Raw genomic sequence first — 106,083 nt, forward strand, 5'->3', positions numbered from 1 at the left:
AGGTCTATGCTGCGCACCGCTCGAGACAGGTCCAGACGGGCCACCACCGTATCGATACGGTCCAGTTCTTCCGCCGCCTGCACCACCAGAGTGCGGCGGTTCGGTTCAATGCCCATGGCCCCCTGGATGTGGCAGGAGCCCGGCTCCACCGCTACCTGCATGCCGGTATCCACTACGACCTGCAGGGCGTTTTCCGGTTTATAAAAGACACCATCCGAAAAATACTGCGCAAATACCTTGCGCAGAAAAGCACTGTCCACCGCGCGGTCATACTTCGGCAGACCTTGCTCATCGTAGGTAATCTTGTCAGATGTAAACGGATAACTTTGCATTCAGTAAATCATCCTCGCTTTCTGCAGCTGTGTCAGCTTTTTGTCCCCCAGCTCTATCTCGACCGTGTGGTTGTTCTGCTTGAAAACCTCCCGCACCGTTACGATGCGGGCCTGTACGGCCAGGCCGATGTCTTCCACGATTGCATCCACCTGGTCGCCCAGATCCCAGTCCTCAAGGTAAACAAAACCGCCAGCTGCCGTCTGGATGTCCACATTACGGATGATTGCATAGTTCAGCAGCTTATCCAGGCCTTTCTGTTCCAAACCGGCAAGATACTCGCTCTCCGTTTGTTCCTCCGGGTCCCATCGATCACTGCGGGCATCCACATATAGCACCCTTTTGTAGCCGCCGCCGGACAGATCCGCATAGGCCACCTTGCGGTTTTCGGCCTGGTCCTGCCCGGCCACAATGGCGTAATTCTTATAGTTGGATCGATCTACTGATGCATCCACCTGTGTCAGGTTACCGAAGCCATCGCTGAAGGTCACGAAAGGGTTGGCCGTTTGCTCCTGGGTGCGGTCCAGGCCCTGCCAGACCTCGGCGGTGATGGTGTTCGCCTGGTAGTCGTACCGGCAGCGCAGCGACATCTGCACCGTCTGAAGCTTGGTGTAAGCCACATCGGCCAGTTGCCCGCCGGTCTCCTGCCAGTTGGTTTCGTCCGCCTGAGTGGCCGGAGCATCCGCCACAGTCAGCAGCGGGATATCATCCTTGTATTGTCGCAGCATGGCCACTACCGCCGCCGGGATAGTGCCCGTAGCGTAGTATGCAGGATACACTACCTTGTCGTTGAGGATGACTTCCAGAAAATATCCCGAAAGCTGCACGAACCTTCCCTTGACCGTCTCGGTGAGCTCCACCTTCTGGATGATGCCGGTTTCCGGGCGGTCGGGAGTGTACAGATAGGCCATGGTCGGCTGGTAGTCAGCCGCCGCGATCTGTACGGAGAAATTACCAACCTGGTAATACTCCCGGGTCCACTGGAGATTGAAGAAAGGCAGATAGGCCACCGGCTGAAAGTCGGCGTCCAGAGCAAGAAGCTGCATGGATCACACCCCCAGATACTGCTTGTTGTACCGGATAACCACATGCAGGCTGTTGTCGCCATAGTCGGCGGCAAAGCTGTATACGTTGGTACCTGGCTGCAGGGCCAGGCCGGCGAAGTTGCTGGCGCGGTCCACCCTGTTGAGCACGTTCTGCCCGTTCTTTGTGATGCGGATGCGCTGAGGCGCCGTGGTGATGACCACGGTGTCGCCGGCCGCCAATTCGTCGATGAGCCGCACGAAGGCGGTGCCGTTTACGATCTTCGGGTTGGTCACCGGGGCGTCCACCGTAAGGGTGATGACAGGCCAGGCCGGCACGTCGCCGTCGTAGTCGAAGGTCACTTTCCGGGCAAAGTTTGCCACATCCACCAGCACGCCCAAGTCCGGGTGATCCATATACGGGAACCCCCACCGCGGCGTGATGGCTGCAATGTCCTGGCCGAAGTCGTCCACACTTTTCCAGTACGGATCTGTGGCAAGGAAGTAGGCGCTGAATTCCTGCGGGAGGTCAATCTGTTTGCTGGGTGCCTGAAAAGCTTCAAGCTCGGCTTCAAGCCAAGCAGTAGTTCCCATATAGGTCAGATAGACTCGATAGGTGGACTTGGGATTGAAGAACCGTTTGGCCTGTTGTCGAAGTTCTGCGTTAAGACGCGTGTCCATAACGGCGGCCTGGAGCTCCAGATCCCGCGCGGCCACCCGTTTTCCTGTGGTGGTATCTCCGTCGCCGGTTCCGTTCTTTTGGGTGAACAGCTCATACTTGGCTGCATCTGCACCGTCGATGGCTGTCAAACCCCAGTCAGTTTCGTCCACTATAAACTCAGTGTTGTCCGAGCGAACGAAGCGCGCGATCACTTCCGTATCCATTTACCGTTCACCTGCCATTCCATAGGTGTTTTGAATACGCAGTGCCCGGGCGATTTCGTCCGGGGCCTGCATGGTATCTTCGAAGTAAACGTTCTGCGTGTAATTCGTAATATTACCTGTCGCAGACCCCTTTTCGTGAATAGCGGTCGGCCCTGCGCTGCGAATCTGCCCGGCAAACGCGGCCTGCATATCTGCCACGCTGGTACGCATAGAGCGGACAAGGCCCGCCGGGTCTGTACCTCCGGCGACTTCCCGGCGTAGCGATTCCATCGCGTCTACGACGCTTTGCGAGACCAGCGGTTCGCCGTCCTCCACACCCAGAGCCCAGCCGCGCATAATGTTCAAGCCAATGACTCTGCGGAATACCTTGGACGGAGAATGGATGTCTGCTGTAGCTTTGGCGGCGGCTACCGCTGACTCCACCGCGGCCACCATCGCGTTCACCAATCCGGATGCGCCAGCATTCACACCAGCGGTGATCCCGTCCATCATCGACTTGCCCACGGAAGGAAAATCATTGGCGGATACCGACGCTTGCGCGGTGCGCTTTGCGTCTTCGATCAGTTTCTGCGTCGAAGCTGTCAGCGAAGCATTGGCATCAACGCCCGCTGCCACATTGTCTACAAGGCTGCTGCCTGCTGAACCGGCAGACTCAGCTGTCTCCGGCAGCCCCAATTCGGTCAGCAGCGCCTGGACCGCCACATCAGTGCCATTGGCAAACAGCTCGCTCATGCGCTGGAGCTGGGCATCCGTAGCATTCACCAGTGCAGCTACCTGGCCGGCCGCCTCCGGGCCAGCATCGCGCAGGTGCTGCAGCAGTCCCTGGTCGATCCCTCTGGCCGCCAGTTCATCCAGATTGGCTGCCCATTCTGCTACGGCCTTCTGGTTATGTTCCAGGTTTGCGATCATGTCACTCACACTGACTTCCGTCTTAGTGTCAAGCTGATCCATGTAGTTGGTTGCTGCCGCAGTATAGGTTTCCAGCGCCTTGGTCTGCCGCTCCAGTTCCTGTTCCCGGGCCTCGGCTGCCGCTTCATTGGCTTCCTGTACGGCCTGGGTGTTGGCAATGGTCTGTTGAGCCCAGGTAGTGTCCAGGTCCGCAAGCTGGCTTTTCAGCTCCTCCTCCTGCGCGGCGATCTCCTGCTCCTGCTCAATATACCCAGCGCGGGTATCATTCAGCTGCTCCAACAGTTCGTTATACTCGCTTGTGGTCAGGAGTTTTTGCTCCAACTGACTTTCGAGTTCGGCCTCTTTATCGGTTAATTCCGTCTGGTTTTGACGGATGGTCGCCTCTTCCTCCAGAAGTTCGTTATACCGCTCCTGTAAGGTCGCTGCCTGCTCCATCTCCTTATGAGCCCTGATATAATCCCGCAGCTGCTTAGTGGTCATGTTCAGCTGATCTGTTTCGTCATCGTAGACAAGGCACAGATCCTGGTATTGCTCGTTCAATTCCGCAACAATAGCACCCATCCGCAGCTTTTGTGTGGCACTTTTTTCGTCTGCCTTGTTCAGCTCATCCATCTCGCGGGTCAGGGCAGAGGCTGCGTCGGCGTTCGCACTGAGAGCCTTTACGCTTTCCTCATAGGTCTTCAAGCTGGCCTCATTACTCTGCGCCAGTTCTTCCTGCGCACTGGCCAACTGATCTATCGCATCCGCTTGCTCAGTGTACGCCTCGCTATCTGCGGTGATCCACTTGTACAGGGCAGTGGCGCCTGCTACAAGCAGCGTGATCCCTGCAGTAATCCAGCCGACAGGGCCCATAGCGATCTTGATCGCAGTACCCAACGCTGTGGTGGCTGCGGTCAGCAGTCCCGACGCCACAGTGGCCAACCCCATACCGGTAGTCATGCCGCCCAGCACAAATGTACCTGCTGTCATAACGCCATTCTGCGCCATTTGTGCAGCTGTTTGCGCAGCGGTTGCCTTTGCGCCGAGGGTCTTAGCCGCTGTCGCCCGGGCTTCTGCAACTGCCTGGGCGTTCAGGGTTGGAACGGCGGCAATACCTGCAGCATCCGCCGCGAGGATCGCGGCTGCCGCCACCTTTTGCGCGGCAGTGAAGGCAGTTACCGCCTTGTTGGCACCGTAGGCTACTGCAAGCACGCCCAAGACTACAGCCAGTGTATCCGCATTCGAAGCAACAAGCCCAAAGGCAGGGGCCAGCGCTTTCAAAGCCGCCTCGGCACCCTTTCCCATGGTTTCGATGCTATTCTGGATACTCTTGAATTTCGTCTTGGAAAGGCCTTCATCAACGCTGGTAACAATCGAAGCGGTACCACGTACCACAGCCGTGGACATGTTTGTCCAAGCGGTACGGATACCAACGCTGGAAGTTTTGGCCAGATCTGCGAAGCCGCCCACGCCGTTGTTGAGTTCTATCAGCCGTGCGTTAAACTGCTGAATAGTGATATCACCATTCTTCAAAGCATCATACAGCTCGGTTTGCGCGCTTTGTCCCGCATACCCGAAACTTTCCGCCACACGGGTCAAACCGATTCCCATGGTCTCCTGCAGGGTTCGCCAACCTTCCAGATCCACCTCGCCGCGGCTGAGCATCTGCACATACTGTTCCAACCCGCGGGCAGCGCCTTCGGCACCAGACCCACTGGCCAGGAATGCGTTGTTCAGTGCGATGGTCGTATCGACAGACTGTTCCAGGTTATCTGTCAGGATAGTCAGGCGCTGGGCTGTGGATACCACGCTGTCCAGCGTGGTGGGAAGGCCCTGCACTCCCTTGGACAGCTTATCCACGGCGGATTGGGCAGCCTCGGCGCTGTACCCCATTTGTTCCATCATCATGGGGAACCGGTTCATCGTGTCCACCCGGTCGATGGCAGAGTCAAGGGAAGCCACCACGGCACTGACACCCTTTTCAATCACCTTAAATACAGCGCCGCCTTTTACGATGTCTTCCAGACGGCCAGCACTTTCGGCTGTTTTGTCGAACTCCTCCGGCAGTTCACCGAGCCCGCGGGCAGCGTCTTCTGCGCCTTTACCGATGTTGGAAAGCTCATTGTTTACATCTTTTGTGCCCGAGGTGAAGCCGCTGGTGTCTATGTGCGTATCAAAGATGATCGAACCGTCATAGCCCATGCTGCTTCCTCCTCTCAAGTTCCTTCCTTGCTTCCGCGTGCCGCCGCTTTACGCGATCAGACAGGCTTTCTGCCCGCTGGCCACGCGTAACTGCTTTGCGGGGTAGTGCGACCTGCTTTTGCATCTTGTGATACTGTTGCCGGAGCTTGTTATCTTTTATCTCCGACAGTTCCATTGTCCGCAGGTGCATCCGCTGCGCCATGGGAGTATCTTCCGGCAGGTTTTCCAGCAGGGATGTAAATGCCCACCAGTGCAGGAATCGCACCTTTGTAAGGTCGATATGATACGCCTGCAAAAAGCTTGCATAAATGCAGCCCGCATCCATGACAAGGTCATAGGCCCGCTCATTGCTCTTTCCGGCTCCGGCGCGCACATCCTTCGGATCGCGCCCCCTGCGGTAAAACCACTGCAGCCGGTCCACGGCTCGGGCCATGCCGCCCGGCGGCAGCTCCTCAAACAGCTGGTTCACGCCAAGGATCGTTTTTTCCACATCGTTCAAAGCGTCGTCATCCAGTATCTGCTCAAAGCGGATCATGTTGCGGTAATCCGGGTAGATGGTCACCCCATCAATGCTGTCCGGCAGACCGTTCTCCAACAACAGACAGGTCATTTTTCGCCCTGGGTTGCACGGTTGGGCATATAAGCAGCGATCCTCTCACCGGCCTGCTGGCCCTGCGCGGCAACAGCTTCCCGCAACGCAGCCACCACATCCATCAGACCACTCAGGCTGGTCTTGGGACCCAGCAGAGCGTTGCAGGTGCCGTCCCCAAAGGCATTGTCCACGAAGTCGGTCAAAAGCTTGCACTGACCTTCGATATATGCAGTGTACGCCTGCAGTCCTTCCCGAGTGGAAAGGGCTTCGGCTTTCGGCAGCGGGGGCGCGGACGCTGCGGCTTCATCCATGGCTTTTGCGGCGTCCAGGTATCGGTGAAGATCGTCCGGAGCGGTGATATCGAAACCCAGCTCCAGGCCGTTTACTTTCAGCATATATTTCTCTCCTTATAGAAAAGGGAGGCCCCCATGGGGGCCTCCGGGATCAGGAACTTTTCTGGGTTGTGGTCTTGGCGGCTACCGAAGCGAGAGATTCCATTTCCGCCGGGCTATAGGTGTACGCCTTCGGCGTTCCGCGCGCGGTAAGGGTAGCGGACCAGCCGGCATTCTCACCAGCTGCGCCGCTGTTGTCGTCCTCCACCGCGATGCTGATGCTGCCCTGTTCGCCTTTGCCGGTGAGCATGTTGAAATACACATACTTCTTGATCACCGTCTGGCCGGTGCCGTACTTGAGTCTGTGGTCCAGCAGCGCGTCCTGAAACTCATCCCCCGCAAAACGGTCGCCGGCAACCGTAAAGCTGCGGGTGGTGCCGGTCTTGGTAGTGGAAGTGCCGCTGCGCAGATACGTGCTGTCGGCAGTAGTTGCTTCCAGGGTGCCGGTCTGCTCGGTAACGCCCTCATCCGCCACAATGTAGTCGGCAGGACTGGCGGCTTCACCAGAGAAGTCCACAGCCAGCACCATGTCCCCGGCTGTGACGATACCCGCGAATTCGGGATCGGGCGTCACGCCGGTCATCAGTTCAGACAATTTCATCTGTTTCTTGCTCCTTTCTGGAAATAGACCAGCCGGCACTGGATCTGATACTGTCCTTCCGTGCCGGTGGCGCTCATTAAGTAACCGGTGCTCATGGCCTCCATGAGCACCGGCTGTTTGTCTGCAGGCAGAGCCGGGAAATGCCGTTGACGCGTTTGCGCCTCCATCCAGGCTGCCATCTTCTCATAAAATCCGCTGTTTGCCAGGTTCTGCGCCACACCCTCGTCTACCGGCGATTTGGACGCCAGCACGAACACATACTGGCGCAGGGATGAGCCATGCACATACGCGCGGAGGACCTCATCCACCGGCGACGGGCTGATCATATATTCCAGCGGTCGGGACGGCAGGAAGTCCACGTTCAACCGTGCTCCGTCCAACAGCGGACAGGCCTGCAGGTATTCTTGAAGCGCCTGGATGATGGTATCAACCATATCGTGCCCCCGCTTTCTCTGCCGCGCCTTTCAGGATATACGCCTTGCGGTCCACCTTCATGCGTTCAAACCACTTAGCGCCACGGCGCGGGTCGTATTTTCTGGTGATGTCGGTACGGTAATACTGCATGGCCGCATACGGGGCGATCTGCTGGACCTCGCCACTCCCGATCACAGTGCCCAGCGTGGCCGCCTTAATCAGCAGCCCGCTCTGCATGGGTGTGTAGGGGGCCATCAAGCGGATCACTTCGCTGTCCACAAAAGCCTGTACCGTGTCCAGCTGTTTGGTGCGTTCGGCGGCAAAGGATGGTGACCAGGTCAGCCGCGCCTTGACGGTGCCGCCGGCTGTTTTACGCTGCACCAGCTTGCCCCGGGGCGTGGTAATGGTCAGAAGCGCCATTTGTCACTCGCCCCCGATCCGCCAATGGGCAAGCCCGCCGCGCCGGTTATCCCGAACAAGGGTCACGCGCCAGCTTTCCGGATATTTCTGGGTAAGCTGTGATGCGCTGGTGATCTCATCCGACACAATGCCTTGTACCACGATATCGCCAGGCTGGACAGTTACCGCCTCGTTGGTGAAGATCCGCACGGTATACCCATCCGCAGCAGTATCGCCGCCGGTTCCGGTAGTCACTTCGCGGCCTCCGTACCAGCTGACGCCAGTGTACGGCGTACGCGTCCATACATCCTGACCCTGCTCCGGGTTGTATTCCCGGTGGTACAGTGTGATGTTCGCATTGCGCACGCTCATTTACTCCACCCCCGCATACATGAGGTTAACAGGCCAGGTGAGGTAATCCACGCAGAGATTGTACATCTCAAGCCGGCGCGCAGCGGCACGGTCATTCGGCTCCGCTCCGTTCGTGCGGTAACTTACGCTGTACCCATCTACGGTTTCCGAGGTCACAAGGCCGGACTGGGTCCGGGCGTCCTGATCATGCCAGGTACGCAGCTGATCCGCTACGGCACAGCAGCACAGCGACAGCGCTCGCTTCATACTTTCCGGCGCACAGGCTGCACGGCTCCTTGTGAAGCGGTCGATCTGCAGCTCGGCTTTAGCGGCCCAGCGTTCGAACTCCTCCGCGCTCATGTCGCCCTTATACACATCCGTGTAAAATGTGTAGTCTGCATATGCCATGCCGTTGGCCTCCTCTCCTTACTTCTCCGGCTCTGCAGGATGATCCTTGACCAGGTGATCCTCCAGGCCCTTGGCGGTCTTGTAGACCTTGCCGCAGTGCGGACAGGAAAATACCGACGGCGCGGCAGCGGGCTTTGCCGAAGTCTGGGCCGCATATGCTTTACCAATCTTGTTCGCCATATCTGATCCACTCCCTTCTTACACGCCGGCAGACTGATGGTGGCAGAACACGCCGCTGAGCTTGTTCGCGTACACATCCGCAATGCCCACCATGCGGTACCCGTACTTCCAGGCATCAGCGTCCTGGTTGACCTCAGGGGAAACGATCTTGGGGGCTTTATGCTTCGGGAACTGGATGAGCGCAGGCTTGTGCAGAATCATGAAGTTGATCTTCGCACCCTGCACAGCACGCACATAGTCGTTCTCGATAGGGGTGTAGTCAGGGTCTGCCACAGGCGTGACTTCCGACACCTTGATTTCGCTGCCAGACGGACTGGCACCGTCCGCGACTACCTTCAGCGCGCCGGGGTCACCCTCGCTGCACTTCTCATAGTGCTTCGGGTACGGGCGGTAACCGCCCGCCTTCTCGTCATTTTTGCCGCTCAGCTGCTCGATGGCGGTATAGAAGCGCTTCTGGGGGACCCGCTTGATGCTGGCAAAGCTGTCCAACACCTCACGGCTCTTGGTGGTATCCAGATTACGCACCATGCTCAGCAGCGTGGGGGTGATACGAAGATGGCGTTCGTTTTCCGGCACGCCTTCTTCGTCCATGTAGTTCTGCGCGTCGCTCAGCGCCTTGATCACCGCCGCGCCATCTTCCAGGGTGCCCTCCATGCTGCCGATACCCGCCTTGCCGGCATAGCTGGCAAAACGGAACGCATCCAGCTCCGGCACCACCTTGGTGCGGATGAACTCACTGGACAGCTTGCCGAACGCGAGGCCCGCCGTCTCGGCGTTGTCGCAGTTGTCCACCGAAAAAGAACGGCCGCGGTCAAAGTTGCACTTGACCGTTTCGTTGCGCATGGTGACGTCGCCTCCCACATACCCGCTGTTCCGGTCATAGTCGGCCAGACCCTCCATGTCCAGCATGGGGATCACCAGCTCGTTCGCGTTCGCACCCTCCTTGACCAGTTCGGGCGATCCGTCCAGGTCGGAGGTACAGGATTCCAGCGCATACACTTCGTCCAGCATAGGGACGTAGCTCGCTGCCAGTTCGATAAGGTTTGCCATATTCTTTTCCTCTCTTTCTATTACTGCTTATTTCTTCTCAGCCGGCAGACCCATGGCCGAGCGCATGGCGGCATTGTTTGCCATCACAACGGTCGTTCCCGTGCCTGCCGCATAGGGCGGGGGAGGCGGGGTCATATCCTCGAAGGCATACGCGCTGTCTTTCTTCAGCTGCTCGAACAAGGTCTTCGCATCGGCATCCCGGTTGGTGCTGGCGCGCAGGGCCTGCATTCTTTCCTCGCCGGCCAAAGTACGCAGCACCGCCGCGTTCCGGCCCTTGTTGGCCGATACCTGGCCGTTCCACCAAGTGTCAAACTTGTACTCCTCCAGCTGCGCAGCCGCGTCCTTCTCCGCCTGCTGGGCACGGGCCTTATACTCCGCGGCTTCCTTGCGCACCGCTTCCAGGTCCTTGCCCTGCTCCTGCAGGCTCTCGATGGTCTTGGCTGCGTCGGCCAGCTGATCTTTGGCGGCTTTCAGCTCGTTGTCCTTGGCTTCGAGATCGCTTTTTTCGACGAAGCGCTTGCCGACCTCCTCGCTCACGCGGGTGCCGATATCCTCGGTATAGGCATCGCCGAGGATCTCTTTCAAAAAATCCAGCATCTTTTACTCCTCTCGGTTTTATGGGTGGATATTCGGTCAATTTAAAAATGCCCTTGAAACAGGCGTGTAAGCCCGTTTCAAAGGCATTGAAAAAAGGACCCCGAAAGGTCCTTTTTGTCACAATGTTCAGTTGTCTTTTTCGTGGCGCTCCAGATTCGCCTTTACATATTTATAAACAGAAGAATCCGGGTTGAGTGCAAACATCTTGCAATCATGTACTTCTGCTTCTCTAACTGCGACAGGGATTTCAGTGGGGTATCTATCGCACTCGTTTTTGCCTCGGTGCCAATGCCTGCAAGCATTACACATAGGAACAGCAGTTTCGAATACCATATAGTCCTCGCAAAGCATGGAGGCGCTGAATTGCCGTTCGTCCTTTTTATCCATTGGGGATCACCTCGGCCCTAATGCCTATCGTTTTCCTTTTCGTGGCGAATACTGTTACAGACCATGGTAAGAGTTTCGCCTGCATCGTGTGCAAATGCTCCAAGATCATCTAAAGACAAGCCCTCATCCTCAATGAATTGCCGCACTTCTTTTTCCAGCTCCAGCCATTCGTCGTCTGTAAGCCGAGGCCGCGCAAGATAGTGGGCGATTGCGGATTCACGCTTTTCCCGGTCGAGCACAGGTCTTTCGCCGTTCAGTATTGCGATAATATCCTGCTGAGCCTGTTCCTCTTCCGGATCTGGTACACCCTTTTTCCCGGACAGGATCATCGTCCGATAGAATTCAAGCTGCTTTTTTGCTTGCTCGGTCAAATTGGATCACTCCCCCAAAGCATATGTACAGCGCTCTTGACTGCCCCTTTGACATCTTCTGAAATTTCTTTACTTGCAAGAGTGTCTTCAACGTGCTCCAGCAACCAATCATATCTTTGATCCAGTTCCACTTCAAATAGCGCGACGGCAAATTCGAGGTCGGTTTTGTAAAGGCCCACCGCCTTATTGATTCCTCGCAGCAAAGCCGTCTCTTTGCTGTATGCAGAAAGTGAGGGCAACCCATTGTCCCTGCATATCTCCTCAGTCAGAAGTTGAACAACACCTTCTTCAATATGCACATTTTCTGCATATATAGTTCCCTTGAACCGGTTTGCCGAACGCATATGCAAAAGTTCATGCAACAAGATTGATGTATCTGCGTTCTCGCTCAGTGATACTGTGCCATCCCATTCAGCTGATCCAAGTTCGTGTTCAGAGTGCTTGTCAAAGCGAACTTTACAATTCCATGCGCTGGGTACCTGAGTGTACTTCTGGATTCCGGCTTCGAGCAGCATGGCAGTTTGTTGGGCATTGTTTTTAGTCAAAGGAGTACGTCCTGCTGCAAGTATAGCATCACTTGCCATTTTAGGCGAGTGTTTTTTGGCGGAGATTTTTATGCCCAGCTTCCTTGCTGCCCAGGCATCCCGGCTGGCCCGGCTGCGGCCGTATTCGGCGGCCATGGTGCGCCATGGCTCCGGTGTCTGGCCGGTGGCCTGGCAGAATCGGTTGTATTCCTGCCGGATGCGGGACAGCCGCAGCTGCGTTGTGCGCAGCCATTCCGGATCACCCTCCGCTGCCATAACGTCGTACTTGGTGGAGGTGATCAGGCTCTCCAACTGCCGTTTGCGGGCCTTTGCCTCATACAGGGTGTAATGCTGGCCCTCGTAGGTAACGCCTGCTTCATTCTCATCCAGATAACGCTGCAGCTGCTCATCACTGTAAGCCGGCTCGCTGATACCCAGCAGGATAGGATATACGGTATGCATACAGCCCCACCAGCCGAACTTGCGTTCCAGGCTGCCATTGACCTGCTCGTATTCCTCTGCGGAATACTGGTGTCCCTGGTAGGGCGCATGATCCGGCGCGGGCGCGGCGTGAGCGCTGATCTCCCATCCATCCGCGCCGATGGTTTCGTAGTTCATCTGACTGATGGCATTGTGCATCTCGCCCATGCGATTGACGAGGTACTGCCGCACCGCGTACTCGATGCGCATACTGCGCCCATCCGCCCGAGGAATCGTGCGGATGCCGCGCTGCAGCAGCTCTTTCAGGGACCGGCGGATCGCCGTCTGGTAGTCCAGCGCGCCGGTGGCTGTCTGCATATAGGCAAAGTCCATGATCTTGCCGTATGCCTCTTTCACCGTGTATAGTTTTCCATCCGGCCCGGGGGCCCACAGGTTGTCGAAGTCTTCCGCTGCCGCGCGGCGGGACACGGTGCTGTACGCCTCCACCAGCTGCTGCAGCTGCCCGTTATCCGAAAACTCGGCGGTCAGATCGGCCATGTCCTCGAACAGCGCGTCGATCACCGTATCGGACACCTGCAGCTGCTCCGAGATGGCTTTTTTGATCTCCTTCTCGGCCAGTCCCAGCTGCTCGGCCCGGTAGATCTGGTATTCTGCTGTGGAGGTGATCGCACCGGTGCCGCGCACCCGACGCACAATATCCTGCAGCAGCATTTCATGGATGGGTTCGGCCACTGCTGCCGCTTTCTTTCGCAGTTCCTCCAGGGCCTCCTGCCGTTCTTCCCGGTCCATTTAGCTCGACCTCACTCCCGCTTCACGCAGCATGTCGGTCAGTTCCGGCATGTACTTCTCGCGGATGGCCTCCAGATCCTTGGGAGTTTCCCAGGGCAGATCGTACTTCCAGGCCAGCGCGATCTCCGGCTTGAGCATTTCGCTCTGCACCATCTGAAGGATCTCGCTCCAGTTCTTGTCCGGGTCGTACAGCACACCGTTGCCCCAGCTGATGCTCAGCTGCTCCCGCGCATCCCAGCTGGTGTCATCACAATAGTGGTACATCCGGCCCAGCGTATCGCACAGGGTCAGATACTCCCGCACCGCGTCAAACCAGACTCGCTGCAGGTCAATCAGACTCAGGTTGTAATCACCCGCCGTGCTGGCGATCTCATAGGCGGTCTTTTCCACCTCCTGCACATCGCTCAGCAGTCCGCGCTTCATGCCGATGACATTCTCAACGCTTTTCAGGTAACTCTGTTTGCGGGCCTCATATGATTCATGGCGCAGGGTCGGGGAAAAGGCCGTGAGACCAATGCCCCCTTGCGCCCGGAATTCTTGCAGGCCCACAAACACCTGGTCGTCCAGCTTACGCTCGCCATGGTCCCCGGTGCGCAGCATTTCTGCTGGTGCCATAATGCGGTGCTGGCCCAGTTCAAACTCCCGGCCCAGCTGAGCCTCGTTACGGTTGATGTTGTGAATAAGGCCCATGGCCGGCTCGTAGATGCTTACAGCCTCCAGGCTGCCGTCCACGCAGTTGGCCATGGGGGTGCGCAGCGGCACCAGTCCTACGCTGCCCACCGGTTTGGGATACACCCAGGATTCGGACAACCCGGCATACCGGCTCAGGCTGTCCAGCGCACAGGGGGCACCCAACAGGTGGGCCCCCGAACTTCTATACAGCTTATTGTGCATCTGGAGAAACCCGGCTGCATCCACCGTGCGGGATTCCACAAGCGTGTACCAGCTCCCGCCCTGGGCGGTCTGCTCTATTGTGCCGATGGATGTGAGCCTTCCGTCCGGATCGCGCCCCATCACCACCGCCTGGTTGCGCCGGATCACCTGCGGGCGGAAGAATGTCCTCCCGTCCTGCTGAAAGGGAACCGGCTTGAGCCAGGCTTCTCCGGCAATCAGCATCCACTGCATCGCGGTGCTTTTCGCCAGATCCAGCTGTGTCAGGTTCTCGCTCATCCAGCTGCCCTTGGCGCTTTCCTTGTCCTGCAGGTCGCTGTCGTACTCAGCGAACATTCCTTTTTCCAGCTTATGGACAATGGTGTAGGGCAGCCGCTGGCAGGGGTCCGAATCTTTATCCGGAGTGCGGTTGAAGTATTCTGCGATCCAGCTGTTGATTGCAATCCGCATCTCCTCGCTGGCCACATCCCGTCCGCCGAACGCCTCGTCCAGTCCTGGAACGCTTTTATCAAGCAGTGCCCGGATAAGAGCCATCCTCGCCACCTCCGATCCGTACCCGTACGTCCTGCCGCCCCAGCGCTTCCAGGGCATATTCAAGCCCGTCCGCGTATGCACGCAGCTGCCGGTTCTTTGCAATTTCCTGTTCCAGCCTTCTGTGCAGCCGGGCCTGGTCCTCCTGCATGGCTGCGCGGGCATATGCCGGCAGATAGGTCTCTACCAGCCATTTTTTCAATCTGTTCATATCAGGTCCCCCTACGCAGCCAGATCCGGTTGGTGGCGTAACGCACCGCATCGATGTGATGGTTGTCCGCGTCCACATACACCTGAATCGCTTCGCCCTCTTTGTTTGTCTCATACTCGTACTCGGTGAACTCCCGGGCCGTGTCCGGGCATTTGTCCGGGTCGATGACGATGGCGGCCAGGCTCTGCAGCCACTTCATGCTCTGGTTTACGCTACCGGGGCCTTTCACTGCCTCAAAGCACCGCAGACCAGCGTCCCGATAATCCGCGCAGCTCTTGGGCTCGGCGCTGTCCGCGATGATCTGCTCCCCCTGCGGGATACGCCTTTTTATCATCGCCGCCGTTTCAAAGTTGTTCAGTTTATTTAGGGTAAGTTCATCGATAATATACAGGGTACGGCGGCCCGCATCGTACCAGGTGCGGTTGAAGGCAAAAGCGTCCGGGTACCAGCCCCAGTCGACCCCGCTGATGATCTCGCCAAAGGTACGGATACGCTTCTTGTCGATGGATTCCAGCCGGATGTTATCAAACACCTGGGTGCCGTTGCCCACCGCTTCGCCCAGGTATTCATGCCGGTATGCGGTAGGCTTGGTCTGCCGCAGCCAGTCGGCCTGGGACAGAAATTTAGGCCCCAGCCATTCCGGCGGGGCCTGCAGGTATGTGGTGGGGTGGACCAGTTTGCCCGGACGTGATTCCCGCGCATACCGGTTGGCCCAGTTGCGGCTGGAGGCGGGCGGGTTGAAACTGATCAGTGTCAGCGCCTTTGCGCCGCCGCGCAGTGCTGACTGCTGCACGTTTCGCACTGCCGACTCGCCACCCTTGATCTGGTCGGCTTCCTCGAACCAAAGGCAGCCGATATACCCGAACGGCAGCTTGATGGATTTGATCTTGTACGGGTCATCCAGGCCGCGGAACAAAATACGCTGCCCAGTGGGTTTATAAATACACTGCATGGGGCTCTGGGTGCAACGGAAGCTGCCACCCAGCCCCAGCTTGTCGATGCACCACAAAATCTGCGCGTATACACTATCGCGCAGCGTGTCGGCGACCTGCCGCAGCACCAGCGCATGGCAGTCCGGGTTCCGCAGGATGAACAGAACCACTTCCGCGCCACAGAACGAAGACTTCAGACTACCGCGGCCACCCGGCAGCACCGCTTCCTCCACGGCTCCCGACCTGATTTTTCGGTGGGGTTCGTAGAAGGCCGGCCCGAGAACGTCTTTCAGGTCCACCCGAGTTCCGGCATTAGATGCTGTCAACGATGGTCACCTCCTGGCATTCACCGCCGGCCTGCTGTCGCATCTGCCCATACAGCCGGATCGCTTCCACGTCTCCAGCACGGCATTTACGCAGCAGGGCGGCATGGACCTCGGCCGCTTCGTCTACGCTGTATTTTTCCGCAAGCTTTTTCAGCAGCTGCAGGTAGTCCCGCTTGCTGGTCTTGGGGTATGCGGTCTGCAGCATTTGCAAATCTTGCAAAATATTGAACTCTTTCTGCTCTGCCGCACGCTGGATACCTTCCAGCAGCCCGGCAACGCTCTCGGTTTTGGTCCTCATTTGTTTTCTCCTTCTGCCCGGAACATCAAAAGCGCCCCAAATTTCGCCTGTAACGAAAAAAAGCCTCCGAGCGGCCCGTTTGACCGTCCAGAGCCTTGCAACGTTTTGCAACGGCTTTCCGGCGATTGTAGAGGGGTATGTAGGCATAGCGGGAAAAACTGACCCGTTTTTGATAGGTACGCTTCGCCATCCGGCCCATTTAGCCCGGATGACTGCCCCTCTATGCCCGCCGATCACGCCGTGGGGGACGAATCAACCCCACTTTGCTCCCGGTTTCCTTGTAGCTTTTGCAAAGTAGTTTCGCTGGCTTTGCAAAGCGCGTTCCTCGCTATTGCTTTGGCCATTCATCCGCTTTGCGCACGCACCTGCTGAAAGGGCAGGCCAAACGCCCGGTATCCTTCAGCATCCAGACGCACCGTGTACATAAATACGGTGGGCGGTTTTGAACCAGCCGGTCAAACTGGCGGCACGCTGCTCGCCAGTTGGCGTCAAGCTGCTCGCGCTCTTTTTTCTTCACGGCAGCGCCTCCGTGATCCCGAACCGAAGCCGGCGCGGATGCCCCAGGATCTCTGTCCGCACCGTGGCCCGGCGCTGACGCCGGTCCATCTGCACGATCTGCTGTTCAAATTCCCGTAACGGCCCGTCCAGCACGCGCCAGCCGCCCGGGAAAAACGCCACTGTGGAGAGCCCGATCTCTTCTCCGGTATCCAGCCCCCAGCGCAGCGCCTCGTTCGCATCCAGCGCCTGCGGGAGGCCATCTTCCAGGCCGAGCCAGCGGATGACCCCCGCGATGGGGGCCAGGCGGTGGTACAGGGCTGGTGTGTACTCTGCGCTCACAAACACATACCCGGGGATCAGCAGGCGCGTTTCTTCCTGCCACTGGCCATGCCGCCGGATCTGCACTTTCTGCTCCGGCGCTCTGGCCTGTACCCCGGTCCGGCGCAGCTTGCCGCACACATCCTGTTCTGTGCCGGTCATAACCTGCAGAACATACCACGCTCTCATTCTTCCGCCTCCCTGGCTTTCCGTTCCAGGATCTGCACCACCTGCCGGTACAGATCCGGGTGCTCAGTGCCCAGCGCAGAAAAGAACTGCGCTTTCAGCTCGTCCGCAGCGGCCTGTGCGTCCGTTTTGTTCTGCTGGTCGATCCGCTGCTTATACGCCACGGCTTTCGTCATGGCGTTCATTTCCCGCAGCAGCTTGTCCAGCCCCACCTCGGTCCATTCTTCCTCCGGCTTGTTGATCACGGCCTGCAGCATCTTCTGCCCGGCGATGCGGTTTATGATCTCCACCGCATCCATCTCCGGCACCTTTGCGGCCGTTTCCATCATGACGCGCATAGTCTCCTGCGCCACCGTCAGTGACTCAAGGTTTGCCCTGAGCTCCCGCGCATAGGTGCCGATGGCCGACTCGCTGATCGAAACCTCCTGCTGTGCAAGATACGCCCGGATGTCTTTGTAGGTGAACTGCGCCGGGGCCAGCGACATGGCCTCTACGGTGCTGCGGATCTCCGGCGGCAGCTGGCTGATCTTGCTCCGGCTGCGATTTTTTCGCCGTGCCATCCCCGCCACCTCCTACATATCCACCAGCGGATCTCTTACCACGCACCGCTGCAGCTGCAGGCCCCGGGGCGTCAGCTTGACCTCCAGGTCTTCCATCTCCGTGTCGGATACGCTGGCCGGTGCCTTATCTTCGATGCTGCGGACAGCCAGATACCCACTGTCCGCCAGGTAGTTTACACTGCTGCACAGTGCCCCTCGCTCCATACTGCCCGCCAAAGCCAGCAGCAGGGAGCGCAGCTTCAGGTACTTGTAGTCGCTGCCTACCACGGCCAGCGTGCGGATCACCGTCCCATTGTTCGAGGCAAGTTCACCCGCCTGTACCTTTCGCACAAGATCCTGCTCCTTCATTTAGCTCGCTCCCTTCATCATCAGTTCCATGAGCCGGTCCAGCTTGTTCTCCAGTTTCAGCTGGCTCCTCAGATATTCTTCACGGCGGACGCCATTCTCTTTGATGTCTTTGACATCCTCGCTCATCTGCCGCATTTCGGTGCGCATTTCGGTGCGCATTTCCTTCATGTCACGGCGCATCGCCTCCAGGTCCTTCTGGTGACTGGTGCGGGTCGTGTAGTTTTCCCGCACCTCCTTGATGTCCGCGCTGTTCTTATCCAGCTGAAGAAAAATAGACCGGCTCACCAGGGCTCCTACAATCCCCAGCAGCGCTGTGAGCAGGATTCCGATAAGCCACCAGGTGCCTGTATCAAATGTCATCTGCGTTCCCCCGTATACGAAAATAAGGTATGATGCCCTCGCTGTGAGGTCATCATACCTTATATATCGTTTTCCCTTCCACCATACTTTTAGAGCAAATCTCTGCTACAGGTCGAACAGGGAGACTTGCCCATCCATAGGGCGGCGGCGTAATTCATTAGCTTTTTCTGCGACGATTTTCCGTACATACCCTTCGCTCAGATCCCATTTGCGGCAAAGTTCATAGATGTTGGAGCCATCGTATTCTTCTCGGATTTTCGCGTCGCGGACCGGTATAAGCAGCATATCTGGTTGCGGTATGTACATGCGCCCGGTGCCCCCGTATACGCTCACAAGTTTACGGAAAGCATCCATGCCGATCAGTTCAGCCAGATCCCGAGCCTCACCCTGCAGGTCCTCCAAAGTCAGAAGTTTCAGCAACTCCTTATTCATAGGCCGCCTCCTGGTCCTGCCGGTACTTCGAGCTGTGCAGGTATTCCAGCTCGGCGCGCGTCGCTTGGTCCTTCAGCCCCTCGATCAGGGCCGCGCCCTGCTCCCGTGTGAGGAACCGGCAGGGCTGGGCGGGAAACGCTGTTACATGGAACTGCTTTTCGATCATCCCGCACAATCTGGCCTGCAGGCTGACTCCGGGCTTCGGGTCGTATGTGGCCAACTCGCCCATCAGGTACCAGATCTTGCCCTGCTGTGCCGCCGTGACGCCACCCGGCATTTCTTCATATTTCCGCTTACGCCGCTGCCGCTGCCTGGGCTGTGTGCCCTGGTGCTGCCGCGCTTTGCGTCGGATCAGTTCCTGTTCCACCAGCTGGCCTTCTGCGGGCGTCAGGTCGGATATGCCTTCTTTGCCCGTGAGGCCCTGCACAAGCAGGTGCAGCGGGTCCTCATGGTCATGCCCCTGCACCATGCCCAGGCTCGCTGCGATGGCATAGATGCGCCGCTTCGAGCCGTTGTCTATATTCAGCATACCCATCCTGTTACCCTCCTTTAGGTCATGGAGGCCGTGTCCTCCACGTCGTAGTAGAATTCGTCCGTCACCTTGATGTACGCTCCGACCTGTTCCAGTACGCTCTGCGGCTGCTTCTTCAATGCTTCCCGATCCAGCGTTTCGGTGGTCTTGATCAGTTCCGTGCGCCCCATCGCCTTGAGTGTGGCAATGGCCTCTGCCGCCTTGCTGGTTGCCAGCATCAGCTTGCTGCTGATTCGGTACCCCACCACGCCAAAGGTGAGGGTTCTGCTCTTGCCGCTCAGTTCTGCGCGATGGGCGTCCACATATTCCTTGACTTCGCCCTCCAGGCGCTTGATCCGGTTCTGGATCGGCAGCGCGTTTTTAGCGTACTCGTCTTTGATGCTGTCGATGCGCCGGTCCTTCTCCACGCCCATCTCAATCAGAGCGTGACGGCACTCACGGATATCCCGCAGAGCCTCGTTCACCGCCGCCCAGTCCCGCAGTGCGGGTTCGCTGAGCACTTTCTTTCTTGCCATTTTACCCTTCCTTTCCAAGCAACTCCACAATTTTGCAGATGCTGCATTTCTCATCCAGCTCAGTCTGACTGCGAACTTCCCGCGGCCACCGACAGTAGTCATCACATATGACCTCCATCAATTCATCGCGGCAGGCAGTGTGACTCACTGTCTTCACATTGGATGGCTGATTGCAGATTTTGCAAGCTGACATTATCTGCCTCCTTTACCTCCCTCTGCATTTCTTCGGGCTTGGGACCGATGGCCTTATCGGCCAGCTGCATTAAGGTGAGGCCTTACGGCCCCAAGCTGTATTTCTGCTAACCGTTCCACGCTTATTTTTCCTTCTGCGGGCCGCGCCATAATGGGCAGTTATATCGCGTATCTTCCCCAATTCCCGGCACAAACCTGCATCCTTTCACATCTTCACAGTCATTGCAATCGCCATGGGTGGTAATGCGCTCGAGAACGCTCTTGTACATATCACGCTGCTGCGTTATCAGTGCCAGTTCTCCCTGCAGTTGGTGCACGACGGGAAGATCATCGGGTTCGATAGTCGGCGTGTTCTCAATAGTGAAGGCGGTAACGCCGTGAAACAGGACATGCCCCCGCATGTATAGGTTCTCACATTTTTCGATCAGATTGTCGGCATCAATCAGCCGCATTTTCTTCACCTCCTTTTGGTTCGAAATTTCTGCAGTAAAAGTTCGCGCTTGGCCTGCCATCATCAGTACCGGGTGGCCATTCCCGGCAGACGGCCCCGGGGTGGGGCCGTTTCGGCTTTGGTATCAGCGCAGATGAAGCAGCATTCGAACCACATGCTCGCAGCATTGCTCAATCTCTTCATCGCTGGGGAGATCGTGATGCCGGATTTCCAGGTAGTAGATGATCGCATGCAATGCGATCACGTTCTTTATCCAGCCGTAGGCGGAGATCATCAGGGCCGCCACCAACAATAATGTAGTCATCATGAACCTCCCCGCGCCTGGGTGTTGGTGCGTTCTTCCGGGGGCCAACCGGAGAGCACAACATCCTTTATGTCAAACTCTTCGGTTTTTTCGTTCTGACCCTCATCGTGGTACCGAATGGTGACTTTGCCTGTATTGGCGTCCACGCGATACCAGGCTGTGTTGGGGAATGCCCTGTCTCCAACAACAGGCATTGCCAACTGAGCGTCGATCTGTATTTCTCCGGCTTTGACCTCTACTGCGCGGGGATATTCCCACTTGTCGTCCATAAATGCTCCTTTCCGCCCGCCTTGCGTGGGCTTATCGCTGGCCTGCCATCGTCAGTGCCGGACGGCCATTCCCGGCAGACGGCCCCGGGTGGGGCCGTTTCGGCTATTTTGGTATTACCGTCTTCTGGTGCGTCGGCGGTACCATTGCTCCATGTCCGCCATCGCGGCCAGCTGGCCCAGCTGCCAGCCGAACCCGATCAGCACCACGATCAGCGGCAGCACCAGCACCTCGCCGCCGAACACCATCGGGCGGCCCGTGTACACCCATGCGGCCAAAGCCAGCATCAGACCGGAGAGCAACCCTCCGGCAAAACTCACCCAAAGCCTTTCCTTTCTCCGTTTCATGGTCTGCCCTCCTTCACGATACCCGCAAATTCATGGCCGTGGCGACCTTGCGCAGGCCGCTATAGCTCACATCTTCCATCCTGATCGCATTTTCATAGATGTTCTGTGCGGTGCGGATGCTGTACACGCTCCGCGCGATCCCAAGCAGGAAACTCAGCTCTTTTTCCCCATTCAACGCAGGGAACAGCTTCTTTACATCTTCCAGCGTGATACTGCGGGCCAGATAGTGCCGGGGCATCTTTACCCGGGTGAAGGTCTGTGCAAACTCGGCCTGGGCTTTGCCCTGGATACGGTCATATACCTGGCTGTTGCCGATCAGGCAGACTCCGTTCCCCGGGGTACCGGTCTTGCTATCCATATCGCTCAGCGTCCGCAGTACCTCGATGGCGGGCAGATTCAGGAACTGCGCTTCATCCACGATTATTACCTTGTTGGTGTTCGCCAAACGCTCCCGGATCTCCAGCATGAGATCCATTTTGTTGCGCTTTTCAGGCATTTTCAGCTCCCTTGCAAGCAGACGGACAACACCGTTCACGTTACTGGTGATGGGATCCACGCTGATGTAGATGGTGCTGGACGGGTTTTCACGCAGGAACTTCTGCGCCCCCTTTGTCTTGCCCACACCGGCGTCCCCATGCAGTACGGTCACGCACCGATGAAGCTGGCAATACTTGATGCTCTGGTAAACATCCTCCGAGATGCTGGTGGGGACATAGTCGCCGGCGGGCCGATACGGGGCCGCTTTCTCGGCAGCCTTGTCGGCTTCCATCTGAGTCCGGAAGAACTCTTCCAGGCTCCGCTCTACCTTTTCCACATCGCCACTGTAGGCGCTTTTCAGCCAGCGGCTCAGAGTGCTGCTGTTCGTCATGCCCAGACGGCGGGCGAGTTCAGCCTGGCTTGTGCCGGTGGTCTCCATGTACTCCCGGGTGCGGTCCTGCAGGGCCGTGTTAAAAATCTTCTCCATCGTCTGTATCTCCTTCCATCCAAGTCATGAAGTTTCTGTTCATCCGAGCTATGTCCAGGTCTCCAGGGTCGCCAACCGCCATAGGCAGCGGCGGCGCGGTGGCAGTCTCCCGGTCGTACATGATCTCGGTCTGCCGAATGTTCTTTTTGGCCACCGGCCCGGCTGCGTTCCGCGCCGCGATGTCCAGCGCAAGTTCCATCGGACTCACCTCTCTGCCAGCAGCCCGCAGCACCTGTACCGCTTTCTGTATCGAACGGGCCGAGTGACGCTGCACCTTCAGCAGTTCCTTCAGAACCTCCGGGTCCTCGCCATAGCTGGCTTCCAGCGGACTCCGGCCTACCGTCATGAGGTACTGATCGGTGTCCGCAGCGTACATCCGCACGCTGCTCAGATCGGCAGGATCGTAGCGAATATACACTTTCTGATCCATGTAGTGCCGGATTTCCTCGTTCCAGAACTTCATCGGCACGCCGTTGATGGCGGTCACGATTCCGGCGCGGCCCACCTTGAGCGGGCGAGTAGAGCGCATCAGCATCAGCTGCAGCACACCGGGGTCTGCCGGGACCTTTTCCCGTACGCAGTTCTCGTTGTACACGTCGATTTTCCGCTTGCCTTTGTCCGCCACCACCGGCCCGTCGTACTTTGAGTAGTTCAGGTCGTACTGGATCAGCTTGTCCAGGGTATCCCGGGCCTCTGCGTCTGTGGGAACCTGACGCCCGCTTTTCAAGATTGCTTTCAGGTCTTCCGGCTTCTCCTGGGGCGATCCGCCCGTGAAAGTGGGGAACAGCCGCATGAGCCGGTCTTTGAGCGCCCGGAAACTTCTCTCCACGATCTTTGCCCGGGAGTTCTTCGGGATGGCGTTCACCATCTTCACTTCCATCCGCTCCATAATGGTAAGTGGCTGGAACTTCGGCTCCCCGTTTGCCGTGGTTTTCTTGGCCCGGTGGCCCAGACCGCCAAAGTCGAAGGTCAGGTATTCTCGGCCATTGTCGTTGTACAGGTTCATCAGCGGCAGTGTGCCCTGGCGTTCGCAGGCGTCTCGCAGCGCGTTCACGCTGTTCTGGCTCTTGGTCCCATCGCTCATGCCCCAGCCCACGAAGATGCCGCTGCGGGCATCCACCCAGGCGGATAAGTACATCCGGTGCAGCTGCCCCGACTCCGTCCGTGTCACGATATCCATGGTGTAGGTATCGCCCACCCAGATGGCGTTGCTTTCAATCTCATCGTAGCGGCGCGAGATGTAAGGGCTGTACTTCGCCCACCATTTGCGCGGGCCCTCCCGCGCATAGAACACGACTTCGGGCGGAAGTGCCCTCACGCCGCGCTGGAAGGTCTGTACGCTGGGCAGCGGAAGCGCCTCCGGGCGGTTCTGCAGCGCCCACTCCTCGGTCAGTTCCAGACATCGTTCCGCGCTCAGCTGACGCTGGGTCAGATACAACCCGCAGAATATGTCCCAGGCTGCCGGGTGGATGCTGCTCTGGCCCTTCCGGGCCTTGCCCCGATTGTCCACCAGAGCGTCCCAGTCATCTGCACGCACGGCCTGCCATTTGCGGTACAGTGTGCCCCGGCTGACCTGCAAGTCCGGGTATCGGGCGCGCAGGCGCTCCACAAAGTCCTCATCCAGATCCGCTGCTTTGCCTGTGCCCTGTCGGAACTCCCGCCATTCAGCCACCGTGTTCATCCAGAACGCGATCTGTTCGCGCTCGGCCATGGTGTACTCATCCAGGGGCTTCTTGCCAGGGGCTTTTCGCCCCGGCCTCGGCTTGTCCGTCGTACGCTGCTCCGCTGACGCAAGCAGCGCCGTGGTCTCAGCCTTTTCGCCCTGCTGTACGTACCAGCGTCGCTGGATGTCGGCAGGAAGCGAAGCTAACGGAATAGCATACTCTGGTTGGTTTCGGCTATTTTGAATTTGTGTTGCGCTTATGCGCGAGCATTGAATCTGGCGCAACACCGTGGTTCTATGGCATCCCATCAGAACTGCAACCTGCCCTGGATTTAATGTTATATTCAAAGGATCACCTGCCTCTGGCCTGCCATCTTCAGTGCGGGGCGGCCACCCCTCCGCAGACGGCCCCGGGGGCCGTTTCGGCTTGTTCTTTTGCCTTCCAGTGTGCTATCCTGTTGGTGAGGGCGGCGTTGCCGCGCCGCTTCCGTATCAAACACTAAGGAGGATGATTAGATGCAAAAAATATTTGACGTACCCTTAAAAAATGGAGCTAATCTTCCCTGTTTAAAGTATGATATTGCTCTGTACTGCCAGGTTATAGAAGAAGTTCTCCCAAATAAAGCGCCTGCGTATTTGAAAAATTATGCCAAACAAATACGGACTCTATCTAAGAAAGTTGGTTTATATCGTCCAGCTGAATTCCCAGACTGTACCCGGACATATATTTTCGATAGTCGTTTGCGAACATTATTTGCGATGCTCGATACGACTAAAGTCACCACAGCTGTGATGTACATGTATGGACAAGAGGCTTTTCAGCCGTCTGACTACGTTTTCGGCGATGCACCTCCACCCTGTGGAATCATTGATGAGGGAGAGAACTTAGAACTGTTTGTGAAAGACTTCCAGTTTATTCCAAATGACTTTTTCGCCTTTAACCACTTAGCCTTTTTCGACCAAGACCGTTTTATTTCAATGACCCATTTGTCTACATACCAAACTGCTATTCTTTTGGATCGCTACAGGCGACAGAACCTGGTAAATTTTAAGAGGCTGGCTGAACTGGAGGTTCAGCAATATCGCTCGAGACTCCCGAAGTGATTAAATAGCTAATGATTGTTTCACGACATTCTTCGCGGTACACAGCGCTTTTTTCCTTCACTTTGTCACGTGAACAACGTACGATGAACTCTTTTAAACACATCAAAATCTCCTTTCTGCCCACCCTGCGCGGGCTTTTTCATTGGCCTGCCATCTTCAGTGCGGGGCGGCCACCCCTCCGCAGACGGCCCTGGGGGCCGTTTCGGCTCAAATCGCTTCTCGCAGAAGATTGAACTGGTTCTCATATTGCCAGCGCAGCGCATCGGCAAGAGATTCCCGGGTCATCTCAAGGGTAGAACCCAGATTCGTATAGTAGCCGTTCACGAATATGGCATTTCTGTCGGCTTTCAGAATGTCGCGCAGTTCTGCCAGGTCGTCCTTGTCATGACAAAAGTCATTACTTTTGTCATGATACTCAGGCCAGAAGCACTCTGCACCCCAGCCGCGTCCTTCCTTATAGAACGCGATCCACGCGATACCATCACGGGCTTCTTGAAGCACTCGCTGTGCCGTTTCCCTTAAACTCGCCATCGTATAACCTCCTGCTGCATTGACCTGCCATCATCAGGCGCGGGGCGGTCGGCCCCCGCACGACGGCCCCGCCGGGGCCGTTTCGGCTATCGCTTGCTTGTTGCGTAGATCTCTGCTTTGAGCGCCATGAGTTCCTCATACTCGCCCGGATCACGCTCCATCCAGGGCGTATCCAGATACCGCTGTACCCGGTCCAGGTAGTTGTCGATCCGTTCTTCAATACTCATGTGTGCCACTCCTTTGCATCCGCCCTGCTGGTAAGTTTTGGCCTGCCATCATCAGTGCCGGGCGGCCATTCCCGGCAGACGGCCCTTATCGGGCCGTTTCGGCTTTAAGGGTTCAGCAGCTTCACTGCGTCCAGGATCGTTTCGGTGTACCCGATCATCCCCTCGTTCTCCAGCCACATGCCGAAGATCTCCCGGCCGGTGTATTCTTCCAGCGCGGCCTCCAGACTGCTGAAGTCTTTGCCCGTTGTCTCCTGAAGCATCTCAAGCAGCTCTTGCTCCATGGTTACGCCCCCTCTCTGTCCATGGGAGTGAAGCGCCCATTTTTGCTGTAGTCCCACAGCAGCTCGACACCGCGATCCGTAAGGTAAAGCGCTGCGCCCACCGCATCGAGTTCCCACCCGTCCTTGATCCGGCGCAGGTGAATGCTGGTGTGCAAACAATCATCGTTGAAGCTTTCCACCCGATACAGGCTCATGCCATTTTTGTAGATCCCGCCGGCCAGGATCGGCTGGTTCAGTAACTGATACTTCTTGCTCATGGTTAGGCTCCTTTCTGGCTCATCAAATGGTTGCCAATTTTCTGTGCCACAGAGGTGTCCCCGTTGAAGTCCTCGTATCCAAAAAGTACATTTGGACTCACGCCAAGCGTTTTTGCAATGGCTTCAATGTCCCTATCAGTTATGATTTTTCTTCCGGTAAGCAGATTGTTGAAGGTCTTTACCTTGTATCCTGCCCTCTGTGCAACAGCGCATTGCTTTAATCCGCGTTCCTGGATTATGCGGCGCGTGTTTTCCGCTATGATCGACATATGACACCTCCAAGCATCAAGAATCTTGATCGCAATTCAATAATACATCAAGTTTCTTGGAGCGTCAAGTCGTTTATGTAAAGATTCTTGATGTTTTTTCTTGACTGGCTGGGATTTTGCCCGTATCATTATGTATAAGCAGAGGTGATAGTATGGGGATTGGCAAACGCATAAGAGAAGCACGTGAAGGGTGTGGCCTTACGCAGAAGCAGCTTGCAAAAAAAATAGGAGTGACCAGTTCCGCAATTGCAAATTACGAAAACGAGATAAGTCACCCTAAAGAAACTGTTCTTTACGCACTTTTGGACGCCTTGCAGGTAGATGCTAATTTTTTGTTTCAAGACTGCGTTGCTTTGGAGAAAAAAGTAGTCTTGTCACAAGAGGACAATGATTTTCTGCAAAAGTTTCATGCCCTGGATCGGCACGGACGCGAAGTTGTTAATGCTGTATTGTTACTCGAATATCAACGTTCTAAGGAAGAAAGTACCAGGCACTCGTCAATGCCCTTAAATATTCCTTTCCAAGTATCTTCTCAACCCGCAAGTGCAGGTACAGGCACCTATTTGGGCCCTGATGGTTTTGAGGAAATCTTGGTTGAGCCTGAGCAGGTTGCCGGTGCCGATTTTGGTGTTCCTGTTCGCGGGGATAGTATGGAACCTCGCTTCCATAATGGTGACATTATCTTGATCTCCATGAAACAACCAGTTGAAGTCGGGGATATTGCCCTGGTCACGATGGACGGCTGCGGCTATGTCAAAAAAATCGGCCAGGACGAACTCATATCTTTGAACAAAAAATACGCACCTATCCCTATGACTGGGGACGTGCGCATAAATGGAAAAGTAATTGGTGTTCTCTCTTCCCATGATTAAGGCGATGCAACAATATTTCATATTCCTGTGTGTGCATGGGAATATCAGAAATTCGTCCTATTATCTCCATAATTCCGCATATTACTGTAAGTGTGCATGATTATTCTAAGTGTGCAAAAATGCACACTTAAAATGGATCTGGTTTGCTTTTCCAATGCGGATTCACCATATGAATTAAGCATCTTCAAATGACCTTTGCAAAGCCCTAATTTTTAGGCTTTGCAAAATTCGGAAAACGGCTGTATGAAGCCATTTCACCCAATTCCTTGTGTTTTCATTTGCAAAGCTTGCGCCCCCACTTTGCAAAGGCTATGCAAGCCTTATTCACCGCCTTCGCAAAATCCCCGCAAAACGCAGAAAAGCGGCCCGTTCGGGCCGCTTTTCTCATTTTAACCCCGCGCGCAAAATGCGCCGATCTGCGCCGATTACCAGCCCGACAACGCCCAAAAAACGGCTTGATACAGCCATTTGCAGGAAAAAACAGGCTTTTGAAGGTTCACGGTGCCGGAATTCTCATTCTACGTGACCCCTTACACCCAGGTGGCGGCCCGGGTGCTGGGGCTGCGCTGCCGGGTGGGCGTCAGCCGCACCGTGTGCAGCCTGACCGAGCTGCACGACGCCTACCGGGAGGCCATGGAAGCCCTGCGTCAGGGCGGCACCGAGAGCGCCGCCCAGTTTATCGGAGACCTGGCCCCGGCGGTCAAGGGCGGGGAAGGCCTGTGCAAGCGGGCGCTGGAGGCCATCAGCCAGCATTACCGGGAGGCGGACCTGTCGCTGGTGTCCCTGAGCGGCATGCTGGATGTGAGCCCCAACCATCTGAGCGCCTGCATCAAGAAATACACGGGCGAGACCTTTATCAACATTCTGATCCGCACCCGGATGGAGGCGGCCCGGCAGCTGCTGACCGATTCGCCGCTGAAGATCCAGCAGGTGGCGGCCCAGTGCGGCTATACCGACCAGCACTATTTCAGCTACTGCTTCAAGAAATACTGCGGCGAGTCGCCGGTGGCGCTGCGCCGCCGTCTGGAAGCGGAGAAAGCGGGGGCGGCTTTGTGAAAAAACGGGTCTCCTCCACCGGCCTGCGCATCACCACTATCCTGGTGGCCATGGTGGCCGGGGTGGTGTCGGTAATCCTGTGCTGCTGCATTCTCTTTTTCCTGGACCGGTACCGCAGCGCCATGGTGCAGAGCGCCCAGACCAGCAGCGCCCAGGCGGTATCCCAGGTGTCCAATACGGTGGACAACTATCTCAGCGATATGGAACAGGCCATGCGGCTGGTGGAACAGTCCATGACCGAGAGCGCCGACACCCGGGACCGGCTGCTGGACGCTTTTCTGGAGTTCCGTCCCGACGTGGTGGCGGTGACAAGCTATTCCGCCGACGGGGAGCTGCTGGACTGCTGGTGCCTGGACCGGGAGCCCCGCGATCCCATCTGGCAGAATCTTTCCTTTGATCTGGAACGGGCCCGCGAAGCGTCGGGGGCCTATCTGACGGCGCCCCATGTGGAAAGCATCTTTGAGGGGTACTATCCCTGGGTCGTCACCATGACCGCGCCGCTGCCCGCCGGGGGCGAGGCAGCCTGGGTGTCGCTGGATCTGAGCTTTGCCAGCATCTCCAGCTACATCAACAACGTGGGTATCGGCCAGCGCGGCTACTGCTTTTTGATGGATGAAAGCGGCAACATCGTCTACCATCCCCAGCAGCAGCTTCTGTATGCCGGCCTGAAAAGTGAGGACACCGCCGCGCTGGCCGCCCTGGAGGACGGCAGCCATGCCGACGACACCGTCATCTACAGCCTGACCAGCGTGGGGGACAGCGGCTGGCGGGTGGTGGGCGTCAGCTATGTGGACGAACTGGTCAACCGGAATGTGACCGAGATGATCCGGCTGTCCACCCTGCTGGCGGCGGGGGTACTGGCGGCGGCGCTGCTCACCAGCTGGCTGCTGTCCCGGCTGCTGGGCCGCCCGCTGCGGGGCCTGGCCGACGCCATGGAAAGCTTTGAAACCGACGCGGACCACTTTGCCTACCGGCCGGTGGGCGGCACCCGGGAGGTGCAGGAGCTGTCCGCTTCCTTTGAACATATGGTGCTGCGCATCCAGCAGCTGATGACCACCGTGCGGGAGGAAGAGGTCAACCTGCGCAAAACCGAGCTGAAAGCCCTGCAGGCCCAGATCAACCCCCATTTCCTGTACAATACACTGGATTCCATTGCCTGGATGTGCGAGCAGGGCCGCAACGACGACGCGGTGCGGATGGTGCACGCCCTGGCCCGGCTGTTCCGCATCAGCATCAGCAAGGGCCACGAGCTGATCCCCATCCGCCGGGAGATCGAGCACGCCGAAAGCTACCTGCAGATCCAGAAATACCGGTACAAGAACCAGTTTACCTATTCCTTTGATGTGGATCCGGACTGCCTGGATTACCTGTGCAATAAAATCACCCTGCAGCCCATCATCGAAAACGCCATCAACCACGGGCTGGATCTGATGGTGGACGAGGGTTGCATCCAGGTGCAGGTGCGCCAGGACGGGGAGGATATCCTGTTCCGGGTGCAGGACAACGGGGTAGGCATGAGCGAGGAGCAGATCGACGCGATCCTGCACCGGGGCCCTGCCGACTGCACCGGCATCGGCATCCGCAACGTGGACGACCGGCTGAAAATCTATTTCGGCAAACGGTACGGGCTGCAGATCACCAGCGAACTGGACGTGGGCACCTGCGTGGAGATCCGGATGCCACGGGTACGGGAGGGCGACTATGAGACCAAGTAAACGGGCGGCGCTGGCGCTGGCTCTGATCCTGGCGCTGCTGGCGGGCTGCGGCAGCGCCTCGGCGGTACCGGCCCGGCAGCATTCGGTGGCGCTGGTGGCCAAATCCACCGAGACCGAATTCTGGCTGTCGGTGTTTGCCGGGGCGCAGGCTGCCGCCGCCGAGTACAACCTGAAACTGACCGTTACCGGCCCGGACACCGAGGAGGACTACGAGTCCCAGAACGCCATGGTGGAGCAGGCGGTGGCCGACGGGGCCGAAGCGCTGGTGTTTTCCGCCATTGATTTTTCCAACAACGCTTCCGCCATCGACGCGGCGGCCGCCGCCGGGGTCAAGATCGTGGCCATCGACAGCAATGTGGACTCCACGGCGGTGAGCACCTACATCGGCACCGACAACTACGCCGCCGGCCGTATGGCCGCCCAGGCCGCCCTGGACCGGGTGGAGGGCGAACTGCGGGTAGGGATCGTGAACTACGACATATCCAGCGCCAACGGCCAGGAGCGGGAACAGGGCGCTGTGGACATGTTCGATGAAAGCGGCCGGGCCCGGGTGGTGCAGGTGATCAACACCCTGGCCGAAGCCCAGCACGCCCAGGCAGACACCGCCGCCATGCTGCAGCAGTACCCGGAGATCAACGTGCTGCTGGCGTTCAACGAGCCCACCAGTGTGGGCGCGGCCGAGGCGGTGCGGCAAAGAGGCGTGTCCGATGCGGTGTTCCTGGTGGGATTCGACTCCAACGTGGCCACCATCGACGGTTTGCAGGAGGGCTCGGTGGATGCCCTGATCGTGCAGAATCCCTATGCCATGGGCTATCTGGGGGTGGAGAGCGCCTGGCGGCTTCTCACCGGCCAGACTGCCGGCATGGAAGAGGTGGTGGATACCTCCACCCGTACTGTGGACCGGGACAACATGTTCACGATGGACAGCCAGAAAGCCTTGTTTGCCTTTGAACGGCGAAGTGAATGAGCGGAGTGCACAAAAAATATGACATGTTATAGGATATATTGTTCAACAGGAATAAGTATTTGCCCTCCGTTCGGTGAATTTTTCCCTTGTTTCCGGGTGAATTTTCCGGTACCATAAAGTTGTCAGGCGGGACAGAGTGGGTCTGTCCCGTGCAAATGAGAGATAAAAAAGGAGAGCAACTATGAAAAAGGTACTGGCATTCGTGCTGGCGGCCCTGATGGTTTTCAGCCTGGTCGCCTGCGGCTCCAACTCCACCGCGACGGGATCTTCCTCCGCCGCTGCCGGCGGTTCTTCCGCCGCTCCTGCGGGTGACGCTTCCGGCGTCAAGGCAGCCGTGTTCTACTACAACTACTCCGATACCTACATCTCCAGCGTGCGTACCGCTCTGGACGGCAAGCTGGAAGCTGCCGGCATTGAGTACACCGACTTTGACGGCAACAACAACCAGACCACCCAGAACGAGCAGATCGACACCGCCCTGTCTTCCGGCTACAATCTGCTGATCGTCAACATGGTCACCTCCGGTTCTTCCGACACTGCCACCGCCATCGCCGACAAGGCCAAGGCTGCCGGCGTGCCCGTGATCTTCTTCAACCGCGCGGTGGAAGAGGACGGCAACGAGGGTGCCGTGCTGGGCGCTTACGACAACATCGCCTTCGTTGGTACCGATGCCCCCGAGGCCGGCCATATGCAGGGCAAGATGATCGGCAACTACCTGGTTGAGAACTACGACGCGGTTGACCTGAACAAGGACGGCACCATCCAGTACGCCATGTTCATGGGCGACGCTTCCAACGTAGAGGCTATCTACCGCACCCAGTACGGTGTTGAGGACTGCGACGCGGTTCTGACCGAGGCCGGCAAGCCCGCTCTGGAGTACTTCGACTCCGCCAACACCAACAAGTACCAGCTGGATATGAACGGCGCCTGGAGCGCGCAGGCTGCTCAGGAGTACATGCAGACCAACCTGAGCCAGTACAGCGAGGCCAACGGCAACATGATCGAGCTGATCATCTGCAACAACGACAACATGGCTGAGGGCTGCATCGCTGCCCTGCAGGCTGCCGGCTACAACAACGGCGAAGGCACCACCACCATCCCCGTGTTCGGCGTTGACGCCACCGATTCCGCCAAGGCCCTGATCGCTGCCGGCAGCATGACCGGTACCATCAAGCAGGACGCCGACGGCATGGCCGAGTGCATCGCTCTGCTGGCTGGCAACGTGGCTTCCGGCTCCGACCTGCTGGCCGGCACCGACAGCTACACCAAGGATGAGGCCAACGGCCTGGACAACAAGATCTTCATCCCCTACCAGGAGTACACTGGCGAATAAAACCCAATAGCTCCGCACGCAAACATTCAGAGGGCGGCTGTTGCTTAAGCGCAGCAGCCGCCCTTATTTTAGAGAAAAGGAGGGGTATGCATGGGTGAAGAAGTTTTGCTCCAGATGAGCAACATCTCCAAATCCTTCCCCGGCGTCAAGGCCCTGGACAACGTTTCCCTTACCGTCCGCAAGGGCACCGTCCATGCCCTGATGGGGGAAAACGGCGCGGGCAAATCCACGCTGATGAAATGCCTGTTCGGCATCTATTCCAAAGACAGCGGCACCATCCAGCTGGAGGGCCGCGAGGTCAACTTCAAGTCCAGTAAAGAAGCGCTGGAAAACGGTGTGGCCATGGTGCACCAGGAACTGAACCAGGCGCTCAAGCGCAGCGTTATGGATAACCTGTGGCTGGGCCGCTACCCGCTGGTGGGCGGCATCATGGTGGACGAGCGCAAGATGTATCAGGAGACCATGCGGATCTTCAAGGAACTGGAGATCGACGTGGACCCCCACCGCATCATGAGCACCCTGCCGGTTTCCCAGCGGCAGATGGTGGAGATCGCCAAGGCGGTTTCCTACAATTCCAAGATCATCGTCTTTGACGAGCCCACTTCCTCCCTGACCGAGCAGGAGGTGGAACACCTGTTCCGCATCATCAACATGCTGCGGGACCGGGGCGTGGGCATCATCTACATCAGCCACAAGATGGCCGAGATCCTGCGCATCAGCGACGACATCACCGTCATGCGGGACGGTATCTGGGTTGCCACCCGCCCGGCCAAGGAGCTGGATATGCCCACCATTATCAAGCTGATGGTGGGCCGTGAACTGGGCAACCAGTTCCCGCCCAAGACCAACAAGCCCGGCGAGGTGTTCCTGGAGGTGGAAAACCTGTCCGCCCAGTATTCCCTGCTGCGGGACGTGTCCTTCACCGCCCGCCGGGGCGAGGTGCTGGGTCTGGCCGGTCTGGACGGCTCCGGCCGTACCGAAACGCTGGAGAACATCTTCGGCGTGGCCACCCGCAAGTCCGGCACCATCAAGCTGAACGGCAAGGTGTGCGCCAACAAGAACGCCCGCCAGAGCATCCGCAACGGCTTTGCCCTGCTGACCGAGGAACGCCGGGCTACCGGTATCTTCGGCATCCTGAGCATCCGGGAAAACACCGTGATCTCCAGCCTGCGCAAGCATCTGCGGTTCGGCTTCATGCTGGATTCGGGGAGCATGAAGAAGGATACGGCCTGGTCCATCGACGCGATGCACACCAAGACCCCCACCCAGGAAACCAAGATCCGCAGCCTGTCCGGCGGCAACCAGCAGAAGGTCATCCTGGGCCGCTGGCTGCTTACCGATCCCGAGGTGCTGCTGCTGGATGAGCCCACCCGCGGCATCGACGTGGGCGCCAAGTACGAGATCTATCAGCTGATCCTGGATCTGGCCAACCGTGGCAAAACGATCCTGATGGTTTCTTCCGAAATGCCCGAGCTTCTGGGTGTGTGCGACCGCATCCTGGTCATGTCGGGCGGACGTCTGGCCGGCGAGGTGGACGCACGCAACACCACCCAGGAAGAGATCATGACCCTTGCCGCCAAATATGTATAAGAGGAGGAACCATCCATGAGTGCGATTGCCAATATGAAACGGGGCATGGCAGAATTCAAAGCGATGGACGCCAAGGATAAACGCAGCAAGGTCATTGATACCCTGCTGAACAACGCCATCTACATTCTGCTGATCATTTTCGTCATCTACACCGCCACCCGCAACGCGAACTTTCTGAAGATCAGCTCGCTGGTGAACATCGTCAGCCTGGCGGCGTCCTCGCTGCCCATTGCGCTGGGTATCGGCGGCTGTATCGTTCTGACCGGTACCGACCTGTCCGCCGGCCGTGTCGTGGGCCTGACCGCCGCCATCTCGGCCGCGCTGCTGCAGGCTTCCGGCTGGGCCAACAAGATGTTCGACACCCTGCCTGAAATGCCCATCCCCCTGGTCATCCTGGCGGTGATCGTTGTGGGCGGCCTGGTAGGTCTGGTCAACGGCTTCTTCGTTGCCAAGTTCAGCCTGCATCCCTTTATCGTAACCCTGGCCACCCAGCTGATCGTCTACGGCCTGGTGCTGGAGTTCTACATGCTCAACGGCAACAACGGCCAGCCTCTGTCCGGCCTGAGCGATAAGTTCAAGAACTTCGTCACCGGCACCATGTTCAGCATCCCCGCCGGCAACGGCCAGACCGTGGCCGTGCCCTGGTACGTGCTCTACGCCGTGATCCTGGTGGGCGTGATGTGGTTCATCTGGAACAAGACCACCTTCGGCAAGAACATGTTCGCCGTGGGTTCCAACCCGGAAGCCGCCAACGTGTCCGGCGTCAACGTCTTCAAGACCACCGTTCTGGTGCACACCCTGGCCGGCTGTATGTACGGCATCGAGGGCTTCATCGAGTCCGCCCGTATCTCCTCCAACAACGCCGGCACCGGCCTGAACTACGAATGTGACGCCATCGCGGCCTGCGTTATCGGCGGCGTTTCCTTCGTAGGCGGCACCGGTAAGATCAGCGGTATCGTGCTGGGCGTGTTCCTGCTGCGTATTATCTTCGTGGCTCTGAACATGCTGTCCATCAGCGGCAACACCCAGTACATCATCAAGGGCCTGATCATCCTGATCGCCTGCTCCATCGATATGCGGAAATACCTTGTAAAGAAATAATCATGAGCGATCCGAAAGAAAAAACCGGGGCCCCCGCCGCCGAAACACCGGCGGGGGAGAACCCCATGGTAAAAAAGCGCTGGTTCGGCCGGGGTATCTACGGCAGCAAGGATGTGCCCATCCGGGTGCTGGATGCCTGCATTGGTCTGATGATCCTGGCGGCGCTGGTGCTGACGTTGTGGGGCGCTACCCACAGCGGCTTTGCCATTCAGTTTGATACCGGCGTGGATGACCTGACGGTGGAAACCCAGAAGGTGCAGCATGGCGGTACGGTTGCCGAACCGGAAGCCCCGCTGCGCCCCGGCTACGATCTGGTGGGGTGGAGCACCACCCCGGAACCGGAGGTGCACCTGTGGAGCTTTGCCGACGCCACCGTGCAGGGGGACATGACCCTGTACGCGGTGTGGGAGGCAGCTTCTTTCCCGGTCAAGTTTGACCTTGCCGGCGGCACGGTCAACGGCGCGGCCGAGGCCGAAGCCATCACCGTGACCTACGGCCAGCCCTACGGCGAACTGCCTGTGCCCGAAAAGGAGGGCGCGGTTTTCGCCGGCTGGGTGTACAGCGGCCAGACCATCACGGCGGATACCCCGGTCACCATGACCGGCGAGCATGTGCTTACCGCTTCCTGGCAATAAGTGAAAAATCCCCCGCACGGAAACCCGTGCGGGGGATTTTTTGTGCGGTTTATTCCACCGTCTGCAGATACTCGTCCATGGCGCGGGCCACGTCCTTGGAGTGGCGCACCGCCTCCACCACGGTGCGGGCGCCGCTTACCACGTCGCCGCTGCCGAAGATGCCCGGGCGGCTGGTGCGGCCGTCCTCGTCCGCGGCCAGCAGGCCCCGGTCGGTCACGGCCAGGCCGGTGGTGGTGTTCACGATCTTGTCCTTGGGGCCCTGGCTGGCGGCGATCACCACGCTGTCCGCCCGGAACAGCTTCGGCTCGCTCAGCCCGGTTACCTCGTTGTTTTCGTCAAAGGTAGCCTGCTGGTAGACCACGCCCTCGTCGGTGATCTCCACCGGGCGGGCGCCGTAGTGCATCTCCACCCCGTCGGCCACCGCGTATTCCAACTCCCGCACGCTGGCGGCGGCCTGGTTGCGGCGGCAGAACACATGCACCTGCCGCACCCCCTTGCGGATGGCGGTGCGGGCCACGTCCATGGCCGAATTGCCCGCCCCGATCACTACCAGGCTGCGGCCCAGATCGTACACGTCCGGGTTGACCAGATAGTCGATGGCAAAGTGCACGTGGCCCAGGCTCTCGCCGGGGATGCCCAGCTTTTTGGGCCGCCATACGCCGGTGCCGATAAAGATGGCCTTGTAGCCGTCCCGCTGCAGGTCGTCCACCGTCAGCGCCCCGCCGATCACCGTGTTGGGCCGGATCTTGATGCCCAGCTGCACCAGCTGGGCCTGGTACCGGTCCAGCACGCTCTTGGGCAGACGGAATTCCGGGATGCCGTACCGCAGCACACCGCCGATCTTGTCCCGGCTTTCAAACAGGGTCACGTCGTAGCCCTTCTGGGCCAGCAGCACCGCGATGGTGATGCCCGCCGGGCCGGAGCCGATGATGGCCACCCGCTTGCCCTTGGCGGCCTGCCGCTGCAGCTGCAGCCGGTCCAGATGGGCGTCGGAGATGTAGTTCTCAATGCTGGAAATGTGCACCGGCGCGCCCTTGCGGCCCAGTACACAGTGCCCCTCGCACTGCTTTTCGTGGTCGCATACCAGCGAGCAAACCACACTCAACGGGTTGTTTTCAAACAGCATCTGGCCCGCCTCTTCGGTGCGGTGTTCCAGAAACATCCGGATCATGTCCGGGATCGGGGTATTGATGGGGCAGCCTTTGCGGCACTGGGGAACCTTGCAGTTCAGACAGCGCCGGGCTTCGTTCACCACATGGATGGCCATGCGCACTCCCTCCTGACTGTAAAGATAAAGCGGACGGCCCGGCCGTCCGCTTTATAGTTATACCAGATTCGGCTGCTTCATGCAAGAAACCGCGCTTTCTTCCATGGCCGCCTGCAGCCGGCGGGCCAGCTCCCGCATGGGGGCTTCGTCCAGCTTCACGGTGCGGCGGTCGTAGGTCACCAGCCCGTTGATTTCGTCTTCCACGTCGGACAACTGGGTATAGATGGCGGCGCACAGCCCTTTCGGCACCACCGGCAGCACCCGCTGTTCGTACAGTTCCCGGATGGCCCGGGCGAATTCTTCCCGGGTCTTGCAGGCGCTGTACCCGTAGGCCTTGTCCGGGTGGAACATGTGTCCCTCCACCGGCAGGCAGCAGCCGCCGAATTCGCTCAGCACCAGCGGCTTTTCACCCGCGTCCAGCTTCCAGGGACCAAAGTAGATGTGGCGGCTGTCCACGTCGGTCTCGCCGCCCCGGAACCAGCCGGAGGTGCTGTCGATGAACCGGCTGCCGTCCAGCTGGCGCAGCCGCCGGAATGCCCGGGACGATTCAAACTGGCCCCAGCCCTCGTTGAAGATGGTCCAGTACAGGATGCAGGGGTGGTTTTTCAGCTGGGCCACGGTGGCCTCCATCCCCGACAGGAACGCCGCCCGGGCCGCCGGGTCCCGGTGCATGCCCGTATCGTGCCGCCGGTGCTGGAACCCCACGGTGGGCAGCACCGTGTCCCGCAGGTACCGGTAATCCCCGTTGTTCACCATGTCCTGGAACACCACCATCCCCAGCCGGTCGCAGAGGGTGTAGAAGATGTCCGGCTCCACCTTGATATGCTTGCGCAGGGTATTGAAGCCCAGCGCCTGCATGGTGCGGATGTCCTGTTCGTAGCAGGCGGGAGAGGCGGGGGTGAACAGCCCGTCGCTGTAGTAGCCCTGGTCCAGCACCCCATGGAAGAAATACGGTTTTCCGTTCAGGCACAGCCGGGCATAGCCGCCCACCCGGCGGATTTCCAGGGTGCGCAGGGCAAAATAGCTCTCCACCCGGTCGGCCCCGGCCTCGATCGCGCAGTCGTACAGGTAGGGGTCCTCCGGGCTCCACAGCCGGGGAGAGGGCGGCGCGACTTCCGCCCGGCCATTTTTCAGCGGAACCGTCAGCGGCCCCTCCGGGGTATGTACCGTCACGGTGCCGGTCAGCGCCGGGTCGCCGGTGTCCAGAATGGCCCGGGCGCCGTCCGCCTGCACGTCCAGCCGTCGGATATACCGGTCGGGCACGCTTTCCAGCCAGACGGTCTGCCAGATGCCGGACACCGGGGTGTACCACATACCGCCCCGGTTCATCGTCTGCTTGCCGTAGGGCAGCACCGGGCTGCGCAGATCGTCCCGCACACGCAGCACCAGTTCGTTTTCCGCCGCCAGCGCCTGGGTGATGTCAAAGGTTATGTGCTCGTAGCCGCCGGTGTGGCTGCCCACCGGCATCCCGTTCAGCCAGGCGTCCAGCACCTGATCCGCCGCGCCGATCTGCAGCAGCACCCGCCCTTTCACAAAACCATCCGGCAGGGTGAACCGCCGCCGGTAGAACAGGTGCCAGCCCTCCGGGAAGTGGGTGTGCACACCGGATAACAGGCTCTCCGGGCAGAAAGGCACAAGAATGGTCCGGTCATAGGCGGCGGGCAGATCGCCCTCCTCCCGGGCGGTGAACTCCCACCGGCCGTTCAGGTTGAAAAAGCTGTCCCGCCGCAGCCGGGGCCGGGGATAGTCCGGCCAGGGGGTACCGGTCAGGACCTCGCCCTCGGGGGTGTAAAGATCATAAAACATAGGGATTCTCCTATTCCGATTTGGGATAGCAGCGGTGCAGATACCGCCAGAACAGCCCGGCCGCCCGGGAGTGCTCCGCCTGGCGCAGCCGTACAAAAGACAGATAACTGCGCCAGTCCGACTGCAGGGGAACCACCGCCAGGCCGGGGGTGTGCTGGCGCCGCACCGCCTGTTCCATCAGGATCGAGATGCCCATGCCCTTGGCCACCAGATCCAGAATGTTGTCGATGTGGTCACTGGTGAACAGCGCCCGGGGCTCAAACCCGGCCTGGGCGCAGATCTGCTGCACCACCCCAAACAGCCGGGTTTTCTCGTTCAGCTGCAGAAAGGCTTCCTCCCGCAGTTCCGCCGGGTCGATCTGCTGCCGGCTGCTCAGCGGATGGCCCGCCGGCAGCACCACCGCAAACCGGTCTTCCATCACCGTCAGCCGGTCAAACCGGTTCGGATCGGCCCGGTTCAGCCGCATGTAGGCCACGTCGCACCGGCCGCTTTCCAGTTCCTGCAGCAGATCGATGCTTTCGCTTTCCACCACCTGCAGCTGGATAAGCGGGTGTTCCCGGCGAAATCCCGCGATCACGTCGGTTACTCCGTGCATCCCCATCACCGGAATGGCGTACAGCCGCAGCGGCGTCTGCTCCCCGTTGTAGGCAGCCATGGCCCGGCACAGCTGTTCCTGCGCCGCCACTACGGCCTGGGCCCGGGGCAGCAGCGCCTGGCCTGCCGCCGTCAGGTTGGCCCGGCGTGCCGTGCGTTCAAACAGCTGCACCCGCAGTTCCTTTTCCAGCGCCAGGATCTGCTTGGACACGTTGCTCTGGGTGGTGAACATCAGTTCCGCCGCTTCGGTATAACTGCCGGTAGCCGCCACCTGCAGAAAATATTCCAGCCGTTTGCTCTCCGTACTGCCCGCCTCCTTTTTGTATTCCATTTTGGAATAGTATACCACGAAAGTTGAATTGCTCCAAGCCCCCGGCGGGACTACAATACAGATGCTGACAAACTTATATCAGGAGGTGCGCCCATGAAACAGCGAATTGTGGTGGGGGTCAGCGGGGCCTCCGGCATGCCGCTGGCGGTGGAGGTACTGAACCAGCTGCGCCGGCAGCCGGATGTGGAGACCCATCTGGTGCTGTCCCGGGCGGCCGAGATCACCCTGCGGGAGGAGAGCAGCCTTACGGCGCAGCAGCTGCGGGGCCTGGCGGATGTCTGCTACGACAACGGGGATATTGGCGCGGCACCGGCCAGCGGCAGTTTCCGCACGGCGGGGATGATCGTGGTACCCTGCAGCATGAAAACCGTGACGGGCATCGCCACCGGATACAGCGACAGCCTGTTGCTGCGGGCCGCCGACGTAACCCTGAAGGAACGCCGCAAGCTGGTGCTGGCGGTGCGGGAATGCCCCTTCTCCACCATCCATCTGCGCAATATGCAGGAGCTGAGCAGTATGGGAGCGGTGATCCTGCCCATGGTGCTCAGCTTTTACAACCGCCCGGACGGCCTGGACGACTGTGTGCGCCATCTGGCCGGGAAAATCCTGGATCAGTTCGGGATTGAGGGGCAGGACTTCCGTCGCTGGCAGGGGAGGACACAGCCATGATCCAGGTCACCCGCAGCCTGTACGGCTTTACCATTACGGCCTGCGTGACCCTGTTTCCGCAGGATATTCATGTGCTGCTTACCGGCGGTCAGCTGGCCCATACCGGGGCGGTGTCCATGTGCCGGGCCGGGATTGCCGAGGGCGCCATCCAGCCGGAGGGGCATCGGGAACGGGCCCTGACCGATCGGTGGGCCAAGGCGTTGTCCCGGCAATTTAACTGCAGAGCCACGGTGGTGGGAGGCGTCCATTACGACAACGCCCGCCCCGATCAGATCGCGGCGATTGTTTCCGTCACAGAGGATATGCTGGTGGAGACGATCCGCTGTATTGGCCAAAGAAAAAAGGAGGATAAACAAGATGAACAAGGTGAATGACCTGCGTTCGGCGCTGGCGCTGCTGGAAGGCCATGCCCGGCAAGCTGGTGCAGACCGATGTGGAAGTCGATCCGATGGCGGAACTGTCCGGTGTATACCGGCACGTGGGCGCGGACGGTACCGTGCAGCGCCCCACCCGGGAGGGCCCGGCCATGGTATTCAACAATGTCAAGGGGCATCCCGACGCCCGGGTGGCCACCGGCCTGCGGATGACCAAGATCAAGTCGTTCCCCATTGCAGACATGATCCCGGCCATGGTGCTGGCCATGCCTTTCAGCTGGCTGTGGAGCAGCTGCATTGTGCCCCTGCTGGGCTGACCGTACATTCCCGTACACCGTAATCATACAGCAAGGCGCCCCGGAACCATGGTTCCGGGGCGCTTTGCGTATTGCGTATCACAGTGAGATGGTCTCCAGGTCATAGGGAACCTGCAGATCGCCGGTGTAGTACTGTGCTCCCTCGGCGGTATACAGTTCCTTGCGCTGGCTGTAGTGTTTGTCCTCGGTGTGCCAGAGCACCAGATGGGGCACCCCCAGGCTCTGGGCCAGCTCGCAGGCGTCCTTGACGGTGCTGTGGTGCTTTTCGTAGGGCTTGAACCGCTCCCGGTCGCCATACAGGCAGAACGCTTCGCTCAGCAGCCAGTCGCTGCCGGCCACGTACGATTCGCACAGCGGGTTGTAGGGCTCGTCTCCCAGGCAGGTGAGCTTTTTGCCGGGCCACCGGGCAGTAAATCCGTACTGGGGCGCCTTGGTGGAGTGAATGTCAAAAAAGGTGAACGCGCTGCCCAGCAGGCTGGCGGTTTCCCCGTCGGTCACCGGATGCAGGGCGATGCGGCCGCCCAGCAGGTCGCTGAATTTCTTCTGCAGGGTCAGGCGGCAAAGGGTGCGGATGGTTTCGATCAGGCCGGCGTGGCACCACAGGTGCAGGGTGCCCTCATACCCGCCGTTCAGCATCAGGGTGCCGATCTTGCGCACGATCCACACCACACCCAGCAGGTGGTCGCAGTGCTCATGGGTCACAATCAGATGCCGGATGGCTGCCGGGTCGATGCCTGCCTTTTCCAGCTGCACCAGAATGCCGTTGCCGCCGCCTGCATCCACCAGAATGTACTGCGCGCCGCATTGCAGCGCAAAGCAGGTGTTGTAACAGTGGGTCGCCAGCGCATTGCCGGTGCCCAGAACGATCAGGTTTTCCATTATTCCATCCCTTTCCTTCCGCCTTGTATGCCGCGGCTTACAAGGCCCGGCAACAACAGTATAGGCCCGGAGAACAGCTGGTGTCAATCAACAGGGGTGGCCGGATTGTACTTTGCGGCGAATTGCCGTATACTAATGAAAAACTCTTTTGCAAAGGCCGCAGAACCGGGAGGAGGATACCGATGTCTCAGCTTGCCGGCGGCAATGCTCCCGCCTATGATTTTTCCTGTATTGAACCGCTGGCCGACAGCCCGCTGCAGGGCGGGCATATCGCGGTGCTGGGCTCCTCGGTGGCCCGGGGCGAGGCCTCGGAGGGCTGGGCCGTGGGGGAGTATCTGGCCGCCCGCCTGGGCACACAGCTGACCAAAGAAGCGGTCAGCGGCACTACGCTGGCGGACACCGGGCCGCAAAGCTATGTCCGGCGCCTGTACCGGCTGGACCCGAATACCCGGTATGATCTGTTTCTGTGCCAGCTGTCCACCAACGATGCCACGCTGCATCTGCCGCAGGGCGTGGTGGCGTCGGGGCGGGATCCGGCGCAGTTTGACCGTGCCACCACGCTGGGGGCGCTGGAGACGATTCTGGAATATGCCCTGCGCACCTGGCGCTGCCCGGTGGCGGTGTTTACCGGCAGCCGGTACGACAGCAAGGACTATGCCGCCCTGGTGGCTTGTCTGCCCGCGCTGCGGCAAAAGTGGGGGATCGGTGTGCTGGATCTGTGGAACAGTGAACCGTTCAACGGGATTCCGGATGCCTCCCGCCGGCTGTACATGCGGGACCCGATCCACCCCACCAAAGCCGGATACCGGGACTGGTGGGGCCCGGAACTGGAACGGCAACTGTTGGCATTTTTGAAGCAGTAAACAAAAAAGGAAGGCCGTACGGTCTTCCTTTTTTCATGTGTTCAGCAAACCATCGTATGGTTTTCCCCGGCCCTATTTTTTATCACGGATGGGGGCTTACCGCCTGTTGCAGCAATCCGATAAAGGTGCGCATCTGCGGGGTGACCCATTTATTTTTATGATAGACAAGCTGGCTCCACATCTGTACCTTGGGGCAATCCACGTCCAGGCAGACCAGGCTGCCCGCCTCCAGACGGGACTGTACCACATACCGGGGCAGGAAAGACACCCCGCCCCGGCGGCAGAGCAGCTCGGCAATCACATCGGTGTTGCCGGTTTCCAGAAAGGGATGGATTGCCAGCCCGCGGGCGGCCAGAATCTGCTCCAGGTCATACCGGTAGCTGACCCCTTTTTCGGTAAGCAGAAAGGGCTCGGCAAGTACCCGTTTGAGGGGGATTCGCCGCCGCCCGGCCAGCGGATGGTCTGCCGGGGCGGCAAACACGATGGGCTCGGGCCGTTCCAGTACCTTGATCCATTCGGGGAAATCGGTCTTTTTGTCCAGAAAGAAGAGCAGGTCCACGTCATTCTGGCGCACCATGTCAAACAGATCCGCAATCCGCCCGGTATGCACACTGGTCTCCACCAGCGGGCACAGCCGGTGAAATTCCGGCAGCAGAGGAACCAGCGTGCTCATGAACAGGGACTCCGCCGTGCCGATCCGCAGGCTGCCCGCTGCCCGGCCCTGGTCCTGCAAAAAATTCTCCGCTTTCCGGGCTGCTTCCACCAGTTCCATGGCGCGGGGCACAAACTGCGCCCCGTGCTCGGTGAGCTTGGTGCGCCGCCCGATCCGCTCGAACAGCTGGGTGCCCAGTTCCTGTTCCAGCTGCTTGATCTGTACCGTGACCGCCGCCTGGGAATAGCCCAGCTGCTGCGCGGCCCGGGAAAAACTTTGCAGCTCCGCCACCCGCAGAAAGGTGACCGCCGTGCGAACCTCCATACCCTGCCTCTTTTCCATTAAAAAAAGTAAATGAATCAATAAAAAGCTTTCGTTTTACAAAACAATAATTCAATGGTACACTGTTTCAAAGTGAAATGCAACAACCAAAATGGGAGGACGCGGGACGATGGCGCTGTTCAGGGCAATTTACAATCTGCTGTGGGGGGATCTGGTGCAGATCCCGCTGCCGGGGGGCAGCAGCCTGGTGCTGAGCCTGCTGGTGCTGATCCTGATCCCCGCGGGGCTCTACTTTACGGTGCGTACCCGTTTTCTGCCGTTCCGGCTTTTCCCTGAAATGGTGCGGGTCACCCGGGACAAGGGCAGCGACCAGGAACGGCAGGGCATCTCCGGCCTGCAGGCGCTGATCGTATCCACGGCCTGCCGGGTGGGCATGGGCAACCTGGTGGGTGTGGTGGCGGCCATCTCCGCCGGCGGCGCGGGGGCGGTGTTCTGGATGTGGCTCATCGCGCTGGTGGGCTCCTCCACCGCCTTTGTCGAGGCGACCCTGGCCCAGATCTATAAGGAAAAAGATCCCCTGTACGGCGGCTGGCGGGGCGGCCCTGCCTACTACCTGCACCGGCTGTTTGCCGGCAGGAAAAAGCGGCGTTACTCTCTGTTTGCGGTGCTGTTTGCCATATCCGGCCTTGTGTGCTGGTGCGGTATCAGCCAGGTGATCGGCAACTCCATCTCTTCCTCTTTTGAGAATGCGTTCCATATTCCGCCGCTCTGGTCCACCATTGCGCTGGTGGCGGTGGCCGCGGTGGTGGTGCTGCGCAAAAACGCCACCGTGCGGGTGCTGGACATTGTGGTGCCGGTGATGGCGGCTTGTTACTTCTTTCTGACCCTTGTGCTGATTATAATGAACGCCAGCCAGCTGCCCGGTGTGTTTGCCCGCATCTTCTCCGAAGCCTTCGGACTGCGGCAGGCGGTGGGCGGCGGCCTGGGCGCGGTGATCATGAACGGCGCCAAGCGGGGGCTGTTCTCCAACGAGGCGGGTTCCGGCTCGGCCCCCTGCGCCGCGGCGGCCGCCGATGTGAGCCACCCGGCCAAGGCAGGTCTGCTGCAGGCGCTGGGTGTATTCATCGACACGGTGGTGATCTGCAGCTGCTCGGCTATGATCATGCTGCTCACCCCCGAAAGCCTGACCGCCGGGTTGGAGGGCATGGACCTGCTGCAGGAGGCCATGCGCTACCACCTGGGGGAATTCGGCGTGGTATTCATTGCGGTGATCCTGTGGTTGTTCAGCTTCTCCACCTTTCTGGGGGTGCTGTTCTATGCCCGCTCCAACGTGGCCTACCTGTTCGGGGACAACTGGCTGTCCCAGACGCTGTACAAGCTGGTGGCGCTGGCGATGCTGTTCATCGGCGGGCTGGCGGCCTACCAGTTCGTGTGGGATCTGGGGGATGTGGGCATCGGTCTGATGACCATCTTCAACATGATCGCCCTGATCCCGCTGGCGCCCCAGGCGCTGGCATCCCTGCGGGATTACGAGCAGAACCACCTGTACAAAACCAAGGAATAACCTCCGCCGGGGCCCGCCCGTTCTGCACGGGGCAGCCCCGTTTTTTTGTGCCGTTTGGCAACCGTTGCCGCCGCAACCGACGGGCCGGAAAAGAGCCCGTATAATGGCCTCAGCACCCGACAGGCGCAGCGGGCATTGCCGACGGCTTTTTTCATTGACGGCCGCACGCCGGCGGGGTATACTCAAAGCAGAAAGGGCCGTTGGCCCGCAAGCCCGGACGCCCCCAAAAGCGGCCAGAAAAAGGAGAATGACCATGGAACTTTTGCAGCTCAAGCCCGGTTTTTACTTTACCGGCGCGCTGGACCCGGATCTGCGGGTCTTTGACGTGATCATGTACACCGAGTTCGGCACCACCTACAACTCCTATGTGCTCAAAACGGCGAACCACACCGTGCTGTTCGAGACCGCCAAGGTCAAGTGTCTGGACAGCTGGCTGGAAAAGGTACAGGCCATCACCCCCCTTGAGCAGGTGGACTATCTGGTGGTCAGCCACACCGAGCCGGACCACAGCGGCAGCGTGGAAAAGCTGCTGGAACTGAACCCCCGCATCAAGATCGTGGCCACCGGCTGCGCCATCAACTTTTTAAAAGAGATCGTCAACCGGGATTTCTACTCCATCGCCATCCGGGACGGCCAGACCCTGACCCTGGACGACAAGACCCTGGAGTTCATGGTGGTGCCCAACCTGCACTGGCCCGACACCATGTACACCTATATCCGGGAGGACAAGGTGCTGGTGACCTGTGACTCCTTCGGCTCCCACTATGCCTGCCCGGACATCCTGGCCAGCAAGGTCACCGACCGGGACGGCTATCTGCGGGCCACCAAATACTACTTTGACTGCATCATCGGGCCCTTCAAGTCCTTCATGCTGGACGCGCTGCGCCGGGTGCGCACCCTGGATGTGGCGATGATCTGCCCCGGCCACGGTCCGGTGCTGGATACCGGCATCGACTGGATGCTGGACACCTATGAGGAATGGTCCACCGTGATCAATCCCAACCCCCGGCCCACCGTGATCATCCCGTACGTGAGTGCCTACGGCTACACCGGCCGCCTGGCCGAAGCTATTGCCGAGGGCATCCGCAGCGCCGGGGAGATCGACGTGCGCAGCTACGACATGGTCACCGCCGACGCCGGAAAGGTAGCCGAGGAACTGCTCTATGCGGACGGCTTCCTGCTGGGCACCCCCACCATCGTGGGCGAGGCGCTGAAACCCATCTGGGACCTGACCACCGGCATGTTCGCCGCCACCCACGGCGGCAAGCTGGCCAGTGCTTTCGGCAGCTACGGCTGGAGCGGCGAGGGCGTGCCCCATATCATGGAACGTCTGGGCCAGCTGAAGCTGCGTCTGGTGGACCCGCTGCGTGTGCGGTTCAAGCCCAACGAGGACCAGCTGGCGGAAGCCCGGGAATACGGCGCGGCCTTTGGCCGGGCCCTGCTGGCGGACCTGCGCCCGGTTCAGCGTGCCCCCAAGGAAAAGGTGCGCTGCACCATCTGCGGCGCGGTGTTTGACAAAGGGGTGGAGATCTGCCCGGTCTGCAAGATGGACGCCAGCCACTTTGTGCCTGCCACCGAGGCTGCTCCGGAACCCAAGGCGCCCGAGCAGGTGCGCTGCACCGTCTGCGGGGCCATCTTTGACGGCGACAAGCCCCGCTGCCCGGTGTGCGGCGTAGGCCCCAACTACTACGAGCCGGTAAAGCCGGTGGAAAAGCCTGCCGCTTCCTCCGGCGGCCCCCGCAAGCTGGTCAAGTGCCTGGTCTGCGGCGAGATCTTTGACTCTTCGCTGGATACCTGCCCGGTGTGCGGCGTGGGCCGGGACAAGTTCGTGGAGGTGGAGCAGGAGACCGTCTCCTACCGGCACGACAGCCAGAACACCTATGTGATCCTGGGCAACGGCTGCGCCGGCGTGAACGCCGCCGAGGCCATCCGGGAACGGGACACCACCGGTAAGATTATCCTGATCTCCAACGAGGGGCCCGCCTACCAGCGGCCCATGCTGACCAAGGCCATGTTCTCCGGGCTGGACGAGGACCAGATGGCCCTGCATCCCCAGGGCTGGTACGACAGCCGGAACATCACCCAGATGCTGCACCGGCAGGTGGAGCGCGTGGATGCCGGGAACCGCACCGTGGTGCTGGACGGCGGCGAAACGGTGGGCTATACCAAGCTGATCTTTGCACTGGGCAGCGAGTGCTTTGTGCCGCCCATCCCCGGCCATGAGCGGGAGGGCGTGATCGCCATCCGCCGCCTGGACGATGTGCGCCGGGTGCAGGCCATCTCTCCGCTGAAACAGGCGGTGGTGATCGGCGGCGGCGTGCTGGGCCTGGAGGCTGCCTCCGAGCTGCGCCGCAATGGCTGCGAGGTCACGGTGCTGGAACTGGCCCCCACCCTGATGGGCCGTCAGCTGGATGACGCCTCCGCCAAGCTGTTGCTGGCCAAGTGCGCCGACTTTGGCGTGCGGGTGGAACTGGGCGTGCAGATCACCGCCCTGGAGGGCGATACCCGGGTCACCGGCGTGCGGCTGGGCAGCGGGGAAGTGATCCCGGCCCAGCTGGTGGTGGTGTCCTGCGGCGTGCGGGCCAACACCGCCATTGCCCAGGCCGCCGGTGTGACAGTGGACCGTGCCATCGTGGTGAACGAGGGCATGGAGACCAACCTGCCCGGCGTGTTTGCCTGCGGTGACTGCGCCCAGCTGAACGGCATCAACTACGCGCTGTGGCCCGAAGCTCAGGCCCAGGGCAAGGTGGCGGGCGCCCGTGCGGCGGGCGACGCGGTCACCTACACCGCCGAGCAGCCCATCCTGTCCTTCCACGGCATGGGCACCGAGCTGTTCTCCCTGGGCGATCCGGGCAAGCGGCCGGATACCCATTACCGCACCCTGGAACTGCGGGACGACGCCCGCGGCCACCTGGCCCGCTACTACTTTGCCGAGGGCAAGCTGTGCGGCGTGAACCTGGTGGGGGATGTGTCCGGCATGGCCGACGCCATCACCGCCATGGAGGAACACCGCTCTTTGAAGGACTTCCTGGCCTGATCCTTTCCAAGTAAGCAAAAACCGCCCGCGCTCAGCTGAGCGCGGGCGGTTTTTTGTCATTCGGCGGGCTTGGTGTAATACTGGGCCTGGGCCTGCCACAGCCGGTGGTACAGGCCGGTTGCGTCCGCCACCAGATCGGCGTGGCTGCCGGTCTGCACGATGGCCCCCTGGTCAAACACCGCGATGGTGTCGCAGAATTTGCAGCTGGACAGCCGGTGGCTGATATACACAGCGGTGTGATCCCCGGCAATGGCGTCGAACTTTTCGTAGATCTCCGCCTCCGCGATCGGGTCCAGGGCGGCGGTGGGCTCGTCCAGAATCAGGAAAGGCGCGTCCTTGTACAGGGCCCGGGCGATGGCCACCTTCTGGGCCTCGCCGCCGGACAGGTTCACCCCTTCCTCCATGTCCTTGTACAGCCAGGTGTCCAGCCCCTGGGGCAGTTTGTCCGAGGGCAGCGTCAGCCCTGCGTCAGCCAGGCAGCGGGCGGCCTTTTCCCGGTCGTAGTCCGTGGCCCCGGCCACGTTCTCGCCCAGCGGCAGGGAGGGCAGCTGGAAGTCCTGGAACACCACCGAGAACAGGGCGATGTAATCGTCATACCGGTATTTGCGGATGTCGATGCCGTTGAGCAGGATGGTGCCCTCGGTGGGGTCGTACAGGCGGCAGAGCAGCTTGATAAAGGTGGTCTTGCCGCTGCCGTTGGGGCCCACCACCGCCAGGCGGCTGCCCACCCGGAAGGCCACGTTCACATGCCGCAGCGCCCAGGCATCGCTGCCCGGATACCGGAAGGACACATCCCGGAACTCCACCTGATACTGCCGGTCAGACCGTTTTTCGGTGGTCAGGCTGCCCTGGTACATGGGGTTGGGCAGGTCCAGAAGCTCAAAGGTCAGCCGCAGGAACACCCCGTTGGCCCGGATGTAGCTCAGCGTCTGCAGCGCCAGCGAAATGCCGCCGAACAGCTGGGTGGCGGCCCCCACATACTGGGTCACGGCCCCCACATCGAAGGCTCCGGCCCAGGCTTTCAGGCAGACATACAAGTATACCACCCCGGTAAGCAGCGCCGAAAGCGCCTGGGACAGCCCCTGCAGCAGCCCCATCCGACCCCGGGACAGCCGGGCGATGGGGGAGCGGGGGGTGAAGCCGTGCTCCCGCATATAGCGGCGGCAGACGTTTTCCTGTTGGCGGTAGATGCGCAGATCGGCGGCGCGGGGCAGCTCGATCGCCATGAAGCCAAAAAAGCTGAAATACCGGTTGCCCTCCCGCATGGTGGCGGCCTGCTGGCTCAGCAGCAGGTCGGCCCGACTGCCGCAGGCGCTGGAAAGCAGCACCGTCATTACCATGGCGGCCAGCACCCCCGCCATGCACAGCGGGCTGTTCAGCACGGCCAGCGGGCTGTGCGCCGGCACGTTGGTAAAGAACAAAGTCAGGGTAAAGCCTACCCCGGCCAGTACCTGCACCGCCGCCTGGCAGAACTCGATATAACATTGCACCGCGCGGTGTATACCATAGCCGCTCCAGTTGTCGTTCTGCTTTATCTGGCTGTACAGGTCCTGCACCTCCTGCCGGTCGCAGTCGGCATAGTCCAGCGCGGCCATCTTGTCCATCAGCAGCTTGTGTTTCTGTACGGTCAGCGCGTTTTCCTCATACTTGGCCCAGCGTTTCAGCAGCCCGTTGGCCAGTGCCATCACCGCCGTCAGTCCTACCGTCAGCGCCGCCCAGAAGGCCAGCTGTCCCGGGTCCCGTCCGCCGGCCAGCTCCGCGATGACCCGGGCGGACAGCCAGATGGTCACATAGGGGGCCAGCGCCTGCCCGGCCGCGCTCAGCGCCGCGGAGACAAAATAGCCCGGCCTGCGGCGCATACAGATCCGCCAGGTTCGCCAGTTCAGCCGCCAGGCCTCCCGGTAACTGCAGGCGTTTTCTGCTTTACTCGCCATCTGCCTCGCCTCCCTCCTGATAATAGCGGCTCTGCACCTGGAACAGTTTAGCATAGCCGCCGCCCCGGGCCAGCAGTTCCTCGTGGGTACCCTGCTCGGCAATGCGGCCATCCTCCAAAAACAGAATCCGGTCACAGAACCGGGTGGACGCCAGCCGGTGGCTGATAAACAGCGAGGTGCGCCCGGCGGTCATCTCGTTGTATTTGCGGTAGATATCGTCCTCCGCCAGGGGGTCCAGCGCGGCGGTGGGCTCATCCAGGGCCAGGATGGGGCCGTCCTTGTACAGGGCCCGGGCCAGCATCAGCCGCTGGGTCTGCCCGCCGGACAGTTCCACCCCGTCCTCGTACACCTTTCGGCCCAATTTGGTGTCCAGCTCGCCGGGCAGCGCCCGGACGGCTTCGGTCAGCCCCGCCTGGGCCAGGCACTGCCATACCCGATCGGTGTCGATGCCCTCGGTGCATTGGGCCACGTTCTCCGCCACGCTGGCCTCCAGCAGGGAAAAGTCCTGGAATACCGCCGAGAACAGAGCGTAGTAGTCCTGCCGGTTCAGCTGGCGTACATCCTGCCCGTTGAACAGCACCCGCCCCTCGGTGGGGTCCAGAAAGCCGCAGACCAGCCGCACCAGGGTGGTCTTGCCCGCGCCGTTCAGCCCCACGATGGCCAGCTTCTCCCCGGCATGGATGGTCAGGTCGATGCGGTGCAGGGTGTCTTTTTCTGCCCCGGGATACCGGTAGCTTACCTGTTCCAGCTTGATTTCGCAGTCCATCCCCGGGGTGCGGGGCACCGGTGTGCCCCCGGTCAGCCGGAAGGGCTCCGGCCAGTCCAGTACCTCCCGCAGCTGGGACAGCTCCAATGACTGCCGGTGCAGTTCGGCGCTCTTTTCCAAAATGCCGCCCACCCACTGGGTAAAACCGCTCACCGCGGTGAAGTAGAGCAGAAACTGGGAGGCAGGCATCCCCTGGCGCAGCGCCAGCGCGATCAGGTAGGCGTAGGCGATGCCATCCCGGGCAAAGGTCAGCGCCAGGTCGGCCACATCGTTCCACAGCAGGTGCCGCTCCAGCCGGTTCAGGTAATCCCGGTACAGCCGCATCAGCCGTTCCCACACCTCGTCCATCCAGCTCCGCAGGCCAAAGATGCGCAGATCCTTGGCAAAGGGCCGGCCGGTGACGGTGGTGCGCAGATAGTGGATCTGGCCCATGTAGCGCTCCTGTTCGTCCCGGTGGTCGTAGACCCACCGGGCGGTGCGCCGCCGCACCAGCCAGCCCGCCGTCGTGGTGGCGATCACCACCGCCAGCAGCGCCGGGTGCAGCCCGGACAGCAGCGCCAGATACACGGCAAACCCCAGCAGGCTGGCCAGCAGGTCGGTCAGGGTGGTCCAGATCGCTTCGGCGGTTTCGGAATTATCGGTGCAGGAGTTGGCCGCCCGTTCCAGCCGTTTGAGAAAGGTGGAGTCCAGCGTGTTCACAAAGGAGGTGCCGGCGATCTTGTCCATGGTCATCCGCAGCAGCTGCATCCGCACGGTGATCCGGCCGTACATGGCGTTAAAAAACAGATAGGACCGCAGCCCGTACAGCACAAACAGCACTGCACTGAACAGCAGGATGGTACCGGCCAGAGCGGTCAGGGGGGCGCGGTTCTCCACCTTTTGCAGCACCAGCGGGGCCAGCAGCAGCTGGGCGGTGGTGCCGCCCGCCGTGGCCGCGGCGATGCCGATACAGTAGAAGGGGATGCTTTTGGCCTCCTGCCAGGCAAGCCCCAGCATGAAGCCCAGGTTCTGCCGCGTGGAATACCGCGGCTTTTTGGTTTGTTCCATTGCTTTCACCTCTTGCCTCTACTCTAGCACAAGAAAAAATCCCCGGCGGTTTCCGGGGATGAATGGCGGTCTGCGGGGGACGAACTGCATTATACCTGCGGGATCAGGATTTCGGTGGTAAAGGCGCCGTCCTCGCTGTTGCGGCTCAGATACCCGTCCAGGCGGTCGATGATCTGGTCGATGCGCACCAGCCCGAAACCGTGGCCCTCCCCCTTGGTGGTGGGGAACAGCCGCCCGACCCGGGCCTGTTTGCGGCTGGCTGTAAAGTTGGTAAAGCTGATGTACAGCTGGGTGCCCTTCATGTCCATGTACACGCGGATCATCCGCTGGCCCTCCGGCAGCGCCAGACTGGCCTCGATGGCGTTGTCGAACAGGTTGCCCAGAATCACGCACAGGTCCAGTTCCGACATCCGCAGCTGCACCGGGATGTGGGCGTCCGCCTGCACCGGGATGTTCCGGGATCGGGCCAGGCTGATTTTGCTGTTCAGAATCGCGTCCGCCATGGCGTTGCCGGTCTTGATCACCGTGTCCACCGTGTTCAGGTCGGTGTCCAGTTCATCCAGATAGGCTTTCAGCCCGTCCAGGTCGCCGTTTGCGGCCAGCGCCTTCATCACCTGGATGTGGTTGCGGTAGTCGTGCCGCCAGCCCCGGATCTGCCGGTACATGTTTTCCACTTCCCGGTAGTGGGTGTCGATCAGTTCCCGCTGGTAGGCGGCCAGCTGCCGGTCAATGCGCCGGGAAAACCATCCCATATCCCGTTACCCCCTTTGAATGATCGCCCGGTTGATCCGCTCATAGGCGCCCCGGGGCAGCGGCAGGGTGCTGCCGTCGGCCAGGGTCACCGCCGTGCGGGTCACCCGGGCCACGCTGCCCAGGTTCACCAGCGCCGACCGCCCCAGCCGGAAAAAGTTCTCGTCCAGCTGGCTTTCCAGTTCGCTCAGGGTCATCTTGACGGTGTAGTCTGCCCGGGCGTGGATGGTCACATAGTTGCCCTGCACCTCGGCGCAGCGAATTTGATACACCGGCAGCCGCACCAGCTCCCCGGCCAGTTCCAGGGTCAGCACCTTTTCGTTGCGGCGCAGCTTCTCCGCCGCCCGGTCCAGTACGGCGAACAGCTTGTCCTCGTCCACCGGCTTCATCAGGTAGTGCAGTGCCTCCACCTCGTAGCCGTCGGCGATATAGTCGGAGTACCCGGTGATGAACACGATCTGCACCCCGTCGTTGTCCCGCCGCAGGGTGCGGGCCATGGTCACCCCGTCCATTTTGCCCATCTCGATGTCCAGCAGCAAAATCTGCACCCGCTTATCCTCCGCGTACTGGAACAGAAAACTCTCCGCCGAGGGGTACAGCGCCAGCTGCACCCCATGGCCCCGGCCGGCGGCCCAGCGGCGCACCAGCCCGGCCAGGTAGTCCCGGTCGGCGGCGCAGTCGTCACAGATGGCAAGACAAAGATTCACGGTGGGCCTCCTTTGTGCCGGCGGGCGGCATATACTCTGTTTGCTAGTATACACCGCCCGGCAAAACGCGGCAAGCGGAAAACTCAACCGGCGGTTGGGTGCTTTTTGGGCCGGGTTGGAGTATACTGGAAGCACCGAAACCAGGAAAGGATGAACCCAGGATGGACAACCAGAAAACCGGCGCCCTGATCCGGGAACGCCGCAAACAAAAACGGCTGACCCAGCAGCAGCTGGCCCAGCGCCTGCACGTGACCGACCGGGCGGTCAGCAAGTGGGAACGGGGCCTGTGCGCCCCGGACATTGCCACCCTGGAACCCCTGGCCCGGGAACTGGATGTGACGATTCTGGAACTGATCGCCGGGGGACGCGCCCCCGCCGCCCCCCAGCCGGACGCGGTGGACAGCGCCGTGAAACAGACGATCCGCTATTCGGAACAGGAGATGCGCCGCCGGGGCAAGGCCCTGATCAAACGGTTCCTGCTGGCGGTGCTGGGGGTCTGCCTGGCGGCGGTTCTGGTGCTGCCCACATTGAACGGGCTGCTGTTCGGCAACGGGTTTGCCTGGCGGTGTATCCCCGCCTGGCTGTGCGCCCGCAACGCCGCCCAGGCGCTGGAGAACTACGACGAGGACGGGATCGAGCGGTATATCGCCCGCGCCGATGGTCTGTATGATACCCTGACCGAACTGCGGGAACAGGGGGTGGTGATCCGGGATGCACGGGCTGATTTTGGCAGAACCCGGCTGGATGATATGTTCCTGTTTACCGAAATGGAACTGACGGTGTGGCAGGATGAGCTGACCTACCTGTTTACCTGCCAGGGCACATGGCGCGACGGCAAGGTGGAGTGGATGGAAATTTACGCCCCCAGCGAGGGGTACGACGGCCCGGGCTGGATCCCCCGGCTCAGCGGGGCGCTGGCCACCTATGACCCGGGCTGAAAAAATTTCGTCTGACCCCTTGACTCTGCCGTACCGTCAACTGGTACACTGAAAACGCGGAAAGGAGGGAACAGAATGGAATATTCCATCCGGGAACTGTCGCGCCTGTCGGGGGTGTCCACCCGCACCCTGCGCTGGTACGACGAGATCGGTCTGCTCAAGCCCGGCCGGGTGGCGGAAAGCGGCTACCGCTACTACGGCCCGGCCCAGGTGGACCGGCTGCAGGATATTCTGTACTACCGGGCCCTCGGGGTGGAGCTGGCCCGCATCAAGGAATGTCTGGACATGCCCTCCTTTGACCGCCTGGCCGCGCTGCGGGAACATTTGGCTGCTTTGCAGGCGCAGAAAACGCGGCTGGAAACGCTGATCCGGTCGGTGGAGGAGACCATCGGCTGCGAGGAAAGGAAGGAAACCATGGAGGACGAGAAGAAATTCGCCGCCTTTAAGGAAAAACTGGTGGCGGACAACGAAGCCGCCCACGGCAAAGAAGCCCGGGCAAAATACGGGGACGGAGCGGTGGACGCCGCCAACGCCAGCGTGATGGGGCTGAGCCGGGAGCAGTACGACGCCTGGAACGAACTGGACGCGGAGCTTCGCCGCCGTCTGGAAGCTGCCGTGACCGCCGGCCTTAGCCCCGACAGCGAGGAGGGAAAGGCATTGTATGAACTGCACCGCCGCTGGCTGGCGGTGACGGTAAAAGACCTGACGCCCGCAAAACACCGGGGCATCGCCCAGCTGTATGTGCTGGACGAGCGGTTCACCGCCTACTACGACCGGGCTGTGCCCGGCTGCGCACAGTTTCTGCGGGATGCGGTGGACTGCTGGGCAAAATAATAGGGGAAAGCCCGCGGAGCCAAAGGTTCCGCGGGCTTTTTGTCATATCAGAATCCCCTCACAGTGGTCGATTTCATGCTGGATGATCTGGGCGGACCAGCCGGTCCAGGTTTTGAACCGCACCCGGAACTGCTCATCCTGGTACTGTACCTTGATGGCCTTCCAGCGCTTTGTTTTGCGGGTACCGGTCAGGGACAGGCAGCCTTCCTCTGTTTCGTAGGGGCCGCTTTTCTTGACGATCTCCGGGTTGAACAGCACCCGGTAGGTACCCTCGTCGTCAAAGGCGATGATGCGTTTGGCTACGCCGATCATATTCGCGGCCATGCCCACGCAGCCGTCCGCGTGGGCTTCCAATGTTTCCAGCAGATCAGCGGCCACCGGCAGATCCTCCGGGGTGGCGGGTTCGGACTTACGTGCCAGAAACAGCACATCTTTGCAGATGTCTCGGATCATGGTGTGTCTCCTTTTGATGAGGAATAAGGGGCGTCCAGCAGCTGTTCCAGCGCCAGAACAAAGGCGGTGTCCTGCTCTTTTGTGCGCTTGGCGGGCCCTTTGGGATGCTTGCCGGCGCGAAGCAGCTTTTTGTTCTGCCACCGGCGTTCCAGCAGCGCGTCGATGTTGTCGGCTGTGTATTCCAGGCCGTTCTGGTTCAGCACCCGGGCCCGGCGTGCCAGGCACATACTGGCCAGACCGTAGTCCTGGGTCACCACAATATCTCCGGGGCAAACCCGGTTGACCAGGGCAAAGTCCACGCTGTCGGCCCCCTTGTCGAACACCAGCGTTTCGGCCCCCTCCCGCTGGATGCGGTGGGCGGTGTCGCAAAGGATACGCACCGGTATACCGCGGCCTTTGCAGGCGCGGATGGTCAGGCCTACCACAGGGCAGCCGTCCGCGTCAATCAGTACAGTGGGCATGGCCGGATTATCCTTTCTTTTTGTTCAGCTTCAGGCTGATGCCTGCCCGGTCGGCTTCCGCCTGCAGCAGGGTGGCCGCGGCCTGGGCCTTTGCCTTGACCGGTACATCGGCGGGGGTGTCCTGGGCGGTCAGGGCATCCATTACCCGGCGCAGCGCGCCTGTATCCAGCAGGTATGCCGCCGCGCAGTAAAGAGTTTTGCGGCGGCCGTCGTTGTAATGGGCCAGCAGCGCATCCAGAATGGCCCGCTTTTCCCGCAGATCGGCCCGCCAGGCGTCCAGCCCCATTTCACGGGCGCGGGCCAGATCGGCAGCCCGGCGGCTGTGGGGCACAAAGGAATCCGCCGCGTCAAATTCCGCATAGCGGGCACAGGGATAGGCGGCGCAGTCGCTGCAGAACGCAAAGCCGCCCTGTTCCAGCGAGCACCGGGCGATCACGCAGCTCTGGTTGCCGGCGCCGCCGCCACAGCCCGGGCAGTAGCCGCCCATCTGCATGGGGCAGAGCAGACAGGCAAGACCGCACAGGCTGAAATCGGTATAGGTTCGCGTAAACCCTTTCATAGCAGCTTCTCCTTCCGGATCGGATGCCGGATGACCGTTTTCAGATTTTCCGGCTTGCAGCGGCGCACATCGCTCAGATAAATCTCGTGGTGGAACCGCGTTTCTCCATAATCCGGCAGATACCCCTGGGCGCGGGCATACTCGTCCATCGCTGCTACGGTGGCGGGCTCATCGTCGTAGGGACCCAGGTGCAGGCACTGAACGCAGAGCCCCTCCTCCCAGGAAAAGAACTCTACCCTGGAAAAATCCCGCTGCTTTTTTTCGGCGGCTTCCCGGATGGCCCGGTCAAATACCTCTTTGGTCACAAACTCCGGCAGGCGGATCAGGCTGATCCAGCAGAAATCCTCCTTGCGGGTGTAGTCCACCCCCTGCACGCCTTCCTGCCACCACAGGCCCTCCAGCGGCGGGACTACATAGTCAAAGTATCCCTCCGGCTGATGGTTGCCCCGTTTGCTCGTCTTGATGGTGTAGGCCACCGAATACAGCAGTTCCAGCGCTTCTTTGTATGCGCCGTCCGTCTGGTTAGGATCGCCTTTCCCACGCACCGCCAGAAAATTCATGGCGGGCACGGTGACAATGCCCGGCGCTTTGGGCGGCATGTACAAATCTTTGTATGTTTTTTTGTAGTCAAAGGGCATGGTCATTTCCTGCCTTTCTTCTGCGGGTGCGCGGCCAGCGCCTCGCAGGTGATGCGTACCAGTTCCGTCATCGTTTCCCGGTCATCCACGTCTTCCACCAGAAAATAGTCCCGTGCGCCCTCGTAGGGTGGGGCCTTGGCCAGGCCGGGAAACGCAGCTTCCCCCTGCGGCGTGATCTTGACAAAAAGCTGGTCATCGCAGATCACACCAAAAAACACCCCGTTGCAGAATAAGCCGTATTCGCCGAACATCTTCCGGCTGCGGATACAGCCGGCTTCCCGCAGCTGGTCGGCTGCGTAGGTTGCAAAATCCGGATGCGATGCCATGTCAATTCCTCCCGTAACGGCTGGCCAGTGTCCGGGCCAGGTGATGCAGCTGTGTGCGCAATTCTTTTGGCTCCACCAGTTCGGCGGCTTCTCCAAAGGTGAGCACCCAGCTGAGTGCGCTCTCCGCGTCAGGAAAACCGCCGGTAAAGCGCAGGCGGCCGTCCGGTTCCGGGGTGAAACGGTCCGTGCCGTATTCCTCCACCAAACGCCACCGGCAGGCCGGGTCAAAGAGTACCGTGATCCGGCACCTTGCCGGGAAGAACCGCTCCGGTTCCAGATCGGGCAGAGGGGCGGCGCGGGGCTCAAACGGCTCTCCGGCGGTGAGTTCCGTCATGCGGTTGAGCTTGAACAGGCGGAAGTCCGCCCGCGTGCGGCACCACCCCCACAGGTACCAGGCGGACCAGTGAAAGACCAGACAGCAGGGTTCCACCGCGCGCGCCGATTCCCCTTTCGGGGAAAAGTAGAAAAATCGGACGGTGCGGTGCAGCCGGATGGCACTTTGAATCTGTTCAATCTTGGGGGCAAGACTGTCCTTGTACCAGGAAGAAAGGTCGATCAGCATGTCGGAACTGCCGGGCACCAGTGTGCCGGATCCCGCGGAGAGCTTTTCCATCAGCTGGGCGTACCGGCGGCTGCCGCTGACGCTGTCCAGGCTGCGGAGACCTGCCAGAATGGCCTGCATCTCCGGGGCGGTGAGAAGGGTTCGGTCTACCCGGTAACCCTCAACCAGGGAGATGCCGCCGCCCGCCCCCTGCGCGGTGGTCAGAGGAATGCCTGCCCGGCAAAGGGTGTCAACATCCCGCTGAATGGTGCGGCGGGATACCTCAAACTGTTCGGCCAGTTCCACCGCGGTGACCTTTTCCCGCTGGAGCAGGATGGAAAGAATCCCAATGAGCCGGTCCAGCTTCATCCGCACACCGCCTTTCCTGGGTTTGCCTGTATTATAGCACAGGAACCGGACAGCTGTCTGTCATGTTTCCGGAAGAGACGAAACAAAAAGCCTCCGCCCTGTGGCATGCTGCACAGAGACGGAGGCAGTCCGGCCGGATCTATCTCAAAAGCAGCGACGTTCCAATCCGGCTGGCGGCGGGGGCCAGTCCCTCAAATCCTACGCACCGGCTGGGGCGGGCATTGACCGCCCAGTCCAGCATGGGCTGCGCCGTGCTGGCGGTATCCAGGCAGGTGTCCAGCGCCAGCACATCCTCCCAGGCGCGGTTCAGAAAGGCCACCTCCCGCCGCCCGTGGGTGCGGGTCAGGCTGGCTGCGCCGCTTGCCTGCAGATAGGTATGAGTCTGATCGGAGGAAAATCCGGCGGCAGCCAGGCTCTCCGCCAGACCGGTGCGAAACAGGCCCGGCAGATCGGCCCAGAGCAGGGGCGGCACATCAAATCGTACAAAGGTATACCGGCTGTGGCAGTGCACGGCCAGCAGGCACGGTCGCCCCCGCAGATTAATGACATGCAGATCCCAGCAGAAGCGCCGGTCGGTTTCGGCCCCGTAGGGCGGCGGCTTCTGATGCAGAAACCGCTGCAGGGGAAAGGTCAGGCCCAGTTCCATCAGGTCACCTCGTGGGGAATCAGGATTTTTTCCACCCGGATGTTCCTGCCGGATATTTCGGCCCGTATCAGGGTGATCTCCTGGTGAAACCGGCGCGGACCGCAGCTGCCGGGATTGAGCCACAGCATACCCCCGCGCCGTTCTTCGCTGTACTTGTGGGAATGGCCGAACACCACCACATCCGCCCCGCTCAGATCGGCAGGAATGTCTTTTTTGTTGTGAACCATGTAAAACCGTATGCCCTCAAGGGTTACGGTCAGGTCCCGGGGCAGGGATTCGGCCCATTCCTTGTCGTTGTTGCCCCGTACCGCATACAGCGGCGCAAAAGAAGCCAGTTTGTCCACCACCGCCTGGGAATTGATGTCCCCGGCGTGGAGAATGGCGTCGGCCTCTTGCAGCAGTTCCAGCACGGCCGGACGCAGCAGACCGTGGGTGTCGGAGAGAATAATCAGATTCATGGCAGGCTCCTTTCAATAATGTGGCTTTATTATACCGGGTTTTCACGGCATATACCAGCCGGCAGCGCAGCCCATATCTTGCCGAAAGAGGCGCCTGCTCCTATAATAAGTATAAAAAGGAGGTTGGAGCGGATGGTAGAAGTGGTAGCGGCCCTGATCTGGGACAAAGATAAGTTCATGATCTGCCAGCGCCCGGCCCATAAAGCCAGAGGACTTTTATGGGAGTTTGTAGGCGGCAAGGTAGAGCCGGGAGAGACGAAGCAGCAGGCCCTGATCCGGGAGTGTCAGGAAGAACTGGCCGTCACACTGGACGTGGGCGACGTGTTCATGGAGGTCACCCACGAATACCCCGACCTGACGGTGCACCTGACCCTCTTCCACGCCACTATCCGGGAGGGCGTGCCGCAAAAGCTGGAGCACAACGATATCCAGTGGATCACCGTAGGTGAGATTGACCGGTATGCGTTCTGCCCGGCAGACGAAACGATATTGGAGAAACTCCGCCGGGAGTACTGAGAAAACAAAAAGCAAAGCCCCGCAGCAAGTGCTGCGGGGCTTTGCTTGGTGCGCCCGACTGGATTCGAACCAGCGGCCTTCCGGGTCGGAGTTCCCAGACACACAACGCCAAACGGCGCTGTGAAGCCATTTTTCGTTGGTTGTGCACAAAGTTGAAAACCATATAAAAAGCCCGCGAAGCCTTTTCAGAACTGGCTTCGCGAGCTTTTTCATGCGTGGTGGTCAATTGGTGGTCAAGAAAGTGGTTAGTGTAGGACGGATTTGGTGTCAAAAGGAATATATGATGAAAATGATGGTTGGGTATGCGTTTTTTACTGGGTTTTTATAATTCGAGTGAAGCATGATACTCTAGCTTTCCGATAGTAACATTTCAGTTAATATATAAACTTGGCAAAAGCAGTCCTAGGCTTTTTTACATGGTTATCGATTTGGATTTTACACGGGCGTATATATACCGAAGATAGCGTGGATACGGTAGTCCAAGCGCTGCGTAGATGCAATTGGGAAAAGTGCATAACACGACGCTGTGGAATTCGGCAGAACAACAAATATGTCTCAAATGACTTGACGAAATGTACGATTTAGATATATTATGTTGTCATGACAAGATAATTCTAGTGAGACTGATGAGGCTTGGCTTTGAGAACTGTTACACGCTATCAACAAATCATCAACTACTATCAGGAGCTGATCAAGAGCGGGCAACTTTCCGAAGGAGAGCAAATGCCCACGGAAGAGGCCATCGGTACCTTGTTTGGAGTCAGCCGAATCACTGTCCGGCAGGCGCTGGATGGATTGGCCCAAATGGGGCTGATTCACAAGGTTCAGGGAAAAGGCAGCTTTGTTTCTTCCGCAAAGACCGGTTTGCAGCTGGATCACCTCAAAGGGTTCAGTGATGAGATGCGGATGTTGGGGCGCATTCCTTCTACGATTCTTGTGGAGAAGGCGCTGATCACACCATCAGAAGTCGTAGCGAAAGCGCTGCAGATTGAGCCAACGCAAAAGGCTTATCTCTTTGTTCGTTTGCGATGTGCGGATGGCATCCCTATGGCAGTGGAAAAAGTTCACATGCCTTTCGCGCGCTTTGCGGGCATCGACTCAGAAGATTTGAATACATCGCTGTATATGCTGCTAAAAGAACAGTACGGCTGCGAGAGCAGCAAAGCTGTGCAGAGCATTCAGGCTGGCGCTGCGAACTCCGGGGATGCAAAACTGCTGCAGATCAAGACTGGCGCACCAGTCCTTTGCATTTCCCGTACAACACTCGATACATACGGCCAGCCGTTCGAATATGTCCAGTCTACTTATAGAGGCGACAAGTATGTTCTGAATGTTACCCTCAGCAAATAATAAAAATGGGTTGTTTCCATACAATACATGTGGTAAGAACCCATATTTTTTAGCCTATATTATCATGACAACATAACAATTTGTTTTGTTGTATCAAGTGTTCCAGAAAGGTAGGTCGTTATGCAGCAGGCACCGCACACCGTCAAATCCCACAAGCGCAGGCTCAACCTGAAACGGCGCGAAGCCTTTACCGGCTGGCTGTTCGTATCCCCCGCGCTGATCGGTTTCAGCATTTTCACGTTCGGATCGATGTTGTATTCGTTGTACCTTTCTCTGACGGACTACAATCTGCTCAGTGATCCGAATTGGGTTGGGCTTGCCAACTACATCCGGGCCTTCACCGAAGACCAGTATTTCTATCCGTTTTTCGGCAACACGATCTATTTTGTGGTGACGCTGGTCCCGATCGTTCTGGTCCTGTCTTTGCTGTTGGCCATTCTGATCAACAAAAAGGCGGGCCCGCTTACCAAAGGATACCGGGTGGCACTGTTTCTGCCAAGCATTACCTCCACCGTTGCGGTGAGTATGGTCTGGCTTTGGATCTTCAACCCGGACATGGGCATCCTGAACAACTTCTTGACCGCGATCGGTTTCAACAATCCCCCGCTCTGGCTGGCAGACCCGGCCTGGAGCAAGCCGGCGCTTGTGATTATGCGCGTCTGGCAGATGTGCGGTTATTACATGCTCATGTTCCTTGCGGGGCTTCAAACCATTCCCGAGAGCTTGTATGAAGCCGCAGAGGTGGACGGAGCGTCCGTTTGGCAGAAGTTTATCCGCATCACGGTGCCCATGCTCTCCAACACCACCTTCGTGGTGGCGATCCTGTTGGTGATCGAAGCGTTCAACATGTTTGAATCGATCTTCATCATGACCCAGGGCGGCCCCCTTGGCTCCACCAGCACGATCATGTATTACATCTATGAACAGGGCTTTACCAATTACAACATGGGTTACGCTTCTGCTCTCGCCTGGATCTTCTTTGCTATCGTTATGGTGATCACGCTGATCCAATACAGATTCCGCAACGAACAGGGGGGTGAATGATGATGGAAAAACTGTCGCTTGGAATGTCGGCTCGCAAAAAGATCGGCAACACTTTGTATCATGCATTCATGCTGATCCTGAGCTTCATCATGATCTACCCCTTTGTCTGGTCGCTGCTCTCCTCGTTCAAGCAGTCTTCCCAGTTGTATGGCGGAAACCCATTGGATATGATCCCGCGCCCCTTTACATTGGAGAACTACACCCGTCTGTTTGAGGTCCTGCCGTTTGAGCGCTTTTTGATAAACTCGGTTTTCCTGTCGGTGGCGATGCCGCTTTGCATGATCGCCGTAGCTTCTTTAACGGCCTATGCCCTCACCCGGCTGGAATTTCCGGGGCGCAACATCCTGTTCCTGGCATTCATTGCCACAATGATGATCCCGAGCCATGTAACGCTGATCCCCAACTATAAGATCATTGTGGATATGGGGCTCATCAACACATACGCGGCGCTTTTCTTGAACTGCATGTTCACCGGTGCGAATGCGTTTAACATCTTCTTCTTCCGTCAGTTTTTCCTGAGCATCCCCAAGGATCTGGAAAATGCGGCCATCATTGATGGATGCTCCCGCCTGGGCGTATTTTTCCGGATCGTTCTGCCCAACGCAAAACCGGCGATCGCGACCACGGCGATCTTGTCCTTCCGAAGCGTGTGGAACTCGTTCCTGTGGCCGATGCTGGTCCTGAACGACTACGACAAACTCACCCTTACCGTTGGTCTGAAATACCTGAAAGAGTGGGAACCCAACTGGGCGGTGCTGCTGGCCGGGTCTTCCCTGAGCATCGTTCCCATCGTGATCGTGTTCCTGATTTTCCAGCGCCACTTTATGGCGTCCACCATGAACTCCGGTTTTGGTGGAAAGTAATACCGTAGCTGGCGGCCAGGACAGGCCGCAGATATAAAAAAATGGAGGTTTATTATGAAAAAGTTGTTGAAGAAACTCGTGGCCGGCGCGCTGGCACTGGCCCTTACCTTCACGCTGGCGGCGTGCGGCGGCACTCCTGCGCAGACGTCTGGCTCTACCGGGGAAGGAACAGGCACTGCCGAACCCACCACCCTGACGGTTTATACCTGGTGGGATATCACCAAGTTCGCCCATCTGCAGAAAATGCAGGAGGACTTTGAGAAAGCCAACCCCGACATCAAGCTGGACTTCGTCACCATTCCCACCGATTATGCCAACTCTATGATCACCAAGCTGGCCGGCGGCGAGATCCCCGACGTGATGATGCTGGCGATGGATCAGGTGCCCCGCTACGCGCTGAACGACATGCTGCTGCCGCTGGACGATTTGGCCAGCCAGGAGTATAAGGATGCTCTGTACCCTGTGGTGAAGGACGCGCTGACTGTGAACGGCACCATGTATGCTGCCGCCCGTGACGTCACTCCCAAGGTTATGTATCTGAACACCAAGATGTTTGCGGACGCCGGCATTGAGATCCCCGAGGATACCTGGACCATGGATGAGTTCGTGGAGATTGCCAAGCAACTCACCAAGGGCAGCGGCGCCGACGCCCAGTGGGGCTATTACTGGGCCAACTTTATGGACCAGACTTATGCCATGATCGCGGCCTTCGGCGGCAAACTGTACAGCGAGGACGGCAAGTCCAGCGTGCTTTCCACCGATGAGAACACCATGCGCGGCGTGCAGTTCATGTACGATCTGTACAACACCTACAAGGTCTGCCCCAGTGCTGCCCAGGCTGCACAGTTCGGCGACAACGAGTTCTCCGCCTTTATGGCCAACAAGGTCGCCATGCAGATCGGCTCTCTGTCCACCGCTTCCACCTTTGACGCCAACAACGTGGAGTATACCGTTCTGCCCATGCCTTATGTGGACGGTGTGAGCCAGACTTCCTCCTTCGTGAACACCTGGGTCATCCCCAAGGAAGCCGCGAACCCCGAGCTGTCCTGGCGCGTTGTGGAGTTCCTGTCCGGCAAGGAAGGCCAGCAGATCGCTCTGGATATGAACTACGGCCTGCCTGCTTCCACCATGGTGGACACCACCGAGTTTGAATCCAAGACCCCGTACAACAAGTACTTTGTGCAGGCCCTGGAAACCGCCATTCCGTTCCCCACCAACATCAACGGTTCGGAATTCCAGAGCATGTTCCAGAAAGAATGCGAATCCCTGTGGGCGGGTGCGATCACTCCTGAAGAGTTCGCGCAGCGCGTGGACGAGCAGGGCGCACCGATCCTCAGCAAATAATTGCAGCACCGATCAGAAGGGGCGGCGGATTCCGCCGCCCCTTCTTTTCAGGAAGGAAGATTTGTCATGACCACTAAATTGTTGCAGGATGATATGTATCTTGCTAAGATATGTTCCATGCTCACAGAAATCGAACAGGAGGAAGAACCCGCTATGGAGGCTGCCGCCCGTGCGGCATATGCCTCTATTCGGCAGGGCGGCCTGCTCCATGTCTTCTCCACCGGGCACTCCCATATGATCGTGGAGGAGATGTTCTATCGCAGCGGCGGCCTGGTACCCATCGATCCGATCCTTTCCGAAGATCTCATGCTTCACACCGGAGCCATCACCAGCACACGGCTGGAGCGGCAGCCCGGAAAGGCTGCGGAGGTCCTGAGCAAAGCCAGCTTACAACCCGGAGATACGATTTTGATCTCTTCCAATACCGGCATCAACACCGTGCCGGTGGAAGCAGCTCAGTATGCTAAGGAACAGGGACTTACCGTGGTGTGTGTGACATCCAAAAAAGTGTCTCAGCAGTTGGTCTCCCGGGCGCCCAGCGGAAAAAAACTCTATGAGGTGAGCGATATTGTGATCGACAACCACTCTCCGAAAGGAGACGGAATGCTCACCATTCCCGGCACACAGCAGATCACAGGAGGCGCCTCCACCTTCGGAAGCTTGTTCATTGCACAGCGCATTGTATTGAAGATAGAAAACATGTTCCTGGCCCAAGGCGAAATGCCGCCCATTCTGTGCAGCGCAAATCTGCCCGGCGGAGACGAACACAACGCGAAAGCGGTGGCGGCCTACCAGAGCCGGATCCCGGCGCTGAGCTGAAAACGGGGTGAAAATGTTGTACCTTGTATGCGATGGGGGAGGCACCAAAACAGACTTCCTTTTGTTTGACGAAAAGGGAAACGTTTTGGCAGCGGACCGCCAGGGCGGCGCAAATGCGAACTTCATTGCGCCGCAGCAGGCTGCGGACGCAGTGTTTGAAGGAATCTCCCGCTGCCTTTCTCAGGCAGGGGCAAGCCCGGCGGACATACGGTTGACCAGCTTGTTTATTCCCGGTTTCCGCCCGGCGATGGGGCTGCTGGAGGCGCGGCTTCCGCAGATGGAGTTCCGCCAGGCAGGCGATGAAAAAAATGCGTTTTATGCCGCACTGGGCCTTCCCTACGGTATCGCCGTGCTTGCAGGAACGGGCTCGTTTGCTACCGGATGCAGCAGAGATGGCCGCAGCACGAAAGCAGGCGGCTGGGGGCCGCTCTTTGGCGATGAAGGAAGCGGCTATCATATCGGCGTGCTTTGCCTGGCCCGTCTTGCAAGACTGTCCGATCAGGGACGAGCCGGGTCCGTGCTGGAACAGGAAGCATTGCGCTTTTTGAATCTGGAGGACGTGCCGGCATTGCGGGAAGCGGCCTATCAGCCGGATTTTACCCGGGCGCGTGTTGCCCAGCTGAGCCGCGTTGTGGCAAAGGCTGCCGCACTGGGAGATGAGGATGCGTGCGCCATTCTCGATCAGGCCGCGGCGGAACTGGCGGAGCTGGCGACAGTGGTCGCCGCGCGACTTGGCGAGCAGGACCTGCCTGTTTCGCTCACGGGCGGGCTGACGGCCATGGGCGAACTGTTTTGCGGACGCTTTCGCACAAAGCTGAGCGCGGTGCTGCCCCGCAGCACCTATGTGCCGGCGAAGTACACGCCGGTGATCGGAGCGGCTCTTTGCGTTTTGAGTGAAGAGGCGGGGGTGGACATCCACTCCGCTGAACTTTTACAGAATCTTTTGCAGAAAGAAAAAGGTGATACCGATGTTGATGGATGAATATTTTAAAGGCATGAAACAGGTGCTGGACAAGGTGGAGAACACCCAGCGGGAAGCGATTCTGGCGGCATCCACCGAGATCGCCGAGCGGCTGGCCCGCGGCGGCGCCTGGCATATCATGGACACCGGCCACATGCTGATGTTTGAGGGCGTAGGCCGTACCGGCGGCATGATGGCGGTAAAACCCATCCGCATCACCTGTGAGATCCAGAATCCGGTGCGCCACCGTCCGGCTCCGGCGCGGGGCATCGTGGGCTATGATACCATCCCGGGCTTCGCGGATTACGTGCTGGGCCGTGCAAATATCCTGCCGGAGGACGTGGTCATGATCGGGTCTGTTTCCGGCTACCAGTATTTCCCGGTGGATCTTGCCCTCAAGGCCAACGAGATGGGCTGCGCCACGGTGGCGATCACGGCAGTGGAATATTCCAGCAGGCTCACCAGCCGCCATCCCAGCGGAAAACGCCTGTTTGAAGCCTGCACCTACTGCCTGGACAATTGCACCAATTACGGCGACACGCTGGTGGACGTTCCCGAGCTGGGGCAGCGTATCTGCCCCGCCAGCGGCATCAGCGCCAGTTACCTGATGTGGGCGGTGCAGAGCACCGTCGTGGAGAAACTTCTGGAAAAAGGCCTCAAACCCAGCGTCTACATCTCCAACCACATGCCCAACGCGGCGCAGATCAACGGAGAGGCCTTGGAAAATTATGAGAAATTCGGTTTCTGAGGTGGCCCTGAAATGAAATTGGAAACTTCCGCGTTTTGCGCTCGCTTCAGCACCGAAACAAACAATTTTGCAAGCCTCGTCAATCTGGCCACAGGGGACGAATACATCAAGCGTCCGGCCCGCACAACACTGGTGGAGCTGTATGCACTGGTCAACGGGGAAAAAACAAAGCTGCTGCCGGGCGCCCCGCATGTAACAGAAGGCGAGGGCACGCTCTCCATCACCTATGAAACGTTTGGTGATAAACCCATCCGGATGGATCTTTTGTGCACAGGCAGAGAAGAGCAGCTTTCCATTACGGCAACGCTTGAAAACCATTCGGATGTGGACGTGGTGGAGATCCTGATGCCCTACATCGGCGGCATGTATCTTGGAGACGACTATGCCGACGACAACCTCATCTATCCCCATCACGCCGGTGAAAAAACGAAGAATCCCGTGCTGGGATATGGCAAAAACAAAAAGGATTTCTGGCGTGCCAGCAGCGTCGCCTTTGAAGACATCTATCGCCGGGAAATCAATTACTGCGGTCTGGCTTCCATGAGCTGGATGTATTATTACGATGCAGAAAACGGTTTCTATATCGGAAGCCACGATCCCCGCTTCCCCGTCACGGGCGTCCTGGCGGACACCAGCGGCGACCCGCAGAATCCGTGGATGGCCTTTGCTTTCCGGAAACACCACCGGATCCGCCCGGGCCAGAAGTATGACGTTGGCGAGTATGTGCTGGCGATCACAACGAAGGATTGGCACGAAGGCGCAAAGATCTACCGCGCCTATATTGCGCCGCATCTGGATTTTGACCACAACCCGCCCTTCCTTGAGGACGAGTACGCATTGAACCAGTGCTACAATTTCAAACGCGTGGGAAACATCGAGCATCGCTTCCGGGACATCCCTGCCATGTACGATGAGGGTGCGGCCTGGGGCGTTCGGCACATGTTCATCGCAAGCTGGAACAGGACCGGCTTCGACTCGTACTATCCGGAATACTATCCCGATATGGAATTGGGCAGCGCCATGGAGTTCCGGCGCGGGCTGGAATATGTGCGTCAGCAGGGCGGCTTTTCCACGCTGTATATCAACGCGCGCATCTTCGATGTGGAATCGGATTTCCACAAGACCGTCGGCGAGGCCATGGCGATCCGAAATGAAAAGGGCGAACCTTACCGCGAGACCTACGGGCCTGCCCATTTCACGGTGAACTGCCCTTCGGACAAGCTGTGGAGAGAGTATTTGCTGGACACGGCGGAATTCTGCGTAAAGGCGTATGGCTGCGACGGCATCTACCTGGATCAGCTGGCCTCGGCGGAACCTTTTGCGTGCTACTGCGAAGAGCACAGCCACGAAAACATCGGGGAATTCAACAACGGCTACCGCTATGTCCTGAAAGAACTGCTCAAACGGCTGCGGGACTATAATCCCAACGCCTATATCATGACCGAGAACTGCGGAGACATCTACGGCAGCTACACATGGGGAAACCTGACCTGGAATGGCGCCGAGTACGACGAGCATTACAATGTGTTCAAATACACCTTCCCGGAATTCGTTCAGGTGAACATGGTCAATCCCCGTGGGTGGGAGCAGGACGAAGAGAAACAGAAAAAGTGGTTCTACCGGGATATGCACCGGGCAATCGCGTTGGGCAGCGTTCTGTGGATGGGCATCACCACGCGGCTGCAGCAGAACGCCGGGGAGTATCATGAATATTCCCGCAAGGCGTTGGAATTCCGCCGGGAACTGCAGCCTCTGCTGCATTCCGCCCGTTTCCTGGATGATGCGTGGCTGGACGGCCAGCTGCCGGAGCATTGCCAGCTGACCTGCTGGCAAAGGGAAGAAGGCCGGCAGATGGTGCTGGCAGCCAACGACAGTGACGAGCCGGTAACGCTGCGGCTGGCCCTTCCGAACATGGACGGAACGCCCCAGATCGCATGTGTTGAAGGGCCGCTTCCCAAAACGCAGCTGTGCGAAAACAGGCTGCTTGTGACCCTGCTGCCGGGTCAGATGATGCGGTTGACGCTGTGAAACAAAGGAACGAAAGGGAGTGGGCCTGATGAAACTTACGGTGTTCGGAAACAACGCCTCCTGCCCGGAGGCCGGCGGCGCCTGCTCCTCGTTTTTGGTGGAAGCGGCAGGCAAACGCATCCTGTTGGACATGGGCTGCGCCAGCCTGCCTCAGCTCCAGCGTCAGTGCGATCTGGCCGAACTGGACCTTATCGTCATCAGCCATCTGCATTTTGACCACTGCGGAGACCTGTTCTGTGCCAAGTATCAGCTTGAGACCCGTATTGCCCGGGGCCAGGCGCTGGCGCCGCTGGCTCTGTGCAGTCCTGCGCTGCCGGAGTGGGCGGCAAAGGAACTGTTACAAGGAGAAGTGTTCCGACATACGACTGTCTTTGATGGATCCCAATACCAGTTGGAAGGGGTCGAATTGACTTTCTTTCAGGTACCGCATCTTGTGGAAAGCTATGCGGTGCGTGTGTGCGCAGAAGGAAAAATCTTGACCTATTCTGGCGACAGTGGACCATGTGAAATTCTGGCGTGTGCGGCAAAGGGGGCGGACTGCTTCCTTTGTGAGGCCAGCCTGGTGGAAGGCCAGCATGCGGAGTCGAATCATCATCTGATGGCAGGGGAAGCGGGTCGGGTTGCGAAAGACGCACACGTTGGCCGCCTCCTTCTGACGCACTACCATTCGGAGGATGCCCAGCAGGTGCTGATACAGGCGCAAAGGTGTTTTCCCAATGCATCGCTTAGCTGCATTGGAGAAAGCTATGAAATATGATTTCGCATGTGCCCGCCCTTGAAAAAGGGCGGGCAACTTTGTAGCGAAAGGAGGCCGAGCTTGTATGCTTTGGTGGCGCGAGTTTTCCGCCTATTGTGCGTCCTGGTGCGCAGGTGCAGTAGCATTGCGCCTGATGGCGGCTTTCATGGTGGGCATTGTGGTCGGGATAGACCGTGGCATCAAACGCCGCGGCGCGGGAATCAAAACACATACTCTGGTATGCCTGGGCGCGGCTCTTGTCATGACAACGGGTCAGTTCATATATGTGACGACGGGAGGAGCAAACTCCATCGACCGATTGGGTGCACAGGTCATCAGTGGTGTTGGGTTTTTGGGAGTCGGAACGATTTTGGTAACAGGACACAACCAGGTGAGGGGACTTACGACTGCGGCAAGCCTGTGGATCTGTGCCTGTCTTGGGCTGGCAGCAGGTATCGGCTTTGTGGATGGTGTGCTTCTGGTGCTGGCTCTGGTGCTGATCACGCTGAAAATACTGAGTCGGGTGGATGATACCGTGCATCGGCAAGCCCATGTTCTGGAACTCTATCTGGTGTTTGAAACGCCGCAGGACGCAGCGGATTTTGTCCATCAGATGCACCGGATGCAAGTAAATATCAGCTGTTTCAACCTTGTTAAAAACTCGCGGGAAGAGGATAATGTCGCGGCGGTCGCCACCCTGGAACTGAATCGTGGCATGACCCATGACTACTTACTGGAGAAACTGCGAGCCGCGGATTATCTGCGGTGTGTTGAGGAGGTGTAAAACGAACGCGTTGCGATTCGAACGACAAGAAACAACAAGGGACAGTGAGGTGTAAAAATATGAAACGTGTAGTTTCTTTTCTTTGCAGTCTGGCGTTGCTCTGTAGCTGTGGCTTTCCGGGTGCAGGTGTACTGACATCCTATGCGGATCACGCGGAAGAGCAGCCTAATGTGTCGACGAGCATTGCTGAGGAAGTGATACAGGAGGTCGTAACGGAAAACCCTGAGGAAGAAGTTCAGCAGCAAATTCCGGAATCCGATTCGATGAATGCGCCGGAGTTTACTCCTGTACCTGAACAGAGAGAAGCAGAGCTGCCCGCGGAAGTACGTGAGATCACTGCTACGGAAGGCTCGACTGTGGAACAGATTTTTGAAGAGCGGTCGCCTTCTTCAATGCTTTTGACTTGCGGCACTCTTGCCACCGGAGGAGAGGTGGATCTCTCCTTTCGCGATGGAAAGACAATGACGTTGGAAGCTGCTCTGCAACCTGAAGGAGGCTACAAGGCAGAAGCTGAGTTTGCCTTTGTCCTGGCGATACTGCCGGGTGACTTATCAGAAGGAACTGTCAGACTAAGCCTTTCCGGCGCAGACACCAACATTGCGCAGAACATCAGCGTCTATAACTGGGACAGCAGCGAATATGAGGAAATTAATACAGAAACCTCTGCTGAAGAAAGGGATCTTGACCTGCCTCTTCCTGTGTCTGCCTATCTTTCGGAACAAGGCCAGGTGAAGGTGAGGGTCGCTTTCACAGGAGCGGACGGCTTTTAGATCCTCATGGTCAGCTCCAGTTCCTTTATGCTTATCGAGCTGCAGCAAATGCTATCCAGATAGAGCATCATTCGGTATCCAGTGCGGTTTTGGAACAGGGATCTTTCGCTTCAGGATCGTCTTTCGAGGCGCTGAAGGAACGGGACGGTGCGACCGCCGATGTTGCTTCTGCGGAAAATAAAGTGGCTTGGCATGCGGTCGTACCTTTATACCAAAACAAGGCAAATGTCAGATCGTTGAGGATAGATTATGCTGGCGGACAGTCTGCTCAGACGAATGATGTGTGGCTTTCGGTGTACCGTTTTGACACTGAAAACTGGGAGGCGATTGGCCTGCTGCCAGGTGAAGCGGGGCAGAGCCACCGAACTTTTGTGCTGTCGGGGGATAAATTGAAAAACTATCTTTCTGGTGACGGGGATTTTCGGGTACGCCTGTACAATTCAGCCGGCAGCAGCTTTACGAGGCAGACGGATGCACTGTCGGTCACGGCGTATTCCAATGTGACCGAAAGTCAGCAGAGCTGCATCCCAGTCAGTTTGTATACGGAATATGGGGCGAGTGAGGGGGAAGTAACGGATCTTGCCAAGCCGGATGGTGCAGCTGTGGTCACACAGAGCAATGATCAAAAGAAGGCCGCAATACAGCTGCGCTTTGAAACGGGTGTTCCGCTGGATAATATTCAGGAACTGACGTTTACCCTGCGAATGAAAGCGGCTGGAGCTACCAACCCACAATACATCTCTCTGCTCAATAAAGATACCGGGCGTTTTGCTGTGGTCAAGACTCTTTCTGCAAATAATACCATGGAAACGGTATACGTGACACTGGACTCTCTGCACGAGATCGAACGATACCTGGATAACGGCCAACTGACCTTGCGAATCTACAATTCCTCGGCCGCGGCCTTTACAAGAGAATTGGATCTTGCGCAGATGACGGTCACATACGGGAACTTTTCACGCTTCACTGTGGCGCAGATATCGGATGTTCACGAGTTGATCGGAACAGAGAATTTCAAAAGCATTATCAACGAAGTGAATCAGAACATCAACGAGTCGTTTACCATCGTTACGGGCGATATCTCAGATCATGGCACGCCGGCACAGTATGCCTTGTACCTGGAGGATCGGGAATTGTTCCAGAACCCGGTATACACCACGCCGGGCAATCACGATGTGCGCTGGTGGAATGCGAACGGGAAAAAGACTTTTACAGACAGCATTGGCCCGTTGTATCAATCGTTTGATTATGGTGGAGTACACTTCGTACTTCTCGATTCAACGGTCAACTATGAGTTGGACGGAAAAATCAACAAGGCGCAGCTGGAGTGGTTGCGGCAGGATATGGCGAATGTCCCGGCCGACATGCCGGTCATTTGGTTTGCACACCACCCGTTCAAAATCAACAACAATGTAACAGCCCGGCATGAACTGTTGGAACTGGCCAAAGGGCATAATGTCATTGCTTTTATGGCCGGTCATGTGCATTACTATGGGAACGTCCGGGAAGATGGTATTCCTGTCAACTATGTTACATATGTTAAAGACAATGCGGCGCAGGAATTTGTGACCATAGAATTTACGCCGAACTATTATTATATTTACAAACATAAAGCCTCGGATCACAGTCGTACGTTGTGGCTGACCGGCCGAATGAATAATACTCGACAGATGGAATTGTCAATCGATCAGATTCAGGTGAACAATCAAGGGCAGATCCATGTGCAGGCATCTGCAACAGTCGCGCCCGATGGAGTCGCATCGATGCAGGCGCGGATCGACAATTACGGGCCTTACACGCAAATGGAGAAGAACAGTGATGGCAGTTGGAGCTGCGATATCGACCCTACGGCCTATACACCGGAACTGGTGCCTGGAGCTCACTTTGTGGGGGTGGAGGCGTTCGACAGCAACGGCGAGAAATGGACGGACTATGCAGACTATACTATGATGTCCAGCCAGGCGGGAATTCGCTGGACTTTTGAAACTGGTGACATGATCCAATCCAGCGCAACGGTCCTGGGAACGCGGGTTTTCGTCGGTTCGAACGATGGTTTCCTTTACTGCATTGACGAACAGACGGGGACAGAGAACTGGAAATTTGAAACGAATGGGCCGGTGATCTCCAAGCCGGCGGCGATAGGGGAAGATAGGATCGTATTCGGATCCGAAGATGGAAAGGTGTATTGCCTGAATGCCGCGGATGGTGCCAAGGAGTGGGAATATACCGCAGGCGGAAGTGTTCTCTCTGATCCTCTGGTAGACCAGGAAAGGGTATATATAGGTTCCGGTGACGGGAAAATTTCCTGTATTGATGTGGCAACCGGCTTGCTTCAATGGTCGTATCAGACGGACGGAGTGATGCGGCAGAGGCCAACCATATCCAACGGCGTTTTGTATGCTTATGTGAGAGACACATATATTTGGTATGCATTGGATGCTCAAACGGGTGAGCTTCGTTGGCGGGGAAATGCGGAGACGGATGAGTCCTTGTTCGTTTGTGGCGATGTACGCCCGATTATCGCTGGCGGAAAACTTTGGTGCATCGATGCCCAGAACACTCGGCCGGGATATCTTGACCTGCAAACAGGGGAGCTTGCCTGGACGGGAGCATTGGAAAAGGTATCCTCGCGAGGAATGGCAACAAACGGCGAATTGGTATTCTACACCTCAAACAATGGCCGGCAACTGACAGCATTCGACTCAGACACGGCACAGGTTGTATGGCAAAAAGATTTGCGATATAACAGCAGAGACGGTGATCTTCAAGCCATGCAGATCGATTGTGCGCTGGTATATGAAAATGGAATGCTGTTTCATTTGGCAGAACGCGGAAGAGTTACGGCAATGAATCCCATTACAGGCGCAACACAGTGGTGCTTTGATGCTGCAGGCTTCCCGGAACGTGTCTTTTGGTCAACGCCGGAAGTAAATGGCAATTTGTTGCTGGCAAGCGGTATCGATGGGAACCTTTACGCGGTAGAGATATCCTGAGCGTATGGAAAAGAGAAGCTAAAATCCAAAAGCTTTGGGGTAGGAAGTGGAATTACGCCAAAGCGCCCCCGCAGCCAAAGACTGTGGGGGCGCTTTTATGTTATTGCTATAAAAGTTGCCTGATGCAAAAGCATAAGACATAGAAGAGTGAAAAATGAGAGTCCGACGGACATGCCACAAAGAGACTGTAGCAGCCATTTCTTCAAAAAGGCACTTTCTAAATCATATAGATCTTCACGTTCAAAATCGTGGATGTTGTGGCCGGCCCCTTCAACGATGTGATACTGTACGTGGTGGCCATCGGTGGCGTGTAGAATCTCACTGGCAAGGTTCATGCTTTGCAAAATGGGGATACATCTGTCCTTGTTTCCGTGTAAAAACAGGAACGGTGGGCTGTTGGGCGAAACATAGTTGCAGGGATTTGCCATTTGTACCAGTTCAGGCGCATCTTTTGCTCTGCGATATCCAAACAGAACACCTGCCATGGAATCGGCTTCGCCAAATTCTTCTTGCTGAGGCTCTACCCCCAGTACTTTAAATTGCTCGGCGATCAGACCCAAGTTTGATGGACAGTACACGGCGATGACAGCCTGAACCTGATCTGAAATTTTGTGGTCCGCTTCGTCAGGATCTTCAAGCTTTCCACAAGAAGCGGACAGCGCGGTCAGAGCAGCAAGATGAGCTCCGGCTGATTCGCCCATCAGAGCAATGTGATTTGGATCGAGTCCGTATTTTTCGGCGTTTACGCGGATAAAGCGGATAGCGGATTTTACTTCATATATTTGTGCAGGAAAACGTTTTTGCCAGCTTAACGAGTAATTGATGCTGACGACAGCAAAGCCGCGACGTAAAAGTGCAAGTGCCGGTTCTAATTTGTGTGAACTCTTGTCGCCGAAAAACCAGCCGCCAAAAATGTCGATGATGTGGGAAAGGGAGGAGCGCCATCGTTTGGAAGATAGATGTCAAGCATATTTCGCTCACCACCCTGAGCATAAGGGATATTCAGATATTTTTGATGAATGAAGTCGACTTTGGCTGGAATATGAGTTCGTTTCTGTTCAATGAATTTCATTGTGATACCAATCCTTTGTCTGAACATATCAATGCTTGCAAAGTAATCGGGACTAATCATATAGTCTTGAAATCGACATTTTTTGCTTTTCCCCGCGACTGGAAACATACAGCGGATGTGTTTATATCGTTATTATACCATATTCTGAGTAATGATGGCGAGGGCCTTTTCTCCGGTTTCTATATGTTTGGAGTCGGCTGTTTGGTAATTGGAACGAGTACAGTTAATTGTAGTAGTTTGGTTGGAGTAAACAGAAATTAAGACTCAGTTGTGCTAATCAGAGAGCAGAAACCAGAATAGGAAGCAAGTGCGGTTGTAGAATGAGCAAAGGGGGGGATGGGGCCGTGGATAAAAAATAAAGGCGAATCGCTGCGTTGTTGCTTCAGTGGCTAGCGTGCAACAAATGATTATAGCAAATCAGGACAAGAATGTAAAAACAGGCGGTATTGTCACCGCAAGAACTCTAAAATCCGCGAAAACAAGAAATAATAATCCATTAACTTCACAAGACAGTAAAAGGAGAAAAGCGGTTTGCATAAAGAAATTCGCGAATATATTATATGATGGTTAAGGAGAGCTTAGTCAACAATAATCCAGTTTATCGTAGTAGTCGGGTCGGAGTTCCCAGACACACAACGCCAAACGGCGCTGTAAAGCCATTTTTCGTCGGTTGTGCACAAAGTTGAAAACCATATAAAAAGCCCGCGAAGCCTTTTGAGAACAGGCTTCGCGGGCTTTTGCACGCGTAGTGGTCAAATGGTGGTCACAGTGGTCAATTTCGCCGGAAAAAGAGGTGTGAGGGAGGAGAGAAGTGGTCAATATCAAAATCTGTCACAGGGGGCGTTTTTGTATTGATGATTCTGTGTCGACCTTGGCAACCATTTCTGGGCTGTCAGTAAAGCATGTGACGCAGGGCGAATAGGTCGTGTAGGGTATCGATTTTATGAGAATAGTTGCTTTATGAATTTTTCAGAAAACTTTTGAGCTTGGTGTGACACCAGGGTGTATCGAAAGGATGAAAGACGATGATCAGGCGGAATACTCAACCAAATGGGTAGAAAAAATCTTGGAATAACTCTTGATATGAGTCGTTACTACGAAAAAGTCGAAAAAGTGAAACTCCTTCCGGCAAACGAGAGTCGCAATCCAGTAAATAACTAATAGGTGGTCTTGTCTTGATTTATATGTTTATTCATATCTGATGAGCGTAAAACTGTGGTATCCTCACGATTGTGTCGTGCAAACACATCATTAATTCTTGCTTTTTGTCGAAGACGCTGCTATCATTATTTTGGCGTATTATATATGCAGCACTCATTGCGAAGATAAATGAGGTGAAAGTTATGCCCGTAAACTATAAAAAGCTCTGGATTTTGCTGATCGAAAAACATATTACAAAGGCCCAACTGAGAAAAAGCGCGAAGCTATCTCCGGCCACATTGACAAAGCTTAACAAAAATGAATATGTTTCGATGGAAATCTTAACTCGTGTTTGCAGCGTGCTGAGATGTGATATTGGTGATATTGTGGAAGTTGAACTGCCGGAGGATAAAAATGATTAATCCGAAAAATAAATGGCGGCGTTATAATACGCCACTCGGAATTTGTATCAACGAGAAATGTGAAACTGTTATTTCGGAGTATCTGGTCCCTAATTATCAAGGACAGATACAGTTGATTTTTACATCTCCGCCATTTCCCTTAAACAGAGCAAAAAAATACGGGAATTTAAATGGGGATGAATATAAAAAATGGCTCTGTGATGTAGTTAAATCAATGTTGCCGCTGTTAACGGAAGATGGTTCTATCGTAATTGAAATTGGCAACGCATGGAATTACGGTGAACCCACGTTTTCAACACTCCCTATGGAGACATTGCTTAGTATAAAAAATGAATGTGGCCTTTCTTTGTGCCAAGAGTTCATCTACTACAATCCGGCGAGACTCCCTTCGCCCATTCAGTATGTTAATATCGATAGAACTCGTGTAAAAGATTCTTTTACACGAGTGTGGTGGTTCTCGCGAAGTGCAACCCCTAAAGCAAATAATAGGAATGTCCTCAAACAATATAGTAAGCAAATGAAAAAGCTACTTGAGACAGGTCAATATAATGCTGGAGAACGCCCTTCAGAGCACAGCATTAGTGAAACTGCTTTTAATCATAACAATGGAGGAGCAATTCCTTCTAATGTCATCATTGCCTCAAACACAAACAGCAGAGACCCATACCTTCTCAGATGCAAAGAAAAAGGCATGAAAATTCATCCTGCACGTATGCCATTCGAAGTTCCAAGATTTTTTATTAACCTACTAACGGATGAGGACGATATTGTAATGGACTGCTTTGCTGGCAGCAATACTACCGGCTACTGCGCGGAGAAGGCAAAGCGTCGCTGGATAAGTGTGGAGGCAGATAAGGAGTACTATATGGGGTCTAAGTACAGGTTTGTGAGGTGAGAGAAATGGCAACGAAAACAATCACATTTCCTGATGCTTTTCCTGACAGCGCTACCCTTATGTGCAACATTCAAGATACGGTTACATATTCATGGGCGCTTCAGAATTTCACTGAGTATAATGTTTCTGCTTGGCTAAACAATTTTCAAGGAGAAATCTTTCCAAAAGAGGATGAGGAAAGAATAGCATTATGGTTGTTATCAAATTATACTCACTATAACGAAAAAGAAGTTGATCATCTTTGCAAAAACCTATATAAGAAATTTATTCATACATATGTAAACGATCAAAGCCTCACTGAAAAAACACTGTTGAAAAGCATGAAAGACTTTTGCTATATTCCGCTTGGCAGTGCAAGCGAAAGCGGAGGCTTTATTGCATATCAATTCAGAAAACAAGCTAAGATTGGTATTGACCGCTTCTTTTTTTTAACGGAAAATACAAGCATAAACGGAAATGTTGCAATCTTTATTGACGACGTCACATTAAGTGCGACTCAAGCAAAAGACCCTATCACCGATTTCGTCAAAAATCATTCTTTTGATAGCGTATACTTAATTACACTAATATCATCTTCCCAGGCCGAAAAGGAACTTCTACAGAATGGAATAAAAACCATTAGTTGTATTGAGATTGATGAGAAAAATCAATGCTTCTCTGACCAATCCATTCTATTCCACAAGTTTCCTGATTTATTAGATCCGGTTAAAGACTTTTGTACTCATTATGGAAGCAAAGTGTTTAGCAACTATCCCCTCGGATATAAAGATGGTCAGTATCTCTTTGGCTTCTTTTATAATACGCCCAATAATACTTTGCCAATCTTTTGGTCCAATAAGAATGGCTGGATTCCTATATTTGAACGAAAGGAGAAGATTAGAACAGATGCAAGAATATGGCGCACTTTTGAGAAATACATTTAAAAATCCATTTGATGATTTTAATGCTTCTCTTATCGATACGGATAAGATTGTCAGATTTTGGTGTGATCCTACTGATAAAGGGCTCAAAGAATTATTGTCTGCTTCGGTGTTTTTTACACAAAAAATGCCATTTATTATTCAGGGATCTCGCGGCTCTGGCAAAACCATGCTATTTAAGTACTACTCCTATGATGCACAAAAAATTGTCGCAAAAGAATATGGCAGTATTATTTCACATTTAAGAAAATGTGGAGGTGTCGGCTTTTATTTCAGGTGTGACCCTCCTTTTATCAACTCGCTGAAGGCGGTCTGTGCTGATAGTTCCTTAGAAGAATGGGAGGATGTTTTCTCATATTATATGCAGATGCATATTTCTCAAAGTATTATTAATATGATATTGGATTTGGAAGCCGAGGGAGAATTATCGTCCGATAAATTTGAACAAAAAATTCTTGGTGAAATTTCTGCCGTATATGCCATTGAACCATTTAAAAGTTTCAAAGACTTGTATACCTCAGTTGTAAAAGAAATTAAAGCAATCCAAGACTACAAAAACCTTTCTATTTTTTTGGACGATGATATTAAGATCGCTCGGAAGTTTAGTCCTTTCAGCTTGGCCGAAGTGCTTATCGACTCTATCAGAAAATCTGTACAGGAGTTGTCGTCTATTAACTATGTTCTAATGGTAGATGAATACGAAGCGCTTCCACCAGAGTTGCAAAGAAGCTTCAATACTATGCTAAAGTATGCTAACGATAAACTTACGCTTCGAATCGGCAGAAGAACTGAGCGAAATATTGAAACTGCAACTATTAATGATACAGAGTATTTAAGGATCAATAATGACTATCTGCTTGTTGATTTAGATGAAAATATGAGAACTGGTGATCCTAAAAAATACTTTTACAGCGTGGCTCAAAAACGGATTGATTTAGTTTTCAAGGATGTTTCTGTTGATGTGAAACGGTTATTTGGTAGTACTGAAGACCTTTTAGAAGAGTGCAAAAATAATGCAGGTAGTAGAAAAGAACATATCCGCCAAATTCTAAAGACGGACACGGCTCTTTCTGGAGAACAGATCAATGCAATCATCAGCATAATCGAAGCACCAGATAACCCCATAATGGAAATGCTCAATGCACTATGGGTAATACGTAATCCGGACAAAGATAAGTTGAAAATTGCCCGCGATGTTCAGCAAGTGATGTGGGATTATCTTAATAAATGCCATACGCTTGAAAGCCAAAAGTATAAGCTTGATTATGAGAATAAATATCGGTACACATTGACAGTGCTTTTGTGTTCGATTTATAAAAAGAACAAGATGTACTATAGTTTTAATACAATTGTTCATTTGGCTAACGGTAACACACGCGTTTTTATCAATCTTTGTCGTGAAATAATTTCTGATGCCTTATTTTATGAACCCGATGCTTTTTTTGATAATCTTTCTGTTTCGGCGCTAACTCAAAGTAATGCAATCCATAAGTTTTCTGCCAAAGAATTTGACGATATCTGCTCCATCATCCAGTACGGTGAGAGCATCAGAAAACTAATCCTAAACTTGGGTAATATGTTTGCCGAATTCCATAAAGACAGGCGAGCCCGCTATCCGGAAACTAATCAGTTCGTTCTTGATAAATTAGAGCTCGAGGAAATGAATTCTACTACTTTGAATATGGCATTAAGATGGTCTATGATAGTAAAGAAGCCCACTCCTCAACGGTTATCTGTAGATATTAATAAGCGGGGCGATATCTTTTATATTGATCGTATTTTCTCACCTCTGTTTAATATTTCGTACAGAACTCGTGGCGGATTTAACGTATCCATTGAAAAAGAAGAGTTTTCAAAAATGTGCGAAGGTATTTTTACCCCTTCTGCAGTTGGAAAAGTACTGGGGACAAAAAAAGAAGAATCCGCCGAACAACTATCCCTCTTTGGGGAGATTGGAGATGGTAGTTGTTGAGTAATAGCGTTGTTTATAAAATGGAACAGATTGGCGGTTATATATTTGATACTGTAGACTGTTTTATTTGTGCTGCACATGACGACGAAAGATCTACTGAGGGGATTTCTAAGATGCTTGCATCTGGTGTACAAGTGGAACATGCTATTATTATCAAGTACGATAATGGAAGCCATTCCACTGCTCTAAATAAACTGTTCGAAGGCCGAGCGCAAGAAATCTCTGTATCGAATGATGTGAACAGCTTCATCCTGCAATTCAAAAAACTAATTAAGCCTTATATTAACAAAAACATGGCTATAGACATTTCTTGTGTCCGAATTCCGGATATGTTTTCGATTATGAAAATTCTAAAGTTAAATGATCATACAAAGCATATTCCGTGCATCTATTCTGTCCCATACGATTATGAGTATTTTGCAGGAGATTTTTCTTATAAATCCTCTCTTGGTGATTTGCGAAATTATGAATTAGCTGGTTATGGTGGAGATTATAACCCTGATGACCCGAATTCGACTTATGTTGTTTTTCTTGGATTCGAAGGAGCCCTATCGCTAAAAGTTTTGGAAGAAGCTGCTTACAAACATTTGACGTTTGTCAACAGTTTGCCATCGCTTTCGCAAAAGTATAAAGATATTAGCATCCTAAATAATCGAAGTTCGATTAAAGGAAAAAAGTACGACGCAATCCTTTATGCGCCTGCTGATAATCCATTTGAAGTATATAATTTTCTTGAGAAAAGGTATTCTGACGAGCCATCGATATGTATTTCTCCATTAGCTACGAAACCTGTAGCTTTGGGGGTATGTATGTTCGCTTTGAATTACGAGAAAGCTCGTATTGTGTACCCAATTTCTGACGTTTACTCTTCACATATAACTAATCAAGTTACAAAGAGTTTAGTGTATGAGATTTCACTGGTACAGTAAATGGTCTCTTAAACGCCAAACTAATTATTGCCGGCAAACTCCATTCATGCTAGAGTCTGCAAACCAATTTGCGAAAAACTCTTGACACCACCATATCCGCCCGGAAACCATGTAAGACGGAAAGAAAGGATATTTCCCGGGTTCTCTAAAACGGACCCGTGTGTCACAAACGGACAGATAAATGGATTGAGAGACGCCACCGTATGAACCATAGCGGCGTATGCTATGTGGGGCTCCTAGATATAGGTGGAAATGAGGGGGCGATACTAATCTGTAGCGGAAGAGCTCTCTCACTCCACAATTAGAACAGTAAATTCATAGTCTTGCGTTCTTCATATTTGCTGAGCTTTTAAAACAAGGAAGCCTGATTAGGCTTCCTTGTTTTCGTATAAAGCGCCAATTAAACCCATTAAGGAAGTCTAATTAGGCTTCCTTGATCCAGGTGCCCGGGCGGAATCTGAAACACCCTGTTCTGAACAAGGATTGAAAGTCCGAATTATCGTATCTCACTTGTGATATTCTGGAAAAGGAGAAAAAGAATGTTGCGAAGAAAACCACCCCGTTTCCGTATCTTGCCCGTATCACAAACTGTATTTTGTGAGGCAAGAAAAGCCTTATAACATGAGGCTTTTCGCGGCGTGATGCGATTTGTGGCAGGGTAAGGCTGTTCTTTTCCACGGCGTAGCTCTGTTCGTATTCTTTTGAACCGCCCGTTCGATTCCATCTATGTCCACTCAAAGAACACCGCATTATCGTGCCGAGGATGACGGCAATGGCAACCCAAAGAGGCACATCTCGGTTTGAAACCATGCCTCAAACACGGAGGTTATTGCCACACTATCATCGCACAATATGGTCTCTCCCAGGAGGTGTCTAGCTTTGCAAGCATAGCGTTTGGATATCCAAACGCTGTTTGCCTTGGGCGAACCCAAACCCCTGGCAGACGAATCTACATGTCAAGAATCTCCCACGTAAGTCGAACTGCCTCATAGGTGGTTTTGATAAGCAAGGATATCATAAACGATATCCTTGGCGCCGGAAGAACCAACATACCCCTTTCAAAGGATATCGAAAACGATATCCTTGTATGTCGCATGCATTGTGAACGGACATGGTGCGCGGAGAATCAGGGTAGCTGTTTTGAAGAAGCGGCGTTACAAGTTCAATTCCGGCGCCCTTCTTCTTCAAAATAAAAACATTAACAAGGAGGAATGTGAAAGAGGACAATTATCACGTTCGTAAAACACCAAATGATACAATAGAGAGGATGTTGCGATGAACCAAAACCTGAATCTGTATACGATGCAAACTTTGTTTGAGCAACCCGTGGAACCGGTGGATTTCATTGTGGAAGGCTTGCTCGCACCGGGACTATACATTTTGGGTGGTTCGCCTAAGGTGGGAAAAAGTTGGCTGGCATTGCAGCTCTGTCTGGCGGTGTGCGACGGGACGGCCTTCCTTGGACGTGCTACCCACCAAAGCGAGGTGCTCTATCTGGCATTGGAAGATGGCCCGCAGCGACTGCATTCCCGTGCGCTGCGCCTCACCCAAACCGCACCTTCCGGGCTTTACCTTTGCGGGCAGGCGTTGCCTATCGGACAAGGGCTGGAGCCGCAGCTGGAACATACGCTGGACGAGCATCCTGATATCCGTCTCGTTATTCTGGACACCTTGCAAAAGGTGCGTTGCGTGTCCGGCAGCGGGATGTCCTACGGCTCGGATTACCAGGATGCGGCGGCGCTCAAGAGCATCGCTGACCGCTACCATGTTTGTCTGCTGGCAATCCACCATTTGCGCAAGCTGCCGGACGAGGATCCGTTTAACCGGCTGTCCGGTACGAACGGCTTGACGGGTGCGGCGGACGGTACCCTTATTCTGGTACGTCCTAAACGACAGGAGAATGTGGCGGTACTTACCGCGACCGGGCGGGACATTGAAGACCAGGAGGAAACACTGGAGTTTGACGATTGCCGCTGGAACCGAACGACCGACCCGGAACAGCTTCAGTTTGGCCTGCTTGTCATGCTGCTGCAAAAACTGCTTCGGCAGGATGCGTTTCAAGGCACTGCAACTGAGCTGGCTGACTGGCTGGGAAAGGAAGGCCTGCTCTTTGGGCCGGCACAGCTTTCCCGGTATCTCCAGAGTCGTGGCCGTCAGCTGGCAGAAGCGGGAATTGGGCTGGAAGTGAGCCGTACCAACAGCAAAAGGTCCCTTCGGCTCTGGCTTGGTGACAGAAGTGACGGTTGTGACGGCATTCCCGGAGAAGAAATCGCGGCGAATATGCTGTCACTGCCGTCACCGGCGTCACAGGCTTCGTAATGGGGGTGAGCGGAATAGCGTCCATCAAACAAAGAGGCGAACGAAAATTCAAGATCACCGTCTGCAACGGGTACCGCCCCGGAGGACAAAAGCGGATGCAGAGCCGTACCATCGACGTGCCAAAGGAGATCCCCAAACGCAGCGTGATGCAGTACGTCTACGCAGAAGCCCAGAAGCTGGAGAAGCGGTTTCGCTGCGGAATGGACGAAGACGACCGAACCACCTTTGAGCAGTATGCTGAGAGCTGGCTCAAACGCCAGACTCATTACAAGCCCAGCACCCTGGCTGGCTATCAGCGAGAGCTGAAAATCGTCTATACCTACATCGGCGGCATCGCACTGAACAAGCTCCGTCCGCTGATTCTGGAAGAAATGTGTGCGGAGCTGCGCAAACGGAAAAAGCGCAACGGCGAACCGGTGTGTGAAGACACGGTTCGCAAGTATCTCCAGACGGTCTCGGCGGTACTGGAAGACGCAAAGCGGAACGACATTCTGCTCTATAATCCTGCCCATCGGGTGCGGGGCATCCGGGTGGAAAGAAAGGTGCAGCCCATCCCCAGCGAGTTCGAGATGCGCAAATTGTTGCAATGCATTTTGCAGGAGCCGCTCCTCTACCGGGTGTTTTATCTGACCGCCATTGCCACCGGGATGCGCCGGGGCGAACTGTGCGCCCTGCGCTGGAACGACCTGCACAGCGGCGGGGCAGTGTTGGTGCAGCGCTCCCGCAGCTCGGTGCTGGGGCAGGGCATTGTGGAGAGCAGCACCAAAAACCACCGCGCCCGCACCGTGGTGATTCCGGATCTGGTGCACGACTACATGGGTGAGCTGTTTCTGGAGCAGGCAAGAGAGGGGAGAATTATCCGCCCGGATGACTACATCTTCTCTACCGCCGAAGGGCCGGCCCACCCGGACTCTTTTACCCGGCGGCTTCGCAGGCTTTACCAGAAGAACGACTTCCCCGCAGAGTATCATCTGCACACCCTGCGGCATTTCTTCGCCACCTACCTGCTGCAAAACAATACCAGCAAACAGGTGGCGGCTGACCTGCTGGGGCATGCGGATACCAGCTTTTTAGAGCGTACCTACTGCCATCCCCAACTGGAGAGCAAGCAGCAGGCGGCGCTCATCTTGGAGAGCATGCTGGAACCGGCGGAACAAGAAGCCTGGGAGCGGGAACAGCGCGAAGCGCAGTGTATGAGTGCGGCAAACTGAACAGCAGGGGCGACGGGCGACCGTCGCCCCTGTTGCTGTTGATGAGGCAGAGTAAAATGCAGAGCCCTCTTCTTGTTGGATTTGGTGATAGATATCTGTCGCAGTTGTCGGTATGCTTTGTGGTACCAAAACACAAAAGGAGTGGTCAACGATGGCAAGCATCCGAAAACGCGGCGAGAACAGCTATCTGCTGGTGGTGTCCCGCGGGTACGATTACCAGGGGAACCGTTTGAAGCCGGCCCAAAAGACGGTCCATCCACCACTGGGCCTGACGGCGAAGCAGACGCAAAAGTGGCTGAACGAGCAGGCGGTGCTCTATGAGCAGGAGGTAAAGCACAGCCCTGCGCAGCCGGTGGACCGCAGCATCACCCTGGCCAAATACATTGACATCTGGCTGGAACAGGTCGCGCCCAAAAAACTGGCGGCCAGCACACTGTCCCGAGACAGGCAGGACATCCGCCGCATCCTACCGGCCCTTGGCCACTACAAGCTGACGGAACTAAACAAGGAAATCCTTCGAGATTTTTACGATGCCATGCGGCAGGTGCGTAGAGAAAGCACCGGAGAGTTTCTAGCAGAGGGAACGGTGGAAGGAATCCACTCCTGCCTGTGTGGCATCCTGTCCGACGCAGTGGAAGCCGGTTATATCACTCATAATCCTGCGTGGCGGGCCTACAAAAAGAAGGGCATCTCCAAGGAGCGGCCGGTGGCGGACGAAGAAACAGTGCAGCGGCTTATCGCGGCGCTGGAGACCCAGAGTTTGAAATACGAGGTGTACTACAAACTTATCCTTGCCACCGGAATGCGTCGGGGCGAAGCCTGCGGTTTGCGCTGGTCGGACATCGACTGGCGGCAGCGGGCGCTGCACATCCGCAGAAACGTGGTCAAATTGAGCCGACAGCCCATTATGGTCAAGGAACCCAAGACCAGAGCGGGGGTGCGGGTGGTGTACCTCTCCAAAGATATGTGTAAGCTGTTGCGTGCTTGGGAAAAAGAGTGTCAATGGGAAAAAGAGCAGCAGGGAGACGATGAACTAACGCCGGATGAATACTTGTTCCAACAGTCCAATGGGAACCCAATGGTTCCATGCACCTTTACCTACCGCTTCAAAATGATTCTGCGGGAGAACGGCCTGCCGGACGACCTGAATGTGCACAGCCTGCGGCATACAAATGCCAGTATGCTCATTGCCCAAGGGGTAGATGTGCGTACAGTGGCGGGTCTGCTGGGCCACGCGCAGCCCAGTACAACCCTGGACATCTACAGCCATGCTTTCGACAAAAACAAACGCCTCGCCGGGCAGAAGCTCAGCGAGGCGATGGGGCTGTGAATGAATCTTAAAAAGAAGGCGGTTGGAAAAACAGAGGCGTGCGAAAGCAACACAACTTTTGTGGAAGCCTGCACGGTTAGTAACATTGAAATGTAAATGGACATATACTAAAAACTTCTAGCAATTGTGGTAATAAATTTTTCGGCATCCGAAGATTCGTATTCCTGTTGAATTAAATCGAAAACACGCTCTAAAACCTTTCGCTGTTCCATTGTGAGTTTCAGATTGATATTTAAAGCGCGATACTTAGTTTGAGATTTCTTTTGGTCAATTAATGACGATAACCTATCCATATAGTCCATTTCAGCGACTATTTCAGATTCGCTACTGCCTAAAAAGTCACTTTCTGTAATCTCCTCTGCGTAGCTATAATCTTCATAACAAAGATCATTTACATCTTCAAAAGATTGAGCTTCTACAACTGCCCTTTTTTCTCTTGAGAGGCTCCTTTCGTAAGATATGCGACGGATATCTTTTGAAACAGAAAAGGCCCATTCCTTGAACATCTCAATTAACTCATAATATGCCTCGTTCTTTTCAAAGTCATCTCGACGTGAATTCGCAATCAAATCAGGATCAAGAACATATAATTCACCCATGATCCATCCATTAAAGCGATCTTCCTTGAAATACGAATTGCAGGTCGATTTGTCTCCGATCAGAATGTTACCCTGGCGCACACGGATCCCTTTTATAGCATTATCATTAATAGTTCCGTAAAAAGCAGTGTGGGCATACCAAAGAACTGCACTTAATGCTTTGCCTCTATAAAATTTCTCTACGCGAATATCTTGAATGCTGTCTGTGATCTTTTTTACACGATCCGAAACAAAGCGATCAGAGTAAGGTTTATATAGTTCCTCGCCATTAAGGCAGATGCAGTATGCAGGAACAGTATATCCCGAAATTCTTAATTTTTCTTGTATTATACTGCTCCATTTGAAATCTTTCCCAAACGGAAGAGGGGAATGCTGGATTAAATAATCACGTACACGGCCTTCATCCATTAATCCGCTATTACTTGTCACGCCAAGCATTTTTACTTCGAAATAGTGTCGGCTTGCTTTTTCAGCAAGTGCTTCGACAGAGATAATTTGGTTCATGACATCATGTACACTAATATTGTCTTTACTCGAAGTAAGCAAAAGCTCCCTTAACAACTTGGCATTATAATGGATCAGAGTCTTTGTATTCTCGCCAGAGAAAGATGTGACGAAAATGAGTTCATCACAATACCCTAAACCGGCCAAGCGTCCGATTCCACGAAACCCTCTATTCTGAGCTCTTCGTTTATTTGAATTGCCGATGTCAATAAGAGTTGAGATGGCTTCTTTTTGGCAAAGTCCATGGCCATTATCGAAGATTGAGAGAGAGTTCTTTTCGAGATTCAGATTTATTACGATTTCAAAATAATCGGGCCGTTCAAGTCCTTCAGCAATAGCAGTATCTATGGAATCTGCTGCGTTTTGAATATATTCTCGATAAAGATCGAGAGGCGAGGCATACATACCATTGGTAAGGGACTCTAGGGTGTATTTCCCTATTACAAGTTCGTGATTCATAATTATACGTCATATATTGAGAGTTGTTTGTAAACATTGGTAAGCTGCTTATCTAGTTCTTCAATAATATAAGTAGCACCAACTTCCCCCTCCGTGGCATTCATTAACACCGCGGACTTAAAGCTTTCGAAATGCTTTAGAAGGAGCTCTCGTGTGGTCCTTTCATCTAAGGTCTTGATAGAATTAATGATCCTGTTCCTCTCTCTGCGGTTTAGAATTCCATACTGAGAATACATGAACAGACATTTGATAAGTTCAAAATCAAAGAAGAATTTCTTTATCATAGTTTGAACTTTTGACAGATTATGGACAACAAAAGGAAGTTCTTCAGCTTCATAATCTAAGAAGTTAAGGATATCAACTACTACTTTTTTGTCCATGACTCGGCATATTCCTAATAAAGAGGAATAAGGAACTCTTCCGTTCGTAATATACCTAATCAAACGTTGATACATAATTGGGAACTCGTTTGTAATATAATCAACGTAGATTTTTCGGTCATTTTCCGATTCCATAGAAAAAGCCTTTAACATCGTTGAAGTAGTAAAATAATGAATAAATAGCTTTTTCTGTGTAAGATCGGATAAGGCGACAAAACGGTCAATAGTGGTATTGTTATCCCCAATTGTAGAAATAAAAGTCTCACGGGAATCTCCCAACATATCGAACAAGCGATTCCATTCTTTCAAATAGAGCTGGTTTTCGTCCCATACTGCTTTTCTTGCTTTAATTTCACCTGGGGTTTCATTTTTATGGGGAATAAAATCTCCTCGCCATCCAAGGTGGCTTTCCGGCATTGCTAAGGCTCGAACAAACTCCTCTGGAGTTTTCCCGAAATCTGCCTCGAAGAACGATCTAGAGGAAACTCCTTTTCCTTGTGTAGGAATCAGCATTCTTTGTAAGGCACGAAGATATTTTGGGTTCCAATGTGTTCCTACAAAACCTCGTTTAAGATCTTCCAATGGAATATATCTCATCGGGAAAGAGAAAATGGCCACTTTATGTCCGGTACTTTTAATCAATTCTTCTTGCAGGGCCATGGAGATATGCATACGCTCATATAAATCTTCAGGAGTATCTGCATGATAGCTGTGCCCTTTCCCAGTAAAATCCACGCCATTGTAAAGCAGGTAGTTCGACATATGCGTGATGCCGTTTTCAGCGCAAAGACGGATAGCTTTCTTATAAGCTTCGGCATCTTCAATATGATCAAAGGCAATTCTGGCAGGCCTTATCGCTAATTCTCCAAGCCTTTTTGCCTTATGCGGGGTTAGAAGAAATGCATCTAACCCTTGGTTGAAATCAACAAAGCGTTGTACACGTTTTTTAGTTTTAGGATTTATATAAGTTGCACCTTTTGCAAACCCCAAGTCTTTTATCTCATCGATAATTTCATCAAATCTCGGAGATCTAAGAACATTATTATCCATAAGCAACAGATCCTTTTTAGGCCCAAATTGCTCATCAACTCGCCGTACAGTGTCTGTGATTGAAATATACGGATAATACTCAGGTTCGAGGGTTTGAACTGCACAAAAAGCACATTTCATGCCGCAGCCACGTGTCATGTATGTGAAATATGCATCGTGTGCAGGGTAAACATATTCGTCGGCAATATCATCTAAGATGCCATAATCAAGAGTCAATCTGTCAATGCATTCTTCATGTTCAAGCCCTAGGGTACCTTTTTTGTCCAAAAGGCCCGGGTTGTTTTTCACCGTTGGAAAATTTTCAGCAATCAACTCCGGCATCAGAGTGGCTAAAATTCCGCCAGTGTATACTTGAGAAGGATCTTTTACCACACTAAGAGCATATTCTAGGGCCTCTTTAGTTTTTTGCCATTCAAAAGTAAATAGAGTAGTGACGTAAACCCTATCCCATTTTTTTTCCTTAAATGCATCAGGGAGTTTACCTTTTGCAAAACGCACATAATCATGATGTATATATTTATGGAAATAGGAAATTTTCATTAAGCCAATAGGTGGATACTTATTTGCATATCCTGGCTCAAGTAATAAAATGTCTGCCATCGGGTTCCTCCAAACACAAGCATATTTGACTTGTGGTTTATAGCGGCTTCTCGTAATCAATTACATATAAATAAAAACGAGCTCTGGTTAATGCAGTGTACTGAATAGCTCTAATATCTTCTGATTTGGCTTCACCTTTATAAGTATGGTTAATAAAGATTACGATATCTGACTCCAAGCCTTTGAAATCTTCAACTGTTGCAAATACTATTCCCCCTGGAATTTTTTTAGACAATGAGGTTAATGGATATCCTCCTACATAGCTTACACCATTTAGCACTGAGTGATCCAGTCCCAGATTACTCAAAATCACAATTTTCTCAGAAGAGACGCCTTCCTTGTTAATCAGCTTATTAACAACTGAATCGACAAACGAAATCACTGCTTGCTTTCTTGTTAGTTTTCTTACATCGGGCTGTACACCTTCAATCTGATTTACTAAGGTGTCAGTGCCTAGAGCAGTTCTTTCTAAGGTGTATTGATAAATGTTGGAGGTGTTCCGAATATTATATCTAAGGACAAATGGCTCACTATCGATAAAAAACTTATCTCCAAAATGGCGTGAAAACACGTTTTGGCTTTCGTCATAAAATACATATAGTGAACCGTTTTCTTTCATTAACAGATTTGCACAGTACGCCCAGTCTTCGGTAAAATCCTGTGCTTCATCAACAATTATTAGATCGTATTGTGGCAAGGTAGGTAGCTGTTCCAGTAGATTAGCATATTCTTTGCAACCATTTACCACTGGGGCAGTTTTATATGCAGCTCCAAGAATTTTTTGGGCAAATTTATCAATGCTATAAACATCTGCTCCATCTATTCCTATATGCTCTTTTACTCGGGCAGCAAGGGTTGCATTATAACAAAGATAAAGCGCACATTTTCCGATTAATACACAGCGTTTTATCTTCTTAATGCCAATCCAGGTTTTCCCCGTTCCGGCCCCACCTATGATAAATGCCCTGGGATAATGCATCAGTAAATCGATAACAACGTCTTGGGTTTGATTTATTTCTGCAAGTTCTCGCTCCTTATCTTCAATGAGTGCACCCGCAGCAATAGAAAGTGCTACCCGCTTATTGATTAAACCAATAAACTTTTTTTGAGCATCGGGAGACATAAAGGAAGCGTGTCCACCACGTTTGGTGTTAAAATACCGGAAAATTTCGACAATTTTCGGTTGCAGATTTCCCATATCCTTAATGTCGATAGTCAGAGCAAGAGGGGATTCCACTGTGATTGGTATAGAAACTGCAAATTTGGGAAAGGCCACAGCATTCCCATAAATTCCAGGATATGCTATCTCGAGCTCATCTTCATAGTATCTTTTGAAGAATCGCATGCTTTCTTCAGCCTGTTTATACGGAGAACATCTTAGCTTCCGATCTCCGCCATATTCCTCAAGGAACCATGTGTCGTTGTCATCCACATAGATCCCATTACCGCCTTTGCATTCAACGCATAAAAAGCCGTAATCAGGATTGAAAATTAAGAAATCACATTCGCTGTCTATTCTTTTTCCGTCTTCTTCGGAATACCAACGAACAGAGAAGAATACATGGTACTTGTCACTAAGTTGATCTCGGCATGCATTGAAGAAAGATTCTTCTGATTTGACATGCTTCCTTCTGGTTATATCCGACGGGTGCATGATGGCCATAATCTATTACTCCCAAAAACCTTTGAGTCGTTCTTGTTCCTGTACATCGAAGTATCCACAGAGATAGCTTCGATCCAAATCTTTATTAAAGTGCTTGCAAGAAACCTCATTTAGGAATAAACATCCCGCACATGCTTTGTCATGGTTAATACAGATCGGATCAAAAATACATTTTTTGGAGTTTTCTTTGGCATGTTTTAGCCATTTGTCAAACTGCGACTGAAATGCGCTATACAAAGCCCCCATACTAAATCCTTGAGAATTTGCACAATAGATGAAAATCGCAGGAATGTTTGGTAGTATGTATTCGGACAAAGAACTTTTGTCAAGGCCACATACTTCAGCAGCTTCTCGAATTAGCGCGTGAGAAATACTATGAATTAATGTATATACGGCCTTTGTTATTCTCCCTTTATCACTCGTATTATCGATTTCAGTAAATGGGGTAATCAATCCAGCCTGAATTCTATCCAAAAACCACAACTTCAGATCGTATTCGCTCTCTGATTTTGGCTTGTCTAAATCAGAAATAAATCGGTTTTCCAAAAGCCAATCAATGATACGTTTTCTGTCTATTTCAAAAAGAACACCCTCTGTCTCCAAGCGAGCAGCATAAATATTTCTTCTTTCCATTTCTCGAGGGAATCCCCGCAATTTGATACGGTCACCGAATTGCTCTTTTCTCGTATATCCATAAGAGCAGAATACGATAGGGACACTGGAGCACAACTGGACATTTGAAAATCCAAATCTTCTTGCCAATTCCCTATAGTTCGGCTTTATACCATCATTGATGAGTTCTGCATCATCCGCCGCTTCCTCAAGAGACAAAGTTACTTTGGCGTGAAACAGTTCATTATATTCTAAAATTGCTTCGGCGATAGGAGTGTATTCCTCTGGAATGCTGATTGATAACCCATTCGATACTTTACCTATCGCCTCAAAAATACGAGTGTTCGGATTACCGCGCCGCTTAGCATCAATTACTGCCGCGATGGCGGACTCATCGATGCCGAGTGCACGATACGAATCGGCTTCGGCTTGAAGTGATTTTTCAAAATCATCTTCTCGTGTGAGGCTACCCTTTGCCACTATGGCCTCATACTGCTCTGGGGAAACTAAACCAAGATAATGAGAAACAACAACTTTTTCGCCTTGATAATCCGTTTCATTATCCAGAAAAACGTCTTTTCTCTTATCAAGGAGGTCTATCAAAGTTACTGTGGCGGGGATAAAGTGGGAAGAATCCAGTGCAGGACGTATTTCTAATGGGTTATGGCAATCAGGGCAAGTGTGAGACATAACGGCTTTTTTGCCGCATTTACTGCACACAAAGTCGGTTCCACTACCTCGACGGTACATATACTTCGTGCCATGCTCTGGATTTTGACATTTGGGAACATAAATTCCGTCTGCATAACCGCACCTGCAAAAACGGATCATTTTTATTTGCGTCATGTGCTTCCCGCATTTGTCGCAAGGCTGATGCTCTCGACGCTTGAACTCATCATATGAATAATATTGTCTTACTCGTCCACATGAACTACAAGCAAAAACCCACGGTTTGACTGAAGTATGAATTGCCGCGATAGTATCGCTTACTTTTGGAGTAAGCACCTCATAGGATTCTTCATCAATAGTTGGAGCAAAGTCAACAACAGCAGCTTCGCCCTCACTACTATGTTCGATAAATTCATGAACACGTTGATTAACAACTCGGAGCAATCGCTTATTATTAATTCCTGCAAGCTGTATACTATTCCAATAATCTACATGAACGGCGTATGTTACTCCGCCCCCGCTTTGAGTATAATCGACCCAACTGCCAGGTAGATACTTATAGAGGGCTTGTTGAACACCGCGACGCATCTTTTTTTCTGCCATATATGTATCCCTCCTTTATTACCTCATTTCTACAATAATTTGTTTGTCGGTATCGCGCAGGCTACTCATAACATGACAATAACACCGGTCAAACGCCTCTGTCAGATAAGTTCTTGCCTCGATTGATCCGTTCTTTAACGATATTACAAGATTATCGATAATTCTATCAATTGTAATGCGATATAGTTTTCCAATAGAACTATCATTATCTGAACACTTATAGATTTGATATGCGTGATTTTTTAACATTTCTGCTGTAATTGCACCGCTAGTTAAAGCCTTTTTTAAGTTGCCAAATTTGCTTACGTCGCCAACGGTAAACTGTAGTTCATATTCGTAGTAATTTAGGATAAGACTGGACAATACCCCGGGAAGAGTATTTTCAACCGCTTTAGTTGCCCAACGATTTATAGAAACAGAATCAACCAAGATGTCTTTATACTCGTGGAATTTAACGAAGTTTTTCAAATAACTTTGATCTTTTTCACGTGATGGTCTCATTATATCAATGACGACACCCGTGTGCTTACGCCCGACGCGAGAATAGGCTTGAATGTACTCAGCAGTGTTTCCAGGCATACCATAAAAAAGCATTAGATTGAAGCGATCTGCGTCAACGCCATGAGAAATCATGCTTGTAGCAGCAATCATATTAAAGTCTAGCTTGTGGATGACACTTGGTGTGTGTTCAATTGACGACAGGGTGGCTCTTACTTCTTGGAAAGTATCATCGCCGGTCATTTTTTTTGCGATTAACGGTTGAATGCCTTCCGCAATAAGCTCGGTGTTAATAGGGTCTGCTAGTGCTTGGAGAACGCGATTGCTTTCCATTTTTACGTTATTGTATTCAAGAACAATCCAATAGTCCTCCAGTAACCTTAACGCAGCAGCTATTTTTTCCTCTTGCGAGCCCTCAAAATCCATTCCTGGAATTTCAAAAATTTGCTCGGGTTTCTGATACAAATCATAAACAACGCGCTTAAGGTACTGTAACGAATAAGCAACGCTATTTACAATAGCTTTTCCGAAAGGTGCGTAACCTACAATGATACGGCTTATATCGTCTTTGTCTATAAAAGAATAAAAATCATGATCAAGATATGGTGAGGCAGCAGGGAAACGTATTGCGTTTTTCCAATAAAGATGCCGGGCTTGTTCAGCATAGGCGGAAATAGTTGCAGTAGCTCCAATTACCTTGATTCCTCTATTGCAGCCGGATAAATGGCGAATAAAATATTCAATGAGTGTCTCGTAATGAGAATCGTATGCTCCAAGGGATTCTTTAATCAAATGCAGCTCATCTTGAATTAATAATGTTGGTGCAGGGTCCTTCATTCGAACACGCTGAAATTCAGAAGGAGAACAACTACATTCATCGGCCAAACATTTTGTTCGTGCTGTGTATCCGTGTTTTGGACATTTATAAGAAGCTCCACACAAAAGATTGTGGAACCGCATATTTAATCCAATTGCTGTCATTTTATCAACGGTTGAAATGATAACACTTGGAATATATCTGTAAATGTCCTCATCCACCAAAAAAAGTGGTAACCGCCCACCAGAGGGACATGCTTTATTTGTGCAAATATGGAGCAAAGAGTTGGCTTCGTCGTCGTAAACCACATGAACGGTGTTCGAGCCACAAAACGGGCAAACATCCAATAAACGATATTTCCCATCGATTTCCTCAGTAGAAAGTTCCTTCAGCGTTTTTCTCAATTCTTTATCGATTTTATTGGGGGTGTTTCCTTCGCCGACAAAATAGCCTAAACTGAAAGTCTCACCGCCAAGATTTTCTTCGACTCGAATTTGTTCTGCAGTTGCTAGAATATTCGACACGCGTTGAACCTGTTGGATCGAAAGGAGCCTAAGCGGATATTTAAGCATGGCAGTTACGCCACACTCTTTTCCGCGTAATCTGTCAAAGAAAAGGTTGAAAATCAAAATGCCTAAAAAGGCTTCTGTTTTACCGCCACCGGTAGGGAAATATAGTATATCAACGTCATCCGTCTTGGCTTTTCGTTTAATCTCGTCATCTAAAATTAACTCTGGTTCGTTTGCGGTAATATCAAGGATAAGCGAAACAACAAATACAATCTGGAAAAGACGCCAACTGTCATATCCTTTTGCAGAGCGCTTGAAGGCTTGGTTCATGTATTTGAAGGCAGTGCGTATCATGTGATAACTATCAATCAGTTCCACACCTGTCTTGAAGCGTTTGATTTCCAAACGGAAGGAATTTATTTCGTGCTCAAACTGCCGCTTCCCGTTTGGAGTGAGTCCATTCTTAGACGCAAAATCAGCTTCCCACGAACTTAATTCGTTTAACATACTTTCGTAAATTGAGTTTAGCGTACTAACAGGATCTCTAATCAGATCATCAAACTTTACGGCCATAGAATTATTCGTTTTAAGACGCTTTTGAATAAAAAATGGCACGTGTACTGTTTGGATTACGGTATTATCTTCTACGCACTCTACATTACAGTTGTAGCCAAGGGCATAGACGTATTTATCATACTTATAGTCATCTGCAAAATAGTCCAACTCAACAGGAATCAGTTTCCCATTATGCACTTTTACCTTGATGCCGGAATTGAACAAAGTATTAATTCGATAAGGATCAGCCTTTGCCGCTCGCATTTTTTTATCGCTTGTTTCATCGCCAAATGCGGTTTCATTACTTAATGCGATGGTAATATCCAGATAATCTTCCACTCCCTTAACGTCGACAGAAATGTCAAAATCAAAACGGGAGAACATTTCAAACTCTTCGCGCGCAATTTGTTTCTGCTTATATTTTTCCCATGCGTCTGCCGTGATGAGGTTATCGATAGTAAGCCTATCTCGGAATTGACAAGGTATAACTCCAGAATATGCCTTGACTTCGGAACACAAAGAGTCGACTATTGCGTGTAACGCTTTTTTAAAAGATGAGTCTGGTGCGAGTCTACCACAATCAAATTGCGCATTATAAATATCTGAGATCTTTAGGGACAGAAATACCGGCTTTCTGTCAATTGCAATTTTTTTGTATATAGGGAGAAGAGATACTTTGTGCTCAAGCATCTCTTTTGATAACCCACCTGACTGCTTCTGTGTTATCAAATCTTCAAACGTTGAAATTTTCTGATCTGTAAACGTAGAAAGGAAGTCTTTCAAGAAGGCCTGTTTTTGCTGCTCATAGGTTGGAATAATCCGAAAGAAAAAATTGCCTTGTGGGAATACATCCAACTCTAGATTATCCATGTCCGCTTTGGAAACTCGAAAATTCACGCCGATTTGCTTTATTAAAACGCTAGATGAAAAAGTATCAGATGCGCTTTGTGGAGACAGCTTACCAACATAGATTCGATCGTTAGGGTTGTAGCCTACTATTGTATCAATCTCGGTCCCAGATATGGAAGCGACAAATCGCTTAACGATTTCTTGGGCTAATAGCTCTCTATTATTTGACATTAATTCCACCCCGTTTCTTTAAAACGATCCTCGACAAATTTTGATTTGAGTCCAAGTTTGGAAAGCAGCAGGTTGTAGATTGTCTCGTATAAACTGTTACCCAGATACTCTTTATGAATAAGTATTGATTGTAAGGCTGATAACCACTCAGGATACCCCTCGATATTACACTGGAGAGAAGATTTTACTTCGTCTTTAGAGGGGGCTTCGCGTTCACTTAGTATGGAAAAAAACTTAAGGGAGTCTGGCAACGGAAATTTTTTTTCGCCATGAGCTGCAAACTCAACTATTGCCATACGGGATGCTTGTCCTCCGGATGACGTCTGGAGTATAGAGCGAACGATACCTCTACCGTATTGCTTATGCAAAACAGTATAGCCTTTATCTAGACTGACTGCAGGTTTTGGCTCATGTACCCCAGAGCACTTTCCTTCTGCCATTTCCTTGAAATGTAAAAGGACCATTTCAGTCCATTCTTTTATTTGGGGCCAATCTTTAAAATAAACGCTGGTGGATATTTCCAGCAGCCATATTAATAATGCAACATCTTTAAACTCAGAAATCGATCCTGGATATGATAGTTCCACCGTTTTTAGCACGGTATGATAACGCCTAAACCTTACTTTCAGATTTTCATCTGGAGTCTTCATGAGCTCTGCGAGAAATCCAGAATAATCGTTGTCTTGGGAATATTTTGCAGATTCTTTTGAGAGTTCGGAGACGCAACTATTGTTTGATTTGGGAACATATTGAAAGGGAGAGGAAAGCGCCTCTTCTCCATCATCTAAATCCAACGGCTCTACAGTTAGAATATTTGATGCAACAATTTTTCCTGCACCGTATGCGGTCTCGCCACAAATTATATTCTGATGTGTTTTTGCATTCTCCTCTATGGCGAGAGTTTTGCCTACAATGATATTACCATCTGCGATAACGCTATCTGCATCAATTGACTGTGCCACAATTCGATCCTGGCAGATTACAGATTTTGCTTGGATGTCCTCAGCCCAAATATCATTTTGAACAATAAGAGCACCAGAGATATTGCATTGGCCCAAACAAACAAAACGGCCCTTAATATCCATTTCCTCGGCGACAACGTCGCCGAAGACAATTAAGTCAAAGAGCGCAGATACTTTTCCGGCACAGTGCAAATCACCCGAAATAATATAACTTGCCTTAAAAGTAATATCATCAGAAACATTGATTTCGGGGAAAATAAACTTGTTTTCAGCTTTTAGCGCATCTTTGGTCCTATCATCATACAGCATCATATTTTATTCTCCCATCGCGTCACGAAGCAAATCCATATATATTGACTCACCTCTAGGTGCTGACAAAATAATCGTCAATTCATCTTTAGCGCGTGTACATCCTGTATACAAGAAATTGATGTTCTTTTTAAAGGCTTCCTGCTTTTCCTCTAATTTTTCTTCAGGCAAACCGTCAAAATCTTCAAGAATCTGTACTTTTTCATGGAAACCAAGTGGTCTGAGTCCGGCTAAAATCACGGCCCTAAAATCCAAACCAAGAGAGCCTTCGATCGTTGCTATTGTAACTCCGCGCCGGGAACCGTACGTTGAGCCTTCTGGTTCCCCATGAATTAGAATGGATGGAGTTTCCCAGTTCTCTTTATAAAATATCTGCTTAATATAGGGGAGAAGATTATAATAGTGAGTTTTCCAGCCTTTTGTTGTATATGATCGGCGGTTATATACAATTACTGCGATATCCACTTCACTGTAGCCCTTTTTAAGAAGCTCCCGAATAGCAGAGCAAATAGCCTCCGCTTCCCCTTCATTGCTCAGCTCATGCACCATAGATAATGTGGGTTTATTGCCCTGGCGATATGATGTCCCACGCAAGAAGAGCTCTGGGTCGGAGGTGAAATCAACACCGAGTTTTGCACCCAAGGCCTTAGCACAATTAACATATCTATCAATAGCATCGTTAATCGGTTTGGAATTTCTATAATTTGTCTCGATGGGAAGTGTTTTTCCGCGATACTCTGGGTAGGCGCTCCCACCGCCTTGCCAAGGGGCTTTGCCATGCTTGATATTATTCTTTATGTCCTGAGACTTGTCCCCGGCAATCACAAAATAGTGGTCGCTATCGTTCTTACTTTTCAGTAAGTTAAAACAAAATCTGTACCATTCTGGCTTGAAAACCTGGACCTCGTCTATAAATATTCCGTAGAATCGTTCCTTAATATGACCGGCAGCTAATGCATTATTAGCTTTTTCAAATAACCTATCATAGTAATCATTTTGTTGATGGGCATAATTGGTTGGGAGAGAGAGACCATTGCTCTCCAAAAGCTGTTTGCAGAGGCCCAAAAATGTAGTGCATTTTACGTTTCTGTCGATAAAACCCGCTTGCGAAATTGCCCACTGATAATAGTTGTTAAGATTACGGTTATAGCAAGTAATCAGAAAATTTTCACACGGATTTAAACTTGCAAGCTTAAAACATTTGGAAATGAGTAAAACACTTTTTCCACTACCTGCACAAGCTAGAATTAACTGGTTGCCCCTATTAATCCTGTTAACGATATCGATTTGCCAATTATCAAGTCGATAAGACTGAACAGCACGATCCATTTGTGATAGTGCTGCTTCATTGATCGAAATTTCTGTGTGATCATCCAAGATGAATTTCCTAGGAATCGTAATCTCAGGACACAGTCGTTGGAAAATATTGTTTACGATTTCTTCTTTAATTTCATCAGCTGGGGAAAATCTTTCTAAAAGCAGCGTTTTCCCTTCCTTGCGCAAAAGCTGGATGTCATTTTTGAAAAGCACATGTTTAAAGCAAAATGCTTTTTCGGCTTCGGACAATTCAGACTCGATCTGTGGAAGATTAATGTTGGGGAAAACAAAGGTGATATTAAGGGCAAATCTTAGGTTTCCGCTCTCTCGAACTAAATAGTTGCTTCCTTCTAATTTCGACTTAATATCACTTTCTAAAATAGAATAAACCAGGGGATTTCCAAGCGCTTTGATGGTTGTAGAGGTGACCAGGGGAATATCAGTATCAAAAAATCGAAGTAACAGTATTCCTTCTGATACGATTAACATGTTAAAAAGTTCTGCTTTGCCTTGACCTGCATCTCGTTTTCTTGGGTTAATATGAAGAACATAGTAGGCCAATTTAGCTCCGGAGAACCCCCTTTCGATGGTTCTAAGGAAAGACCGTTCGTTCACTGATAGATCCAACTGGTCATATTTTTCAGGATATATCTGCATTACTTTTTCCCCTTCGTTGTAATCTCGCTGAGGAATTCTTTATAAAGGCTATCAACGGTTTCTCGCGAAAAATTTCGTGTCAGCACTTCTAACATTGCCTGGATTATTTTCTTTTCGGCTTTTGAAAAATCCGATGTAATAGTATTCTTGGCACGGTAATTTGTTGACTGTATTACTGTTTCGCCGAGCTCTTCTAGTGTCTGAATAAGCTGGACTTTTTGTTGGACAACCTCTGGAGCGGCAGACTTTGGGATAATACGTAATTCTTTTTTTATGGCCTCAAGTCCTTCAACAATCTGTTCCTTTTCAAACGAGGAGTTGAATCCGGTAGTTAGTATTGTTTCTGCTTGGGCGATTGCTTTTCCTGCCTTCTTGATAGTTTTGGCGGCGGGATTATTACGCGCCTTAGATGCGGCGCGTATCTTGTCGGACACTTCGGAACCAACGGTTGCCCGAATACCATTCTCAAACTGAGCAAAAGTATCATTTCGCTCAAAATCATCTCGCCGTGCATTGGGGATTAAGTTTTGGGATATGATATAAAGCTCTCCTGCCACCCATCCATTAAAACGAGATTCCTTGAAATAGGGAGATAATGTTTTAGCCGTTCCAATAAGTATATTTCCTAGACGAACTCTAATACCGGATAATCTATCATCCGCCAAAGTGCCGGAGAATTCACTGTCCGCATACCATCCACAGGCCAGAACAATACCGGTATTATCGACGACATCGAAGAACGATATGCCATTGATCTCGTCTCTTGTGATGCCTGCTCTTGAAGAGACATCAAGCGTCAATTTGTAGGGCTTATATAATTGTGTCAGATGCTCGAAAGAATGGCCAATAAAGATAGGATACTCTGCGATGAAGACACCTTTTGCTTCAAGATCCTGTTTGATGGTACTTCCCCAATAAAAGTTTTTTCGATAGGGAAGTGGAGCTACTTGAGATATGTAGTCTTTGACCATATCTAAATCTAGAAGGCTTGCTATATCATCAACGTCTTCCATTTTGACAATAAAATAATGTGCTGCCTCCTGTTCTTCAAGAACATTAACAGAGGTAACGGCCTCAATAACGCTCTGCAGTGTATGCTCATCACCCTGTCCGGGAATTAGTAATTCTCGTAATCGCTCACAGTCAAATGTAACGATTGTTTTGATATCTTCACCTTTGAAAGTAGTGCAGAAACTAAGTTGCTTGCAATATGAGAGTCCGCCTAAACGACCTATTCCTCGGAAGCCCCGATTGACAGTGTGGAGTTTACTTGAATTGCCAATATCTAAAAGAGTGTTTCGTGCCTTATTTCCGCATATACCAATTCCATTATCTTTAACGCTTATAACTTTCCGTTCATCGTCAATAATTATTTCAATACGGCTTTCTTCAACTGTAAGAAGTTTTTCCTCGATAGCCATATCAATGGCATCAACTGCGTTCTGGATGTATTCTCGAAAGCAAGATTCAGGCTCGTTATACATTCCCGTTGTCAGAGACTCTAATGTGAATTTACCAATAGATATTTCCATAAAATAAAATCCTTTCACTAATTTTATGGTTCGCAAGACGGCTTGCTTTTCATGTGTTCCCAGATTTAATTCTTGCATCCGCAGGTTTTACGGTATCTTTTGAAATTACCCAACACGAGCCAATTTTCAGTGCACTAGGGATTCTGCCATCAGTGCAAAGATCGCTTGCCCATCTTTTGGGAAGGTGCCATTTTGGGGATATTTGGGGATATTTGTCTAATTGATAAATTGTCCATACTTTTTTCCGTTTTTATTCTAGGAGATGATATATTTATACAATTTAATAGTACTCTAAACCTCTCGGAAAATCAATTTGTATAGTGTTCTATGTCGATCAAAAATGCGAGTTATATTGATTTGTAAGTTCTATCATCTTATAAAATCAGACGAAAACCTAAAAGAACGAGCCAGGCAACGGTGTGGAACCATGCACATTCACTTTCAAATTCAAGAAAATTCTGCGAAAGAACGGCCTGCCAGAAAATTTGAACGTGCACAGTCTGCGCCACAACAACGACAGTATGCTCATCGCCCAAGGCGTGGATGCCCGGACGATGACGGACCTGCTGGGTCACGCCCAGCCCAGCACCACCCTGGACATCTACAGCCATGCCTTTGACAAAAACAAGCGTCTTGCCGGACAGAAACTCAGCGAAGCGATGGGGCTGTGAGAAAAGCAGGGCGCGTGTCGCCGGCAAACGGCCTGTATCGCGCCGAATGAGGTAAGGGCGAGGGAACATACCATGGAAGCGAAACCCGCCCCAAACAGCGAATTTGGGGCGGGTTTGGAGGAACAGAAAATCGACCGAGAGGCAGCCCTGCCAAATCATATTGTATATGATTTGGTTTGTGACACAATGTGGTACAAACCAAAATCCATACAAAAAGACCGCTGCGTGAACACACAGCGGTCTTTTTGTGGTGCGCCCGACTGGATTCGAACCAGCGGCCTTCCGGGTCGGAGCCGAACGCTCTATCCAACTGAGCTACGGACGCACATCTATGAAAACCGTCCGAAGACGGATTCCAGCTATTCGGTTGTAAGTGGTCAAATAGTAGTCAGACTACCATAAAACCGGAGGATGCGATGCCGAAAAATGGCTCTGTTATGCGGTTTTTCAGTTGCGCCCGGTGGGGTGTCGGAGTTGTCGGAGCCGAACGCTCTATCCAACTGAGCTACGGACGCATAGCAACCTTTTACAGGTGCAGACAATATAATACCACACTTTTTCCCGGAGGGCAAGTGCTTTTTTGATTTTGAACCTAAATATCTCAGGTCCGGATGTGGACTATATTATAGTATAATAAAAAAGCGTAAAACTGCCCTCTGCAAAAAAAGAAGAAAAAACCTGAAAAAAGGTGTTGACATTCGGGTGGCAGAGTGGTAATATAATCGGGCACCCTTTGAGGGGGCACGGCGCTGAAAAGCGGCTCGAAAAAATCTCAAAAAAGTGCTTGACAAACAGCACTTCACGAGATATAATAAATGAGCTGCCCACCCGAGAGGGTACGGCGCACAGGACCTTGAAAATTGAACAATATCGAAGCTTGAACGGAACCCTTTTAAAGTGAGGAAACACTTGAAAAAATTCCAAACAAGTAATTCGCAGGACGCAAGCGATTGTGTCTGAGAATCACAGAGATTTAAATTCAGATAGTAATCTGGTTTAGATACCATTTACTAAAGAGTTTGATCCTGGCTCAGGACGAACGCTGGCGGCGCGCCTAACACATGCAAGTCGAACGGAGTTATTTTGGCTGAAGTTTTCGGATGGACGCCGGGATAACTTAGTGGCGAACGGGTGAGTAACACGTGAGGAACCTGCCCTTGAGTGGGGGACAACAGTTGGAAACGACTGCTAATACCGCATAAGCCCACAGAGCCGCATGGCTCAGGGGGAAAAGGAGCAATTCGCTTAAGGATGGACTCGCGTCCAATTAGGTAGATGGTGAGGTAACGGCCCACCATGCCGACGATTGGTAGCCGGACTGAGAGGTTGAACGGCCACATTGGGACTGAGACACGGCCCAGACTCCTACGGGAGGCAGCAGTGGGGAATATTGCACAATGGGGGAAACCCTGATGCAGCGACGCCGCGTGAAGGAAGAAGGCCTTCGGGTTGTAAACTTCTGTCGTAAGGGACGATAATGACGGTACCTTACAAGAAAGCCACGGCTAACTACGTGCCAGCAGCCGCGGTAAAACGTAGGTGGCAAGCGTTGTCCGGAATTACTGGGTGTAAAGGGAGCGCAGGCGGGGAGGCAAGTTGGAAGTGAAAAGCGTGGGCTCAACCCACGACCTGCTTTCAAAACTGTCTCTCTTGAGTAGTGCAGAGGTAAGCGGAATTCCCGGTGTAGCGGTGGAATGCGTAGATATCGGGAGGAACACCAGTGGCGAAGGCGGCTTACTGGGCACCAACTGACGCTGAGGCTCGAAAGCATGGGTAGCAAACAGGATTAGATACCCTGGTAGTCCATGCCGTAAACGATGATTACTAGGTGTGGGGAGATTGACCCTCTCCGTGCCGCAGTTAACACAATAAGTAATCCACCTGGGGAGTACGACCGCAAGGTTGAAACTCAAAGGAATTGACGGGGGCCCGCACAAGCAGTGGAGTATGTGGTTTAATTCGAAGCAACGCGAAGAACCTTACCAGGTCTTGACATCCGATGCATAGTGCAGAGATGCATGAAGTCCTTCGGGACATCGAGACAGGTGGTGCATGGTTGTCGTCAGCTCGTGTCGTGAGATGTTGGGTTAAGTCCCGCAACGAGCGCAACCCTTATCGTCAGTTACTACGCAAGAGGACTCTGGCGAGACTGCCGTTGACAAAACGGAGGAAGGTGGGGATGACGTCAAATCATCATGCCCTTTATGACCTGGGCTACACACGTACTACAATGGCGATCAACAAAGAGAAGCGAAGCCGCGAGGCGGAGCAAACCTCATAAACATCGTCCCAGTTCAGATTGCAGGCTGCAACTCGCCTGCATGAAGTCGGAATTGCTAGTAATCGCGGATCAGCATGCCGCGGTGAATACGTTCCCGGGCCTTGTACACACCGCCCGTCACACCATGAGAGCCGGGGGGACCCGAAGTCCGTAGCCTAACCGCAAGGAGGGCGCGGCCGAAGGTAAAACTGGTGATTGGGGTGAAGTCGTAACAAGGTAGCCGTATCGGAAGGTGCGGCTGGATCACCTCCTTTCTATGGAGTCAGGCAGGCACTGACCAAGGTCAGTTGTCTGGTACAGGGTTAGAGTGAGAGCATTCGATATTGTTCAATTTTGAGGGCCCTGAAAAGGAACCTCAAAAAAAGAGAGCAAGCAACCGAAGCGCGAAGAGCGTGGGGGTATAGCTCAGCTGGGAGAGCACCTGCTTTGCAAGCAGGGGGTCAGGAGTTCGAACCTCCTTATCTCCACCAATATGGGCTCATAGCTCAGGTGGTTAGAGCGCGCGCCTGATAAGCGCGAGGTCGGTGGTTCGAGTCCACTTGAGCCCACCAGTGGCGATGAAAGAGGAGAGGCACGAAACGCGCTTATACGAAGTATAAGCCATTAAAGCGTTGAGTGACTCGAGTCTTGAAGCGCCAACA

At 54.2% G+C, this 106,083-nt stretch carries 104 protein-coding genes, 3 tRNA genes, 1 rRNA gene, 6 other RNA genes and 1 pseudogene; 43 read left to right on the forward strand and 72 right to left on the reverse strand.

What is annotated here, in order from left to right; translation table 11 throughout:
* The 37 genes from B5E65_RS09975 to B5E65_RS10155 all read right to left on the reverse strand — a co-directional run.
* A partial coding sequence (locus B5E65_RS09975) for a hypothetical protein (RefSeq protein ID WP_143402995.1) occupies positions 1-332 on the reverse strand: 332 nt, incomplete at its 3' end.
* On the reverse strand, positions 333-1,376 hold the full coding sequence (locus B5E65_RS09980) for a siphovirus ReqiPepy6 Gp37-like family protein (protein ID WP_087171630.1): 1,044 nt from the start codon (positions 1,374-1,376) through the stop codon (positions 333-335).
* Positions 1,377-1,379: 3 nt separating this feature from the next.
* Positions 1,380-2,237 carry a phage distal tail protein gene (locus B5E65_RS09985; protein WP_087171631.1) on the reverse strand — a complete coding sequence of 286 codons (858 nt, stop codon included), beginning with the start codon at positions 2,235-2,237 and terminating at the stop codon, positions 1,380-1,382.
* Positions 2,238-5,327 carry a tape measure protein gene (locus B5E65_RS09990; RefSeq protein ID WP_087171632.1) on the reverse strand — a complete coding sequence of 1,030 codons (3,090 nt, stop codon included), beginning with the start codon at positions 5,325-5,327 and terminating at the stop codon, positions 2,238-2,240.
* Complete coding sequence (locus B5E65_RS09995) at positions 5,317-5,937, reverse strand: bacteriophage Gp15 family protein (protein ID WP_087171633.1); 621 nt, start codon at positions 5,935-5,937, stop codon at positions 5,317-5,319. Before B5E65_RS09995 ends, B5E65_RS09990 begins: the two co-directional genes overlap by 11 nt.
* Positions 5,934-6,314: a DUF6673 family protein gene (locus B5E65_RS10000; RefSeq protein ID WP_087171634.1), complete on the reverse strand. Its 381-nt coding sequence runs from the start codon at positions 6,312-6,314 to the stop codon at positions 5,934-5,936. Before B5E65_RS10000 ends, B5E65_RS09995 begins: the two co-directional genes overlap by 4 nt.
* A 49-nt stretch (positions 6,315-6,363) precedes the next feature.
* Positions 6,364-6,912 carry a phage tail tube protein gene (locus B5E65_RS10005; protein ID WP_087171635.1) on the reverse strand — a complete coding sequence of 183 codons (549 nt, stop codon included), beginning with the start codon at positions 6,910-6,912 and terminating at the stop codon, positions 6,364-6,366.
* A complete protein-coding gene (locus tag B5E65_RS10010) occupies positions 6,909-7,346 on the reverse strand; it encodes a hypothetical protein (protein WP_087171636.1) in 438 nt (145 codons plus the stop codon). Before B5E65_RS10010 ends, B5E65_RS10005 begins: the two co-directional genes overlap by 4 nt.
* Positions 7,339-7,746 (reverse strand): hypothetical protein, encoded by a 408-nt coding sequence (locus B5E65_RS10015; RefSeq protein ID WP_087171637.1) that lies wholly within the window; start codon positions 7,744-7,746, stop codon positions 7,339-7,341. Before B5E65_RS10015 ends, B5E65_RS10010 begins: the two co-directional genes overlap by 8 nt.
* A 3-nt stretch (positions 7,747-7,749) precedes the next feature.
* Positions 7,750-8,097, reverse strand: a complete 348-nt coding sequence (locus B5E65_RS10020) for a DUF6751 family protein (RefSeq protein ID WP_087171638.1) — start codon at positions 8,095-8,097, stop codon at positions 7,750-7,752.
* Complete coding sequence (locus B5E65_RS10025) at positions 8,098-8,484, reverse strand: head-tail connector protein (RefSeq protein WP_087171639.1); 387 nt, start codon at positions 8,482-8,484, stop codon at positions 8,098-8,100.
* An 18-nt stretch (positions 8,485-8,502) separates the two neighbouring features.
* Positions 8,503-8,664 (reverse strand): C2H2-type zinc finger protein, encoded by a 162-nt coding sequence (locus B5E65_RS16210; RefSeq protein ID WP_158098563.1) that lies wholly within the window; start codon positions 8,662-8,664, stop codon positions 8,503-8,505.
* A gap of 18 nt (positions 8,665-8,682) precedes the next feature.
* Positions 8,683-9,714 (reverse strand): hypothetical protein, encoded by a 1,032-nt coding sequence (locus B5E65_RS10030; protein ID WP_087171640.1) that lies wholly within the window; start codon positions 9,712-9,714, stop codon positions 8,683-8,685.
* A gap of 27 nt (positions 9,715-9,741) precedes the next feature.
* Entirely contained in the window at positions 9,742-10,311 is a 570-nt protein-coding gene (locus B5E65_RS10035; protein ID WP_087171641.1) for a phage scaffolding protein, read from the reverse strand.
* Between the two features lie 126 nt (positions 10,312-10,437).
* A complete protein-coding gene (locus tag B5E65_RS10040) occupies positions 10,438-10,698 on the reverse strand; it encodes a hypothetical protein (RefSeq protein WP_087171642.1) in 261 nt (86 codons plus the stop codon).
* 17 nt (positions 10,699-10,715) lie between these two features.
* Positions 10,716-11,069 (reverse strand): hypothetical protein, encoded by a 354-nt coding sequence (locus tag B5E65_RS10045; protein ID WP_087171643.1) that lies wholly within the window; start codon positions 11,067-11,069, stop codon positions 10,716-10,718.
* A complete protein-coding gene (locus tag B5E65_RS10050; RefSeq protein WP_087171644.1) occupies positions 11,066-12,823 on the reverse strand; it encodes a phage minor capsid protein in 1,758 nt (585 codons plus the stop codon). Before B5E65_RS10050 ends, B5E65_RS10045 begins: the two co-directional genes overlap by 4 nt.
* Entirely contained in the window at positions 12,824-14,248 is a 1,425-nt protein-coding gene (locus B5E65_RS10055) for a phage portal protein (protein ID WP_087171645.1), read from the reverse strand.
* Positions 14,223-14,456: a hypothetical protein gene (locus tag B5E65_RS10060; protein WP_087171646.1), complete on the reverse strand. Its 234-nt coding sequence runs from the start codon at positions 14,454-14,456 to the stop codon at positions 14,223-14,225. Before B5E65_RS10060 ends, B5E65_RS10055 begins: the two co-directional genes overlap by 26 nt.
* A 1-nt stretch (position 14,457) precedes the next feature.
* Positions 14,458-15,714: a PBSX family phage terminase large subunit gene (locus B5E65_RS10065; RefSeq protein WP_087171647.1), complete on the reverse strand. Its 1,257-nt coding sequence runs from the start codon at positions 15,712-15,714 to the stop codon at positions 14,458-14,460.
* Complete coding sequence (locus B5E65_RS10070; RefSeq protein ID WP_087171648.1) at positions 15,701-16,012, reverse strand: phBC6A51 family helix-turn-helix protein; 312 nt, start codon at positions 16,010-16,012, stop codon at positions 15,701-15,703. Before B5E65_RS10070 ends, B5E65_RS10065 begins: the two co-directional genes overlap by 14 nt.
* A 513-nt stretch (positions 16,013-16,525) precedes the next feature.
* Complete coding sequence (locus B5E65_RS10075) at positions 16,526-17,017, reverse strand: transcription termination/antitermination NusG family protein (RefSeq protein WP_087171649.1); 492 nt, start codon at positions 17,015-17,017, stop codon at positions 16,526-16,528.
* The gene (locus B5E65_RS10080) at positions 17,014-17,574 is read right to left on the reverse strand and encodes a phage protein Gp27 family protein (protein WP_087171650.1); all 561 of its coding nucleotides are present in this window, start codon (positions 17,572-17,574) and stop codon (positions 17,014-17,016) included. Before B5E65_RS10080 ends, B5E65_RS10075 begins: the two co-directional genes overlap by 4 nt.
* A 12-nt stretch (positions 17,575-17,586) precedes the next feature.
* The gene (locus B5E65_RS10085; protein ID WP_087171651.1) at positions 17,587-17,922 is read right to left on the reverse strand and encodes a hypothetical protein; all 336 of its coding nucleotides are present in this window, start codon (positions 17,920-17,922) and stop codon (positions 17,587-17,589) included.
* Positions 17,923-18,282 carry a hypothetical protein gene (locus B5E65_RS10090; RefSeq protein ID WP_087171652.1) on the reverse strand — a complete coding sequence of 120 codons (360 nt, stop codon included), beginning with the start codon at positions 18,280-18,282 and terminating at the stop codon, positions 17,923-17,925.
* Positions 18,283-18,387: 105 nt separating this feature from the next.
* Positions 18,388-18,714, reverse strand: coding sequence for a Mor transcription activator family protein (locus B5E65_RS10095; RefSeq protein ID WP_087171653.1), 327 nt, complete (start codon positions 18,712-18,714; stop codon positions 18,388-18,390).
* Entirely contained in the window at positions 18,707-19,249 is a 543-nt protein-coding gene (locus B5E65_RS10100) for a phage protein GemA/Gp16 family protein (RefSeq protein WP_087171654.1), read from the reverse strand. Before B5E65_RS10100 ends, B5E65_RS10095 begins: the two co-directional genes overlap by 8 nt.
* Positions 19,250-19,263: 14 nt before the next feature.
* Positions 19,264-19,761: a host-nuclease inhibitor Gam family protein gene (locus B5E65_RS10105; RefSeq protein ID WP_087171655.1), complete on the reverse strand. Its 498-nt coding sequence runs from the start codon at positions 19,759-19,761 to the stop codon at positions 19,264-19,266.
* A gap of 314 nt (positions 19,762-20,075) precedes the next feature.
* The gene (locus B5E65_RS10115) at positions 20,076-20,405 is read right to left on the reverse strand and encodes a hypothetical protein (RefSeq protein WP_087171657.1); all 330 of its coding nucleotides are present in this window, start codon (positions 20,403-20,405) and stop codon (positions 20,076-20,078) included.
* Positions 20,406-20,452: 47 nt separating this feature from the next.
* An RNA gene (locus tag B5E65_RS10120) (hammerhead ribozyme type II) lies at positions 20,453-20,522 on the reverse strand.
* Positions 20,523-20,528: 6 nt separating this feature from the next.
* On the reverse strand, positions 20,529-20,711 hold the full coding sequence (locus B5E65_RS10125) for a hypothetical protein (protein ID WP_143402997.1): 183 nt from the start codon (positions 20,709-20,711) through the stop codon (positions 20,529-20,531).
* A complete protein-coding gene (locus B5E65_RS10130; RefSeq protein ID WP_087171659.1) occupies positions 20,708-20,977 on the reverse strand; it encodes a hypothetical protein in 270 nt (89 codons plus the stop codon). The genes B5E65_RS10125 and B5E65_RS10130 overlap by 4 nt, the downstream gene beginning before the upstream one ends.
* A 36-nt stretch (positions 20,978-21,013) precedes the next feature.
* Positions 21,014-21,082, reverse strand: an RNA gene (locus B5E65_RS10135) — hammerhead ribozyme type II.
* A 9-nt stretch (positions 21,083-21,091) separates the two neighbouring features.
* Positions 21,092-21,322: a hypothetical protein gene (locus tag B5E65_RS10140; RefSeq protein WP_087171660.1), complete on the reverse strand. Its 231-nt coding sequence runs from the start codon at positions 21,320-21,322 to the stop codon at positions 21,092-21,094.
* Positions 21,323-21,335: 13 nt separating this feature from the next.
* Entirely contained in the window at positions 21,336-22,286 is a 951-nt protein-coding gene (locus tag B5E65_RS10145) for an AAA family ATPase (RefSeq protein ID WP_087171661.1), read from the reverse strand.
* A complete protein-coding gene (locus B5E65_RS10150) occupies positions 22,270-23,997 on the reverse strand; it encodes a DNA-binding domain-containing protein (protein WP_158098564.1) in 1,728 nt (575 codons plus the stop codon). The genes B5E65_RS10145 and B5E65_RS10150 overlap by 17 nt, the downstream gene beginning before the upstream one ends.
* A gap of 313 nt (positions 23,998-24,310) precedes the next feature.
* Positions 24,311-24,377, reverse strand: an RNA gene (locus tag B5E65_RS10155) — hammerhead ribozyme type II.
* A gap of 88 nt (positions 24,378-24,465) precedes the next feature.
* On the opposite strand from B5E65_RS10155, the gene B5E65_RS10160 reads away from it, so the two are divergent.
* Entirely contained in the window at positions 24,466-25,053 is a 588-nt protein-coding gene (locus B5E65_RS10160) for a hypothetical protein (protein WP_087171663.1), read from the forward strand.
* A gap of 141 nt (positions 25,054-25,194) precedes the next feature.
* On the opposite strand, the gene B5E65_RS10165 is transcribed toward B5E65_RS10160, so the two are convergent.
* The 8 genes from B5E65_RS10165 to B5E65_RS10190 all read right to left on the reverse strand — a co-directional run bounded on the left by B5E65_RS10165 (position 25,195) and on the right by B5E65_RS10190 (position 26,618).
* Positions 25,195-25,261: hammerhead ribozyme type II (locus tag B5E65_RS10165), an RNA gene on the reverse strand.
* Positions 25,261-25,584 (reverse strand): hypothetical protein, encoded by a 324-nt coding sequence (locus B5E65_RS10170; RefSeq protein WP_087171664.1) that lies wholly within the window; start codon positions 25,582-25,584, stop codon positions 25,261-25,263. The genes B5E65_RS10165 and B5E65_RS10170 overlap by 1 nt, the downstream gene beginning before the upstream one ends.
* An 18-nt stretch (positions 25,585-25,602) precedes the next feature.
* Positions 25,603-25,672: hammerhead ribozyme type II (locus B5E65_RS10175), an RNA gene on the reverse strand.
* The gene (locus B5E65_RS16215) at positions 25,671-25,811 is read right to left on the reverse strand and encodes a hypothetical protein (RefSeq protein ID WP_158098565.1); all 141 of its coding nucleotides are present in this window, start codon (positions 25,809-25,811) and stop codon (positions 25,671-25,673) included. Before B5E65_RS16215 ends, B5E65_RS10175 begins: the two co-directional genes overlap by 2 nt.
* A 36-nt stretch (positions 25,812-25,847) precedes the next feature.
* Positions 25,848-25,915: hammerhead ribozyme type II (locus tag B5E65_RS10180), an RNA gene on the reverse strand.
* The gene (locus B5E65_RS16220; protein WP_158098566.1) at positions 25,916-26,092 is read right to left on the reverse strand and encodes a hypothetical protein; all 177 of its coding nucleotides are present in this window, start codon (positions 26,090-26,092) and stop codon (positions 25,916-25,918) included.
* A gap of 2 nt (positions 26,093-26,094) precedes the next feature.
* Complete coding sequence (locus tag B5E65_RS10185; protein WP_087171665.1) at positions 26,095-26,349, reverse strand: hypothetical protein; 255 nt, start codon at positions 26,347-26,349, stop codon at positions 26,095-26,097.
* 2 nt (positions 26,350-26,351) lie between these two features.
* The gene (locus B5E65_RS10190; RefSeq protein ID WP_087171666.1) at positions 26,352-26,618 is read right to left on the reverse strand and encodes a helix-turn-helix domain-containing protein; all 267 of its coding nucleotides are present in this window, start codon (positions 26,616-26,618) and stop codon (positions 26,352-26,354) included.
* Positions 26,619-26,770: 152 nt separating this feature from the next.
* On the opposite strand from B5E65_RS10190, the gene B5E65_RS10195 reads away from it, so the two are divergent.
* The 8 genes from B5E65_RS10195 (at position 26,771) to B5E65_RS10230 (ending at position 35,887) form a co-directional block, all read left to right on the forward strand.
* Entirely contained in the window at positions 26,771-27,490 is a 720-nt protein-coding gene (locus B5E65_RS10195) for an XRE family transcriptional regulator (protein ID WP_087171667.1), read from the forward strand.
* Between the two features lie 501 nt (positions 27,491-27,991).
* Positions 27,992-28,546 (forward strand): helix-turn-helix domain-containing protein, encoded by a 555-nt coding sequence (locus B5E65_RS10200; protein WP_087171668.1) that lies wholly within the window; start codon positions 27,992-27,994, stop codon positions 28,544-28,546.
* Positions 28,543-30,261, forward strand: a complete 1,719-nt coding sequence (locus tag B5E65_RS10205; RefSeq protein ID WP_343286400.1) for a sensor histidine kinase — start codon at positions 28,543-28,545, stop codon at positions 30,259-30,261. The genes B5E65_RS10200 and B5E65_RS10205 overlap by 4 nt, the downstream gene beginning before the upstream one ends.
* Positions 30,248-31,228, forward strand: coding sequence for a substrate-binding domain-containing protein (locus B5E65_RS10210; protein ID WP_087171669.1), 981 nt, complete (start codon positions 30,248-30,250; stop codon positions 31,226-31,228). The genes B5E65_RS10205 and B5E65_RS10210 overlap by 14 nt, the downstream gene beginning before the upstream one ends.
* A 181-nt stretch (positions 31,229-31,409) precedes the next feature.
* Entirely contained in the window at positions 31,410-32,561 is a 1,152-nt protein-coding gene (locus B5E65_RS10215; protein WP_087171670.1) for a galactose ABC transporter substrate-binding protein, read from the forward strand.
* Positions 32,562-32,651: 90 nt separating this feature from the next.
* Positions 32,652-34,151: a sugar ABC transporter ATP-binding protein gene (locus tag B5E65_RS10220; protein ID WP_087171671.1), complete on the forward strand. Its 1,500-nt coding sequence runs from the start codon at positions 32,652-32,654 to the stop codon at positions 34,149-34,151.
* 15 nt (positions 34,152-34,166) lie between these two features.
* A complete protein-coding gene (locus B5E65_RS10225) occupies positions 34,167-35,252 on the forward strand; it encodes a galactose/methyl galactoside ABC transporter permease MglC (protein ID WP_087171672.1) in 1,086 nt (361 codons plus the stop codon).
* A 2-nt stretch (positions 35,253-35,254) separates the two neighbouring features.
* Positions 35,255-35,887, forward strand: coding sequence for an InlB B-repeat-containing protein (locus tag B5E65_RS10230; RefSeq protein ID WP_087171673.1), 633 nt, complete (start codon positions 35,255-35,257; stop codon positions 35,885-35,887).
* A gap of 49 nt (positions 35,888-35,936) precedes the next feature.
* On the opposite strand, the gene B5E65_RS10235 is transcribed toward B5E65_RS10230, so the two are convergent.
* Genes B5E65_RS10235 through B5E65_RS10245 form a run of 3 tightly spaced genes read right to left on the reverse strand, consistent with a single transcriptional unit; the run spans position 35,937 to position 39,903 of the window.
* A complete protein-coding gene (locus B5E65_RS10235; protein ID WP_087171674.1) occupies positions 35,937-37,154 on the reverse strand; it encodes an NAD(P)-dependent oxidoreductase in 1,218 nt (405 codons plus the stop codon).
* 57 nt (positions 37,155-37,211) lie between these two features.
* Entirely contained in the window at positions 37,212-38,960 is a 1,749-nt protein-coding gene (locus B5E65_RS10240; protein ID WP_087171675.1) for a glycoside hydrolase family 2 protein, read from the reverse strand.
* Between the two features lie 10 nt (positions 38,961-38,970).
* Entirely contained in the window at positions 38,971-39,903 is a 933-nt protein-coding gene (locus tag B5E65_RS10245; RefSeq protein ID WP_087171676.1) for a LysR family transcriptional regulator, read from the reverse strand.
* A gap of 75 nt (positions 39,904-39,978) precedes the next feature.
* Between B5E65_RS10245 and B5E65_RS10250 the strand changes: the two genes are divergently transcribed.
* From B5E65_RS10250 to B5E65_RS16555, 3 genes and pseudogenes are all read left to right on the forward strand, one after another.
* Entirely contained in the window at positions 39,979-40,554 is a 576-nt protein-coding gene (locus tag B5E65_RS10250) for a UbiX family flavin prenyltransferase (protein ID WP_087171677.1), read from the forward strand.
* Positions 40,551-40,928 (forward strand): prenylated flavin chaperone LpdD, encoded by a 378-nt coding sequence (lpdD, locus tag B5E65_RS10255; RefSeq protein WP_087171678.1) that lies wholly within the window; start codon positions 40,551-40,553, stop codon positions 40,926-40,928. Before B5E65_RS10250 ends, lpdD begins: the two co-directional genes overlap by 4 nt.
* Positions 40,912-41,134: pseudogene (locus B5E65_RS16555) on the forward strand (UbiD family decarboxylase); the annotation flags it as partial. The gene lpdD and the pseudogene B5E65_RS16555, both read left to right, overlap by 17 nt.
* 189 nt (positions 41,135-41,323) lie before the next feature.
* On the opposite strand, the gene B5E65_RS10265 reads toward B5E65_RS16555, so the two are convergent.
* Entirely contained in the window at positions 41,324-42,124 is an 801-nt protein-coding gene (locus tag B5E65_RS10265) for an MBL fold metallo-hydrolase (protein WP_087171679.1), read from the reverse strand.
* A gap of 182 nt (positions 42,125-42,306) precedes the next feature.
* Between B5E65_RS10265 and B5E65_RS10270 the strand changes: the two genes are divergently transcribed.
* On the forward strand, positions 42,307-42,987 hold the full coding sequence (locus B5E65_RS10270; RefSeq protein ID WP_087171680.1) for an SGNH/GDSL hydrolase family protein: 681 nt from the start codon (positions 42,307-42,309) through the stop codon (positions 42,985-42,987).
* A gap of 82 nt (positions 42,988-43,069) precedes the next feature.
* Here the strand turns inward: B5E65_RS10270 and B5E65_RS10275 are convergent, their stop codons facing one another.
* On the reverse strand, positions 43,070-43,963 hold the full coding sequence (locus B5E65_RS10275) for a LysR family transcriptional regulator (protein ID WP_087171681.1): 894 nt from the start codon (positions 43,961-43,963) through the stop codon (positions 43,070-43,072).
* 127 nt (positions 43,964-44,090) lie between these two features.
* Between B5E65_RS10275 and B5E65_RS10280 the strand changes: the two genes are divergently transcribed.
* On the forward strand, positions 44,091-45,485 hold the full coding sequence (locus tag B5E65_RS10280) for an alanine/glycine:cation symporter family protein (protein WP_087171682.1): 1,395 nt from the start codon (positions 44,091-44,093) through the stop codon (positions 45,483-45,485).
* 253 nt (positions 45,486-45,738) lie between these two features.
* A complete protein-coding gene (locus B5E65_RS10285; protein WP_087171683.1) occupies positions 45,739-48,522 on the forward strand; it encodes an FAD-dependent oxidoreductase in 2,784 nt (927 codons plus the stop codon).
* A 56-nt stretch (positions 48,523-48,578) separates the two neighbouring features.
* Here the strand turns inward: B5E65_RS10285 and B5E65_RS10290 are convergent, their stop codons facing one another.
* The 4 genes from B5E65_RS10290 to B5E65_RS10305 form a co-directional block, all read right to left on the reverse strand.
* The gene (locus B5E65_RS10290) at positions 48,579-50,456 is read right to left on the reverse strand and encodes an ABC transporter ATP-binding protein (RefSeq protein ID WP_087171684.1); all 1,878 of its coding nucleotides are present in this window, start codon (positions 50,454-50,456) and stop codon (positions 48,579-48,581) included.
* Entirely contained in the window at positions 50,446-52,269 is a 1,824-nt protein-coding gene (locus B5E65_RS10295) for an ABC transporter ATP-binding protein (protein WP_087171685.1), read from the reverse strand. Before B5E65_RS10295 ends, B5E65_RS10290 begins: the two co-directional genes overlap by 11 nt.
* An 89-nt stretch (positions 52,270-52,358) precedes the next feature.
* Positions 52,359-53,021, reverse strand: coding sequence for a sensor histidine kinase (locus B5E65_RS10300; protein ID WP_087171686.1), 663 nt, complete (start codon positions 53,019-53,021; stop codon positions 52,359-52,361).
* 6 nt (positions 53,022-53,027) lie between these two features.
* Complete coding sequence (locus B5E65_RS10305) at positions 53,028-53,726, reverse strand: LytR/AlgR family response regulator transcription factor (protein WP_087171687.1); 699 nt, start codon at positions 53,724-53,726, stop codon at positions 53,028-53,030.
* Between the two features lie 161 nt (positions 53,727-53,887).
* Here B5E65_RS10305 and B5E65_RS10310 point away from each other — a divergent pair, with 161 nt between their 5' ends.
* Together B5E65_RS10310 and B5E65_RS10315 are read left to right on the forward strand one after the other, a co-directional pair.
* The gene (locus tag B5E65_RS10310; protein ID WP_087171688.1) at positions 53,888-54,664 is read left to right on the forward strand and encodes a helix-turn-helix domain-containing protein; all 777 of its coding nucleotides are present in this window, start codon (positions 53,888-53,890) and stop codon (positions 54,662-54,664) included.
* 75 nt (positions 54,665-54,739) lie between these two features.
* Positions 54,740-55,498, forward strand: coding sequence for a MerR family transcriptional regulator (locus tag B5E65_RS10315; protein WP_087171689.1), 759 nt, complete (start codon positions 54,740-54,742; stop codon positions 55,496-55,498).
* A gap of 42 nt (positions 55,499-55,540) precedes the next feature.
* Here B5E65_RS10315 and B5E65_RS10320 read toward each other — a convergent pair whose 3' ends face one another.
* The 8 genes from B5E65_RS10320 to B5E65_RS10355 all read right to left on the reverse strand — a co-directional run bounded on the left by B5E65_RS10320 (position 55,541) and on the right by B5E65_RS10355 (position 59,949).
* Positions 55,541-55,951: a peptide deformylase gene (locus B5E65_RS10320; protein WP_087171690.1), complete on the reverse strand. Its 411-nt coding sequence runs from the start codon at positions 55,949-55,951 to the stop codon at positions 55,541-55,543.
* Positions 55,948-56,412 carry a YaiI/YqxD family protein gene (locus B5E65_RS10325; protein WP_087171691.1) on the reverse strand — a complete coding sequence of 155 codons (465 nt, stop codon included), beginning with the start codon at positions 56,410-56,412 and terminating at the stop codon, positions 55,948-55,950. Before B5E65_RS10325 ends, B5E65_RS10320 begins: the two co-directional genes overlap by 4 nt.
* Positions 56,413-56,419: 7 nt before the next feature.
* Complete coding sequence (locus tag B5E65_RS10330; RefSeq protein WP_087171692.1) at positions 56,420-56,971, reverse strand: DUF3795 domain-containing protein; 552 nt, start codon at positions 56,969-56,971, stop codon at positions 56,420-56,422.
* Positions 56,968-57,609, reverse strand: a complete 642-nt coding sequence (locus tag B5E65_RS10335; protein ID WP_087171726.1) for a GyrI-like domain-containing protein — start codon at positions 57,607-57,609, stop codon at positions 56,968-56,970. Before B5E65_RS10335 ends, B5E65_RS10330 begins: the two co-directional genes overlap by 4 nt.
* A 2-nt stretch (positions 57,610-57,611) precedes the next feature.
* Positions 57,612-57,935, reverse strand: coding sequence for a TfoX/Sxy family protein (locus B5E65_RS10340; RefSeq protein WP_087171693.1), 324 nt, complete (start codon positions 57,933-57,935; stop codon positions 57,612-57,614).
* 1 nt (position 57,936) lies between these two features.
* Entirely contained in the window at positions 57,937-58,845 is a 909-nt protein-coding gene (locus B5E65_RS10345) for a helix-turn-helix transcriptional regulator (protein ID WP_087171694.1), read from the reverse strand.
* Positions 58,846-58,984: 139 nt separating this feature from the next.
* Complete coding sequence (locus B5E65_RS10350) at positions 58,985-59,491, reverse strand: DUF6933 domain-containing protein (protein ID WP_087171695.1); 507 nt, start codon at positions 59,489-59,491, stop codon at positions 58,985-58,987.
* Positions 59,491-59,949, reverse strand: a complete 459-nt coding sequence (locus tag B5E65_RS10355) for a metallophosphoesterase family protein (RefSeq protein WP_087171696.1) — start codon at positions 59,947-59,949, stop codon at positions 59,491-59,493. The genes B5E65_RS10350 and B5E65_RS10355 overlap by 1 nt, the downstream gene beginning before the upstream one ends.
* Positions 59,950-60,081: 132 nt before the next feature.
* Here B5E65_RS10355 and B5E65_RS10360 point away from each other — a divergent pair, with 132 nt between their 5' ends.
* The 13 genes from B5E65_RS10360 to B5E65_RS10420 all read left to right on the forward strand — a co-directional run bounded on the left by B5E65_RS10360 (position 60,082) and on the right by B5E65_RS10420 (position 74,905).
* Positions 60,082-60,465 (forward strand): (deoxy)nucleoside triphosphate pyrophosphohydrolase, encoded by a 384-nt coding sequence (locus B5E65_RS10360; RefSeq protein ID WP_087171697.1) that lies wholly within the window; start codon positions 60,082-60,084, stop codon positions 60,463-60,465.
* A gap of 639 nt (positions 60,466-61,104) precedes the next feature.
* The gene (locus B5E65_RS10365) at positions 61,105-61,815 is read left to right on the forward strand and encodes a GntR family transcriptional regulator (RefSeq protein WP_158098567.1); all 711 of its coding nucleotides are present in this window, start codon (positions 61,105-61,107) and stop codon (positions 61,813-61,815) included.
* Between the two features lie 120 nt (positions 61,816-61,935).
* Positions 61,936-62,859 carry a carbohydrate ABC transporter permease gene (locus B5E65_RS10370; protein ID WP_087171699.1) on the forward strand — a complete coding sequence of 308 codons (924 nt, stop codon included), beginning with the start codon at positions 61,936-61,938 and terminating at the stop codon, positions 62,857-62,859.
* Positions 62,856-63,722, forward strand: coding sequence for a carbohydrate ABC transporter permease (locus B5E65_RS10375; RefSeq protein WP_242957524.1), 867 nt, complete (start codon positions 62,856-62,858; stop codon positions 63,720-63,722). The genes B5E65_RS10370 and B5E65_RS10375 overlap by 4 nt, the downstream gene beginning before the upstream one ends.
* Positions 63,723-63,776: 54 nt before the next feature.
* Positions 63,777-65,066: an ABC transporter substrate-binding protein gene (locus B5E65_RS10380; protein ID WP_087171700.1), complete on the forward strand. Its 1,290-nt coding sequence runs from the start codon at positions 63,777-63,779 to the stop codon at positions 65,064-65,066.
* A 66-nt stretch (positions 65,067-65,132) separates the two neighbouring features.
* The gene (locus tag B5E65_RS10385; RefSeq protein WP_087171701.1) at positions 65,133-65,885 is read left to right on the forward strand and encodes an SIS domain-containing protein; all 753 of its coding nucleotides are present in this window, start codon (positions 65,133-65,135) and stop codon (positions 65,883-65,885) included.
* A 13-nt stretch (positions 65,886-65,898) separates the two neighbouring features.
* Positions 65,899-66,867 (forward strand): N-acetylglucosamine kinase, encoded by a 969-nt coding sequence (locus B5E65_RS10390; protein WP_087171702.1) that lies wholly within the window; start codon positions 65,899-65,901, stop codon positions 66,865-66,867.
* Positions 66,860-67,594: a sugar isomerase domain-containing protein gene (locus B5E65_RS10395; protein ID WP_242957525.1), complete on the forward strand. Its 735-nt coding sequence runs from the start codon at positions 66,860-66,862 to the stop codon at positions 67,592-67,594. The genes B5E65_RS10390 and B5E65_RS10395 overlap by 8 nt, the downstream gene beginning before the upstream one ends.
* A 12-nt stretch (positions 67,595-67,606) precedes the next feature.
* On the forward strand, positions 67,607-69,622 hold the full coding sequence (locus B5E65_RS10400) for a DUF6259 domain-containing protein (protein ID WP_206406301.1): 2,016 nt from the start codon (positions 67,607-67,609) through the stop codon (positions 69,620-69,622).
* Between the two features lie 28 nt (positions 69,623-69,650).
* On the forward strand, positions 69,651-70,379 hold the full coding sequence (locus B5E65_RS10405; RefSeq protein WP_143402998.1) for an MBL fold metallo-hydrolase: 729 nt from the start codon (positions 69,651-69,653) through the stop codon (positions 70,377-70,379).
* A 64-nt stretch (positions 70,380-70,443) separates the two neighbouring features.
* Positions 70,444-71,142, forward strand: coding sequence for an MgtC/SapB family protein (locus B5E65_RS10410; RefSeq protein ID WP_087171705.1), 699 nt, complete (start codon positions 70,444-70,446; stop codon positions 71,140-71,142).
* A 59-nt stretch (positions 71,143-71,201) separates the two neighbouring features.
* Complete coding sequence (locus B5E65_RS10415; protein WP_143402999.1) at positions 71,202-71,912, forward strand: hypothetical protein; 711 nt, start codon at positions 71,202-71,204, stop codon at positions 71,910-71,912.
* Positions 71,913-72,001: 89 nt separating this feature from the next.
* Positions 72,002-74,905: an outer membrane protein assembly factor BamB family protein gene (locus B5E65_RS10420; protein WP_143403000.1), complete on the forward strand. Its 2,904-nt coding sequence runs from the start codon at positions 72,002-72,004 to the stop codon at positions 74,903-74,905.
* 95 nt (positions 74,906-75,000) lie between these two features.
* Here the strand turns inward: B5E65_RS10420 and B5E65_RS10425 are convergent, their stop codons facing one another.
* Entirely contained in the window at positions 75,001-75,825 is an 825-nt protein-coding gene (locus B5E65_RS10425; protein ID WP_343286401.1) for an alpha/beta hydrolase fold domain-containing protein, read from the reverse strand.
* Between B5E65_RS10425 and B5E65_RS16565 the strand changes: the two genes are divergently transcribed.
* The 9 genes from B5E65_RS16565 to B5E65_RS10460 all read left to right on the forward strand — a co-directional run bounded on the left by B5E65_RS16565 (position 75,728) and on the right by B5E65_RS10460 (position 87,115).
* Entirely contained in the window at positions 75,728-75,928 is a 201-nt protein-coding gene (locus B5E65_RS16565) for a hypothetical protein (protein ID WP_242957526.1), read from the forward strand. The genes B5E65_RS10425 and B5E65_RS16565 overlap by 98 nt on opposite strands.
* Before the next feature lie 1,392 nt (positions 75,929-77,320).
* The gene (locus B5E65_RS10430; protein WP_087171709.1) at positions 77,321-77,539 is read left to right on the forward strand and encodes a helix-turn-helix domain-containing protein; all 219 of its coding nucleotides are present in this window, start codon (positions 77,321-77,323) and stop codon (positions 77,537-77,539) included.
* Complete coding sequence (locus tag B5E65_RS10435; RefSeq protein ID WP_087171710.1) at positions 77,532-78,434, forward strand: DNA-methyltransferase; 903 nt, start codon at positions 77,532-77,534, stop codon at positions 78,432-78,434. The genes B5E65_RS10430 and B5E65_RS10435 overlap by 8 nt, the downstream gene beginning before the upstream one ends.
* Positions 78,435-78,439: 5 nt before the next feature.
* Positions 78,440-79,357 (forward strand): phosphoribosyltransferase-like protein, encoded by a 918-nt coding sequence (locus B5E65_RS10440; RefSeq protein WP_143403001.1) that lies wholly within the window; start codon positions 78,440-78,442, stop codon positions 79,355-79,357.
* A complete protein-coding gene (locus B5E65_RS10445; RefSeq protein ID WP_143403002.1) occupies positions 79,320-81,326 on the forward strand; it encodes an ORC-CDC6 family AAA ATPase in 2,007 nt (668 codons plus the stop codon). The genes B5E65_RS10440 and B5E65_RS10445 overlap by 38 nt, the downstream gene beginning before the upstream one ends.
* Positions 81,323-82,255, forward strand: a complete 933-nt coding sequence (locus B5E65_RS16035; protein ID WP_143403003.1) for a hypothetical protein — start codon at positions 81,323-81,325, stop codon at positions 82,253-82,255. Before B5E65_RS10445 ends, B5E65_RS16035 begins: the two co-directional genes overlap by 4 nt.
* Positions 82,256-83,530: 1,275 nt before the next feature.
* A complete protein-coding gene (locus tag B5E65_RS10450) occupies positions 83,531-84,574 on the forward strand; it encodes an AAA family ATPase (protein ID WP_087171713.1) in 1,044 nt (347 codons plus the stop codon).
* Positions 84,575-84,669: 95 nt separating this feature from the next.
* On the forward strand, positions 84,670-85,785 hold the full coding sequence (locus B5E65_RS10455) for a tyrosine-type recombinase/integrase (RefSeq protein WP_158098568.1): 1,116 nt from the start codon (positions 84,670-84,672) through the stop codon (positions 85,783-85,785).
* Between the two features lie 151 nt (positions 85,786-85,936).
* Entirely contained in the window at positions 85,937-87,115 is a 1,179-nt protein-coding gene (locus tag B5E65_RS10460) for a tyrosine-type recombinase/integrase (RefSeq protein ID WP_087171715.1), read from the forward strand.
* Between the two features lie 107 nt (positions 87,116-87,222).
* On the opposite strand, the gene B5E65_RS10465 is transcribed toward B5E65_RS10460, so the two are convergent.
* The 8 genes from B5E65_RS10465 to B5E65_RS10500 are packed head-to-tail and all read right to left on the reverse strand — an operon-like array spanning position 87,223 to position 102,490.
* Positions 87,223-88,677 (reverse strand): ATP-binding protein, encoded by a 1,455-nt coding sequence (locus B5E65_RS10465; RefSeq protein WP_087171716.1) that lies wholly within the window; start codon positions 88,675-88,677, stop codon positions 87,223-87,225.
* 2 nt (positions 88,678-88,679) lie between these two features.
* Positions 88,680-90,707 (reverse strand): radical SAM protein, encoded by a 2,028-nt coding sequence (locus B5E65_RS10470; RefSeq protein WP_087171717.1) that lies wholly within the window; start codon positions 90,705-90,707, stop codon positions 88,680-88,682.
* 37 nt (positions 90,708-90,744) lie between these two features.
* A complete protein-coding gene (locus tag B5E65_RS10475) occupies positions 90,745-92,370 on the reverse strand; it encodes a nuclease-related domain-containing DEAD/DEAH box helicase (RefSeq protein ID WP_087171718.1) in 1,626 nt (541 codons plus the stop codon).
* A gap of 6 nt (positions 92,371-92,376) precedes the next feature.
* Positions 92,377-94,254: a DUF1998 domain-containing protein gene (locus B5E65_RS16040; RefSeq protein ID WP_143403004.1), complete on the reverse strand. Its 1,878-nt coding sequence runs from the start codon at positions 94,252-94,254 to the stop codon at positions 92,377-92,379.
* 18 nt (positions 94,255-94,272) lie between these two features.
* Positions 94,273-97,713: a helicase-related protein gene (locus B5E65_RS10485; protein WP_087171720.1), complete on the reverse strand. Its 3,441-nt coding sequence runs from the start codon at positions 97,711-97,713 to the stop codon at positions 94,273-94,275.
* Positions 97,713-98,987, reverse strand: a complete 1,275-nt coding sequence (locus B5E65_RS10490; RefSeq protein ID WP_087171721.1) for a hypothetical protein — start codon at positions 98,985-98,987, stop codon at positions 97,713-97,715. The genes B5E65_RS10485 and B5E65_RS10490 overlap by 1 nt, the downstream gene beginning before the upstream one ends.
* Before the next feature lie 3 nt (positions 98,988-98,990).
* On the reverse strand, positions 98,991-100,958 hold the full coding sequence (locus tag B5E65_RS10495; RefSeq protein ID WP_087171722.1) for a DEAD/DEAH box helicase: 1,968 nt from the start codon (positions 100,956-100,958) through the stop codon (positions 98,991-98,993).
* Positions 100,958-102,490: an ATP-binding protein gene (locus B5E65_RS10500; protein WP_158098569.1), complete on the reverse strand. Its 1,533-nt coding sequence runs from the start codon at positions 102,488-102,490 to the stop codon at positions 100,958-100,960. The genes B5E65_RS10495 and B5E65_RS10500 overlap by 1 nt, the downstream gene beginning before the upstream one ends.
* A 419-nt stretch (positions 102,491-102,909) precedes the next feature.
* Between B5E65_RS10500 and B5E65_RS10510 the strand changes: the two genes are divergently transcribed.
* The gene (locus B5E65_RS10510; protein WP_087171724.1) at positions 102,910-103,161 is read left to right on the forward strand and encodes a tyrosine-type recombinase/integrase; all 252 of its coding nucleotides are present in this window, start codon (positions 102,910-102,912) and stop codon (positions 103,159-103,161) included.
* 248 nt (positions 103,162-103,409) lie between these two features.
* Here B5E65_RS10510 and B5E65_RS10515 read toward each other — a convergent pair.
* Positions 103,410-103,486, reverse strand: a tRNA-Arg gene (locus B5E65_RS10515).
* A 682-nt stretch (positions 103,487-104,168) separates the two neighbouring features.
* Here B5E65_RS10515 and B5E65_RS10520 point away from each other — a divergent pair.
* From B5E65_RS10520 to B5E65_RS10530, 3 genes are all read left to right on the forward strand, one after another.
* Positions 104,169-105,696 (forward strand): 16S ribosomal RNA (locus tag B5E65_RS10520).
* A gap of 140 nt (positions 105,697-105,836) precedes the next feature.
* Positions 105,837-105,912: transfer RNA gene (locus tag B5E65_RS10525), tRNA-Ala, on the forward strand.
* Between the two features lie 4 nt (positions 105,913-105,916).
* Positions 105,917-105,993: transfer RNA gene (locus B5E65_RS10530), tRNA-Ile, on the forward strand.
* Positions 105,994-106,083: the final 90 nt, after the last annotated feature.

It is taken from the genome of Gemmiger sp. An120, assembly GCF_002160955.1.
Lineage (GTDB): Bacteria > Bacillota > Clostridia > Oscillospirales > Ruminococcaceae > Gemmiger_A > Gemmiger_A avium.

Coding starts and splice junctions, on each gene's coding strand:
- B5E65_RS09980 (WP_087171630.1), bottom strand. CDS start 1,376: ATGCAGCTTCTTGCTCTGGACGCCGACTTTCAGCCGGTGGCCTATCTG.
- B5E65_RS09985 (WP_087171631.1), bottom strand. CDS start 2,237: ATGGATACGGAAGTGATCGCGCGCTTCGTTCGCTCGGACAACACTGAG.
- B5E65_RS09990 (WP_087171632.1), bottom strand. CDS start 5,327: ATGGGCTATGACGGTTCGATCATCTTTGATACGCACATAGACACCAGC.
- B5E65_RS09995 (WP_087171633.1), bottom strand. CDS start 5,937: ATGACCTGTCTGTTGTTGGAGAACGGTCTGCCGGACAGCATTGATGGG.
- B5E65_RS10000 (WP_087171634.1), bottom strand. CDS start 6,314: ATGCTGAAAGTAAACGGCCTGGAGCTGGGTTTCGATATCACCGCTCCG.
- B5E65_RS10005 (WP_087171635.1), bottom strand. CDS start 6,912: ATGAAATTGTCTGAACTGATGACCGGCGTGACGCCCGATCCCGAATTC.
- B5E65_RS10010 (WP_087171636.1), bottom strand. CDS start 7,346: ATGGTTGATACCATCATCCAGGCGCTTCAAGAATACCTGCAGGCCTGT.
- B5E65_RS10015 (WP_087171637.1), bottom strand. CDS start 7,746: ATGGCGCTTCTGACCATTACCACGCCCCGGGGCAAGCTGGTGCAGCGT.
- B5E65_RS10020 (WP_087171638.1), bottom strand. CDS start 8,097: ATGAGCGTGCGCAATGCGAACATCACACTGTACCACCGGGAATACAAC.
- B5E65_RS10025 (WP_087171639.1), bottom strand. CDS start 8,484: ATGGCATATGCAGACTACACATTTTACACGGATGTGTATAAGGGCGAC.
- B5E65_RS16210 (WP_158098563.1), bottom strand. CDS start 8,664: ATGGCGAACAAGATTGGTAAAGCATATGCGGCCCAGACTTCGGCAAAG.
- B5E65_RS10030 (WP_087171640.1), bottom strand. CDS start 9,714: ATGGCAAACCTTATCGAACTGGCAGCGAGCTACGTCCCTATGCTGGAC.
- B5E65_RS10035 (WP_087171641.1), bottom strand. CDS start 10,311: ATGCTGGATTTTTTGAAAGAGATCCTCGGCGATGCCTATACCGAGGAT.
- B5E65_RS10040 (WP_087171642.1), bottom strand. CDS start 10,698: ATGGATAAAAAGGACGAACGGCAATTCAGCGCCTCCATGCTTTGCGAG.
- B5E65_RS10050 (WP_087171644.1), bottom strand. CDS start 12,823: ATGGACCGGGAAGAACGGCAGGAGGCCCTGGAGGAACTGCGAAAGAAA.
- B5E65_RS10055 (WP_087171645.1), bottom strand. CDS start 14,248: ATGGCTCTTATCCGGGCACTGCTTGATAAAAGCGTTCCAGGACTGGAC.
- B5E65_RS10060 (WP_087171646.1), bottom strand. CDS start 14,456: ATGAACAGATTGAAAAAATGGCTGGTAGAGACCTATCTGCCGGCATAT.
- B5E65_RS10070 (WP_087171648.1), bottom strand. CDS start 16,012: ATGAGGACCAAAACCGAGAGCGTTGCCGGGCTGCTGGAAGGTATCCAG.
- B5E65_RS10075 (WP_087171649.1), bottom strand. CDS start 17,017: ATGAGAGCGTGGTATGTTCTGCAGGTTATGACCGGCACAGAACAGGAT.
- B5E65_RS10080 (WP_087171650.1), bottom strand. CDS start 17,574: ATGGCACGGCGAAAAAATCGCAGCCGGAGCAAGATCAGCCAGCTGCCG.
- B5E65_RS10085 (WP_087171651.1), bottom strand. CDS start 17,922: ATGAAGGAGCAGGATCTTGTGCGAAAGGTACAGGCGGGTGAACTTGCC.
- B5E65_RS10090 (WP_087171652.1), bottom strand. CDS start 18,282: ATGACATTTGATACAGGCACCTGGTGGCTTATCGGAATCCTGCTCACA.
- B5E65_RS10095 (WP_087171653.1), bottom strand. CDS start 18,714: ATGAATAAGGAGTTGCTGAAACTTCTGACTTTGGAGGACCTGCAGGGT.
- B5E65_RS10100 (WP_087171654.1), bottom strand. CDS start 19,249: ATGGGTATGCTGAATATAGACAACGGCTCGAAGCGGCGCATCTATGCC.
- B5E65_RS10105 (WP_087171655.1), bottom strand. CDS start 19,761: ATGGCAAGAAAGAAAGTGCTCAGCGAACCCGCACTGCGGGACTGGGCG.
- B5E65_RS10115 (WP_087171657.1), bottom strand. CDS start 20,405: ATGCGGCTGATTGATGCCGACAATCTGATCGAAAAATGTGAGAACCTA.
- B5E65_RS10125 (WP_143402997.1), bottom strand. CDS start 20,711: ATGATGACTACATTATTGTTGGTGGCGGCCCTGATGATCTCCGCCTAC.
- B5E65_RS10130 (WP_087171659.1), bottom strand. CDS start 20,977: ATGGACGACAAGTGGGAATATCCCCGCGCAGTAGAGGTCAAAGCCGGA.
- B5E65_RS10140 (WP_087171660.1), bottom strand. CDS start 21,322: ATGAAACGGAGAAAGGAAAGGCTTTGGGTGAGTTTTGCCGGAGGGTTG.
- B5E65_RS10145 (WP_087171661.1), bottom strand. CDS start 22,286: ATGGAGAAGATTTTTAACACGGCCCTGCAGGACCGCACCCGGGAGTAC.
- B5E65_RS10150 (WP_158098564.1), bottom strand. CDS start 23,997: ATGGCCGAGCGCGAACAGATCGCGTTCTGGATGAACACGGTGGCTGAA.
- B5E65_RS10160 (WP_087171663.1), top strand. CDS start 24,466: ATGCAAAAAATATTTGACGTACCCTTAAAAAATGGAGCTAATCTTCCC.
- B5E65_RS10170 (WP_087171664.1), bottom strand. CDS start 25,584: ATGGCGAGTTTAAGGGAAACGGCACAGCGAGTGCTTCAAGAAGCCCGT.
- B5E65_RS16215 (WP_158098565.1), bottom strand. CDS start 25,811: ATGAGTATTGAAGAACGGATCGACAACTACCTGGACCGGGTACAGCGG.
- B5E65_RS16220 (WP_158098566.1), bottom strand. CDS start 26,092: ATGGAGCAAGAGCTGCTTGAGATGCTTCAGGAGACAACGGGCAAAGAC.
- B5E65_RS10185 (WP_087171665.1), bottom strand. CDS start 26,349: ATGAGCAAGAAGTATCAGTTACTGAACCAGCCGATCCTGGCCGGCGGG.
- B5E65_RS10190 (WP_087171666.1), bottom strand. CDS start 26,618: ATGTCGATCATAGCGGAAAACACGCGCCGCATAATCCAGGAACGCGGA.
- B5E65_RS10195 (WP_087171667.1), top strand. CDS start 26,771: ATGGGGATTGGCAAACGCATAAGAGAAGCACGTGAAGGGTGTGGCCTT.
- B5E65_RS10210 (WP_087171669.1), top strand. CDS start 30,248: ATGAGACCAAGTAAACGGGCGGCGCTGGCGCTGGCTCTGATCCTGGCG.
- B5E65_RS10215 (WP_087171670.1), top strand. CDS start 31,410: ATGAAAAAGGTACTGGCATTCGTGCTGGCGGCCCTGATGGTTTTCAGC.
- B5E65_RS10220 (WP_087171671.1), top strand. CDS start 32,652: ATGGGTGAAGAAGTTTTGCTCCAGATGAGCAACATCTCCAAATCCTTC.
- B5E65_RS10225 (WP_087171672.1), top strand. CDS start 34,167: ATGAGTGCGATTGCCAATATGAAACGGGGCATGGCAGAATTCAAAGCG.
- B5E65_RS10230 (WP_087171673.1), top strand. CDS start 35,255: ATGAGCGATCCGAAAGAAAAAACCGGGGCCCCCGCCGCCGAAACACCG.
- B5E65_RS10235 (WP_087171674.1), bottom strand. CDS start 37,154: ATGGCCATCCATGTGGTGAACGAAGCCCGGCGCTGTCTGAACTGCAAG.
- B5E65_RS10240 (WP_087171675.1), bottom strand. CDS start 38,960: ATGTTTTATGATCTTTACACCCCCGAGGGCGAGGTCCTGACCGGTACC.
- B5E65_RS10250 (WP_087171677.1), top strand. CDS start 39,979: ATGAAACAGCGAATTGTGGTGGGGGTCAGCGGGGCCTCCGGCATGCCG.
- lpdD (WP_087171678.1), top strand. CDS start 40,551: ATGATCCAGGTCACCCGCAGCCTGTACGGCTTTACCATTACGGCCTGC.
- B5E65_RS10265 (WP_087171679.1), bottom strand. CDS start 42,124: ATGGAAAACCTGATCGTTCTGGGCACCGGCAATGCGCTGGCGACCCAC.
- B5E65_RS10270 (WP_087171680.1), top strand. CDS start 42,307: ATGTCTCAGCTTGCCGGCGGCAATGCTCCCGCCTATGATTTTTCCTGT.
- B5E65_RS10275 (WP_087171681.1), bottom strand. CDS start 43,963: ATGGAGGTTCGCACGGCGGTCACCTTTCTGCGGGTGGCGGAGCTGCAA.
- B5E65_RS10280 (WP_087171682.1), top strand. CDS start 44,091: ATGGCGCTGTTCAGGGCAATTTACAATCTGCTGTGGGGGGATCTGGTG.
- B5E65_RS10285 (WP_087171683.1), top strand. CDS start 45,739: ATGGAACTTTTGCAGCTCAAGCCCGGTTTTTACTTTACCGGCGCGCTG.
- B5E65_RS10290 (WP_087171684.1), bottom strand. CDS start 50,456: ATGGCGAGTAAAGCAGAAAACGCCTGCAGTTACCGGGAGGCCTGGCGG.
- B5E65_RS10295 (WP_087171685.1), bottom strand. CDS start 52,269: ATGGAACAAACCAAAAAGCCGCGGTATTCCACGCGGCAGAACCTGGGC.
- B5E65_RS10300 (WP_087171686.1), bottom strand. CDS start 53,021: ATGGGATGGTTTTCCCGGCGCATTGACCGGCAGCTGGCCGCCTACCAG.
- B5E65_RS10310 (WP_087171688.1), top strand. CDS start 53,888: ATGGACAACCAGAAAACCGGCGCCCTGATCCGGGAACGCCGCAAACAA.
- B5E65_RS10315 (WP_087171689.1), top strand. CDS start 54,740: ATGGAATATTCCATCCGGGAACTGTCGCGCCTGTCGGGGGTGTCCACC.
- B5E65_RS10320 (WP_087171690.1), bottom strand. CDS start 55,951: ATGATCCGAGACATCTGCAAAGATGTGCTGTTTCTGGCACGTAAGTCC.
- B5E65_RS10325 (WP_087171691.1), bottom strand. CDS start 56,412: ATGCCCACTGTACTGATTGACGCGGACGGCTGCCCTGTGGTAGGCCTG.
- B5E65_RS10330 (WP_087171692.1), bottom strand. CDS start 56,971: ATGAAAGGGTTTACGCGAACCTATACCGATTTCAGCCTGTGCGGTCTT.
- B5E65_RS10335 (WP_087171726.1), bottom strand. CDS start 57,609: ATGCCCTTTGACTACAAAAAAACATACAAAGATTTGTACATGCCGCCC.
- B5E65_RS10340 (WP_087171693.1), bottom strand. CDS start 57,935: ATGGCATCGCATCCGGATTTTGCAACCTACGCAGCCGACCAGCTGCGG.
- B5E65_RS10345 (WP_087171694.1), bottom strand. CDS start 58,845: ATGAAGCTGGACCGGCTCATTGGGATTCTTTCCATCCTGCTCCAGCGG.
- B5E65_RS10350 (WP_087171695.1), bottom strand. CDS start 59,491: ATGGAACTGGGCCTGACCTTTCCCCTGCAGCGGTTTCTGCATCAGAAG.
- B5E65_RS10355 (WP_087171696.1), bottom strand. CDS start 59,949: ATGAATCTGATTATTCTCTCCGACACCCACGGTCTGCTGCGTCCGGCC.
- B5E65_RS10360 (WP_087171697.1), top strand. CDS start 60,082: ATGGTAGAAGTGGTAGCGGCCCTGATCTGGGACAAAGATAAGTTCATG.
- B5E65_RS10370 (WP_087171699.1), top strand. CDS start 61,936: ATGCAGCAGGCACCGCACACCGTCAAATCCCACAAGCGCAGGCTCAAC.
- B5E65_RS10375 (WP_242957524.1), top strand. CDS start 62,856: ATGATGATGGAAAAACTGTCGCTTGGAATGTCGGCTCGCAAAAAGATC.
- B5E65_RS10380 (WP_087171700.1), top strand. CDS start 63,777: ATGAAAAAGTTGTTGAAGAAACTCGTGGCCGGCGCGCTGGCACTGGCC.
- B5E65_RS10385 (WP_087171701.1), top strand. CDS start 65,133: ATGACCACTAAATTGTTGCAGGATGATATGTATCTTGCTAAGATATGT.
- B5E65_RS10390 (WP_087171702.1), top strand. CDS start 65,899: ATGTTGTACCTTGTATGCGATGGGGGAGGCACCAAAACAGACTTCCTT.
- B5E65_RS10395 (WP_242957525.1), top strand. CDS start 66,860: ATGGATGAATATTTTAAAGGCATGAAACAGGTGCTGGACAAGGTGGAG.
- B5E65_RS10400 (WP_206406301.1), top strand. CDS start 67,607: ATGAAATTGGAAACTTCCGCGTTTTGCGCTCGCTTCAGCACCGAAACA.
- B5E65_RS10405 (WP_143402998.1), top strand. CDS start 69,651: ATGAAACTTACGGTGTTCGGAAACAACGCCTCCTGCCCGGAGGCCGGC.
- B5E65_RS10410 (WP_087171705.1), top strand. CDS start 70,444: ATGCTTTGGTGGCGCGAGTTTTCCGCCTATTGTGCGTCCTGGTGCGCA.
- B5E65_RS10415 (WP_143402999.1), top strand. CDS start 71,202: ATGAAACGTGTAGTTTCTTTTCTTTGCAGTCTGGCGTTGCTCTGTAGC.
- B5E65_RS16565 (WP_242957526.1), top strand. CDS start 75,728: ATGCTGACGACAGCAAAGCCGCGACGTAAAAGTGCAAGTGCCGGTTCT.
- B5E65_RS10430 (WP_087171709.1), top strand. CDS start 77,321: ATGCCCGTAAACTATAAAAAGCTCTGGATTTTGCTGATCGAAAAACAT.
- B5E65_RS10435 (WP_087171710.1), top strand. CDS start 77,532: ATGATTAATCCGAAAAATAAATGGCGGCGTTATAATACGCCACTCGGA.
- B5E65_RS10440 (WP_143403001.1), top strand. CDS start 78,440: ATGGCAACGAAAACAATCACATTTCCTGATGCTTTTCCTGACAGCGCT.
- B5E65_RS10445 (WP_143403002.1), top strand. CDS start 79,320: ATGCAAGAATATGGCGCACTTTTGAGAAATACATTTAAAAATCCATTT.
- B5E65_RS10450 (WP_087171713.1), top strand. CDS start 83,531: ATGAACCAAAACCTGAATCTGTATACGATGCAAACTTTGTTTGAGCAA.
- B5E65_RS10455 (WP_158098568.1), top strand. CDS start 84,670: ATGCAGAGCCGTACCATCGACGTGCCAAAGGAGATCCCCAAACGCAGC.
- B5E65_RS10460 (WP_087171715.1), top strand. CDS start 85,937: ATGGCAAGCATCCGAAAACGCGGCGAGAACAGCTATCTGCTGGTGGTG.
- B5E65_RS10465 (WP_087171716.1), bottom strand. CDS start 88,677: ATGAATCACGAACTTGTAATAGGGAAATACACCCTAGAGTCCCTTACC.
- B5E65_RS10470 (WP_087171717.1), bottom strand. CDS start 90,707: ATGGCAGACATTTTATTACTTGAGCCAGGATATGCAAATAAGTATCCA.
- B5E65_RS10475 (WP_087171718.1), bottom strand. CDS start 92,370: ATGGCCATCATGCACCCGTCGGATATAACCAGAAGGAAGCATGTCAAA.
- B5E65_RS16040 (WP_143403004.1), bottom strand. CDS start 94,254: ATGGCAGAAAAAAAGATGCGTCGCGGTGTTCAACAAGCCCTCTATAAG.
- B5E65_RS10485 (WP_087171720.1), bottom strand. CDS start 97,713: ATGTCAAATAATAGAGAGCTATTAGCCCAAGAAATCGTTAAGCGATTT.
- B5E65_RS10490 (WP_087171721.1), bottom strand. CDS start 98,987: ATGATGCTGTATGATGATAGGACCAAAGATGCGCTAAAAGCTGAAAAC.
- B5E65_RS10495 (WP_087171722.1), bottom strand. CDS start 100,958: ATGCAGATATATCCTGAAAAATATGACCAGTTGGATCTATCAGTGAAC.
- B5E65_RS10500 (WP_158098569.1), bottom strand. CDS start 102,490: ATGGAAATATCTATTGGTAAATTCACATTAGAGTCTCTGACAACGGGA.